General features: G+C 73.1%; 96 protein-coding genes (2 of these 96 cut by a window edge). 54 read left to right on the top strand and 42 right to left on the bottom strand.

The annotated features are described in order from the left end of the window. A protein-coding gene (locus ACZ59A_RS19270; protein WP_470960173.1) for an AfsR/SARP family transcriptional regulator crosses the window boundary here: on the top strand, positions 1-1,875 show its 3' portion. Its footprint begins 1,248 nt before the window's first position; the window shows 1,875 of its 3,123 coding nt (coding positions 1,249-3,123); its start codon lies beyond the left edge, outside the window; its stop codon occupies positions 1,873-1,875. Positions 1,876-2,058: 183 nt separating this feature from the next. Here ACZ59A_RS19270 and ACZ59A_RS19265 read toward each other — a convergent pair whose 3' ends face one another. Further along, positions 2,059-2,760 (bottom strand): class I SAM-dependent DNA methyltransferase, encoded by a 702-nt coding sequence (locus ACZ59A_RS19265; RefSeq protein ID WP_470960171.1) that lies wholly within the window; start codon positions 2,758-2,760, stop codon positions 2,059-2,061. Between the two features lie 43 nt (positions 2,761-2,803). Beyond that, a complete protein-coding gene (locus tag ACZ59A_RS19260) occupies positions 2,804-4,057 on the bottom strand; it encodes a YihY/virulence factor BrkB family protein (RefSeq protein WP_470960170.1) in 1,254 nt (417 codons plus the stop codon). Between the two features lie 189 nt (positions 4,058-4,246). Here ACZ59A_RS19260 and ACZ59A_RS19255 point away from each other — a divergent pair, with 189 nt between their 5' ends. The 11 genes from ACZ59A_RS19255 to ACZ59A_RS19205 all read left to right on the top strand — a co-directional run bounded on the left by ACZ59A_RS19255 (position 4,247) and on the right by ACZ59A_RS19205 (position 14,522). Continuing rightward, entirely contained in the window at positions 4,247-4,780 is a 534-nt protein-coding gene (locus ACZ59A_RS19255; RefSeq protein WP_470960168.1) for a GNAT family N-acetyltransferase, read from the top strand. Between the two features lie 396 nt (positions 4,781-5,176). Then, positions 5,177-6,871 (top strand): nitrite/sulfite reductase, encoded by a 1,695-nt coding sequence (locus ACZ59A_RS19250; RefSeq protein WP_470960167.1) that lies wholly within the window; start codon positions 5,177-5,179, stop codon positions 6,869-6,871. Continuing rightward, positions 6,868-7,053: a hypothetical protein gene (locus ACZ59A_RS19245; protein WP_179937330.1), complete on the top strand. Its 186-nt coding sequence runs from the start codon at positions 6,868-6,870 to the stop codon at positions 7,051-7,053. The genes ACZ59A_RS19250 and ACZ59A_RS19245 overlap by 4 nt, the downstream gene beginning before the upstream one ends. Continuing rightward, on the top strand, positions 7,050-7,751 hold the full coding sequence (locus ACZ59A_RS19240; protein ID WP_470960165.1) for a phosphoadenylyl-sulfate reductase: 702 nt from the start codon (positions 7,050-7,052) through the stop codon (positions 7,749-7,751). Before ACZ59A_RS19245 ends, ACZ59A_RS19240 begins: the two co-directional genes overlap by 4 nt. Then, positions 7,751-8,323: an adenylyl-sulfate kinase gene (gene cysC, locus ACZ59A_RS19235; protein WP_468047523.1), complete on the top strand. Its 573-nt coding sequence runs from the start codon at positions 7,751-7,753 to the stop codon at positions 8,321-8,323. The genes ACZ59A_RS19240 and cysC overlap by 1 nt, the downstream gene beginning before the upstream one ends. Next, positions 8,320-9,270, top strand: a complete 951-nt coding sequence (cysD, locus tag ACZ59A_RS19230) for a sulfate adenylyltransferase subunit CysD (protein WP_470960163.1) — start codon at positions 8,320-8,322, stop codon at positions 9,268-9,270. The genes cysC and cysD overlap by 4 nt, the downstream gene beginning before the upstream one ends. Before the next feature lie 3 nt (positions 9,271-9,273). Beyond that, positions 9,274-10,650, top strand: coding sequence for a sulfate adenylyltransferase subunit 1 (locus ACZ59A_RS19225; protein ID WP_470960161.1), 1,377 nt, complete (start codon positions 9,274-9,276; stop codon positions 10,648-10,650). A 209-nt stretch (positions 10,651-10,859) separates the two neighbouring features. Next, positions 10,860-11,996, top strand: a complete 1,137-nt coding sequence (locus ACZ59A_RS19220) for an aliphatic sulfonate ABC transporter substrate-binding protein (protein WP_470960159.1) — start codon at positions 10,860-10,862, stop codon at positions 11,994-11,996. 54 nt (positions 11,997-12,050) lie between these two features. After that, a complete protein-coding gene (locus ACZ59A_RS19215; RefSeq protein WP_470960157.1) occupies positions 12,051-12,848 on the top strand; it encodes an ABC transporter ATP-binding protein in 798 nt (265 codons plus the stop codon). Further along, on the top strand, positions 12,835-13,758 hold the full coding sequence (locus ACZ59A_RS19210) for an ABC transporter permease (RefSeq protein ID WP_470960155.1): 924 nt from the start codon (positions 12,835-12,837) through the stop codon (positions 13,756-13,758). The genes ACZ59A_RS19215 and ACZ59A_RS19210 overlap by 14 nt, the downstream gene beginning before the upstream one ends. A gap of 11 nt (positions 13,759-13,769) precedes the next feature. Further along, on the top strand, positions 13,770-14,522 hold the full coding sequence (locus ACZ59A_RS19205; RefSeq protein ID WP_470960153.1) for a sirohydrochlorin chelatase: 753 nt from the start codon (positions 13,770-13,772) through the stop codon (positions 14,520-14,522). Between the two features lie 107 nt (positions 14,523-14,629). Here ACZ59A_RS19205 and ACZ59A_RS19200 read toward each other — a convergent pair whose 3' ends face one another. Next, positions 14,630-15,850 (bottom strand): S8 family peptidase, encoded by a 1,221-nt coding sequence (locus tag ACZ59A_RS19200; RefSeq protein ID WP_470960150.1) that lies wholly within the window; start codon positions 15,848-15,850, stop codon positions 14,630-14,632. Positions 15,851-16,214: 364 nt separating this feature from the next. Between ACZ59A_RS19200 and ACZ59A_RS19195 the strand changes: the two genes are divergently transcribed. The 4 genes from ACZ59A_RS19195 (at position 16,215) to ACZ59A_RS19180 (ending at position 22,287) form a co-directional block, all read left to right on the top strand. Then, positions 16,215-18,485: an MMPL family transporter gene (locus ACZ59A_RS19195; RefSeq protein WP_470960149.1), complete on the top strand. Its 2,271-nt coding sequence runs from the start codon at positions 16,215-16,217 to the stop codon at positions 18,483-18,485. Between the two features lie 175 nt (positions 18,486-18,660). Beyond that, entirely contained in the window at positions 18,661-20,217 is a 1,557-nt protein-coding gene (locus ACZ59A_RS19190; protein ID WP_470960147.1) for a trypsin-like serine protease, read from the top strand. Positions 20,218-20,336: 119 nt separating this feature from the next. Continuing rightward, positions 20,337-21,047: a two-component system response regulator CseB gene (cseB, locus tag ACZ59A_RS19185; protein WP_470960145.1), complete on the top strand. Its 711-nt coding sequence runs from the start codon at positions 20,337-20,339 to the stop codon at positions 21,045-21,047. 1 nt (position 21,048) lies between these two features. After that, complete coding sequence (locus ACZ59A_RS19180) at positions 21,049-22,287, top strand: ATP-binding protein (RefSeq protein WP_470960143.1); 1,239 nt, start codon at positions 21,049-21,051, stop codon at positions 22,285-22,287. 6 nt (positions 22,288-22,293) lie between these two features. On the opposite strand, the gene ACZ59A_RS19175 is transcribed toward ACZ59A_RS19180, so the two are convergent. From ACZ59A_RS19175 to ACZ59A_RS19145, 7 genes are all read right to left on the bottom strand, one after another. Further along, complete coding sequence (locus tag ACZ59A_RS19175) at positions 22,294-23,559, bottom strand: extracellular solute-binding protein (protein WP_470960142.1); 1,266 nt, start codon at positions 23,557-23,559, stop codon at positions 22,294-22,296. After that, positions 23,559-24,413, bottom strand: coding sequence for a carbohydrate ABC transporter permease (locus tag ACZ59A_RS19170; protein WP_470960139.1), 855 nt, complete (start codon positions 24,411-24,413; stop codon positions 23,559-23,561). The genes ACZ59A_RS19175 and ACZ59A_RS19170 overlap by 1 nt, the downstream gene beginning before the upstream one ends. Before the next feature lie 37 nt (positions 24,414-24,450). Then, positions 24,451-25,341 carry a carbohydrate ABC transporter permease gene (locus tag ACZ59A_RS19165; protein ID WP_470960137.1) on the bottom strand — a complete coding sequence of 297 codons (891 nt, stop codon included), beginning with the start codon at positions 25,339-25,341 and terminating at the stop codon, positions 24,451-24,453. 23 nt (positions 25,342-25,364) lie between these two features. After that, entirely contained in the window at positions 25,365-26,096 is a 732-nt protein-coding gene (locus tag ACZ59A_RS19160; RefSeq protein WP_470960135.1) for a thioesterase II family protein, read from the bottom strand. A 110-nt stretch (positions 26,097-26,206) separates the two neighbouring features. After that, positions 26,207-27,166: a chlorinating enzyme gene (locus ACZ59A_RS19155; protein ID WP_470960133.1), complete on the bottom strand. Its 960-nt coding sequence runs from the start codon at positions 27,164-27,166 to the stop codon at positions 26,207-26,209. Between the two features lie 16 nt (positions 27,167-27,182). Next, positions 27,183-27,446, bottom strand: a complete 264-nt coding sequence (locus ACZ59A_RS19150; protein WP_470960131.1) for a phosphopantetheine-binding protein — start codon at positions 27,444-27,446, stop codon at positions 27,183-27,185. Beyond that, positions 27,443-28,966 (bottom strand): amino acid adenylation domain-containing protein, encoded by a 1,524-nt coding sequence (locus ACZ59A_RS19145; protein WP_470960129.1) that lies wholly within the window; start codon positions 28,964-28,966, stop codon positions 27,443-27,445. Before ACZ59A_RS19145 ends, ACZ59A_RS19150 begins: the two co-directional genes overlap by 4 nt. Before the next feature lie 467 nt (positions 28,967-29,433). Between ACZ59A_RS19145 and ACZ59A_RS19140 the strand changes: the two genes are divergently transcribed. From ACZ59A_RS19140 to ACZ59A_RS19105, 8 genes are all read left to right on the top strand, one after another. Further along, a complete protein-coding gene (locus ACZ59A_RS19140) occupies positions 29,434-30,351 on the top strand; it encodes a DMT family transporter (RefSeq protein ID WP_470960127.1) in 918 nt (305 codons plus the stop codon). 398 nt (positions 30,352-30,749) lie between these two features. Further along, positions 30,750-31,052, top strand: coding sequence for a helix-turn-helix domain-containing protein (locus ACZ59A_RS19135; RefSeq protein WP_470960126.1), 303 nt, complete (start codon positions 30,750-30,752; stop codon positions 31,050-31,052). Between the two features lie 255 nt (positions 31,053-31,307). Next, entirely contained in the window at positions 31,308-32,693 is a 1,386-nt protein-coding gene (locus ACZ59A_RS19130) for an MFS transporter (protein WP_470960125.1), read from the top strand. Then, on the top strand, positions 32,686-34,824 hold the full coding sequence (locus ACZ59A_RS19125; RefSeq protein WP_470960123.1) for a molybdopterin oxidoreductase family protein: 2,139 nt from the start codon (positions 32,686-32,688) through the stop codon (positions 34,822-34,824). Before ACZ59A_RS19130 ends, ACZ59A_RS19125 begins: the two co-directional genes overlap by 8 nt. After that, positions 34,821-36,230, top strand: a complete 1,410-nt coding sequence (locus ACZ59A_RS19120; protein WP_470960122.1) for an FAD-dependent oxidoreductase — start codon at positions 34,821-34,823, stop codon at positions 36,228-36,230. The genes ACZ59A_RS19125 and ACZ59A_RS19120 overlap by 4 nt, the downstream gene beginning before the upstream one ends. Next, a complete protein-coding gene (locus tag ACZ59A_RS19115; RefSeq protein ID WP_470960120.1) occupies positions 36,227-37,486 on the top strand; it encodes an NAD(P)/FAD-dependent oxidoreductase in 1,260 nt (419 codons plus the stop codon). Before ACZ59A_RS19120 ends, ACZ59A_RS19115 begins: the two co-directional genes overlap by 4 nt. After that, positions 37,477-38,022 carry a nitroreductase family protein gene (locus ACZ59A_RS19110; RefSeq protein WP_470960119.1) on the top strand — a complete coding sequence of 182 codons (546 nt, stop codon included), beginning with the start codon at positions 37,477-37,479 and terminating at the stop codon, positions 38,020-38,022. Before ACZ59A_RS19115 ends, ACZ59A_RS19110 begins: the two co-directional genes overlap by 10 nt. A 105-nt stretch (positions 38,023-38,127) precedes the next feature. After that, positions 38,128-39,033, top strand: a complete 906-nt coding sequence (locus ACZ59A_RS19105) for a phosphotransferase enzyme family protein (protein WP_470960117.1) — start codon at positions 38,128-38,130, stop codon at positions 39,031-39,033. A gap of 15 nt (positions 39,034-39,048) precedes the next feature. Here ACZ59A_RS19105 and ACZ59A_RS19100 read toward each other — a convergent pair whose 3' ends face one another. From ACZ59A_RS19100 to ACZ59A_RS19090, 3 genes are all read right to left on the bottom strand, one after another. Continuing rightward, positions 39,049-39,627 (bottom strand): TIGR03086 family metal-binding protein, encoded by a 579-nt coding sequence (locus ACZ59A_RS19100; protein WP_470960115.1) that lies wholly within the window; start codon positions 39,625-39,627, stop codon positions 39,049-39,051. An 84-nt stretch (positions 39,628-39,711) separates the two neighbouring features. Then, positions 39,712-40,431, bottom strand: a complete 720-nt coding sequence (locus ACZ59A_RS19095; RefSeq protein WP_470960113.1) for an exonuclease domain-containing protein — start codon at positions 40,429-40,431, stop codon at positions 39,712-39,714. A gap of 81 nt (positions 40,432-40,512) precedes the next feature. Further along, on the bottom strand, positions 40,513-43,698 hold the full coding sequence (locus ACZ59A_RS19090; protein WP_470960111.1) for an AfsR/SARP family transcriptional regulator: 3,186 nt from the start codon (positions 43,696-43,698) through the stop codon (positions 40,513-40,515). Positions 43,699-43,853: 155 nt separating this feature from the next. On the opposite strand from ACZ59A_RS19090, the gene ACZ59A_RS19085 reads away from it, so the two are divergent. The 8 genes from ACZ59A_RS19085 (at position 43,854) to ACZ59A_RS19050 (ending at position 55,066) form a co-directional block, all read left to right on the top strand. After that, positions 43,854-46,430 carry an ABC transporter permease gene (locus ACZ59A_RS19085; RefSeq protein WP_470960109.1) on the top strand — a complete coding sequence of 859 codons (2,577 nt, stop codon included), beginning with the start codon at positions 43,854-43,856 and terminating at the stop codon, positions 46,428-46,430. Between the two features lie 50 nt (positions 46,431-46,480). Then, complete coding sequence (locus tag ACZ59A_RS19080) at positions 46,481-47,248, top strand: ABC transporter ATP-binding protein (RefSeq protein ID WP_470960107.1); 768 nt, start codon at positions 46,481-46,483, stop codon at positions 47,246-47,248. A 2-nt stretch (positions 47,249-47,250) separates the two neighbouring features. After that, positions 47,251-49,818 carry an FtsX-like permease family protein gene (locus ACZ59A_RS19075; RefSeq protein WP_470960105.1) on the top strand — a complete coding sequence of 856 codons (2,568 nt, stop codon included), beginning with the start codon at positions 47,251-47,253 and terminating at the stop codon, positions 49,816-49,818. Between the two features lie 131 nt (positions 49,819-49,949). After that, positions 49,950-51,101: a radical SAM protein gene (locus ACZ59A_RS19070; RefSeq protein ID WP_470960103.1), complete on the top strand. Its 1,152-nt coding sequence runs from the start codon at positions 49,950-49,952 to the stop codon at positions 51,099-51,101. Next, positions 51,098-52,078: a radical SAM protein gene (locus ACZ59A_RS19065; RefSeq protein ID WP_470960101.1), complete on the top strand. Its 981-nt coding sequence runs from the start codon at positions 51,098-51,100 to the stop codon at positions 52,076-52,078. Before ACZ59A_RS19070 ends, ACZ59A_RS19065 begins: the two co-directional genes overlap by 4 nt. A gap of 169 nt (positions 52,079-52,247) precedes the next feature. Beyond that, complete coding sequence (locus ACZ59A_RS19060) at positions 52,248-52,814, top strand: iron-containing redox enzyme family protein (RefSeq protein WP_470960099.1); 567 nt, start codon at positions 52,248-52,250, stop codon at positions 52,812-52,814. 109 nt (positions 52,815-52,923) lie between these two features. Continuing rightward, positions 52,924-53,124, top strand: a complete 201-nt coding sequence (locus ACZ59A_RS19055; RefSeq protein WP_039937244.1) for an aroma-sacti cluster domain-containing protein — start codon at positions 52,924-52,926, stop codon at positions 53,122-53,124. 106 nt (positions 53,125-53,230) lie between these two features. After that, complete coding sequence (locus ACZ59A_RS19050; RefSeq protein WP_470960097.1) at positions 53,231-55,066, top strand: AfsR/SARP family transcriptional regulator; 1,836 nt, start codon at positions 53,231-53,233, stop codon at positions 55,064-55,066. A gap of 41 nt (positions 55,067-55,107) precedes the next feature. Here ACZ59A_RS19050 and ACZ59A_RS19045 read toward each other — a convergent pair whose 3' ends face one another. The 6 genes from ACZ59A_RS19045 to ACZ59A_RS19020 are packed head-to-tail and all read right to left on the bottom strand — an operon-like array spanning position 55,108 to position 63,202. Beyond that, a complete protein-coding gene (locus tag ACZ59A_RS19045; RefSeq protein ID WP_470960095.1) occupies positions 55,108-55,758 on the bottom strand; it encodes a GAF domain-containing protein in 651 nt (216 codons plus the stop codon). Then, positions 55,759-56,586 carry a S8 family peptidase gene (locus ACZ59A_RS19040; protein ID WP_470960093.1) on the bottom strand — a complete coding sequence of 276 codons (828 nt, stop codon included), beginning with the start codon at positions 56,584-56,586 and terminating at the stop codon, positions 55,759-55,761. Then, entirely contained in the window at positions 56,586-59,861 is a 3,276-nt protein-coding gene (locus ACZ59A_RS19035) for an adenylate/guanylate cyclase domain-containing protein (protein WP_470960629.1), read from the bottom strand. Before ACZ59A_RS19035 ends, ACZ59A_RS19040 begins: the two co-directional genes overlap by 1 nt. Positions 59,862-59,910: 49 nt before the next feature. After that, a complete protein-coding gene (locus tag ACZ59A_RS19030; protein ID WP_470960091.1) occupies positions 59,911-61,404 on the bottom strand; it encodes an MFS transporter in 1,494 nt (497 codons plus the stop codon). Continuing rightward, complete coding sequence (locus ACZ59A_RS19025) at positions 61,404-62,105, bottom strand: iron-containing redox enzyme family protein (protein ID WP_470960089.1); 702 nt, start codon at positions 62,103-62,105, stop codon at positions 61,404-61,406. The genes ACZ59A_RS19030 and ACZ59A_RS19025 overlap by 1 nt, the downstream gene beginning before the upstream one ends. Next, entirely contained in the window at positions 62,102-63,202 is a 1,101-nt protein-coding gene (locus tag ACZ59A_RS19020) for a radical SAM protein (RefSeq protein WP_470960087.1), read from the bottom strand. Before ACZ59A_RS19020 ends, ACZ59A_RS19025 begins: the two co-directional genes overlap by 4 nt. 194 nt (positions 63,203-63,396) lie before the next feature. Between ACZ59A_RS19020 and ACZ59A_RS19015 the strand changes: the two genes are divergently transcribed. Genes ACZ59A_RS19015 through ACZ59A_RS19005 form a run of 3 tightly spaced genes read left to right on the top strand, consistent with a single transcriptional unit; the run spans position 63,397 to position 65,305 of the window. Beyond that, on the top strand, positions 63,397-64,086 hold the full coding sequence (locus ACZ59A_RS19015) for a FadR/GntR family transcriptional regulator (protein WP_470960085.1): 690 nt from the start codon (positions 63,397-63,399) through the stop codon (positions 64,084-64,086). Continuing rightward, positions 64,083-64,919 carry an ABC transporter ATP-binding protein gene (locus ACZ59A_RS19010; RefSeq protein ID WP_470960083.1) on the top strand — a complete coding sequence of 279 codons (837 nt, stop codon included), beginning with the start codon at positions 64,083-64,085 and terminating at the stop codon, positions 64,917-64,919. The genes ACZ59A_RS19015 and ACZ59A_RS19010 overlap by 4 nt, the downstream gene beginning before the upstream one ends. Positions 64,920-64,957: 38 nt before the next feature. Then, entirely contained in the window at positions 64,958-65,305 is a 348-nt protein-coding gene (locus ACZ59A_RS19005; RefSeq protein WP_470960081.1) for a YciI family protein, read from the top strand. 29 nt (positions 65,306-65,334) lie between these two features. Here ACZ59A_RS19005 and ACZ59A_RS19000 read toward each other — a convergent pair whose 3' ends face one another. The 3 genes from ACZ59A_RS19000 to ACZ59A_RS18990 all read right to left on the bottom strand — a co-directional run bounded on the left by ACZ59A_RS19000 (position 65,335) and on the right by ACZ59A_RS18990 (position 68,838). Further along, positions 65,335-66,585 carry an SAV2148 family HEPN domain-containing protein gene (locus ACZ59A_RS19000; protein ID WP_470960079.1) on the bottom strand — a complete coding sequence of 417 codons (1,251 nt, stop codon included), beginning with the start codon at positions 66,583-66,585 and terminating at the stop codon, positions 65,335-65,337. Positions 66,586-66,679: 94 nt separating this feature from the next. Further along, positions 66,680-67,990: a copper amine oxidase gene (locus ACZ59A_RS18995; RefSeq protein WP_470960077.1), complete on the bottom strand. Its 1,311-nt coding sequence runs from the start codon at positions 67,988-67,990 to the stop codon at positions 66,680-66,682. Between the two features lie 50 nt (positions 67,991-68,040). Continuing rightward, positions 68,041-68,838: a Tat pathway signal sequence domain protein gene (locus tag ACZ59A_RS18990; protein WP_470960075.1), complete on the bottom strand. Its 798-nt coding sequence runs from the start codon at positions 68,836-68,838 to the stop codon at positions 68,041-68,043. Positions 68,839-69,088: 250 nt separating this feature from the next. Between ACZ59A_RS18990 and glgX the strand changes: the two genes are divergently transcribed. Next, the gene (gene glgX, locus ACZ59A_RS18985) at positions 69,089-71,227 is read left to right on the top strand and encodes a glycogen debranching protein GlgX (RefSeq protein ID WP_470960073.1); all 2,139 of its coding nucleotides are present in this window, start codon (positions 69,089-69,091) and stop codon (positions 71,225-71,227) included. A gap of 6 nt (positions 71,228-71,233) precedes the next feature. Here the strand turns inward: glgX and ACZ59A_RS18980 are convergent, their stop codons facing one another. Then, positions 71,234-71,725, bottom strand: coding sequence for a hypothetical protein (locus ACZ59A_RS18980; RefSeq protein WP_470960071.1), 492 nt, complete (start codon positions 71,723-71,725; stop codon positions 71,234-71,236). Between the two features lie 116 nt (positions 71,726-71,841). On the opposite strand from ACZ59A_RS18980, the gene treY reads away from it, so the two are divergent. Both treY and ACZ59A_RS18970 read left to right on the top strand, forming a co-directional pair. Next, positions 71,842-74,280, top strand: coding sequence for a malto-oligosyltrehalose synthase (treY, locus tag ACZ59A_RS18975; protein ID WP_470960069.1), 2,439 nt, complete (start codon positions 71,842-71,844; stop codon positions 74,278-74,280). A 155-nt stretch (positions 74,281-74,435) separates the two neighbouring features. After that, positions 74,436-75,533, top strand: a complete 1,098-nt coding sequence (locus ACZ59A_RS18970) for a lytic polysaccharide monooxygenase auxiliary activity family 9 protein (RefSeq protein ID WP_470960067.1) — start codon at positions 74,436-74,438, stop codon at positions 75,531-75,533. Between the two features lie 55 nt (positions 75,534-75,588). On the opposite strand, the gene ACZ59A_RS18965 is transcribed toward ACZ59A_RS18970, so the two are convergent. From ACZ59A_RS18965 to ACZ59A_RS18950, 4 genes are read right to left on the bottom strand one after another with little or no spacing between them, the layout of a single operon-like run. Next, complete coding sequence (locus ACZ59A_RS18965) at positions 75,589-76,521, bottom strand: phosphatase PAP2 family protein (RefSeq protein ID WP_470960065.1); 933 nt, start codon at positions 76,519-76,521, stop codon at positions 75,589-75,591. 11 nt (positions 76,522-76,532) lie between these two features. Further along, positions 76,533-77,489, bottom strand: a complete 957-nt coding sequence (locus ACZ59A_RS18960) for a hypothetical protein (protein WP_470960063.1) — start codon at positions 77,487-77,489, stop codon at positions 76,533-76,535. Next, entirely contained in the window at positions 77,486-77,827 is a 342-nt protein-coding gene (locus tag ACZ59A_RS18955) for a PadR family transcriptional regulator (protein ID WP_468047631.1), read from the bottom strand. Before ACZ59A_RS18955 ends, ACZ59A_RS18960 begins: the two co-directional genes overlap by 4 nt. Before the next feature lie 53 nt (positions 77,828-77,880). Next, a complete protein-coding gene (locus ACZ59A_RS18950; protein ID WP_470960061.1) occupies positions 77,881-78,477 on the bottom strand; it encodes a hypothetical protein in 597 nt (198 codons plus the stop codon). A gap of 258 nt (positions 78,478-78,735) precedes the next feature. Between ACZ59A_RS18950 and ACZ59A_RS18945 the strand changes: the two genes are divergently transcribed. Continuing rightward, complete coding sequence (locus ACZ59A_RS18945; RefSeq protein WP_470960059.1) at positions 78,736-79,644, top strand: GNAT family N-acetyltransferase; 909 nt, start codon at positions 78,736-78,738, stop codon at positions 79,642-79,644. A gap of 106 nt (positions 79,645-79,750) precedes the next feature. After that, entirely contained in the window at positions 79,751-81,508 is a 1,758-nt protein-coding gene (gene treZ, locus ACZ59A_RS18940; RefSeq protein ID WP_470960058.1) for a malto-oligosyltrehalose trehalohydrolase, read from the top strand. Here treZ and msrB read toward each other — a convergent pair. The 4 genes from msrB to ACZ59A_RS18920 form a co-directional block, all read right to left on the bottom strand. Continuing rightward, complete coding sequence (gene msrB / locus ACZ59A_RS18935; protein ID WP_470960056.1) at positions 81,496-81,915, bottom strand: peptide-methionine (R)-S-oxide reductase MsrB; 420 nt, start codon at positions 81,913-81,915, stop codon at positions 81,496-81,498. The genes treZ and msrB overlap by 13 nt on opposite strands. A 13-nt stretch (positions 81,916-81,928) precedes the next feature. After that, positions 81,929-83,398, bottom strand: a complete 1,470-nt coding sequence (gene murC, locus ACZ59A_RS18930; RefSeq protein ID WP_470960054.1) for a UDP-N-acetylmuramate--L-alanine ligase — start codon at positions 83,396-83,398, stop codon at positions 81,929-81,931. Positions 83,399-83,493: 95 nt separating this feature from the next. Further along, positions 83,494-83,979: an indole-3-glycerol phosphate synthase gene (locus ACZ59A_RS18925; RefSeq protein WP_470960052.1), complete on the bottom strand. Its 486-nt coding sequence runs from the start codon at positions 83,977-83,979 to the stop codon at positions 83,494-83,496. Between the two features lie 123 nt (positions 83,980-84,102). Beyond that, a complete protein-coding gene (locus ACZ59A_RS18920) occupies positions 84,103-84,933 on the bottom strand; it encodes a pyrimidine reductase family protein (protein WP_470960050.1) in 831 nt (276 codons plus the stop codon). 66 nt (positions 84,934-84,999) lie between these two features. Between ACZ59A_RS18920 and zapE the strand changes: the two genes are divergently transcribed. After that, positions 85,000-86,103 carry a cell division protein ZapE gene (gene zapE / locus ACZ59A_RS18915; protein WP_470960048.1) on the top strand — a complete coding sequence of 368 codons (1,104 nt, stop codon included), beginning with the start codon at positions 85,000-85,002 and terminating at the stop codon, positions 86,101-86,103. 108 nt (positions 86,104-86,211) lie between these two features. After that, complete coding sequence (locus ACZ59A_RS18910; RefSeq protein ID WP_470960046.1) at positions 86,212-87,624, top strand: alkaline phosphatase PhoX; 1,413 nt, start codon at positions 86,212-86,214, stop codon at positions 87,622-87,624. On the opposite strand, the gene ACZ59A_RS18905 is transcribed toward ACZ59A_RS18910, so the two are convergent. Continuing rightward, the gene (locus ACZ59A_RS18905; protein WP_470960044.1) at positions 87,618-88,286 is read right to left on the bottom strand and encodes an ABC transporter; all 669 of its coding nucleotides are present in this window, start codon (positions 88,284-88,286) and stop codon (positions 87,618-87,620) included. The two genes, ACZ59A_RS18910 and ACZ59A_RS18905, sit on opposite strands and share 7 nt — an antisense overlap. Further along, entirely contained in the window at positions 88,283-89,182 is a 900-nt protein-coding gene (locus ACZ59A_RS18900) for an ABC transporter ATP-binding protein (RefSeq protein WP_470960042.1), read from the bottom strand. The genes ACZ59A_RS18905 and ACZ59A_RS18900 overlap by 4 nt, the downstream gene beginning before the upstream one ends. Before the next feature lie 111 nt (positions 89,183-89,293). Between ACZ59A_RS18900 and ACZ59A_RS18895 the strand changes: the two genes are divergently transcribed. Then, positions 89,294-90,046, top strand: a complete 753-nt coding sequence (locus ACZ59A_RS18895) for a peptidyl-tRNA hydrolase (protein WP_470960628.1) — start codon at positions 89,294-89,296, stop codon at positions 90,044-90,046. Between the two features lie 578 nt (positions 90,047-90,624). Here the strand turns inward: ACZ59A_RS18895 and ACZ59A_RS18890 are convergent. Next, on the bottom strand, positions 90,625-91,551 hold the full coding sequence (locus tag ACZ59A_RS18890; RefSeq protein WP_470960040.1) for a class I SAM-dependent methyltransferase: 927 nt from the start codon (positions 91,549-91,551) through the stop codon (positions 90,625-90,627). Positions 91,552-91,787: 236 nt separating this feature from the next. On the opposite strand from ACZ59A_RS18890, the gene ACZ59A_RS18885 reads away from it, so the two are divergent. Beyond that, positions 91,788-92,867: an NAD-dependent epimerase/dehydratase family protein gene (locus ACZ59A_RS18885; protein ID WP_470960038.1), complete on the top strand. Its 1,080-nt coding sequence runs from the start codon at positions 91,788-91,790 to the stop codon at positions 92,865-92,867. A gap of 56 nt (positions 92,868-92,923) precedes the next feature. Here the strand turns inward: ACZ59A_RS18885 and ACZ59A_RS18880 are convergent, their stop codons facing one another. Both ACZ59A_RS18880 and ACZ59A_RS18875 read right to left on the bottom strand, forming a co-directional pair. Beyond that, on the bottom strand, positions 92,924-94,036 hold the full coding sequence (locus tag ACZ59A_RS18880; protein WP_470960036.1) for a sensor histidine kinase: 1,113 nt from the start codon (positions 94,034-94,036) through the stop codon (positions 92,924-92,926). After that, positions 94,029-94,793, bottom strand: coding sequence for a response regulator transcription factor (locus tag ACZ59A_RS18875; protein WP_470960034.1), 765 nt, complete (start codon positions 94,791-94,793; stop codon positions 94,029-94,031). Before ACZ59A_RS18875 ends, ACZ59A_RS18880 begins: the two co-directional genes overlap by 8 nt. A 115-nt stretch (positions 94,794-94,908) precedes the next feature. On the opposite strand from ACZ59A_RS18875, the gene ACZ59A_RS18870 reads away from it, so the two are divergent. The 3 genes from ACZ59A_RS18870 to ACZ59A_RS18860 all read left to right on the top strand — a co-directional run bounded on the left by ACZ59A_RS18870 (position 94,909) and on the right by ACZ59A_RS18860 (position 97,030). Beyond that, the gene (locus ACZ59A_RS18870; RefSeq protein WP_470960032.1) at positions 94,909-95,631 is read left to right on the top strand and encodes a glycosyltransferase family 2 protein; all 723 of its coding nucleotides are present in this window, start codon (positions 94,909-94,911) and stop codon (positions 95,629-95,631) included. Between the two features lie 83 nt (positions 95,632-95,714). After that, entirely contained in the window at positions 95,715-96,329 is a 615-nt protein-coding gene (locus ACZ59A_RS18865; protein WP_470960627.1) for a TIGR04282 family arsenosugar biosynthesis glycosyltransferase, read from the top strand. Further along, positions 96,326-97,030: a methyltransferase domain-containing protein gene (locus ACZ59A_RS18860; RefSeq protein WP_470960030.1), complete on the top strand. Its 705-nt coding sequence runs from the start codon at positions 96,326-96,328 to the stop codon at positions 97,028-97,030. The genes ACZ59A_RS18865 and ACZ59A_RS18860 overlap by 4 nt, the downstream gene beginning before the upstream one ends. Here the strand turns inward: ACZ59A_RS18860 and ACZ59A_RS18855 are convergent. Both ACZ59A_RS18855 and ACZ59A_RS18850 read right to left on the bottom strand, forming a co-directional pair. After that, positions 96,978-97,451 (bottom strand): hypothetical protein, encoded by a 474-nt coding sequence (locus ACZ59A_RS18855; protein WP_470960028.1) that lies wholly within the window; start codon positions 97,449-97,451, stop codon positions 96,978-96,980. The genes ACZ59A_RS18860 and ACZ59A_RS18855 overlap by 53 nt on opposite strands. After that, positions 97,448-98,707 (bottom strand): molybdopterin-dependent oxidoreductase, encoded by a 1,260-nt coding sequence (locus ACZ59A_RS18850; protein WP_470960026.1) that lies wholly within the window; start codon positions 98,705-98,707, stop codon positions 97,448-97,450. Before ACZ59A_RS18850 ends, ACZ59A_RS18855 begins: the two co-directional genes overlap by 4 nt. A 164-nt stretch (positions 98,708-98,871) precedes the next feature. Here ACZ59A_RS18850 and ACZ59A_RS18845 point away from each other — a divergent pair, with 164 nt between their 5' ends. Both ACZ59A_RS18845 and ACZ59A_RS18840 read left to right on the top strand, forming a co-directional pair. Continuing rightward, complete coding sequence (locus ACZ59A_RS18845; RefSeq protein WP_470960024.1) at positions 98,872-100,272, top strand: hypothetical protein; 1,401 nt, start codon at positions 98,872-98,874, stop codon at positions 100,270-100,272. A gap of 114 nt (positions 100,273-100,386) precedes the next feature. Beyond that, positions 100,387-101,697: a polysaccharide deacetylase family protein gene (locus ACZ59A_RS18840; protein WP_470960022.1), complete on the top strand. Its 1,311-nt coding sequence runs from the start codon at positions 100,387-100,389 to the stop codon at positions 101,695-101,697. Positions 101,698-101,775: 78 nt separating this feature from the next. Here the strand turns inward: ACZ59A_RS18840 and ACZ59A_RS18835 are convergent, their stop codons facing one another. Beyond that, positions 101,776-103,749 carry a transglycosylase domain-containing protein gene (locus tag ACZ59A_RS18835; protein WP_470960626.1) on the bottom strand — a complete coding sequence of 658 codons (1,974 nt, stop codon included), beginning with the start codon at positions 103,747-103,749 and terminating at the stop codon, positions 101,776-101,778. 355 nt (positions 103,750-104,104) lie between these two features. On the opposite strand from ACZ59A_RS18835, the gene ACZ59A_RS18830 reads away from it, so the two are divergent. The 3 genes from ACZ59A_RS18830 to ACZ59A_RS18820 all read left to right on the top strand — a co-directional run bounded on the left by ACZ59A_RS18830 (position 104,105) and on the right by ACZ59A_RS18820 (position 108,195). Then, positions 104,105-105,415: an MbnB/TglH/ChrH family RiPP precursor modification enzyme gene (locus ACZ59A_RS18830; protein WP_470960020.1), complete on the top strand. Its 1,311-nt coding sequence runs from the start codon at positions 104,105-104,107 to the stop codon at positions 105,413-105,415. 85 nt (positions 105,416-105,500) lie between these two features. Next, positions 105,501-106,307, top strand: coding sequence for a TIGR04222 domain-containing membrane protein (locus ACZ59A_RS18825; protein WP_470960018.1), 807 nt, complete (start codon positions 105,501-105,503; stop codon positions 106,305-106,307). Positions 106,308-106,392: 85 nt separating this feature from the next. Continuing rightward, positions 106,393-108,195, top strand: a complete 1,803-nt coding sequence (locus ACZ59A_RS18820) for an alpha/beta hydrolase (protein ID WP_470960016.1) — start codon at positions 106,393-106,395, stop codon at positions 108,193-108,195. Positions 108,196-108,223: 28 nt separating this feature from the next. Here the strand turns inward: ACZ59A_RS18820 and hemQ are convergent, their stop codons facing one another. From hemQ to ACZ59A_RS18805, 3 genes are read right to left on the bottom strand one after another with little or no spacing between them, the layout of a single operon-like run. Beyond that, a complete protein-coding gene (gene hemQ / locus ACZ59A_RS18815; protein ID WP_470960014.1) occupies positions 108,224-108,988 on the bottom strand; it encodes a hydrogen peroxide-dependent heme synthase in 765 nt (254 codons plus the stop codon). Positions 108,989-108,993: 5 nt separating this feature from the next. Continuing rightward, the gene (hemG, locus tag ACZ59A_RS18810) at positions 108,994-110,442 is read right to left on the bottom strand and encodes a protoporphyrinogen oxidase (RefSeq protein ID WP_470960012.1); all 1,449 of its coding nucleotides are present in this window, start codon (positions 110,440-110,442) and stop codon (positions 108,994-108,996) included. Further along, positions 110,439-112,202, bottom strand: coding sequence for an IclR family transcriptional regulator domain-containing protein (locus tag ACZ59A_RS18805; RefSeq protein WP_470960625.1), 1,764 nt, complete (start codon positions 112,200-112,202; stop codon positions 110,439-110,441). The genes hemG and ACZ59A_RS18805 overlap by 4 nt, the downstream gene beginning before the upstream one ends. Positions 112,203-112,285: 83 nt before the next feature. Between ACZ59A_RS18805 and ACZ59A_RS18800 the strand changes: the two genes are divergently transcribed. Continuing rightward, complete coding sequence (locus ACZ59A_RS18800) at positions 112,286-113,476, top strand: 4-hydroxybenzoate 3-monooxygenase (protein WP_470960010.1); 1,191 nt, start codon at positions 112,286-112,288, stop codon at positions 113,474-113,476. Beyond that, a protein-coding gene (locus ACZ59A_RS18795; protein ID WP_470960009.1) for an IclR family transcriptional regulator crosses the window boundary here: on the top strand, positions 113,473-114,265 show its 5' portion. Its footprint extends 50 nt past the window's final position; the window shows 793 of its 843 coding nt (coding positions 1-793); its start codon is at positions 113,473-113,475; the stop codon falls past the right edge of the window. The genes ACZ59A_RS18800 and ACZ59A_RS18795 overlap by 4 nt, the downstream gene beginning before the upstream one ends.

The following is a 114,265-nucleotide window of genomic DNA, read 5'->3' as shown; positions in this document are numbered from 1 at the left end:
TCCGAGGCGGAGGCCATCGCGCTCTTCACCCGGATCGCGGGCCCCGCCCGGCTGGCCGCCTCCCCTTCCGCCTCCGCCTCCGACGCCGAAGCCCTGCGGCGCGTGGTGGCCGCGTGCGGCTGCCACCCGCTCGCCGTCCAGCTGCTCGCCAGCCGCTTCCGGCACCGGGACGCCTGGGACCTGCACCACCTCCTCGACCTGCTGGCGGAAGCCATCGACCCGCTGGACGAGTTCGACCCCGCGGTGGCGTCGGCCTTCCAGCTCTCGTACGCCGAACTCAGCACCCCCGCGCAGCGCCTGTTCCGCAGGCTCGCCCTGCACACCGGCCCCGACCTCACCCTCCGCGCGGCCACCGCGCTCGCCGGACCGGAGCCCGCGCCACGGATCCGGCGGGTGGTCGAAGAGCTGCTGGACAGCCATCTGCTGGAGGAATCGGTGAGCGACCGCTACCGGTTCCACGACCTCGGCCGCGCGTTCGGCCTCCAGATCTGTGCCCGGGAGGAGCCCGAGCCCGCCCGCCACGAGGCCGTCGAGCGGCTGCTCGGCTACTACCTCACCGCCGCCCACCGCGCCGACCGCCTCGTCCATCCGCATCGGCGGCCACAGCCGCCCGGACCGCCTCAGGAGTCCCCGTACGCGCCCGAGTTCGCCGATGCCGACGAGGCGGGCGTGTGGCTCACCCTGGAGCGCGCCAACCTGCTGGCCGCGGCCCGCGCCGCGCCCGCCCGCTCCCCCTCGTACGCGGCCCTCTTCCCGCACGTCCTGGCGGGCGCGCTGAAGACCTGGGGGACCTGGGACATCGCCGCCGAGCTGTACGGCGCCGCCCTGACCGTCCTGCGCACCCGCGGCGACCGGCCCGCCCTCGCCAGGACGCTCGTGGAACGCGCGGAGGTGCTCGCCCAGAAGCGCCACGACGAGGCCCAGCGCTGCGCCACCGAGGCGCTGATCCTCTTCCGCGGCCTGCGCGATCCGCACGGCTGCGCCGACGCCCTCCTCCAGTCCGGCCGCGCCCATCTCGCCGCGGGCCACGGCGAGATGGCCCTACGGGTCCTGGACCGGGCCATCGGGCGCTACCGGCAGGTCGGCGACAGCGGCGGGGAGGCGGACTGCCTCAACACCCAGGGCGCGGCGCTGCACATCGCGGGCCGGTACGGCGAAGCGCTGGACCGGGTACGGGCCGTACTCGGCGTCCAGGAAGCGCTCGGCAACCTCCAAGGGCAGGCCAAGGCGCTCAACAACCTGGGCGAACTCCACTACCTCCGAGGGCGCTACGACGACGCCCGCGCCCACTACGAGCGGTCCCGCACCCTGGCGCGGCAGTTCGGCGGCCGTCAGGAGCTGGCCATCCTCGACACCAACCTCGGCCGGGTGCACCAGGCCACCGGGGACACCGCCCTGGCGCTGAGGTGTTTCCGCCACGCCCTCGACAGCCACCGGGCGGGCGGCGACACCCTCGGCGAGGCGAACGTGCTGATCAGCATGGGGACCGCGTACGCCGAAAGCGGCCGCACGGACGAGGCGTTACGCCACTTCGATGCCGCGGACCGGGCGGCCCGCAGCATCGACAACGCGTACGAACGGCAGCGGGCGCTCATCGGCACGGCCGACGCCCACCACCGCTCGGGCCACCTGGCCACCGCCACCGAGGTCTACCGGCAGGCGCTGGACCTGGCCCAGGGCATCGGCTTCCCGCTCGGCTGCGCCCACGCCCTCGCGGGCCTGGCCCGTACGGCGCTGTCCGCCGCGGACGGGGAGAACGCCCACCACCACGGCGGGCGGGCGATCACCCTGTACGAGCGACTGGGAGCGGAGGCCGAGGCGGAGCGATTGCGGTGTCTTCTCGCTTCACCACATCCACTGCGAGGGTGCGGCTGAAGCCGCCGACGCCAGTGTCATGACGAATACGGCCGTGGCAGCCATGACGACGGAAACGCGCCTTGCATTGGACACAAGACCCCTCTGCGGGAGCTGAGTTACAGGGACAGGACACCTTGATCCACAAGGCGGCGCCTGAACATAGCACCCGTTTGCAGCAGCACCTAACGGCATATGCCCAGGTCAAGTGCCCTTGCGCCACACCATCGCCACGGACACCGGGTGGTGGCGGAAACGCTCCCATTTCGGCTTCACGGCCAGCCACCGCTCGTCCACCACGCCCTCCCGCATCTCGGCGAGTGTCCAGCCCGCGCCCAGCCCCGCCGTGATGTGGTCGCTGAGCAGATGGACATGTGTGCTGATGGCGACCGACTCGCCCGTGCCGCTGGTGAAGTGGGTCGGCATGCCCGTGGCCATGATGAAATGCGGGTGGAAGGCCACCACGACACACGCCGCGCCGGGCTCCGCGAGCCGCCACGCCTCGTCGTAGAACGGGCGCAGCTCGGGCAGGTGTTCATCGATGAGCGAGGCGATGACGAGGTCGTACGCGCCCGTGTCGAGGCCGGTGGCGCGGACGTCGCCCTCGATCAGGTGGTCGTGGACGCCACGGGTACGGGCGCGGGCGAGCATTTCGGGGGTGAGGTCGACGCCGTCGATCGCGGCCACCCCGCTCCGCCGCAGCCAGGCGCCGGTGCGGCCGGTGCCGCAGCCGAGGTCGGCGGCGCGGCGGACGGAGCCCCAGGGGAGTCCGGTGAGTTCGTCGAGGAGGGCGAGGTCCATCACGTCCTCGACGCTCTGCTCGTAGGTCTCGACCCACTGTCCGTAGCCGGTGGCGACGTCCACCATGCGGTAACCACGCGTGTCGAAGTCCGAGAAGGAAACCATGCGTCGCAGTATCGGGGGCCTCGGGGACGCGGCGCGACGCGTTTTACGCCGGGGGCGCCCCGTCCCGTGTGGCGCCGTCCTCGGCGGCCCTGACGTCGGGGCGCCTGACCTCGGGATGCTCGGAGGGCTCGGAGGTCTCGGAGGGCGCAGAGGACTCGGGGGGCTTGGGCTCAGTGGACTCCGTCGGCTTCGGCTCGCGCTTGCCGTGGTGGTGCAGCCGACTCCGTATGTCGGCGTGGGGCAGGAACTGGGCCCAGCGCTCGGGGAACTCCGACGGCGGGGTGCTCTCGGCTGATCCGTCGTCGGCCGTGCGCTGGTCCTTGGCGCGCTCCAGGGCCACCTGTTCCCGGGTCCATGCCTCCCGCTGGGCGCGCCCGGCGGCGGTGGCCACCGAGGGCCACACCCGATCGATGGCGGCGTTGACGGCCGCGCCGACGAGCACCGCGAAGGCGGACACGCCGATCCAGAGCAGGACGGCCACGGGCGCCGCCAGCGATCCGTAGATCGTGGGGCCCTCCACGGTGTGGATGAGGTAGATCCGCAGCAGGAAGCTGCCGAGCACCCACATGGTGAGCGCCACGAGCGCCCCCGGGATGTCCTCCCGCCAGGCCGAGCGCACCGGCACCGACACGTGGTAGAGCGTGGTGAGGAAGGCCACGGACAGCAGGATCACGGTGGGCCAGTACAGGAACCGCACGAGAGTGGCGCTGGACGGCACGAGGTCCACCACGGTCTCCGGGCCGATGACCATCAGCGGCAGCGCCACCGCCCCGATGACGAGGGCCACCAGGTAGAGGTTGAAGGCGAGCAGCCGGGTCCGGACGATGCCGCGGCGCCCCTCCAGCCCGTACATGATGGTGATGGTGTCCACGAACACGTTGACCGCGCGGGAGCCGGACCACAGCGCGATGCCGAAGCCGATCGAGATGACATCGGGGCGGCCGCCCTCGATGACGTCGTCCAGGAGCGGCCGGGCGATCTCCTTGACGCCCTTGTCGGAGAGCACGGTGCCCGACGCGTCGAGGATGTTCTGCCGGATGGTGGCCACGGTGTCGGTGTCGGTCCACGCGTCGAAGTAGCCGAGCAGCCCGATCAGGCCGAGCAGCAGCGGTGGCAGCGACAGCAGGGTGAAGAAGGCGGCCTCGGCGGCGAGGCCGGTGACCCGGTACTCCATGCACGAGTTGATGGTGTCCTTCAGCAGCAGCCAGGCCATCCTGCGCTTGGACACGTTGCGGTACATGGCGCGGGCCTTGTTCAGCCGCCCGGACGGCTTCGGGATGTCTTCTGCTGGCTGCACGCCCCAACCGTATCGGCCGCTCTTCGGGGTGGCTGACACGTCACCCGTGCTCACGGCCGGAAAACGCGTCGGCGGAGGGGACGCCGCGCCGACTCGGCACCGCCCTCCGCCGCTGCGGACACTGTCGCGCCCGGATCGGCGGGCGGCAAAGGTTGCGTCGCGTTGCACGATCCATGGTTGGCTTTCCCCATGGCCATCGATGTGACCACCTGGTCCCTGGAGCAGACCTCGTCCGCGGACCTCTGTGCGGCGCGGGAACCCGCGGCCGAGGCGGGGGTGCGGATCGTCCGGGCCGAGGTGCCGAGCCCCGCGTTCAGCCGCTTCCTCTACACGGCCGTCGGCGCGGACAACGACTGGACCGACCGGCTGGAGTGGCCGCCCGAGCAGTGGCTCGCGTTCCTGGACCGGCCCGGGGCGGAAACCTGGGTAGCCTACGAGCGCGGCACCCCGGCCGGGTACATCGAGCTGGACCCGCAGGACGCGGGCGTCGTGGAGATCGCGTACTTCGGGCTGCTGCCCGCCTTCCGGGGCCGCCGCATCGGCGGACACCTGCTGACCTGGGGCGTCCGCCGCGCCTGGGACCTGGCCGACCGCTGGCCCGCCGTGCCGCCGACCAAGCGGGTGTGGGTGCACACGTGCAGCAAGGACGGGCCGTACGCGCTGGACAACTACCGCCGCCGGGGCTTCCGGGTCTTCGACGTCAAGACCGAGACAGAAGGGTGACCAACCCCACACCGTCCCACAGAACGAGACTGAGACGTCCGAATACTGGACAACGGTGGACTCGCCGAAGAGGGGCGTGCCACGCTTCCCTCATGTCTCGAGCTGGAATTGCCTTGGTGAGTCGACGCCACGTCGACCTCGGCCGCATGTCCAGCGCGATCTGTCCGGCGCGCTGACGCACTCAGCAGGGCCGGATCGGCCCCCCGGACAGCCTCCCCGCACTTCCCGCCGCCCCCGATGACGTGGGCGAGCGCGCACGCCTCGACACCTCCCTGTCGTCACCCACCCGCACCGGTATCCGCCGCAGCGCCGTGCCCGCCTGCGTTCCTGCGCAGGTCAGAGCGTGCGCGCGAGATCATCCGCCGCACCGAGTCGCTCAGAAGGACACCCACCGCCATGCCCGCCACACCGGAACGCGCAGCAGCCACGCCCCGCCGTAAGGCCGGACGCCATCGCGGCGAAGGCCAGTGGGCCGCGGGTCACTTCACCCCGCTCAACGGCAACGAGCAGACCAAGAAGGACGACGACGGTCTCAACGTGCGGACACGCATTGAGACGATCTACGCCCACCGTGGTTTCGACTCGATCGACGGTGCCGACCTGCGCGGCCGGATGCGCTGGTGGGGCCTGTACACCCAGCGCAAGCCCGGGATCGACGGCGGCAAGACCGCGATCCTGGAGCCGGAGGAGCTGGACGACGAGCACTTCATGATGCGGGTCCGCATCGACGGCGGGCGGCTGACCACCGAGCAGCTGCGGGTCGTCGGCGAGATCTCGGAGGAGTTCGCGCGCGGCACCGCCGACATCACCGACCGGCAGAACGTCCAGTACCACTGGATCCGGATCGAGGACGTGCCCGAGATCTGGAAGCGGCTGGAAGCCGTCGGGCTGTCGACCACCGAGGCGTGCGGCGACACCCCCCGCGTGATCATCGGCTCCCCGGTCGCCGGGATCGCCGAGGACGAGATCATCGACGGCACCCCCGCCATCGAGGAGATCCACCGGCGCTACATCGGCAGCAAGGAGTTCTCCAACCTGCCGCGCAAGTTCAAGACCGCGGTCTCCGGCTCCCCGGTGCTCGACGTCGTGCACGAGATCAACGACGTCGCGTTCGTCGGCGTGCGCCACCCCGAGCACGGCCCCGGCTTCGACCTGTGGGTCGGCGGCGGGCTGTCCACCAACCCCAAGATCGGCGTCCGGCTCGGCGCCTGGGTGTCGCTGGAGGACGTACCCGAAGTCTGGGCCGGAGTCGTCTCGATCTTCCGTGACTACGGCTACCGGCGGCTGCGCACCCGCGCCCGGCTGAAGTTCCTGGTCGCCGACTGGGGCCCGGAGAAGTTCCGCCAGGTGCTGGAGGACGAGTACCTGAAGCGCCCGCTGGCCGACGGCCCGCCGCCCGCGGACCCCGTCCAGCGGTGGCGCGACCACGTGGGCGTCCACCGTCAGCAGGACGGCCGCTACTACGTCGGCTTCGCGCCGCGCGTCGGCCGGGTGGACGGGGCGACCCTCACCAAGATCGCCGAGCTGGCCGAGGCCCATGGCTCCGGGCGGCTGACCACCACCGTCGAGCAGAAGATGATCGTGCTCGACGTGGCCGAGGACCAGGTCGAGTCGCTGGTCTCCGGGCTGAAGGCGCTGGACCTCCAGGTCAAGCCGTCCCCGTTCCGGCGCGGCACGATGGCCTGCACGGGCATCGAGTTCTGCAAGCTCGCCATCGTCGAGACCAAGGGGCGCGGCTCCTGGCTCATCGACGAGCTGGAGCGGCGGATGCCCGAGTTCGACGAGCCGGTCACCATCAACCTCAACGGCTGCCCGAACGCCTGCGCCCGCATCCAGGTCGCGGACATCGGCCTCAAGGGCCAGCTGGTCATGGACGCGAACGGCGAGCAGGTCGAGGGCTACCAGGTGCACCTGGGCGGCGCGCTGGGCCTGGAGGCGGGCTTCGGCCGCAAGGTGCGCGGTCTGAAGGTCACCGCCGACGAGCTCCCGGACTACATCGAGCGCGTACTGCGCCGCTTCGAGGAGGAGCGCGAGGAGGGCGAGCGGTTCGCCACCTGGGCGGGGCGTGCGAGTGAGGATGCTCTCAAATGAGCGAGCGCGCCGCGCCGTTCTACTGCCCGTACTGCGGGGACGAGGACCTGCGGCCTTCCGAGGAAGGCCACGGGTCCTGGGAATGCGCGTCCTGCAATCGGGCGTTCCGTCTGGCGTTCCTCGGGCTGCTGGCCAAGGGCCTGCGGCGCGACCAAGCCGGAGAAGGGGACACATCGATATGACCCAGCTTCAGCAGCACACCGACCTCGAAGCGCTCGCCGCCCAGGCGGGCCGCGACCTTGAAGACGCCTCGGCGCTCGACATCCTGCGCTGGGCGGCCGACACGTTCGGGCCCCGGTTCTGCGTCACCTCCTCGATGGAGGACGCGGTGGTGGCCCACCTCGCCTCCCGGGTGTTCCCCGGTGTCGATGTGGTGTTCCTCGACACCGGTTACCACTTCCCGGAGACCATCGGCACCCGCGACGCGGTGGCGGCCGTGATGGACGTCAACGTCATCAGCCTCACCCCGCGGCAGACGGTGGCCGAGCAGGACGCCGAGTACGGGCCGAAGCTGCACGACCGCAACCCCGACCTGTGCTGCGCCCTCCGCAAGGTGCAGCCGCTGGAGGAGGGGCTGAAGGAATACGACGCGTGGGCCACCGGGCTGCGCCGCGACGAGTCCCCGACCCGGGCGAACACCCCGGTCGTCAGCTGGGACGAGCGGCGGCGGAAGGTGAAGATCGCACCGATAGCCCGCTGGACGCAGGCCGACGTGGACCGTTACGTCGCTGAGCAGGGTGTACTGACCAATCCCCTACTCATGGACGGATATCCTTCCGTCGGCTGCGCGCCCTGCACCCGTCGGGTGCTGGAGGGCGAGGACGCCCGGTCGGGCCGCTGGGCGGGGAGCAACAAGACGGAATGCGGACTGCACGGCTGATGGCTGTCGACCAGGAGAACGAGATGAGCGCGCCGATACACACCGGGGCCACCGTGTGGCTGACCGGGCTGCCGAGCGCCGGAAAGACGACAATCGCGTACGCGCTCGCGGAGCGGCTGCGCGGCGAGGGCCACCGGGTGGAGGTGCTGGACGGCGACGAGATCCGCGAGTTCCTCTCCGCCGGGCTCGGCTTCTCGCGCGAGGACCGGCACACCAATGTGCAGCGGATCGGCTTCGTCGCCGAGCTGCTGGCCTCCAACGGGGTCAAGGTGCTGGTGCCGGTCATCGCGCCGTTCGCGGACAGCCGTGAGGCGGTGCGCAAGCGCCACCAGACCGAGGGCACCGCGTATCTGGAGGTGCACGTCGCCACGCCGGTCGAGGTGTGCTCCGAGCGCGACGTCAAGGGGCTGTACGCGAAGCAGGCGGCGGGCCAGATCAAGGGGCTGACCGGGGTGGACGACCCGTACGAGGCCCCGGCCGACCCGGATCTGCGGATCGCGGCGCATGAGCAGGGTGTGCAGGAGTCGGCGGCGGCATTGCGAACGCTTCTGAGCGAGAGGGGACTGGCATGACGACCGTGGCTCCGATCAATGGAACCGGATCCGGTGCGGACGAGGGCGACCTCTACGCGCTCTCCCACCTGGACGCGCTGGAGTCCGAGGGGGTGCACATCTTCCGCGAGGTGGCGGGCGAGTTCGAGCGGCCGGTGATCCTGTTCTCCGGCGGCAAGGACTCCATCGTCATGCTGCACCTGGCGCTGAAGGCGTTCGCGCCGGCGCCGGTGCCGTTCTCGCTGCTGCACGTGGACACCGGGCACAACTTCCCCGAGGTCATCGAGTACCGGGACCGCACCGTCGCCGAGCACGGGCTGCGGCTGCACGTGGCGTCCGTACAGGAGTTCATCGACGCCGGGCGGCTGCGGGAGCGCCCGGACGGCACCCGTAACCCGCTGCAGACCGTGCCGCTGCTGGACGCCATCGACAAGAACCGCTTCGACGCGGTGTTCGGCGGTGGCCGCCGGGACGAGGAGAAGGCGCGCGCCAAGGAGCGGGTGTTCTCGCTGCGGGACGAGTTCGGCGGCTGGGACCCGCGCCGTCAGCGCCCCGAGCTGTGGCAGCTGTACAACGGCCGCCACTCCCCCGGTGAGCACGTCCGCGTCTTCCCGCTGTCCAACTGGACCGAGCTGGACGTGTGGCAGTACATCGAGCGCGAGAAGATCGAGCTTCCGCAGATCTACTACGCGCACGAGCGCGAGGTGTTCCGGCGCGGCGGCATGTGGCTGGCCCCCGGTGAGTGGGGCGGCCCGAAGGACGACGAGACGGTGGAGCGGCGCCAGGTGCGCTACCGCACGGTGGGCGACATGTCCTGCACCGGTGCCGTCGAGTCGGACGCGGTCACGATCGAGCAGGTCATCGATGAGATCGCGGCGTCCCGCCTGACCGAGCGGGGTGCGACGCGCGCCGACGACAAGCTGTCGGAAGCCGCGATGGAGGACCGGAAGCGCGAGGGGTACTTCTAAGCCATGACGAGCAATCTCAGTGCCGAGGAGCAGGCCGTGGTGGCCGCGGTGGAGCAGTCCGCGGCCTCCTCCCAGCTGCGCTTCGCGACCGCCGGTTCGGTGGACGACGGCAAGTCGACCCTCGTCGGGCGGCTGCTGCACGACTCCAAGTCGGTGCTGGCCGACCAGCTGGAGGCGGTCGAGCACGCATCGCGCAGCCGTGGCCAGGAGGCCCCGGACCTGGCGCTGCTGACCGACGGGCTGCGGGCGGAGCGCGAGCAGGGCATCACCATCGATGTCGCCTACCGCTACTTCGCCACCCCGCGGCGGCGGTTCATCCTCGCCGACACCCCGGGCCATGTGCAGTACACCCGCAACATGGTCACCGGAGCCTCCACCGCGGAGCTTGCGGTGGTCCTGGTGGACGCGCGCAACGGCGTGGTGGAGCAGACCCGGCGGCATGCCGCGGTCGCCGCCCTGCTGCGGGTCCCGCACGTCGTCCTCGCCGTCAACAAGATGGACCTGGTGGACTACGCGGAGCCGGTGTTCGCCGCGATCGCCGAGGAGTTCACGACGTACGCGGCCTCGCTGGGCGTCCCCGAGATCACCGCGATCCCGATCTCGGCGCTGGCCGGGGACAACGTGGTGACCGCGTCCGCGAACATGGACTGGTACGGCGGGCCGACCGTGCTGGAGCACCTGGAGACGGTGCCGGTGGGCACCGACCCGTCGCAGGACCCGGCGCGCTTCCCGGTGCAGTTCGTGATCCGTCCGCAGAGCGCCGAGCACCCCGACTACCGCGGCTACGCGGGCCAGGTGGCCTCCGGTGTGCTGCGGGTCGGGGACGAGGTGACGGTGCTGCCGTCCGGCCGTACGAGCACCATCACCGGGATCGACGTGCTGGGCCAGTCCGCCGAGCAGGCGTGGGCCCCGCAGTCGGTGACGATCGAGCTCGCCGACGACCTCGACATCTCGCGCGGCGATGTGCTCGCCCCGAGCGCCTACGCGCCCACCGCCACCCAGGACGTCGAGGCGACCGTCTGCCATCTGCACGACGAGCCGCTGCGGGTCGGGGACCGGGTGCTGCTCAAGCACACCACCCGGACGGTGAAGGCGATCGTCAAGGACATCCCGGACCGGCTGACGCTCGCCGACCTGTCGCACCACCCGGCGCCGGGTGAGCTGGCCGCCAACGACATCGGCCGCGTCGTCCTGCGGACGTCGGAGCCGCTGGCGCTGGACGCGTACGCCGCCTCCCGCCGCACCGGGTCCTTCCTGCTGATCGACCCGGCGGACGGCACGACGCTGACCGCGGGCATGGCGGGCGACTCGTTCGCCGAGCAGGCGCCGGCCGCGGATGACGCGGACGGCGCGGGCGACGACGACGGGTGGGATTTCTGACCATGGCCGGTGAGGTGTTCTCGACGTTCGCGAAGGAGGGCGGCCGCGTAGGCAGCGGCGCCCGGGGCAGTGGCCAGGGCGGAGTCGGGCGATGTGTGCGCTGACGCGCACCCCCGCCGCTCTGCCGTCCCACCCCCTACGTAGACCGTCTGAACTGCCGGGCGTCCCATGACATCGGGCCGCCCGGCCCTCCGAGAGGAACACCTTCCGTGTCGTCTGCCGCTCCCGGGGCCATAGCGCCCTCGCGCCGCCGCCGTACCTCCCGCCTGCTGGCGGCCTCCGCCGTCCTCCCGCTGCTGATCGGCTCCCTCGGCGCCTGCGGCTACGGCTCGAAGAAGACCGACGACGCACCGAAGGTGGCGGCGAAGGGCAAGAAGCTCGACGGCCTCGACGATGTGAAGGTCGGCTACTTCGCCAACGTCACCCACGCCACCCCGATGGTCGACCGCCAGGAAGGTCTGATCCAGAAGGAGCTGGGCGGCACGAAGGTCAAGCCGTTCATCTTCAACGCGGGCCCCTCCGAGATCGAGGCGCTCAACGCGAAGTCCATCGACATCGGCTGGATCGGCCCCTCCCCCGCCATCAACGGCTACACCAAGTCCGGCGGCCAGAACCTCAAGATCATCTCGGGTTCGACGTCCGGTGGCGTGTCGCTCGTGGTCAACCCGGACAAGATCAAGTCCGTCAACGACCTCAAGGGCAAGACCATCGCGACGCCGCAGAAGGGCAACACGCAGGACGTGGCCCTTCTCAACTACCTTGCCGAAAAGGGCTACAAGGTCGACCCGCAGACCGGCAAGGGCGAGGTGAACGTCCTCCGGCAGGACAACAAGGAAATCCCGACGACCTTCAAGACGGGCGGTGTGGACGGCGCGTGGGTGCCCGAGCCGACCGCGTCGAAGATCGTCTCCCAGGGCGGCAAGGTGCTGCTGGACGAGAAGAAGCTGTGGAAGGACGGCAAGTTCGTCATCACGAACATGATCGTCTCCCAGAAGTTCCTCAAGGAGCACCCGAAGGTCGTCGAGGCGGTGCTGCGCGGCTCGGTGAAGACCAACGCCTGGATCAAGTCCCACCCGGACAAGGCCGCCCAGGACATCAACGCCTCGCTGAAGCAGATCTCCGGCAGCGACCTGCCCCCCAACGTGCTCGACCCGGCGTTCAAGAACATCGACGTCACCAATGACCCGCTGGCCCCGACGCTCCAGGACGAGGCGCGGCACGCGGTCAAGGCGGGTCTGCTGGAGAAGCCCCGGCTCAAGGGCATCTACGACCTCACGCTGCTCAACAAGGTGCTCAAGGCCCAGGGCGAGCCGGAGGTCGACTCCGCCGGACTCGGCAGCAAGTAGGGCCTCGCCGCCTTGGATCCCGTCAGCAAACGCAGTCCTCAGGAGGTGACGGCCATGACCGCTACGCTCACCCAGAAGAAGCCCGTCGAGAAGAATGGCACGGGTACCCATGCCGCGCGTTTCGACCACGTGTCGAAGTCGTTCGGCCGCCCCGGCGCACAGCAGCTGGTGCTGGACGACATCACGCTCGATGTCGCACCAGGAGAGTTCGTCTGCCTCCTGGGGGCCTCGGGGTGTGGCAAGTCCACGCTCCTCAACCTGGTCGCCGGTCTCGACAAGCCGACCGGCGGCAGCATCGACGTCCCGGGCGGACGGCCCGCCCTGATGTTCCAGGAGCACGCGCTCTTCCCGTGGCTCACCGCGGGCAAGAACATCGAACTCGCGCTGCGCATGCGCGGCGTGCCGCGCGGCGAGCGGCGCGACGAGGCCGAGCGGCTGCTGGAGCTGGTACGGCTGAAGGGCGCGTACGGCAAGCGGGTGCACGAGCTGTCCGGCGGCATGCGGCAGCGGGTCGCGATGGCCCGCGCGCTGGCGCAGGACAGCCGGCTGCTGCTGATGGACGAGCCGTTCGCCGCGCTCGACGCCATCACCCGCGATGTGCTGCACGACGAGCTGACCCGCATCTGGCGCGAGACCAACCTGTCCGTCCTCTTCGTCACGCACAACGTGCGCGAGGCGGTCCGGCTCGCCCAGCGCGTGGTCCTGATGTCCTCCCGGCCCGGGCGCATCGCCCGCGAGTGGGACGTCGAGATGCCGCAGCCGCGCCGGATCGAGGACGCGGCCGTCGCCGACCTGTCCGTCGAGATCACCGAACAGCTCCGTGGGGAGATTCGCCGACATGGCCAGCACTGAGGCCCAGCAGGACGCCTCCGTAAAGACCCCGGCCGACGCCGAGGAGGCCCCCGACCAGCTGGCGGGGCTCGAAGCGGGCCTGGACGCCCTGGAGACCCGGACCAAGGACCGGGTGCCGGTCAGCCGGGTACTGCTCGACAAGGTCCTGCCGCCGGTCGTCGCCATCGTGATCGTGGTGGCGCTCTGGCAGCTCGCCTACACCCTGGAGCTGAAGCCGCACTACCAGCTGCCCAGCCCGGCCGACGTCGGCCACTCGCTGCAGGAGAAGTGGCTGGACGGCACACTGCTGGGCTATGTGTGGCACAGCATCTCGCGTGGCGCGCTCGGCTTCGCCGCCTCGCTGGTCATCGGCACGCCGCTGGGCCTGCTGGTGGCGCGTGTGCGGTTCGTACGGGCGGCCATCGGCCCGATCCTGTCCGGCCTCCAGTCGCTTCCGTCGGTCGCCTGGGTGCCGGCCGCGATCATCTGGTTCGGGCTGACCGACTCCACTATCTACGCGGTGGTGCTGCTCGGCGCGGTCCCCTCGATCGCCAACGGCCTGGTCTCCGGCGTCGACCGGATCCCGCCGCTGTACCTGCGCGCGGGCCGTACGATCGGCGCGACCGGCATCGCGGGAATCCGGCACATCCTGCTCCCGGCCGCGCTGCCCGGCTACATCGCGGGGCTCAAGCAGGGCTGGGCGTTCTCCTGGCGCTCCCTGATGGCCGCCGAACTCATCGCCACCTCACCCGACCTGGGCACCGGCCTCGGCCAGCTCCTCGACCAGGCCCGCGTGGACCAGGACATGTCCCTCGTGCTCGCCGCCATCCTGCTCATCCTCGTCGTCGGTATCGGCATCGAGCTGCTGATCTTCGCGCCGATCGAGCGGCGGGTGCTGCGCAGCCGAGGCCTGCTCGCGAACGCGCGCTGAACGGAACCACCATGTCTGCCCCGACCCTCCTCATCGTCGCCCACGGCAGCCGCGATCCCCGCCACGCGGCGACCGTCGGCGCGCTGTGCGCACGCGTGCGGTCGCTGCGGCCGGGGCTGCGCGTCGAACCGTCCTTCCTGGAGTTCAACGCACCACGGGTGGGCCAGGTCCTGGACCGGCTCGCCGCGGAGGGGGCGGACGAGGTCATCGCCCTCCCCCTCCTGCTGACCCGCGCCTTCCACGCGAAGGCCGACATCCCGGCGGTCCTGCGCGAGGCCACGGCCCGCCACCCCCGCCTGGCCGTCCGCCAGGCCGACGTACTGGGCCCCTCGCCACTTCTCGTGGCGGCCCTGGAACACCGCCTGTACGAGGCCGGTCTGCGCCCCGCCGACCGGCACCGGACGGGCATCGTCCTGGCCTCGGCGGGCTCCACCGACCCGGAGGCGATCGCGGTGATCGCTGAAATCGCGCGGGAGTGGCGGCACACCGGATGGTGCGCCGTGCGACCCGCGTTCGCCTCCGCCTCCCTCCCCCGCACCGAGGACGCGGTCCGCGCCCTGCGCGCCGAGGGCGTCGACCGGGTGGCCGTGGCCCCGTACGTCATCGCCCCCGGCCGCCTCCCCGACCGCATCGCCCACGGCGCCGAGGCGGCGGGCGCGGACACCCTGGCCGACGTCCTCGGCCCGGCCCCCGAGCTGGCCCGCCTGCTGCTGACCCGCTACGACGAGTCCCGCACGGCGCGGCCCGCTCTGCTCACCGCCTGAAGAAGTCCGGGTAGCCCGCGAGCAGTCGCGCGCCGTCGACGCGCGACCGGCCGCCGTGCCCAGTGGGGTGGACACGACGGCCGGGTATCAGGTGCGTCGTATGGGACTTACTCGACGACCTTCAGCAGCTTGTTCGGGGTGCCCTCGCTCGGGTTGGAGATCTTGTCGGCGGTGGCACCGTCGGTGAGCGCCTTCGCCACGTCGGCGGGCTTGGCGTCCTGGTGGCCGCTCAGGTAGACGGCGGCGGCGCCCACGACGTGCGGGGTGGCCATCGACGTACCGGAGATGGTGTTGGTGGCGTCGTCGCCGGTGTTCCAGTCGGAGGTGATGTCCGAGCCGGGGGCGTAGATGTCGACGACCTTGCCGAAGTTGGAGAAGTCGGACTGCTCGTCGGCGTCGGTGCTGGAGGCGACGGTGATCGCGTCCTCGACCCGGGCGGGCGAGCTTTCGCTCGCGTCGGCCGACTCGTTTCCGGCCGCGACGGCGAAGGTGACACCGGAGTCGATGGCCTTCTGCACGGCCGCGTCCAGGGCCTCGTCGGGGGTGCCGCCGAGGCTCATGTTGGCGACGGACGGGCCCTTGTGGTTCTTGGTGACCCAGTCGATGCCGGACACGACCTGCTCGGTGGTGCCCGAGCCCTGGTCGTCCAGGACTCTCACGGCCACGACCTTGGCCTTCTTGGCCACGCCGTGGTCGGTACCGGCGATGGTGCCCGCGACATGGGTGCCGTGGCCGTTGCCGTCGTCGGCGTCCTCGTCGTTGTCTACGGCGTCGAAGCCGGAGGTGACGCGGCCGCCGAAGTCCTTGTGGGAGGCGCGGACCCCGGTGTCGATGACGTACGCGGTGACACCCTCACCCGCGCTGTCCGGGTAGGTGTACTTCTTGTCGCCCTTGGTGTCGTCCTGGTCGATCCGGTCCAGGCCCCAGGACGGCGGGTCCGCCTGGGTGGTCTTGATGGAGTAGCGGTGGTTCTGGACGACCTTGGCCACCGACGGGTCGGCGGCCAGCCGCTTGGCCTCGGTCTCGTTGAGGCTGGTGGCGGAGAAGCCGTTGACGGCGGAGTCGTAGCTGCGGCGCAGCTTGCCACCGTACTGCTCGGCCAGGTCCTCGCCCTGGGCGGCGGCCTTGACGGTCTTTCCGCCCTTGAGCATGACGATGTAGCTGCCGTCGACGGCGTTCTTCGCCTGCGTGCCGTAGACGGTGCCCTCGGCGGGCTTCGCGGTAGCGGCTCCGGCCGGTACGGCCACGAAGGCACCGGCGGTGATGGCACCCGCCGCGGCTATCGCCAGAGTGAGTCGACGCGCGTTGCGCTGCTTGTGTACTGCCATGACGAGGGATCCTCCTCGTGCGGTTGTGGGGGGATTTCGCACCCGGTGTTTTCACACGCGGACACGGTGGCGCCGGAGCGTGTTCGGATCACTCCGGGCTGAGACGAAACCCTGGCGGATCGAACCGGGCAATTCAAGATCCTGGTCCACGTGTGACATATGCAACGTCATGGCGGCACGATCACGACAAGTCCCTTTACCTGTAAGGGGCTTGGACCGTGAGGGTAGGGCTGGCCCCCCTCCCCGAGGTGGAGAGCCCCGTCCCCCGTATCGCCGGTCAGCAGGATGGGCCCAGGCGCACCCGCGCCCTAGCGTCGTCCGGGGATGGCGGCAGGGGGTCGCCACCAGGGGAAATGGGGACGTCGTGGGGGACACAGGACGCTTGCACCGGCCGCGGGGGCTGGCGGCCCGCGCGGGCAGTTGGAGCGCCCGGCACCGCTGGGCGGCGGTCGGGGGCTGGCTGCTGCTGGTCATCCTCGCGCTGGCCGTGGGGTCGATGACGGGCCGCGTCGATTCGACGGCAAGTGAGCAGCTTCCCGGCGAGTCCGGGCGTGTCATGAAGATTCTCGACGATGCGGGCATCGAAGAACCGGCCGGGGAAACCGTGCTGATTCAGGCGAAGAAAGGCGGGGTGACCGCGGACGACGCGGCGTTCCGCGGCGCGGTCGACGCGGTGCTCGCCGCGGTGCGCGGCACCGGCGAGGCCACCGCGGTGACGTCCCCGTACGAGACGAAGGCGGTCTCGGCCGACCGGCGCTCCGCGCTCGTCCAGTTCGATCTGCGGGGCGACCCCGAGACCGCCATTGACCGCGTCCAGCCCGTGCTGGACGCCGTGGACCGGGCGCAGCGGGACCACCGGGCCCTGAGGATCGAGGAGTTCGGCGACGCGAGCGGCCAGAAGGCCCGCGACGAGGCGTTCGGCTCCGACTTCAAGCAGGCCGAGTACTCGGCGGTGCCGGTGGCGCTCGGCATCCTGCTGATCGCGTTCGGCGCGCTGGTGGCGGCGCTGCTGCCGGTGGCGCTCGCGATGACGGCGTTCCTGGCCACCACGGGTCTGGTGGCGGTGGTCAGCCACTGGGTGCACATGAGCGACACGGCCAACTCGGTGATGCTGCTGGTGGGTCTGGCCGTGGGCGTCGACTACTGCCTGTTCTATCTGCGCCGGGAGCGGGAGGAGCGGGCCGCCGGGCGGGACGCCGACACCGCGCTGCGGATCGCCGCGGCGACCTCGGGCCGGGCGATCCTCGTCTCGGGTGTCACGGTCATCGTGGCGATGGCGGGCATGCTCTTCACCGGTATCGCCGAGTTCCAGGCGATGGGGCTCGCGACCCTGATGGTGGTGGCCGTGGCCATGGTGGGCTCGGTGACGGTGCTGCCCGCGCTGCTGTCGCTGCTCGGCGAGCGGGTCGAGAAGGGCAGGGTGCCGTTCGTGGGCCGCGCCAAGCGGAAGGGCGACGGCGAGAGCCGGGTGTGGCGCGCGGTCCTCGGCCGGGTGCTGCGCAGGCCGAAGCTGTCGCTCGCGCTGGCCGCCGGTGCGCTGATCGCGATCGCCGCCCCCGCGGTGAGCATGAACACCGCGAACCTCACGCTGGACCAGGAGTTCGGGGACTCCGTGCCGGTCGTGGTGGCGTACCGGCACCTGGACGAGGCGTTCCCCGGCGGGCCCGACCCGGCGCGGGTCGTGGTCAAGGCCGAGGACATCGACGCCGCGCCGGTACGGGACGCCATCGCCCGCTTCCGTACCGAGGCCGTCGCCAAGGGCGCTTCCCCGGGCCCGGTCACGGTGGAGTTCCACGAGCGGCAGGAGGTGGCGGTGCTGTCGGTGCCGCTGACCGGGGGTTCCGATGAGAAGGCGGCCGCGAAGAGCCTGACCGTCCTGCGGGACGAGGTGCGCGACCGGACGCTCGGGACGGTGGACGGGGTGGACGCGCCGATCGGCGGCTCCACCGCCGCGTCGAAGGACTTCAACGACGCGCTCGGCTCGGCCGTCGCCCCGGTCTTCGCGTTCGTCGTCGTGTTCGCCTTCCTGCTGATGCTGATGTCGTTCCGGTCGCTGACCATCGCCGTCACCTCCATCGTGCTCAACCTGCTGTCGGTGGGCGCCGCGTACGGCATCCTCACCGCCGTCTTCCAGCACGGCTGGGGCGCCGGGCTGGTCGGCGCGGAGGGGGTCGGCGCGATCGTGTCGTGGCTGCCGCTGTTCCTCTTCGTGATCCTGTTCGGGCTGAGCATGGACTACCACGTGTTCGTGGTCTCCCGGATCCGCGAGGCGCGGCAGGCCGGGCGCACCACCCGGGACGCGGTGGCGCACGGCGTGGTCACCACCGCGGGCGTCGTCACCAGCGCCGCCGTCATCATGGTCGCCGTCTTCGCCATCTTCGGAACGCTGTCGATGCAGTCCATGAAGCAGATGGGCGTGGGCCTCGCGGCCGCCGTCCTCATCGATGCCACCGTGATCCGCGGCGTACTGCTGCCCGCCGTGATGACACTGCTGGACGACCGGAACTGGTACCTGCCGAAGTGGCTGCGGTGGCTGCCCGACCTGACCCACGAGGAGGCGGCGCCCGGCGCGCCCCCGGCCACCGTCCCGCCGGGCTCGCTCGGCGGCGGACAACGGCAGCGGGCCGCGCGCTGATACACAACTGAGCGGCTGCCGTGCGGCGCCCGATACGCGGATGAGACCCGCCGGCGGATCGCTGGGGCCAAGGTCAAGGGCCGGACGGGACGGCCGGGGTGCTGTTCGTCCGTACGAGCCCGCCGGAGCGATGGCCGGCGGGCGGCAGGCGCTTCGGACGAAAGAGGAGTCACTCATGCGCAAGTGGATCAGCCCGAGGGCGGCCGCCGCCCTGACGACGGGGCTCGCCGTGACCGCGGCCGTGCTGGCCACCCCATCGGCACAGGCCATCGTGGGTGGCGCCGAGTCGACCCGGGCCTACTCGTTCATGGGCTCGTTCCAGCCGTCCTATCCCGCGCCGCCGCGCCCGGACGGACACGGCTGTGGGGTGGAGGTCCTCGCGCCGCGATGGGTTCTGACCGCCAGCCACTGCGCCGGCAGGAACCCGACCGGGGCGAAGACGGGCGTCCCGCGTGGCTGGAAGGTCCGGGTCGGGTCACTGGACACCACCTCCGGAGGCGAGGTCGCCGAGGTCGACCACTACTACCGGCTGGCGACCAATAACGACGAGGGGGGTTTCTGGGGCCGGGACATGGCGTTGATGCACCTGAGGACGCCGGTTCGGGCCAAGCCCGTACGGATCGCCTCGACCACACCGGCGGACAAGACGCCCGTGCGCATCATGGGCTGGGGCATGACCTGCGACGACTACGCCGATCCGGCGTGTTTCCCCCCTAAGCTGCGGGAGGCCGACACCGTGGTGCAGCCCGCCTCGGCATGTCCGTCACACAACACCGGCGAGTTGTGCGTCGGCAGCGCCGACGGCAGCGTCGCCGCGTCGAACATGGACTCCGGTGGGCCCGCGCTGGTCCGCGAGAGCGGCCAGTGGGCGGTGGCCGGTGTGGTCAGCGGCCCCGACGAGAGCGGCAAAACGCTGTACACCGACGTCACCCGGCACGCCGACTGGATCAACGGCATCATCGACGGCACCCACATGCCGCCCGACGACAAGATCCCGAACGTGGAAGGCGCGGCGGACCTGGGCGGCTGCGTGGGCTCGGTGGTGAGCACCCCGGCTTCCCGGCCGCGGGACCCGGCGCTGTTGCTGACCAACGGCCACTGTGTGCAGGGAAAGCGGCCCGCGCCCGGCGCCGCGCTGATGGACCAGCCGGCCGACCGCGAGGTGCCGATCGCCGACCGCCAGGGCTATCCGCGCACCACCGCCCATGCGAAGCGGCTGGTGTACGCGACGATGACCGGCACCGACGTCGCGCTCTACCGACTGGACCAGACCTACGCACAGTTGAAGGCCGAGGGCGCGAAAGTCTTCCGGCTCGCCTCCACCCCCGTGCGCGCGGGCGACCCGCTGACCCTGGCGCACACCGCCGGCCGCCTCGACTGCACCGCCGAGGCCGTGGTCACACACCTGCGGGAGGGCGGCTACCAGCAGGACGACTCGATCCGCTACGCCACAGGCAAGGGGTGCGCCCCCTGGCACGGCACCTCGGGTTCGGCGCTGCTGGCCCCCGACGGCACCACGGTCGTGGGGATCCACAACACCCACAACGACGCCGGCGAGAAGTGCACCGACAACAACCCCTGCGAGGTGGGCCCGGACGGAGCCGTGACCTCGGTACAGGGCCGTGGTTACGGCCAGCAGGTCCACCTGATCGCGTCCTGCCTGACCGAAGGGTCGAAGCTGGACCTGTCCCAACAGGGCTGCGCACTCACCGGTGCCACACCGCGACACTGATCCGGTCGGTCGCACCGGCAACCCGGCCCCGGCGCGGGCGCGGTGGAGGCGGGATTCGGCGAGGTGGGACTCCTCGCCGCATCATGGGCCCCAGCAGCCACCACGTCCGATGGGGAGAGATGTCGGTTCCAGTGGCCGGGGGGAACGTCCCGGCGCCCGTGTCGATCCTGCTCGTCGAGGACGACGAGGTGATCCGCAGATCGGTCACGATGGCGCTGGAGCGCTACGGCTACCGTGTCACCCCCGCCGGTGACGGGCTGACCGGTCTCGAACGGTTCAGGGAGGGCGGGCACCACCTGCTGTTGCTGGACGTCATGCTGCCGGAGCTCGACGGCATCGGGCTGTGCCGCCGGATCCGGGAGACCAGCACGGCCCCGATCCTGATGATGTCGGCCCGCGGCGACTCGCTGGACATCGTGTCCGGCCTGGAGGCGGGCGCCGACGACTATGTCGTCAAGCCCGTCGACACCGCGGTGCTGGTGGCCCGGATCCGATCGCTGCTGCGCCGCGCCACGTATCGACCGGTCGCGGCACCGGCGGATCCGGCCCGGCTCATCGTCGGAGACCTGGCCATCGACACGGCCGGTCTGGAGGTGTTCCTGGCCGGTGAGCCGGTCGCGCTGGCCGCCACCGAACTCCGGCTGCTGCTGGAGTTCGTCGCACACCCCGGCATCGTCCTGGACCGGCAGACACTGCTGCGCAACGTGTGGGACTACGGCTGGGACGGCGACAGCCGTGTGGTCGACCTGTGCGTGCAGCGACTGCGAAGGAAGATCGGCGCCGAGCGCATCGAGACGGTCCGGGGCTTCGGCTACAAACTCAGGCGTTGACATGGAAACCCCACAAACCCTGTTCAACTGGCGCTCGCTGCGCTGGAAGATCGCCCTGCTGGTGACCGTGGCATGCTGCGGCATCGCGCTGACGGTCGGGCTGCTGGTGCACCACAGCACGTACGAGCGGTCCATGAACGACGGCGCGTCGAAGGCGCACACCGTCCTGGACGCCGCCCTCTCGGCGGAGAGCGGCAGCGAGGCCGACGGCCTGCTGCGGACTCCCCGGGAGATGCCGGAGGACCTGGTGCGGATGATCCGGGAACATGGGGACGGCGCCCTGTACGACGAGAGCGACGAGTACCGCCCGCGGATGTGGGCCGGGAAGCGGATGCCGGACGGCCGCCCGGTGGCGGTCTCGGTCGACATGACTCCCGACCAGCTCAGCCGCCGCGCCCTGGACCGGCACATGGGGAAGTACTCACTGGTCGCGCTGGCCGTCATCGTGCCCCTGTCCGCCTTCGCCGCCGAACTCCCCAACCGGCGACTGCGGCGGGTGGCGCGCACCGCACGGCGCATCGCCTCGGGCGATCTGGCCGCCAGAACCGGGGCGGGCGGCCGGGCGGGCGACGAGATCACCGAGATCTCGGCCACCGTCGACTCGATGGCCGACAGCCTGCGGGACCGGCTGCGCGGTGAGCAGAGGTTCACCGCCGATGTCGCGCACGAACTGCGCACCCCGCTGATGGGTCTGGTCACCTCCGCCGAACTGCTCCCCGAGAGCGAGGCCACCGATCTGGTCAGGGACCGGGTGCGGGTGCTGCGCACCCTCGTCGAGGACCTGTTGGAGATTTCCCGCCTCGACGCCGGAGTGGAACGCGCCGATCTGCGGCCCGTGCCCCTTCCCGACGTGGTCCGGGACTCGCTTGCCCGCACCGGCCTCGACGCACGGCTCACGGTCGACGCCGGGTACGCCGTGGTGGAGACCGACCCCCGCCGACTCGACCGGGTCCTCGCCAATCTGATCGTCAACGCCCACCGCCACGGCGCCGGGCCGGTCGAGATCACCGTCGAGGGAACCACCGTCGTCGTCCGCGACCACGGCTCCGGCTTTCCCGACAGCCTCCTCGCCGAAGGGCCGCAGCGTTTCCGCACCGCCGCGGCCGAGCGCGGCCGCGGGCACGGCCTCGGGCTGACGGTCGCCTCGGGCCAGGCCCGGGTCATCGGCGCGTCGCTGCTCTTCTCGAACGCCGCCGACGGCGGAGCCGTCGCCACGCTCCGGCTGCCGCAGGCGGGCTGACACCCCCTAGCGCTGGTACCGGGCGAGCACCAGGCCGCCGTCCTCGACCAGCCGCTTCCTGAGCTGCTGCGCTCCGATCGCACCGCTGTAGTACTCCTGCAGCGCGGGCGTGGCCACCTTGTCCTTCCACTCCGGGTAGCCGCGCACCGACAGGGCGGGGGTCGGGCGGAGCTGGGCGGCCAGGGCGGTGCCGGTCGCCCAGCCGTGTTCGGCGGTGTGCAGCGCCGGGTCGCGCAGCGCGCCGGTGCCGGTCGGCAGCATCCAGTCGCCCCGCGCGAGCCGCACCATGTTGCGCGGGCGCAGCAGGAAGTCGAGGAAGCGGGCGGCCTCCTCCTGGTACGGGCTGTCCTCGGCGAGGGACAGGGTCTGCGGGCTGACGCCCTGGCGCTGGTCGCCACCGGGCCCGGCGGGCGCGGGCAGCACGGTCCAGTCGAAGCCCTCGGGCGCCTGCTGGACGATCTGCTGGCGGTACGAGAACCCGAGCGGCACCATGGCGTACTTTCCGCCGAAGAAGCCGGGGAGGGTGTCCGAACCGCCCATGCCGAGCGTGGACTTGGCCGCCGTACGGGCGATGGCGCGCGGGACGCGCCGGTCGGCGGCGTCGAAGCGGACGGTGACCTTGCCGTCGGCGCCCCGGTGGAAGACCCGGCCGCCGGTGGAGAGGGCGAGGCCCAGGGTCGCGGCGACGGGTTCCTTGAGCGGCCAGGCGACCCCGTACGTCCCGTCCCCGGTGAGCGCCCGCGCCACGTCCTCGAACTCCGCCCAGCTCCAGGGGGCGCGCACGGTCGGGATCCGCACCCGCGCGCGCTCCAGCAGCGCCCGGTTGGCGATGATCACGCGCGGCTCCTGGAGGAACGGCACCCCGAAGACGCCGTCGCCGAAGGTGGTGGTCGCCCAGGTGCGGGACGGGATGTCGGCCGTCAAGCGGTCCGGCAGCAGCCCGCGCAGATCGGCGAGGTAGCCGCCGTACGCGAAGTCGGCGAGGTCGTCGGCGGAGTCGTGGATGATGTCGGGCGCCTCGCCGCCCTCGAAGGAGGTGAGGAGCTGGTCGTGGACGCCGTCCCAGCTGCCCTGGACGTAGTCCACCCGGATCCTCGGGTGGGCCGCGTTCCACTCCGCGACGAGCCGCTTGTTGGCCTCGACGGACTCCTTCTGCCAGGCCAGCGACTGGAAGCGGAGGGTCACCGCTCCCCCTCGGGCCCGGCGGCGCGCGGGCGCGCACCCGGCAGCCAGAGCGGTGGCGGCGCCAGTGAGCAGGGTGCGGCGGCGCATCAGGACTTCACCGCCCCGGCCAGGGTTCCGCTGGTGATCCGCCGCTGGATGACGGCGAACAGGACGAGCGAGGGCAGGGTGGCGAGCAGCGAGGCGGCGGCCAGCGGGCCGAGGTCGGCGACGCCCTCCGCGCCGATGAAGTGGGTGAGGACGACGGGCATGGTCTGCTTCTGCTCCGTCTTGAGCAGCACCAGCGCGAAGAAGAACTCGTTCCATGCGGTGAGGAAGGCGAAGAGGGCGGTGGCCACGAGGCCGGGCGCCAGCAGCGGCATGGTGACCGAGACGAGGGCGCGCAGCCGCCCCGCCCCGTCCACGGCCGCGGCCTCCTCCAGCTCCCTGGGCACGGCCCGGACGTACCCCGCGAGCATCCACAGGGCGAACGGCAGGGACCACACCACGTACACCATGATCAGGCCGGTCAGGGAGTTGATCAGGTACAGGTTCTTGAGCACGAGGAACAGCGGGATGATCACCAGGACGAAGGGGAACGCCTGGCTGACCACGACCCAGCCGGTGGCCGCCCGGGACAGCGGGGAGCGGTGGTGCCGGGCCATGACGTACGCCATCGGGGTCGCGATGACGACGGTGATCGCCGCGGCGGCGACGGAGGCGGTCAGGCTGTTCGCCGCCGCCCGCAGCAGCGGCTGCTCGTCGAACGCCTGGCGGAAGTTGTCGAGGGTGGGGTGGTCGGGGATCCAGGTCGGGTCCGGGCTGGCCAGCTCGCGCGGCGGCTTGAACGCGGTGGACAGCAGCCACAGCAGCGGGAACGCGAGGAAGACGAGATAGCCCAGCAGGGCGAGGTACTGCCCGGCGCGGGCGGCCCGGCGCCTGCGCACGACGGCGGCCCGGTTCATGCGTCGTCCCCCCCTGGTCATGCGTCGTCCCCCCTGGTCATGCGTCGTCCCCCTTGAGCCGGCCGACGAGGAAGAGGGCGAGGAGCACGGAGACGACCGCGACCAGCACGCATCCCATGGCGGCCGCGTACCCGAACTGCCCGTAGCGGAAAGCCTCCTCGTAGGCGAAGAGCATCGGCAGCCGGGTGCGCCCGCCGGGCCCGCCGCCGGTCAGGACGTAGACCAGCGCGAAGGAGTTGATGTTCCAGATGAGGCTGAGCGCGCTGATGGCGAGGGCCACGGGCCGGATGGCGGGCCAGGTGACGGTACGGAAGCGGCGCCAGGCGCCCGCGCCGTCCATCGCCGCGGCCTCGTGCAGCTCGCGCGGTACGTTGGCCAGCGCCGCCAGGAGCGTGACCGTCACCTGCGGCAGCCGGGCCCAGATGCCGACGACGATCACGGCGGGCAGGGCGGTGGAGAGGCTGCCGAGCCAGTCCCGGTCGGTGCCCAGCACCTCGCCCAGCACTCCCGCGTCGGGGTGGTAGACGAGCCGCCACATGATGCCGACGACCACCTCGGGCATCGCCCACGGCACGATCGCCAGGGCCCGCGCCAGCCAGCGGAAGCGGAGGTTCTGCGCCAGCAGCAGCGCCAGTCCGAGCGCCAGCGCGAACTGCGGAACGGTCACCGCGACCGCCCACACCAGGCCGATCCGGAACGACTCCCAGAAGAGCGTGTCGCGGGCCAGGTCCTGGAAGTTGAGCAGCCCGGTCCACTGGGTCGGCTCGGTGCGGCCGGACTGGGCGTCGGTGAAGGCGAGCCCGATCCCGTACAGCAGCGGGCCGACGCTGAGCAGCAGGATCGGCAGCAGCGCGGGCAGCACCAGGAACCACGCGCCGTGGGCCTTGTCGGACCGCGCCGTCGCGGTCGTGGTTCTCACGCCCGTCATCGTGCGGACGGTACGCGGCGCCGTCAAGGAGTCCGGCCGCCCGATCCCAGCAGGGTACGGGTGACGGTCTCGGCCAAGGCGGCCGCCTGGGCGGGCTGTTCGAGGTAGAAGTGGCCGCCGGGGAGGCGGGGCGTGATCTCCGTACGCCCGGTCGTGCTCATGCGCCAGCTGTCCAGCTGGGCGTCGGTGAAGACGTCCTCGGTGCCGCAGCACACCACGAGTTCGGCACTCACCGTGGTGGCCCGGCGCTTGCGCAGGAACGAGTCGCCGAGCGAGAAGTCGGCGCGCAGCAGGGCCGCGGTGCGCTCCCGCAGCACGGGGTGCGCGCGGATCTGCGGGGAGATCGTGCCGCCGGACTTCTCGGCGATGGCGAAGATCTCCTCGTCGGTGGTGAGCAACGGCGACCCCTCACAGGGCAGTTCGGCGCTCACCGGGCCCGCGTTGGCGGAGGCGAAGACGGTGGAGCAGCGCGGCCCGCCGGTCTCCGCCAGCCGGGCGGCCAGGCACAGTCCGAGGTAGGCGCCCACGCTGTGGCCGAAGACGGCGATCTCGTCCCGCTGTCCGGCGACCGCCCGCAGCAGGTCGTCGACCGCGTCCTCGATGGTGGTGACGGGCGCCTCGCGCCACCGCTTGCCGCGTCCGGGCAGCTCCAGCGGCAGCGGCTGGATGCCGTCCGGCAGGGCCTCGGCGAGCCGGTCGAAGACGGCGGCGGAGCCGCCCGCGTGGTGCAGCATGATGAGGGGGCGGGGCGTCATACGTACCTCCTGCGGACCGTCGCGGCGAGCACCGCGCGAGGGCGGGAATGGGGCACGGCGGGGCGGCTCGGGGCCGCCCCGCCGTGGTGCCTGAGCGGTTCAGCCGCCGGTCAGCTGGGGATCTGACGCGGTACGAACTCGTAGCCGCGCTGGCTGGTGGTGGCCATCCGGTTGTGCTTGTACTCGTCGGTGCCGGAGGCGAGGACCGCGCCGTACTTTTCGAGGTTGATGCCGTCGCCGTACTCGGTCAGGTTCTCGGTGCCGGGGTAGACCTGCACCTGGGTGGGCACGTAGCGGGCGGCGAAGCCCATGCGGTAGTCGGTCTTGCTGCCGGTGTGCGGCAGCGAGGCGTGCATGGTGTTCGACCAGAAGATGACGGCCTCGCCCGGCTTGAGGACCATCGGGTACGCCTGCGACTCGTCCGGCTTCCAGTTCGGGTCCTTCTGCAGGGACCGGTAGTCGTAGCCGAAGAAGCCGCGCTTGACGCCGTCCTTCTCGCGCTGGTTGATGGCGTCCGCGTCGTAGTCCATGCCCTTGGACTCGTCGTAGTTCATCGACGTGTGGGTGCCCGGCATCAGCTGCAGGCAGCCGTTCGCTTCAGTGGAGTGGGTGAACGCGGTCCACACCGTGATGGTGCCGATGAAGGCGGGGCGGCCCTCGTCGGACGGCCAGATGATCTGCGGCTTGCCCGTCGCGTGGGCGAAGGTGGCGGCCTGGTGCCAGTCGGTGCCCTCGTCGCCCTGGTACTTGGGGAAGAACTCGCTGCGCCAGCAGAGCAGGTTGCGGCCGATGAGGGAGCCCACCCGGTCCACGATCTCGGGCCGCATGATGTGCTCGGCCAGCAGGTCGATGTCGAGGTGGCGGTCGTAGTTGGAGATGTTGGCCTTGCCCGCGCTGTCCGGGTAGATGGCCAGGGAGCGGTCGAGGAGCTGGCGCCGGATGGTGTTCCAGCGGCGGGTCATCTCCTCGGGCTCGAAGACCTTGACCGGGCCGATGTAGCCGTCCCGCTCGAACCGGGCCACCTCTTCGGGGCTGAAGGTGAAGTTGGCCTGCTCGCTCACAGTGGTCATGGGGGTTCTCCTATCGCTACTTGGCGGTCCGGGCGCGGGCGACGGCGTCGGCGAGGGCGTCGCCGATGCTGCGCTCGAAGAGGATCTGCATGTCCAGCTCGACGCCGAAGCTCTTCTTGACCCGCTCGCTCAGCTCCAGGGCCAGGACGGAGTGGCCGCCGAGGTCGAGGAAGTTGTCCTGGGCGGACAGGTCGGTCTCCTCCAGCAGCTCACCCACCCAGGCGACGGCCAGGCTGTCGGGGTGCGCGGTCTGCGCGTCGGTGATCTGTTGTCCCGTCATGAACGTGCCACCTCTTCCTCCCAGGACCGGGCGACGGCCGCCCGGTCGACTTTTCCGTTGACGGTGCGGGGCAGCCCCGGCAGCGGCAGATAGCGCGCCGGGTGCATATACGCCGGCAACAGGGTCTTGATGTGGTCCCGCAGCTCCCGCGCGGTGGTCGCGCTGCCCTCACGGGCCACGTACGCGCAGACCAGCCGGAGGTCGCCGGGCTTGAACTCGCGCACCGTGACGACCGCGTCGAGCACGTCGTCGTGGCGGCGCACGGCGGTCTCGATGTCGCTCAGCTCGATGCGGTAGCCGCGCAGTTTGATCTGGAGGTCGGCGCGGCCCTCGTAGGCGAACCGGCCGCCCGCCACCTCGCTGACCAGGTCTCCGGTGCGGTAGTAGCGGACGGACTCGCCGGTCTTCTCGTCGGTCGCCACCGGGAACTTCTCCGCGGTCAGCTCCGGGCGGCGCAGATACCCCTCGGCCAATTGGGCTCCGGCCAGCCACAGTTCGCCGGTCTCGCCGGGCGCCACGTCCCGGCCGTCGTCGCCGACGACGCGGGTGCGGAACGAGGGCAGCGCGCGCCCGATGACCGAGGCGTCCTGCTCCAGATACGCCTCGCCGATCTCCTCGAAGGTGGTGAACACCGTGGTCTCGGTGATCCCGTACCCGTTGACCAGCCGCGGCCGGTCGAGCCCGAACGCCTTGGCCCAGGGCCGCAGCATGGGTGCGGTGAGCTTTTCGCCGCCGAAGATGACGTAGCGCAGCCCCGAGACGTCCCGGCCGCCGCGCACCGCCGCTTCGGTGAGCGCGAGGAAGGCCGTGGGGGTCTGGTTGATGACGGTGACGCCCCGGTCGATGATGACCGTCAGATACTGCTCGGGCGTACGGGCCGCCCAGTGCGGCAGCACCACCAGCTCCGCGCCGGTGGAGAACGCCCCCCAGATCTCCCACACCGAGAAGTCGAACGACAGCGAGTGGAACAGCAGCCAGCGGTCGTCCGCCGAGAAGTCGAACACCGACGGGGCGCCGGTGAGCAGGGCCAGCACATTGGCGTGGCGTACCGGGACCCCCTTCGGATTCCCGGTGGTCCCGGAGGTGTAGATGACGTACGCCAGGTCATCGGCGCCCGGGTGCCCAGCGTCCGCCACCGGCTCCGGCCGCGCGTCCCGGCACTCCGCCACGGCCGCGGTGCCGACCACCCTGGTGACCGCGCACCCCTCGTAGGGCTCGCCGATCAGGGCGCTCGCGCCGCTGTCGGCGAGGATGAAGTCGCTCCGGGAGACCGGGTTGCGCAGGTCCACCGGGACGTACGCGGCACCGCACTTGAGGATGGCCAGGATCGCGACGATCGCCTCGGCCCCCGGCGACATGCGCAGGGCGACCCGGTCCCCGGGCCGGACCCCCTCGGCGCGCAGGGCCCGGGCCACCGCGTCCGACCAGGCGTCGAGCCGCCGGTAGGAGAGGCGGTCGTCCTCGGCGGACAGCGCGGTCCGCTCCGGTGTCGTCGCGGCGACCTCGCGGAAAAGGCTCACAAGATCGGAATTCCGCGTGATGGGGTCCGATGTCATGGATTGCAGCTGCATTTCGGGAAACCCTTCTTGCGGCCGTCGGAGAGGACAGAAGACGGTGCGCCGCGCACCGCGTGGGGCCGTGCCCGCCAGGAGTGTTCGCGATGTCCCGGCGCCGGGCCGGGATGCGATTCACTATCACCGCGGCGTCTCGGGAGCCTCAATTGAACCTTCGTACAGGCGGGTTCCGGTGCCGTCGGCGAGGCGGGACGCACAGGCCCTACACCGGCCCGTTACGCTGTGGCCCGACCACCACAGATGACGGGACGTCATCTGGACGGCCCCGCTCCGGCGCGACCGGAGCGCTCGGCCACATCGGCATCAGCCGCACCAGCCGCAACGCAGCAGCAGGCAAAGGGGGAAGGCGCATGCAACAGAAAGAGCAGAGGCCCGGAGGGGGCACGAATCCCTATCTCTTACTGACGACCACGATGGTCTTATGGGGCAGCGGCTTCAGCAGTTCCAAGGTGGTCGTCGACCATCTGCCGCACGCCGTGGCGGCCCTGCTGCGTTTCGGCGGCGGAGCGGTGGTCCTGCTCATCGCGCTGCGCTTCGTCCCCGCCCAGCACACCACGTCCAAGCGGGACGTGGGGCGCGCGGCCGGGGCGGGGGTGCTCGGCGTCTTCCTGTACAACCTGCTGTTCTTCTGGGGGCTTTCGCTGGCCCCGGCGATGGACAGCACCACCATCATCCCGGTCATGAGCCCGGTGCTGACCACCGGATTCCTGCTGCTCACCCGCAAGGAGCGGGCGTCGGCCGGGCGGGTCGCCGGGCTCGCGCTGGGGCTGACCGGTGCGGTGATCTTCCTGATCGGGGCGCGCACCGACGCGGGCGCGGGCGGCGACCGGTTCCTCGGCGATGTGCTGTTCCTGCTGAGCGCGGGCTGCTGGGCGGCGTTCACCCTGCTCGGCCCCCGGGTGCTCGCGGGGATCGAACCGCTCAGGGCCACGGCGTACGCGATGACCTGCGGCGCCATCCTGCTGGGGCTGTACAGCGTGCCCTCCGCGATGGACGCGGACTGGGGCGCGGTGCCCACCATCACCTGGATCAACGCGGTGTTCGTGGCGATCGGGCCGACGGCCGTGGCGAACCTCTTCTACTACCGGGGCGTCGGTGCGGTGGGCCCGGCCTCCGCCTCGATCATGATGTTCATGGTGCCCGCGGTCGGCACCCTGTGCTCCTACCTCTTCCTGGGCGAGACGTTCGGCGCGGTGCAGGCGATCGGCGCGGTGGTCCTGCTGGCCGGGGCGGTGCTGGCGGTCACCCAGGGCCGGGCGCGGCCGAAGCCCGCGGAAGCCGCCGGGGCGGTGACCGCCGCGGACGCGGAGGACCGCGAACGCCAGCGCTGAGCGGCGCGGTTGACGGGTCACGGTTGACCGAGCGCGGTTGACGGAAAGCGGTTGACCGGGGGCGGTTGACCGATGGCCGTTGGCCGGGCCCGGTTGACCGGCGCAGTTGACCGGAAATCGAGTGAACCTAGCATGATCGCCCGTCCGCGCCTTGAGCGAGAATGCGCCATTGCGGCCCGCCGGTGATGCCGTCTCAGAGAGCAAGACGATTCCGCATCGCCCGCCACCACAGACCCGCAGGTGGACGACGGCATCCGGCTGGCTGCGCGAACGGGAAGTGAAGCTCGTCACACCGCCCTGACATCGGCGCCTCCGTATACTGCCCGGGCCCATAAGGCTGACGTGAATTCACCTATTACCCGGACCCCGCGACCCGTGTTTTCGGGAGAGGGAGATACATGGCCACACAGGGAAGCCTGATCGGTTTAGCCCACAGGAAAGTACCACTGGCACCCAGCGCTCGCCGGACCTGGCAGGAAGAGCTGGACCGGGTGCCCTCGCTCTCGAATCGCGAATTCGACGTGTTCCGCTTGCTCGGTGACGGGGAGTCCAACCGGTCCATAGCGTCCCGGCTCGCCGTCACCGAACGCACGGTCAAAGCCCACGTGGCGCAAATCATGACCAAGCTGCATGTGGAGTCCAGGCTGCAAGCGGGCCTGGTCTCCTATGCCTGGATCGAATCACTGCGCACGACCATGTGACGGGTACCCACCTCCAAGAGCCGACCGGCCTCTGCTGCCCCGCGTGAGGCCGGTCCGTCGTGTGTACCAAAGGTCAATTGAGACCACTTTCCGCCTCCCGGCAGTCTGGATATGCCTCTGGAGCTTCCACAGCCCGTGGAGGAATCCGGCATCGGCATTCTCGTGCCACACCAAGCACCACCTTCAACACCATCACCATCACCACCACTGATGACTGTGACCGTGTTCAGATGCGAGTGGAGGCCGAGGCAACTCATGGGCAAGGCTCGGGCCGGTTCCGGCCGCTGGATAGCTCACTGGGACCCCGAGAACCGGGAGTTCTGGAAACGCGAGGGCAGCCGCGTCGCACGGCGCAATCTGATGCTGTCCGTCGCGACCGAACACCTCGGCTTCTCGGTCTGGAGCCTGTGGTCGGTCCTGGTCCTCTTCATGTCCCCCGCGACCGGATTCGCCTTCGACGCCGGGCAGAAGTTCCTGCTGGTCGTCGTCCCCACACTGGCCGGGGCGGCGCTCCGGCTGCCCTACCGCTACGCCGTGACCCGCTTCGGCGGCCGCGACTGGACCGTCGTCGCCACCGCCTCCCTGCTGCTCCCCCTCGCGCTCGCGGTCTGGGTGATCCAGCGGCCGGACGCCCCGCTGTGGGTGTTCCTGCTGGCAGGGGCGGCGGCCGGGCTCGGCGGCGGCAACTTCGCCTCGTCGATGACGAACATCAGCGGCATCTTCCCCCGCCGCCACCAGGGCCGGGCGCTGGGGATCAACGCGGGCGGCGGCAATATGGGCGTGGCCGTGGTGCAGCTGCTCGGGCTGCTGGTGGCGGCCACCGCCGGGCTCGGCCACGCCGAGTACCTGGCCGCGGGCTATCTGCCGCTGGCGGCGCTGCTGGCGGTGCTCGCCGCCCGGCGGATGGACAACTTCCCGACCGTACGGGCCCGGCCCGGGGCGCTGCGCGAGGCCCTGGGCAGCCGCCACACCTGGTGGATGTCCATGCTGTACGTCGGCACCTTCGGCTCGTTCATCGGCTACGGCTTCGCGTTCGGCCTGGTCCTCCAGTACGAGTTCGGCGCCTCCGCGCTGGAGGCCGTCTCGTACACCTTCCTCGGCCCGCTGCTCGGCTCGCTGTTCCGGCCGCTCGGCGGGTGGCTTGCCGACCGGTGGGGCGGCGCGCGGGTGACCCTGGTGGACCTCGCCGCCATGGCCGCCGGAACCGGGGTGCTGCTGCTGGCCTCCGCACGCCACTCGTTCACCCTGTTCGTCGCCGCGTTCTGCGTGCTGTTCGTGCTGTCGGGGATCGGCAACGGCTCGGCGTACACCATGATTCCGGCGGTCTTCGCGCAGGATGCGGAGAAGGCCGTCACCGCGGGCGAGGACGCGGGCCGCGCCTTCGCCCGGGCCCGCGAGCTGTCCGGCGCGGTCATCGGCGTGACGGGCGCGGTCGGCACGCTCGGCGGAGTCGCCGTCAACCTGGCCTTTCGCGCCTGCTACGACGGCCCCGGCGGCTCCGGTGACGCCGCGTTCACCGCCTTCCTCGGCTACTACGCACTCTGCGCGGTGGTGACCTGGGCGGTCTATCTGCGCGGCGACCCCGGCGGCGGGCCCGGCGCCGGCCGCTCCGCCCGGCGTCCGGAGGTCTCCCATGTCTGAATCGCCGTCCTCGGCCGCCACCGCCAGACCCGCGGGGCGCGCCCTGCCCGCCGCGTCGGCGGTGGCGACCCACTGCCCGTACTGCGCCCTCCAGTGCGGCACCTGGCTGGACCACAAGGACGGCGCGGTGGTCGTCACGCCCTCCGACTTCCCCGTCAACCGGGGCGGGCTGTGCCAGAAGGGGTGGACCGCCCCCGCCCTCCTCGACAACCCGGTACGGCTCCACAACCCGCTGATCCGGGACGCCCGCGGGTCGCTGGAACCGGTCGGCTGGCATCACGCGCTGGACACCGTCGCGGACCGGCTGCGGCGGATCCGGGACGCGCACGGCCCGGACGCGGTGGCCGTGTTCGGCGGCGGCGGGCTGACCAACGAGAAGGCGTATCTGCTGGGCAAGTTCGCCCGGGTGGCGCTGGGCACCAGCCGCATCGACTACAACGGCCGGTTCTGCATGTCCTCCGCGGCGGCCGCCGGGAACGCCGCCTTCGGCGTCGACCGCGGGATGCCGTTCCCGGTGGGCGACCTCGACGACGCCGAGGTGATCCTGCTGGCCGGGGCGAACCCGGCCGAGACCATGCCGCCGCTGATGCGCCATCTGGCGGGCGCGCGGCTGATCGTCATCGATCCGCGCCGGACCCGGACCGCCGAGGCGGCCGCCCTCCACCTTCAGCCGCAGCCCGGCACCGATCTGGCGCTCGCCCTCGGCCTGCTCCATCTCGTCGTCACCGAGGGCCGGATGGACGAGGGCTATCTGCACCGGCGCACCGCCGGGTTCGACGCCGCGTGGCAGCGGGCGGTGGCCTGGTGGCCGGAGCGCGTCGAACGGGTCACCGGGGTGCCGGTGGCCGCCCAGCGCGAGGCGGTACGGCTGCTCGGCGAGGCCCGGCGGGCATACGTCCTCACCGGGCGCGGCGCCGAACAGCACAGCAAGGGCACCGACACGGTGGCGGCCTTCATCAACCTGGCGCTCACCCTGGGCCTCCCCGGCCGGGCGGGCAGCGGCTACGGCTGCCTCACCGGGCAGGGCAACGGGCAGGGCGGCCGGGAGATGGGCCAGAAGGCCGATCAGCTGCCCGGCTACCGGTCGATCACCGACCCGGGGGCGCGCGCCGAGGTGGCCGCCGTCTGGGGCGTGCCGCCGCAGGAGCTGCCCGGCGCCGGGCCGAGCGCGTTCGAGCTGCTGGACTCCCTCGGCCGCCCCGGCGGACCGCGCGCGCTGCTGGTGTTCGGCTCCAACCCGGCCGTGTCCGCACCGCACGCCGCGCGGATCACCGAGCGGCTGGCCGCGCTGGACCTGCTGGTGGTGGCCGACTTCATGCCCTCCGAGACCGCGCTGCTCGCCGATGTGGTGCTGCCGGTGACGCAGTGGGCCGAGGAGGAGGGCACCATGACCAATCTGGAGGGCCGGGTGCTGCGCCGCCGACGGCTCTCCGGTCCCCCGCCGGGGGTACGCGGCGATCTGGACGTGCTGCGCGGGCTCGCGATCCGGCTGGGTCAGCCGCCGGAACGTTTCCCTGCCGTACCGCGCGAGGTGTTCGAGGAGCTGCGCCGCACCACCCGGGGCGGCCGGGCCGACTACTCCGGCGTCAGCTACGAACGGCTCGACGCCGGTGAGGCCCTGCACTGGCCCTGCCCCGCCACCCCGCCCGGGCAGCCGCCGCACCCGGGTACGCCCCGGCTCTTCCTCGACCGCTTCGCCCACCCCGACGGCCGGGCCCGGTTCCGCCCGGTCGACCACCGGGACGCCGCCGAACTCCCCGACGGCCGCTTCCCCCTGTTCGCCACGACGGGCCGGGTGCTGGCGCACTACCAGTCCGGCGCCCAGACCCGCGAGGTCCCCGAACTGCTGGCGGCCGAACCGGAGTCGTATCTCGAAGTGCACCCGGACACCGCCGAGCGGGCCGGGCTCGCCGAAGGCGACCTGGCACGGATCAGCTCGGCCCGCGGCACGGCCGTCGCCCGGGTGCGGCTGGTGCCGACCCTGCGCGCCGACACCGTCTTCCTGCCGTTCCACTTCACCGCGGACGGCCGGGCCAACCTCATCACCAGTACCGCCCTCGATCCGGAGAGCCACATGCCCGAGTTCAAGGTCTGCGCCGTCCGGCTCGACCCCTGGACGGCCACGGCATGAGCGCCGTCGTCGTCGTGGGCAACGGCATCGCCGCCCATCGCCTCGTGGACCGGCTGCACCACCACGGCCACCAGGGCACCGTCACCGTCCTGGGGGCGGAGCCGGTGGCCGCGTACAACCGGGTGCTGCTCCCCTCGGTGCTGGACGGCACGCTCCCGGCCCGCGCCCTGGCCCTGCCCGGTCCGCCGGAGGGCACCGTGGTGCGGCTGGGCACCCGGGTCACCGGAATCGACCGGGAACGCCGCCTGGCGCACGCCTCGGACGGCGCCTCCCATCCGTATGACCACCTGGTGCTCGCGACCGGCGCCCGGCCCCGGATACCCGCCGTCCCCGGCCTGCTGACGGAAGCCGGGCGGCTCGCCGACGGCGTCACCCCGCTGCGTACCGTCGCCGACTGCCGACGCGTGACCGGCGGCCAGGTGGCGGTGGTCGGCGCCGGGGTGCTCGGGGTGGAGGCGGCGCTCGCCCTGCGGCGCGGCGGCACCCGCGTCACCCTGGTGCACCCCCGCCCGTACCCGATGAACCGCCAGCTCGACGCCGCGGCCGGGGCGATCCTCGCCCGCAAGCTGCGCGACCACGGCATCCGGCTGGAACTGTCCCGGCAGGCGGTCGCTTACGCCCCCGGCACCCTCACCCTCGACCGCGGCCAGGCCATCGGCACCGACGCCGTCGTGGTGTGCGCCGGTGTCCGGCCGGACACCCGCACGGCCCGCGCCGCCGGACTCGCCGTCCGCACCGGCGTGGTGGTCGACGCCGCGCTGACCACCGACGATCCGCGCATCCACGCCATCGGTGACTGCGCCGAGGAACACGGCACGGTTCCCGGGCTCGCCGCCACCGCCTGGCACCAGGCGGAACGGCTCGCGGAGACGCTCTGCGACGGCCGGACCCGGCCCCGCGCCTGCGCGCCCGTGACCCGGCTGAAGGCGCCGGGGATGGACGTCGCGGCGTTCGGCCCGTCCGCGGCGACCGAGGAGATCGAGGAGACGGTGACGCTCCAGGACCCCGCCCGCGGCGGCTACGCCCGGCTGGAGCTGCACGGCGGGCGGCTGGTCGGCGCCGTCCTGGTGGGCTACCCCCAGGCCATCGCCGCCCTGGGCGCCCTGTGCGACCAGGGGCTGCCGATGCCCTCGGACCGGCTGGCGTTCCTGCTCGGCACTCCCGCCGGGCGCCATGGACCGGTGGAGCTGCCCGACGACGCGGTCGTCTGCCACTGCAACAACGTCACCAAGCGCACCCTGGCCGACAGCTGGCGCGGCGGCGCCCGGGACGCGGCCGCGCTCGCCGCGGCCACCCGCGCGACCACCGGCTGCGGCGGCTGCGCGGGCGCGGTCCGCGACCTGTGCGCCGCCCTGCACGCCGCCGGGCCACGGCCCGAGCCCGCCGTGGCAGAGGCGGTCCGGTGAGCCGCACCCTCGTCGTCGTCGGCCACGGCATGGTCGGCCACTGGCTGGTGGAGCGGATCCGGGACCGGGACCCGGACGGCCGGTGGCGCATCGTCGTCCTCGCCGAGGAACCGCGGCCCGCCTACGACCGGACCTCGCTCTCGTCGGTTCTGGAAGACGGGGAGGACGGGAACGCCGGGGCGCTCGACCTGACCGGCCCGGACCTCCTCGACGACCCCATGGCCGACATCCGGCTCAACACCACCGCCGTCTCCGTCGACCGCCGCGCCCGCACCGTCACCAGCGCGGACGGCACCGTGACGGGCTACGACGCGCTGGTCCTGGCCACCGGCTCGCGGCCCTTCGTCCCGCCGATCTCGGGCCGCGACCTGCCGGGCTGCTTCCGGTACCGGACCGTCGAGGACATCGAGGACATCCGGGCGGCGGCCGTCCCCGGCCGGGCGGGCGTCGTCATCGGCGGCGGGCTCCTCGGCCTGGAGGCGGCCAACGCGCTGCGGCTGCTGGGCATGCGGCCGCATGTGGTGGAGACCGCGCCGCATCTGCTGCCGCTCCAGACCGACGCCGGAGCCGGACAGGTCCTCGCCGACCTCGTCGGCAAGCTCGGGGTGCAGTCGCACTGCGGAACCATCACCCGGTCCGTCGACCGCGGCCCCGACGGGCGGGTCTGCGCGGTGACGCTGGACGACCGCACCCGCCTCGACGCGATACTGGTCGTCTTCGCGACCGGCGTACGCCCCCGCGACGACCTGGCCGAACCGTCCGGTCTGCCGCGCGGGCCGCGCGGCGGCATCCTCGTGGACGACCACTGCCGCACGGCCGACCCCCGGATCTGGGCGATCGGCGAATGCGCCGCCGTGGAGGGGCGCTGCTACGGGCTCGTCGCCCCCGGCTACCGCATGGCCGAAAGCGTCGCCGCGCAGCTCCTCGGCCTCGCGGCGCGGCCCTTCGCCGGAGCCGACACCTCCACCCGGCTCAAACTGCTCGGCGTCGACGTCGCCAGCTTCGGCGACTGCCACGCCGAAACACCCGGCGCCCTCGAATACATCCGCCACCACCACCGGGCGGGCAGCTACGCCAAGCTCGTCCTCGCCGACGACGCCCGCACCCTGCTCGGCGGCGTCCTGGCGGGCGACACCAGCGCCTACCCGCTTCTGCACTCCCTGACGGGCCGCGAATTGCCCACCGGCCCCGAACAGTTGCTGCACGGCACGCCCCACCACGAGCCCCACCAGGAAAGGGAACCCGCATGGACGTGATGACGGCCATCCTCACCCGCCGCAGCGAGCAGAAGCTCGCCGGTCCCGCACCCAGCCCCGAGGAGTTCCGCTACCTGCTCAAGGCCGCCTCATGCGCCCCCGACCACGGCATGCTGCGGCCCTGGCGCTGGCTGCTGATGTCCGGCGACGCGCGGGACGCGCTGGCCGCCGCCCTGGCCGAGGACAACGGCAAGAGCGTCGAGGCGATGCGCGCCAAGACCCGGCGGGCGCCCCTGCTGGCCACGCTCGTGTTCTCCCCCGACCCCGTGTCCCCGGTGCCGGAATGGGAACAGATGGCCGCCGTCAGCGCGATGACCACCTCCCTGATGCTGCTGCTCCACGCCCGCGGCTTCGGCAGTATCTGGCGGACCGGTGCTCAGCTCGACGCCGAACCGGTCCGCAAACTGCTCGACCTCGACCAGCCCGAACGCGCCCTGGGCTGGCTCTACATCGGCACCGTGGAGCCGGGCCGCCCGACCCGCCGCCGCCAGGCCCCCGACGTGGGCGACCGCCTGAAGATCTTCAGCCCGGTTTAACGCCTCGGGGCGCTCCCCCGGCCGGGTGCGAGACTGGGCCGTCCGGGGCCGGGCGGTCCGGTCCGGCCGGGCAGCGCTCCGGCAGCGGACAGCGGAGGGTGCGGCGTGACGGACGCGGGGTTCACGGAGGAACGGGCGCGGGCGGTGCTCGCCGCCGCGGCTCCGCACGGCACGGACGACGCCGCCGGGGCCCGGCTGCTGGGGCTCGGCGAGAACGCCGTCTTCGCCCTCGACCACCTCGCCCTGGTGGTCCGTGTCAGCCGCGACCTCGGCGTACGGGAGCGGGCGGCGCGCGAGCTGCGGGTCGCCGACTGGCTCGCCCGGGAGGGGGTGCCCGCGGTGCGCCCGGACCGCCGTTTCGGCCCGGAGCAGCCGCTCGCGTACGACGGCCACCTGGTCACCTACTGGCAGCAACTCCCGCCGCCCGAGCGCCCCGCCGGGCCGGGCGATCTCGCCGCGCTGCTGCGGCGGGTGCACGCCCTGCCGGAACCGCCGCCGGACCTCGCGCTGCCGCGCCGCGACCTGCTGGGCGGGGTCGACCGATGGCTGCGGCTGGCCGGGGACGCGATCGATCCGGCGGACGCCGCGTATCTGCGCGCCCGCCGCGACGACATCGCGGCGGCCACGGCCGGACTGACCCCGCACCTGGCACCCGGCCCGATCCACGGCGACGCGCTGCCGCGCAATGTGCACATCGGTCCGGACGGCCCGGTCCTGGTCGACCTGGAGACGTTCGCCATGGATCTGCGCGAGCACGATCTCGTCGTGATGGCACTGTTCCGGGACCGCTACGGGCTCGGCGCGGCGGCGTACGACGAGTTCACCGCGGCGTACGGCTGGGATGTGCGGGAGTGGCCCGGGTGCGCGGTGCTGCGGGGCGCGCGGGAGACGGCCAGCTGTGCGTGGGTGGCCCAGCACGCGCCGGGGAACCCCGCGGCGCTGGCCGAGTTCCGCCGTCGGGTCGCCTCGCTGCGGGAGGGCGACGCGGCGGTGCGCTGGTACGCCTTCTGAAGCCGTCCAGCCGTCTTACGCCGTCCACGCGGGGTCGCGGCCGCTGAGCGCGACGGCGCGGTCCAGCGCGGACGCGTCCTGCGGCAGGGTGCGCGCGGAGCCGAACGCGCTCCCGCGCACCTCGTCCGGGAACGCCGACAGCCACCCGATGATCGCTTCGGCACTGTGCGGATCGCAGTCGAAGGGCTGCCCGGTGGCGCGGGCGAGGTCCCAGCCGTGGATCACCAGCTCGTCCAGCGCGACCACGCCCATGACCTCGGCGGGCAGCGTCACGCCCCCGGCCCGCGTGCTGCCCTCCCAGGCCGCCGGGTCCCGCCAGGCGGCGGCCATCGCCTCCAGCCGCCGGGGCAGCTCACGGCGCCAGTCGGGGTCCAGCTTCCCGGCCTGTCCCTGACCGGGGTCCTGCTCGGTGGTCTTCTCCGCGGCCCGGCGCATGCCGACGGTCAGCCCCATGAAGTGGTCGAGCAGAGCACCCACGGAGTACGCCGGGCAGGGGGTGGGCGCCCCGAGCTGGTCGTCCGAGACGCCGCTGAGCAGCGCCGTCACCCGCTGGGCCACGGGACCGAGGTCGATACGGGCGGTCTGGTCGGTCATGGGCACGTCTCCCTTGTCCACTGTCTGCTCCCCCACACCCGTACAGACGGGCCGGGCGGCGGAAACTCATCGGTGCCGCCGGGGTCATCCGACCGCCGACCGCGCCTCGCGCAGCGGCCAGCCGCCGTCCACGACCGCGTCCGGGGTGCCCTTGCGGCGCAGCCACGACTGGAAGTCGGCGGCCCAGTGCGCGTACCACCCCACCTGCTTGCGGTGCAGCTCCCACAGATCGAGCCCGGCGACCTGCCCGTGCCGCTCGGCGAGCGCGCAGGCGACGCGCACCGCGGCGAGGGCGTCCGCCCCGGCCTCGTGGGCGCGCTCGTGCGCCACCCCGTACTCCCCGCAGACCGCCTCCAGCGTGCGCTTGCCCTTGCGGTAGCGGTCGACGGCGCGGTCTATCGTGTACGGATCCACGACCGGGCCGGTCGGCTCGCCGCCCAGCCGCTCGCTCAGCGAGCGCAGCCCGTGGCGGTCCAACTCGGCGGCGAGCAGGCTCAGATCGAACGCCGCGTTGTACGCCACCACCGGGGCGCCCGCGCGCCAGTGCGCCACCAGCACGTCCGCGATCTCGTCGGCCACCTCGCGTATGGGCCGGCCCGCCGCCGCCCGCTCGTTGGTGATCCCGTGCACGGCCACCGCGTCGTCCGGAATGGGCACTTCCGGCGCGGCCAGCCACTCGTGCCGTCCGATCGGCTCCCCGCCCCGCACCTCGACCACCGCGGCCGTCACGATCCGTGCCGTGCCCGGGTCGGTGCCCGTGGTCTCCAGATCGAACCCGATCAGCAGCTCCTTGTGCCAGCCCATGGCGAACGCCCTCCCTTTTGCTGTGCTTCCCCCAGGTGTCGCCACCTTCGCACGCACCACTGACAACGGACGCCGCTGCCCTCAACCGCCCGGCAGGGCGCGGGCCGTCGCGTCCCACGCGACGGGCCCGACCGAGGACACCGCGAGATGGAACGGGCACTCGGTGGTGCGCGACGGCGATGCCTCGCGGACCGTGCGTTCCAGCCGGTCGCGCAGCTCGGCGGCGGCCGTCTCGTCCCCCTGGGCCTCGCGCAGCGTGAGGAGGCCGCGCAGCGGCAGTGCCTCGGCGTAGCGGCGGCCGGACAGCCGGGCGACGCGCAGCGCGTGTTCCCAGCGGACCTGGGCGAGCACCGCCTCGCCCCGCTCGGCCGCGACCACGCCGAGCATGGTGAGGTCGTGGGCCGCGCATTCGGGGCGGTTGCCGCCCCGGTAGCGCTCGGAGGCGCGCAGATGCAGCCGCTCGGCCCGGTCGAGGTCGCCGCGGGCGCGGGCGGCCAGCGCCCGTACGGTCTCCACCTTGGCCAGCAGAAAGCCCTCGGCGCTCTCGCGGGCGTACGTCTCCAGGGCGTCGGCGAAGGAGGTGGCGTCGTCCCATTCGCCGTCGCCCGCGGCCGCGCAGGCGAGCACCGTCTTGACGTAGGCGGCCTCGTGCTCGGCGTCGATGAGCCGCAGTTCGTCGTGGGCGGCGCGGAAGGCGCGCACCGACAGGGCCCGCTCGCCCAGCCGCTCGTACGCCATGCCCGTCATGATCTGTGCGGTGGCGGCGGAGTGCGGGTCGAGGGTGGCCAGCAGCTCCCGGGCGGTCATGGCCGAGGTGAGGGCGGCGCGCCGCTCGTCCTCGGCGACCAGGAGTTCGCTGTGGAACAGCTGCCACACCCCGGTCTCCCAGCGGTGGCCGTGCTCGTCGAGGGCGGCGGCGGTGCGCCGGGCCACCTCGCGCGCCTCGGTCAGCCGCTCCTGGCGGACGTGGGCGGTGAGGGCGAGCGCTCCGACCAGGGTCACCACGGCGGGGTCGCCGTGCTTCTCGGCGGCGGGAACGGCCTGGCGCAGCAGCTCGTCGTCGTCCCCGGCCCGGCGGATGTTGACGCCCAGCCAGCCGCACCAGGCCAGGGTCTCGGCGTACCAGGCGGCGGTGGGAGGGGTGGATTCCAGGGCCCGCAGCAGCCGCCGGTGGCCCTCCTCGCGCTGCCCCGCGGCCATCCAGTAGAGGGAGAGATGGGTCGCGATGCGGGAGCCGAGCAGCCGGTCGACGGGGTCGGCGCTGTCCTGCAGCCAGTCCAGGCAGCAGGTCACCTCGGGGGTCACGGCGTTCATCTCGGCGAAGGCGGCCGGGCCGCTTCCGGTGCGCAGCGCGGCGTCGGTGCGCTGCGCGAGGGCGGCGACCCAGTCGGCGTGGCGGCGCAGGCAGCCGGTCTCCTCGCCGCATTCGGCGAGCGCCTGCCGGGCGTATTGGCGCAGGGAGACGAGCACGCGGTAGCGGGGGCTGCCGGGGCCGGGGTCGTAGACCAGCAGCGACTTCTCGGCGAGCAGGGCGAGGGTGTCGCCCGCGCCGGGCCCGGCGACCGCCTCGGCGGCGTCGACGGTGAAGGGGGCGGCGAACACCGACACCGCCCGCCACACCTCCCGCTCCTCGTCGGTGATGAGGCGGTAGCTCCAGTCGAGGGCGGCGCGCAGAGTGCCGTGGCGGGCGTCGGCGGAGCGCAGCGGCACCTCCAGCAGCCCGCGGCGGGTGCGGAGCTGGCGGACGATGACGGGCAGCGGGGTGGACGCGGCCTTGGGGGCGACGAGTTCGATGCCGAGCGGAAGCCGGTCGACGGCCTCGCACAGGTCTCGGACCTCGTCCCAGTCGGCGGCGCGGGCGGCGGGCGGGGAGACCCTGGCGAGCCGGTCGAGGAACAGCCGGATGGCGTCCTGGCCGGTCAGCGGGCGCAGGGCGAGCCGGGATTCCCCGGCCACACCGAGCCCTTCCCGGCTGGTGGCCAGCACCCGCAGCCGGGGGCAGTCCGCCAGCAGGCGCGCGGTGAGGTCCGCGGCGGCCTCGGTGAGGTGTTCGCAGTTGTCGAGGAGCAGCAGACATCGGGGGGCACGGTCGACGGCGAGCCGCATCCGGTCGGCGAGGGTTTCGGCGGGGCCGGGCGCGATGCCCAGGGCGGCGGCGACCGCGCCGGGTACGTCGGCGGGTGAGCAGGGCACCAGGTCGACCCGCCAGACGGTGGCACCGGCCTCCTGTTCGCGGGCCGCGGCGGCCAGGGACAGCCGGGTCTTGCCGATGCCCGCGGTGCCGGTCACGGTGACGAGCCGGGCCTCGGCCAGCTGGGCGGCGACCGCGGCGAGTTCGGGGCCGCGCCCGACGAAGTCGGCGCCGGGTGCGGGGTTCCGCCGGTCCCCGTGGTCCGGTGCGGGCGCGCGCCGCGGCGGCACGGTGCCGGTCGCGGTCCCCGCCCCGGGCGCGGCACCGGGCGCGGGCGCGATACCGGGCGCGGCTCCGGCCCCCGCCGCGGGCACGGAGGCGCCCCGCAGGACGGCCTGCTGGGCGGCGCGCATCTCGGGGCCCGGCTCGATGCCGAGCCGCTCGCGCAGATCGGCGCGCGCCGCCCGGTACACGCCCAGCGCCTCGGCCTGCCGACCGCACGCCTGGAGCGTGCGGATGAGCAGGGCGTGCAGCCGCTCGCGGTCCGGGTCGGCCCGGGCGGCGGCCCGTAGCGCCTCGACGAGATCGGCCGGATCCGCTCCACCGGCGGGCCCGTCCGCCGCGGCGTGCGCGGTCAGTTCGGCGTCGGCGCGCTCTTCGAGGACGGTCAGCCGCAGCGTCTCCAGCCGGGCCCGCTCGGCCTGGACGAACGGCAGCGCGGGCAGTCCGGCGAGCGGGGTCCCCGACCACCGGTCGAGCGCGGCGCGCAGCAGTGCCGCCCGGCGGCCGGGGTCCTCGGCGGCGCGGGCCCGGGCCAGCTCCCCCTCCAGCAGCCGCACGTCGACCGTGTGCCCGGTCAGGTCCAGCCGGTAGCCCGCGGGACCCGTGACCACCAGGCCAGGGGCGTGCGGCTGGAGGGCACGGCGGAGCTTGGCCACCGCCGTGTGGAGGGCCGCCATCGGGTCCTTGGCTCGTGCCCCCGTCCACAGTTCGTCCAGGATCCGGCCGGTGCTGACCGCCGAGGGGGCGTGCAGCAGCAACAGGGCCAGCAGGGCGCGCGGCCGGGACCCGGCGACGGCGAGGGCCACCCCGGAGCCGTTACGAACCGTGAGGTCGCCGAGTAATTCGAACTCCATGGGTGATATCGGACCATGGGAGGGGTACGGCTGTCCCGTGAACCGGCCCGGACCAGCCGACACGAACGGCCCAGGCGGACAGACGGCGGACAGAATTCGGACAGACCACCGGAGGATCCTGCCAAGACACCCCCTGGGTCGACACGAATCACGACATGAGGAGCGCCGTGCTGCGGCTCGCCTTCAGTACGCTTCGCGCCCGGCGTTCCCTGTTCGCGGGTTCCCTCGCGGCGGTGACGCTGGCCCTGATGCTGCTCACTTCCGCCGGGATCCTGCTGGAGTCCGCGCTGCGCGGCCACGGCGAGCCGAACCGCTTCCACGGGGCGTCCCTGGTGGTCGCGGGCAACGCCGACGTGGGCCTGGACGGGAAGGAGCACAAGCCCGGGTTCGGCGATGTGGACGCGCCCCTGGTGCCGCGCCCGCAGGTCCCGGCCCGGCTGGTGGAGCGGGTGCGCGGGGTCGAGGGCGTCCGTTCGGCCGTCCCCGACCTGGCCTTCTACGCGCAGGCGGTGGGCTCGGGCGGCAGCCCCGTCACCCCCGAGCGGGGCACCCGGTCCTACGGTCACTCCTGGGCGAGCGCGGGCGTTACCCCGTACACCCTGCGCGCGGGCCGGGCCCCGGGCGCGGCCGGTGAGGTGGTGGTCGACGCGGCCACGGCGCGCCGCGGGGCCTTACGGGTCGGCGGGCCCGTCACCGTGCTGACCGGCGCCGAGGGCCGCGCCACGTACCGGCTGAGCGGTATCGCCGCCGGGCCGCGCGAGGGGCTGACGAAGGATCAGTCGGCGCTGTTCTTCGCGCCGGACACCGCCGCCCGGCTCGCCCCGCCAGGCGACCGGGTGCACGCCATCGCGGTGACCACCGCCGCGGGCGCCGATCCGGGCGCGGTGGCCGACCGGGTGCGCGCGGCGATCGGCACCGATCCGGCGGTGACGGTGCTGACCGACACCGGCGAGGCCGAGGTCTCCTCCAGTGATGTGCTCTTCATCGACACCCTGGTCTTCGTGGTGTCCATGGGCTCGCTGGCCGTGTTCGTCGCCCTGTTCGTGATGGCGGGCGGCTTCGCCTTCGCGATCCTCCAGCGCTACCAGGAGATCGCGCTGCTGCGGGTGATCGGCGCCACGCCCCGTCAGATCAAGCGCATGCTGGGCTGGGAGACGCTGCTGGTCGCGATCCTCGGCGGGGCGATCGCCATCCCGGCGGGCGCCGCGCTGGCCGGGCCGCTGGCCGACGCGCTCGTCTCGCTGGGGATCGCGCCCGAGGAGCTGACGGTCGAGGCCGGGCCGTGGCCGCTGGCCGGGGCCGCCGTCGCCGGGCTCGTCATCACCCGGCTCGCCGTCTGGTCGGCCGCGCGCCGCGCCGCCCGGGTGCGCCCGGCCGAGGCGCTGCGCGAGGCCGCGGCGCCGGAGCGGCGGATGCCGCGGTCGCGGCTGCTGACCGGGCTGGCCTTCCTCGTCTTCACCGGGCTGTTCCTGGCGTTCGGCATCTCCATGGGCGGGGTGTCGGGGGCGGGGCTGGCGTTCGGCGGCGTGCTGACGCTGCTGATCGCGGCCGCCGCGCTCGGCCCCGCGCTGGTGCGCCCCCTTACGCCGTTCGTGGGAGCGCTCCTACGGACCTTCTCCCGGCGCACCGGACAGCTGGCGCTGGCCAACACCTCGGCCGCGCCGCGCCAGGTCGCCGCCGCCGCGGTGCCGATCGTGCTGATGGTGGGCTTCGCCGTATCGGCCCTGTTCATGCAGACCACTCAGCGACACGTCGCGGCCGACTGGGCGGGACAGCGGCTGACGGCCGGTCATGTGCTGCTGCCGCACGACGCGGAGGGGCTGCCGCCGGGGGTCGCCGAGGACGCGGCGCGGCTGCCGGGCGTCACCGCGGTCTCCTCGACCAGCAGCGCGTGGGTGCGTACGTCCGTGCACACCGACGAGGCGGAGAGCGTCACCGCGCGGGCACTGGGCGCCGACGCGCACCTCACCCACGCCCTGGACCTCCACCTCAAGGACGGGGATCTGCGCGGGCTGACCGCCGGGCGGGCGGTCGCGGTCAGCGAGGAGCAGGCCAAGGAGTACGGCTGGAAGACCGGCGAGCGGATCCGGCTGCGGCTGCCCGACGGCACCCGGCGGGAGCTGACGATCGGCGCCCGCTTCGACCGCTCCCTCGGCTTCGCCGACCTCGTCGTGCCCGCCGCCGTGCTGCGCCCGCACACCCCCGACCCGCTGCTGGACGCCGTCTATCTGATCACCGGCCCGGACCACCGGCCCTCCCTGGACCGGGACCTGGCGCGGCTGACGCGAGCCTGGCCGTCCGCGCGGGCCGCCGACCGCGACCAGATGCGGAAGGCCGGGGCGGCGGGCGCGGTGGACGAGACCTGGCCGGTCTATCTCTTCAGCGCGCTCATCGCCGCCTTCACGGCGCTCGCGCTGGCCAACACGGTCGTCATGGCGACGCTCGTCAGGACCGGGGAGTTCGCGACGCTCCGGCTGATCGGGGCGACCCGGCGCAACGTCCTGGCCCTGGTGGCCTGGGAGAGCCTGGTCGTCGCCGGATGCGGGGTGGTGCTGGGCGCGGCGGTCGCCGCGATCGTGCTGTCCGCCACCAGCCTGGCGCTGACCGGCGGCGTCCACATCAGCGGCCCGCCCGGATTCCTCCTCGCCGCGGGCGCGGGCGCGGTGGCCCTCGCGCTCGCCTCGGCCCTGGTTCCGGCCTGGCGGATGCTGCGCGAGCGGCCCGCGCGCTGAGCGAGATCCCGCAACGACGCGATGAACCACCACGGAGAGGAAGGCAACTGATGACGCTGCCGGATCAGTCGGCGCGCATGACCACGCGGGGCGCGGTCCCCGCCATGCGGCTGGAGAACGTGACCAGGCGCTACGGCCGGGGGGACGGCACGGTCCACGCGCTGCGCGGCGTCACCGTCGCACTGCCACCCGGGTCGTTCACCTCCATCATGGGCCCGTCCGGCTCGGGCAAGTCCACCTTCCTGCGCTGCGCCGCCGGTCTGGACCGCCCCACCTCCGGCGGGGTGTTCCTGGGCGACACCGAGATCAGCAGGCTGCGCGAGCACAAGCTGACGCTGCTGCGGCGGGAGCGGATCGGCTTTGTCTTCCAGTCGTTCAACCTGGTGCCGTCGCTGACCGCGAAGGACAACATCCTGCTGCCGTTCCGGCTCGCCGGGAAGCGCCCGGACCGCGACTGGATGCGGGACGTGGTGCTGCGCACCGGGCTCAGCGACCGGCTGGGCCACCGGCCCGCCGAGCTGTCCGGCGGCCAGCAGCAGCGGGTGGCCGTCGCCCGCGCCCTGGTCACCCGGCCCGAGGTGGTCTTCGCCGACGAGCCGACCGGCGCGCTGGACCTGTCGTCGGGCCAGGACGTGCTGCGGCTGCTGCGCGACGTGGTCGACGCCACCGGCCAGACGCTGATCATGGTCACCCACGATCCGGGCGCCGCCGCGTACGCGGACCGGGTGCTGTTCCTCGCCGACGGCACCCTGGTCGACGCGATGGAGAACCCGACGCCGCAGCGGGTCGCCGACCGCATGGCCCGGATGGGGGCCTGACGGTGCTGCGCCTTGCCCTCGGCGGAATCCGGCACCACCGGTACGGATTCATCGGCGCGCTGTGCGCCTCGGCCCTGGCCGCGATGCTGCTCGCCGCGTGCGGGGTGCTGATCGAGTCGGGGCTGCGGGCCGTCCCGGAGACGGACCGCTTCGGCGCCACGGCGGCCGTCGTCCGCATGGATCCCGATCTCGTCGTACGGACCGGATCCGGGCAGAACGTCGACCATGAGCACTACCCACTGGACCAGCCGCCGCGGTTGAGCGAGCGGGCCGTCGACGCGGTGCGGGCGGTCGGCGGTGTGGGCCGGGTGGTCGCCGACACCCCGTTCTACGCCCAGGCCGTCGGCCCGGGCGGAGTCCCGCTGGCCGGACCGGAGGACGGGCCCGCACAGGGCCACGCCTGGGAGGCCGCCGCGCTGACCCCGTTCACCCTGCGGTCGGGGCAGGCGCCGGGCGCGGACGACGAGGTCGCCGTGGACGCCTCGGTCGCGGCCCGCGCGCGGCTGAAGGCGGGCGACACCGTCACGGTGGTCACCGACTCGGGCACCCGGCGGTTCCGGGTCTCCGGAATCGCCGCGCCGAGCGGCCGGGACGCGCTGCCCGACCAGTCGGCACTGTTCTTCTCCGCGGCCACCGCCGAGCGGCTGTCCCGGTCCGGCGGCGAGGCCGCGGCCGTCGGCGTCTTCCCCGCGCGGGGAGTGGACGCGGACGAGCTGGCCGGGAAGCTGAAGAAGGCGCTCGACCGACCGGGCACCGACGTGCTCACCGGGGACGCCCGGGCGGAGGCCGGAGCTCCGGACACCGCCCGGCAACTGGACGACGCGACACTGCTGTTCGGGCCGATGGCCGGGTTCGGCGGCTTCCTCGCCGTCTTCGTGCTCGGCGGCACCATCGCCCTCGGCGTCCTCCAGCGCACCCATGAGATCGCGCTGCTGCGGGCGGTCGGGGCGACGCCCTGGCAGGTCCGGCGCGTCGTCACCTGGGAGACCGTGCTGGCCTCGGTCGTCGGGCTGGTGCCCGGGTTCGCGCTCGCGGTGCCACTGGCCAAGGTGGTCCTCGGCACGCTGCGGGACCGCGGGTCGGTGCCGTCCGCGTACGAGCTGGTGGTGGGGCCGCTGCCGTTCCTGATCGCGGCGGCCGCGACCCTGCTGCTCGCGCTGCTCGCCGGGGTCTTCGCCGCCGGACGGGTGGCCCGCATCCGGGCCGCGGACGCGCTCCAGGAGGCGGCCGCGCCGCGCCGGACCATGCCGGTCACCCGGCTGCTGCTGGCCCTGGTGGCGCTCGGCGGCGGGATCGCGCTGTTCCTCGCCACCCAGCACATCGGCGGCGAGGTCGGGGTGGCCTTCCAGTACCTGGTCGTGATGCTGCTGATGGGCGCAGCGGTGCTGCTGGGGCCGCTGCTCACCCGGGTGCTGGAGCCGCCGCTGGGCGCCCTGGTGTCCTGGATCGGCGCGACCGGACGGCTGGCGCACGCCAACTCCCGTACCTCGGTGCGCCGGGTGGCCTCCGTGGCGTCGGCGCTGATGCTCACCACGACGATGGCGTGCACGGTGCTGCTGGTCACCGGGTCGCTCAACCGCATCACCGCCGAGCAGACCGACCGCCGCACCCGCGCCGATGTGGTGCTGCTGCCCCGGGACGCACCGGGGCTGCCGCCCGATGTGGTGGCGGCGGCGCGGCGGCTGCCCGGGGCGGAGGCGGTTGCGGCGACCCGTTCGACCACCTTCGTGTCGTACGTGCTGGGCACCCCGGACGTACTGGGGGCGCAGGCGCTGGACCCGGCCGCCGCGGCCAAGGTGCTCGACCTGGGGCTGCGGGAGGGGTCGCTGACGAGCCTCGCGAAAGACGGCACGGTGGCGGTCAGCCGCACCCATGCCAAGGAGCACTCGCTGCATGTGGGCGACCGGCTGCGCGGCTGGCTCGGTGACGGTACGAAGGTGTCGCTGACCGTCGGCGCGGTATTCGACCGGCCGCTGGGGCTGGGGGACATTCTGCTCTCCGAGCGCTATCTCGCCTCACATATGCATCAGAAACTGGACGACTCGGTGCTGGTGCGGGCGAAATCCGGTGAGGAGAAGCGGCTGCGGGAAGCGGCCGCGGCGCTGGTGCGCGACCATCCGACGGCGAAAGTGACGGACGTCGGGGAATACGCCTCCGCGACCCGCACCGCCCTCGCGCAGAACACCACCGGCACCTATCTCGTGCTGTCCGTGCTGGTGATGTTCACGGGGGTCTCGGTGGTCAACGGACTCCTCATGGGAACGGCCGAACGGGCCCGGGAGTTCGCGCTGCTGCGGCTGCTGGGCGCGAGCCGGGGACAAATCAGCCGCATGCTCTATCTGGAGACCTTCATCGCGGTCCTCATCGGCGCCGCCGTCGGCACGGCCATCGCCTGCGCGGGCCTCGCGGGGGCCAACGGGGCGCTCACCGGCTCCATGGAATTCAGCATTCCTCCCGGGGGATACGCCCTGGTGCTCACGGGCGTCGCCGGACTGGCCCTGGTCTCCACGGCACTTCCGGCCGCACTTGCCCTGCGCAATCGGGCGGACGGCGCCCTTCCGGCGGCCTGACCCCTATTTCAACAGCACACTAGAAAACCAGTTCGCAACCGGCGCCAAAGTTCGATTCAAGGCCGGCGCCGCACCATAGAAAGCGCAACACCCAATGAGCCGTCACAGGAGGGGGATTCCTGGTGCACCTCATGGAGATCTTGCGTTACCGACCGGTGCCGGCCTCCGCCGTCTTTTTCGGTATCACCCGAAGGTGCCCGCTGCACTGCAAGCACTGCTCCACCAGCTCCATGCTGGACAGTGAGGAATATCCGGAAGCGATGTTCCGGAAATTCGCGGAATCCTTCACACCGGAAAACCGTCCGGAGTTCGTGCTCATGTCCGGGGGCGAGGCCCTGCTGCGGCCGCGCCTGGTGCGGGAGATCGCCGAACTGGCACGTGCCGCCGGGTCCCGCTCCCATGTCCTGTCCGGCCTCTACTTCGCGGACCGCGGCCGCATTCCACGGCCGCTCAAGCGGGCCATCGACGCGGTCGACCACTTCTCGGCCAGCCTCGACCGCTTCCACGAGGAGGAGGTGCCCCGCGCCTCGGTCTTCCGGATCCTGCGGGAGCTGCTGGACGAGGGCAAGGACGTCAGCCTCCAGCTGACCGGCCTCGGCCCGGACGACCCGTATCTCGCCGACATCACCGCCGAGGTGCGGCGGGTCTTCGACGACCGGGTGCCGATGCTGGTGGCGCCGATCAGCCCGCACGGGCGCGCCGACGCCTGGCTGCTCAAGCGCGTGCCGCTGCCCAAGTCCACCGTCGACCCCTCGCCCTGCGCGGTCTCCGCCTGGCCGGTGATCGGCTTCAACGGGCAGGTGACGGCCTGCGGCAACCAGGACGTGATGGACGGCAAGGTACCGCTGCCGCCCCATCTGTACCTGGGTCATATCGCCCGCGACGACTGGCCCACCATCAAGGAACGCGCGCTGGAGAACCCGATGGTGCGGGCGATCCGCGCCGCCGGGCCCGAATATCTGATGGACCGCCACGGCAGCACCGGCCGCGACAACGCCAGCGCCAGCAGCGGCGGCAATGGCGGCAGCATCGGCGACGGCTGCGGCACCGCCGGGTACTGCGAGACCTGCTGGGTGCTCTCCAAGGACAGCGCCGTACCCCGGGCGATCCGGGAGCTGGCCGACCGGCCCGCCACCCGGCTGATCGAGCGGCAGACCGAATCGCTGCTGGTGGAGGCCGGACCGCTGGCCTTCGCCCGGCAGTACGGCATCGCCAAGTACGCGAACCTGGTGTCCCTGGGCCACGACCCGTCGCGCAGAACACCCGCCGGGAGCCTGGCATGAGCGGGCTCGGCCACCGGGACGTGCTGAGCATCCGGCGCACCCGGGGCGCCTCGGTGCTGCTGTTCATCACCGACCGCTGCCCGGTGGGCTGCGCCCACTGCTCGGTGGACTCCCGCCCGGACAGCCCGCGGATCACCGACCACGCGCTCTTCGCCTCCATCGTCGACCAGCTCGCCGCCCTGCCGGAGCTGCGGATGGTGGGCATCTCCGGGGGCGAACCCTTCGTCGAGCGGCGCGCCCTGGCCCTCGCGGTCACCAGGCTGGCCGCCGCGGGCAAGCATGCGGTGCTCTACACCAGCGGCTTCTGGGCCCGCAGCGACCACGCCCCGCAGTGGATCCACCGGGTCCTGGCGCAGTCGGCGGCCGTCTACCTGAGCACCGACGCCCACCATGTCGCGAGCCAGGGGCCCGAGCGGTTCCGGAACGCGGCGCGGATCATCGCCCGGCACGGGGTGCCGATCGTGGTCCAGGCCATCGACGAGGGCGACACCCTGGACCGCACCCGGGAGTCGCTGGCCGCGGCGCTCGGCCCGGGCTGGGCCGACCACGCCGAACTGGTGCCCACCCACGGCCTTCCGCACGGCAGGGGCGCCGGGCTGTACGACCGGCCGGTGCGGCACGCCGGGCGCTCCTTCGGCCCCTGTGACGTGGTGGACGCCGCGGTGGTGCGCTACGACGGCCGGGTCACGGCCTGCTGCAACGAGTCCGTGATCATGGGCGCGGGCCCGGCGGCGCTGCGCCGGGACTGCGCGGACGGCTCCGAGGTGGCGGCCGCGGTGACCGGCTTCACGAACGACTCCTTCTTCACCGCGCTGGGGTCCGTCGGGCCCGGCCCGCTCACCGCCCTGCCGGGCTTCGGCGACCTGGCCGACCGGCAGTTCTCCTCCATCTGCGGACTGTGCTGGACGATGACGAAGCGCAGGTCCGCGGGAGAAAGCGACCGGATGCTGGCGGCGATCGCCACCCTGAATTCCTGAGCCACGGGATCATCCACAGGAAAATTCACGGAAAAGACGATCTGATATGACACGGCACAGCCAGTCACTGCGCGCCAAAACCGGCCTCCTTCTCCCTCGACTCATGGCGACGACCCGTAGGTTCTGGAATTCCCCGCGACTGAACGAGCTGTATCCCGAATATCTCTGCATGCTGCACAGTTCCATTCGCTCGACGGTGCCGCTGATGGAATGCGCACTGGCCCGCTGCCGGGAGCTGGCCGATGACGATCCGGTCGCGGCCGCGCTCGTACCGTATTTCACCCGGCACATCCGCGAGGAGCAGGGCCACGACGAATGGCTCCGGCAGGACCTGGCGGCGATCGGATGCGACCCGGACGAGCCGCTGCGCCGTCTTCCGACCGCCTCCGTGGCCAATCTGGTGGGCGCCCAGTACTACTGGATCCAGCATTACCACCCGGCCTGTCTGCTCGGCCATATCGCGGTTCTGGAGGGAAATCCGCCGTCCGTGGAACTGGTGCCCGAGCTGATGCGCCGCACCGGATACCCGCGGACCGGTTTCCGCACGCTGGAGCGCCATGCCGCGCTCGACATCAAGCACCGCGACGAACTGATGCGCACCCTCGACGAGGCGCCGCTCACGCCGGAGCTGGTCACGGCGATCGGGCTCAGCGCACTCCATTCCATCGACGCCGCCAACAGCGCGCTCGCGGCGGTGGTCGATACCCGAACGCTTGTCACGACCGCCAACGCCTAGGTCCGAGGAGGGACATGGGGGACGGGAGCGGCAGATCGCCGCCCGAACAAGAAGGCAACGGCGCAACGCGAGAGTTTCCCGCAATCACACCCTACGAAGGAGATTCACCATGTCGTTCGACGCGCTCAAGGAACTGGCCGCCGCGGGGCACAACTTCAAGGGCGCCAACCCGCAGCAGCTGGAGGCCATCTCCTCCCTCAGCCAGGAGGAAGTGACCCTGCTCAACTCCATCAAGCAGCGCCTGGACTCCGCCGAGGACGTCGTCCCGCACGGCGTGGACGCCCCGCTGAGCGGCGCCTTCGTCTGGTAGTCGGCCGGACACCGTGAGGAAAAGGGCCCAGGCGGTGTACCGCCTGGGCCCTGCGGCCATTGCATTTCAATGGGCACCACAAAGACGGGGAAGGAAACGCGGGGATATGCAGTTCAGTGTGCTCGGCCCGCTCATCGCCACAACAGCGACGGGATCCTTACCACTGGGTCCGCACAAACAACAGCTCCTGCTCGCCGCACTCCTGTGCCGGCCCGACCAGGTCGTCTCCGTGGACCTCCTGGTCGACGCCCTGTGGAACGAGGTCCCGCCGAAGAGCGCGGCGAAGAACATCCAGGTCTACGTCCACCATCTGCGCCGTACGCTCGCGGCGGCCGACGAGACGGCCCGGGTCGTCCACCAGCGCCCCGGATACCGGCTGGCCATCGACTCCGAGAAGATCGACACGGTGCGGTTCGAGCACACCGTCGACCTCGCGCGCCGCGCGGCCACCGCGGGGGATCCGGCCCGCGTCGACCGGCTCACGGGCGACGCCATGGCGCTGTGGCGGGGCCGCCCCTTCACCGGTCTCGAGGGACCCGCGCTGCTGGAGGACGAGGCCGCCCGGCTGGAGGAGCGCCGACTGTCCGCGCTGGAGGTGCTGTTCACCGCACGGCTGGGCCTCGGGCTCTACCACGAGGTCCTGGAAGAGGTGGAGCCGCTGATCCTGGCCCACCCGTACCGGGAGCAGCTGCGCGCCCAGTACATGCAGGCCCTGCACGGGATGGGGCGGCAGAGCGACGCGCTCATCGCCTTCGACGACGCGCGGCGGCTCTTCTCCCTCGAACTCGGGCTGGAGCCGGGCACCGTCCTGCGCCGCCTCCAGCAGGACATCCTCGCCGGTACCTCCCCCACCCCCGCGCCGCGCGACACGCTGTACGCGGCGCCCCCGCAGGCGGCCGAGCCCCCAGGGCGGGACTCCGCCGCCGTCCAGCTGCCGCCCGGCCTCGCGGACTTCACCGGCAGGCGGCGCGAGCTGGCCGACCTGTTCCCGGACGTCGGCGCCCACACCGCGGAGGCGCCCGCTCCCTGGCAGATCACGCTGATCACCGGCCGCCCGGGGGTGGGCAAGTCCTCGCTCGCGGTGGCCGCCGCGCACGCCGCCGAAGGGGTGTTTCCGGGCGGCCGGTACTACGTGGATCTGATGGATCCGCAGGGCCGTCCCAAGGACGCCTCCCAGGCCCTGGCCGAGCTCCTCCAGGAACTCGACCACGCGGCCCCTCCCCTGTGCGAGCTGAGCGAACTCCTGTGGCGGTACCGCGCCCACGCCGACGACGTCGAACCGGCCCTGGTGCTGCTCGACAACGCCACCAGCGCCTCCCAGGTACGGCCCCTGCTGCCCAACTCGCCCGTCTTCACCACCCTCGTGACCAGCTGCACCCCGCTGGCCGGGCTGGACGGCGCCCGGGTCGTGGAGCTGGACCCGCTGCCCCCGGACGACTCCCTGGCCCTGCTGCGCCGCATCGTCGGCGCCCCGCGGGTCGCGGCCGAACCCGCGGCCGCCCGGCGCATCGTGGAGGCGTGCGAGGGGCTTCCCCTCGCGCTGCGCATCGCGGGCGGACGGCTGGCCGCGCACCGCCGCTGGCCCATGGAGGGGCTGGCGGACGCGCTGGAGTCGCCGGACCGGCTGGACGAGTTCGCGGTCGGGGACGTCGATCTGCGCAAGCGCCTGATGCGCGGCTACGCGGCCGCCGGGGAGGCCGACTGGTCGGCGGTGCGGCTGCTCGCCCATGAGGGGGAGTTCTCCTTCCGGGAGGCGCTGCACCGGCTCGGGGCGGGCCCCTCAGAGGCCCGGCGGGTACTGGGCAGACTGCTGGACGCCCAGCTGATCGGCTTCGCCCCCGACCCCGGCCCGGACGGCCACTGCCGGTTCCGGCTGCCCCGCCTGGTGCTCGACCTGGCCCGCGAGCAGATGCGGGCGGATGTGGAGCTGCTGGGGCTGTAGGAGCGGGGCCCGGTCGCGGGACCTGAAGACCCGGCGGCTGGTCACCGCTCCCCGCTCAGCAGCTCCTCCAGCGCCCCGACCAGCCGCCGTCCGGCCTCGCGCCGTTCGCCGGGCAGCGCGGCCAGCGCCCGCGCCAGCCCGTCCACGCCCGTACGGCCCGTACCGTCCGCGCCGGGCCCGCCCTTCACGGGGCGGGTCCGGCGGCCGTGGCGCACCAGCCGCAGCGCCACCGACGCCTGGGCGCTGAAGAGCGCCAGCAGGTCCATGGCCGCCAGGGTGGTCCGTATCTCCCGGCTGCGGTCGAGGACTTCGAGGACGCCCAGCACCTCGTCCCCGTACAGCAGCGGAGCGGCCATCAGCGCGCGCGGAACGTAGTCGGTGGACTCGGCGAGGTCCCGGGCGAAGCGCTCGTCCTCGTCCACGTCGTCGACCTCGATGGGCTGACGGGACTGGAGCACCCAGCCCGCCACCCCGCGCCCCGCGGGAAAGCGGCGGCCGACGAGATCGCCCTCCCCCTTGCCGGAGACGGCCTCGAAGACCAGCGCGCCGTCCGCCTCGTCCAGCAGGAAGATGGAGCTGGCCTGGGCCTCGAAGATCGCCCGCGCGGTCTCCACCACGGACTGCAGCAGCAGCCGGTGTTCGGCCTCGGGCTCGTCCTGCCCGTCCTGCCCGTCCTGCTCGTACGCGGTCATCTAGGCCCTCCTGACGTTGGCCGAGGCGAGGAAGAGCGCCTGCTTGACCTGGAACGGCGTCATGTCCGGGTGTTTGCCGAGGATCTGGGCGCACATCCCGGCCACATGCGGGGTCGCGAAGCTGTTGCCGGTGCAGCGGCGGGTGGTGCCGCCGGGCCAGGCGGCGGGGACGCGGACGCCGCGGGCGAAGAACTCCACCGGCGGGGCCGGGTTGTAGAGCAGCAGATCGGAGCGGTCCTCCTCATGGCTGCCCACCGAGATCACCGAGGAGAACCGCCACGGGAAGCTCTCCACCGGCATGTTGTGCGCGGAGGCCACGAGCAGGCTGCGGCCGAAGTACGCGCGGTCGGCGATCTCGTGCAGGGCCTGGGCGAACTCCCGGCGGGTCGTGGACAGGCTCATGTTGATCACGTCGTATCCCTGCTCGACCGCCCAGCGCACGCCCTCGATCAGCGCGTCCCCGCTGCCCCGGTAGCCGGAGCGCAGCACCTGCACGCTGTGCAGTTCGCACTCCGGAGCCATCATCCGGATGATCGACGCGCAGGCGGTGCCGTGTCCGCAGGAGTCGCCCCCTTCCGTCGCCACTACCTCCACCCCGCCGCCGACCGCCTCGCGGACCGTGTGCGAGGACGCGACGGGGCCGACCGTGGGGTGGCCGACGTCCACGCCGCTGTCCAGGACGCAGACGCGCACGCCCCGGCCGTCGGCGCCGCCCCAGGCCCACTCGGCCCCGCCCGCGCCCGCTCCCGCCCAGTCGGTGCGGATCTCGATCTCGGTGCGGTCGCGGCCGAGGAGGCTCCAGGTGAGCCGTGCGCCGGTGGCCGTCATCAGGCGTCACCTCCCAGCGCGGTGGCGAACGCCGCGGCCCGCTCCGCCCCGACCAGATGGCCCTTGGCGATGAAGTGGCGGCGCGCCTCACCCGCCGCCGCCACCGCCTCGCGCTCCCGGCCGAGCGCGGCGGCGGCCCGGGCCCGGTCGAACTCGGCGCCCGCCAGGCACACCGGCGAATCGGTCCTGCGGGCCGCGTCGAGGGCCCGGTCGAGGTGGCGGGCGGCGGCGGCCGCTGCGCCGTCGGCCGCGGCCAGCCGGGCGCGGATCCCGTGGACGTCGGCGGCGGCCGCGGGCAGGGCGTCGAGGTCGGTGTCGGACAGCCCGCCGACCAGCCGCGCCACCTCGTCCTCGGCGCCGCCCCGGGAGAGCAGCACCCGGGCCAGGTCGCGGGTCGCGGTGGCGTGCAACTGCCCGTCGCCCAGCCGCTCCAGCTCGGCGCGGGCGGCGCGCAGCAGCCGTATCGCGTCGTCCCAGCACGCCGCCGACTCCTCCACCGTGGCCTGGAAGAGGTGGACGGCCGGTACGGCGAAGAGGTGGCCGAGGTCGCTGAGGGTGCGTACGGCGTCGGCGAGCAGCCGCCGCGCCTCGGCGTGGTCGCCGCGCATCGCCAGCAGCGCGGCCATCGGGCAGGACACCGTGGCGCGCGCCATCCGGCGCCCGGCGAGCAGATCGTCCAGGAACTCCCCGCAGCGGCGCAGCGCCACGGGTGCCGGTTCCGGGCCGAGCCACAGGGAGACGGCGAGCGCGCCCAGGCTTCCGGCGCGCTCCAGACCGGCCCCGGCGCGGACCGATTCGTGCAGGGCGCGGGTCAGATAGCGGGCGGCCTCGCCGTGCCGACTGCGGCTCTGCCGCTCCTGGCCGATGGCCAGCCAGGCGCGGGCGAGGCCCAGCGCGTCGTCGGTCGCGGTGAAGACGGCGACCGCGTCGCGGGCCGCGTCGAGGACGGCGCCGAAGCCGTCCGCGCCCGGTTCGAGGTAGGCGAGCCGGAGCCGGACCCGGGCCTCGACACCGCGGTCGCCCGCGGCGCGCGCGTCGGTGAGCAGCTGCCGCAGCGCGCCGACCGCCTCGGCCGCGTCCCCGGCGGCCAGCCGCGCCTCGGCGAGGGCGGTCCGTACGGCGAGACCGGCGTGGGTGCCGGACGGGGATTCCGAAGGCGCACCGGGCTGGGGTTCGGTGAGGGCATCAGTGAGGGCGAGCGCCCTGCGCAGCAGGTCGACGGCCCAGCGGACATCGCCGCGGCCGAGCGCCGCGGTGCCCGCCGCCGCCAGGTGGCCGGCGGCGCGGGCGCCGGTGCTCCGGGCGGTGGCGTCGGCGGGGCCCAGGTCCAGCCGGAGCCGGAACGCCTCCTCCAGATGGGTGCCGATGGCGTGATGGTCCTCGGGGGCGCCTTCGGCGCGGTACTCCGCGAACCGTTCGTGCTGCCGGGCGCGCACCAGCTTGGACATGCCGCTGTAGACCTCGTCGCGGATCAGCTGGCTGACGAAGCGCCAGCGCGCCGCGCCGGGCTCCGCCGGGGCCGCCGCCCCGGCGGCCTCCAGCAGGCGGCGGCGCACCAGGGTGCGGACCGCGTGCCCGACCGGACCGGCCCCGGCGGGCAGCAGCGCCGTGAGGTCCGCGGCCGTGAACTCGGCACCGGTGACGGCCGCGCACTCCAGGACGGCCCGTTCGGCGGGCTCCAGCCGGTCCAGCCGGGCGGCGACGACGGCCCGCACCGAAGGGGGTACGAAGCGCGGGTCGTCGCTCTCGCTGACCATCCCCACGATCTGCTCCACGAACAGCGGGTTGCCCTCGGAGCGGTGCACCAGCCGCTCCACGACCCGCTCATGGGCGGTGGCCACCGCGTGCGGCACCACCTCGGGGTCGGCGGCGGGCTCGTACAGCCGCAGCACCAGTTCGCGGCAGTCGTCGGCGGCGAGCGGCGGCACCACCAGCGCGGTGGCGTTGAGCTTGCCGCTGCCCCACCGGGGATGCCGCTCCAGCAGATCCGGCCGGGCCACGCACAGCAGCAGCACGGGGGCGCCCTGCACCCAGTCGGCGAGGTGGTCGAGCGCGCCCAGCAGGTCCTCGTGGGCCCAGTGCAGATCGTCCACGACGGCGACCAGCGGGCGGGTCCCGGCCAGCGCGGTGCACAGCAGTTGCAGCGCCCAGCGGGTCTCGTCGTACGAGGTGCCGGAGACGCCCGTGCGGGCGAGCCGCGCCAGGGCGGTGGCGGCGTCCCGTTCGGCGTCGCCGCCGCCCAGCACCTCGGCCAGCCGCGCCCGCGGGTCCGGGCTGAGGGGGTGTCCGCACAGTCCCGCCGGGCCCGCGACGCCTGGCACGCACGCTCGCTGCGTTGTCGGGCTCGTCCAAGTAGGCCCACTACGAGGACGACCCTCCGCCTTGCGATCGCACGCACCAGACGCCGCGGGCTGACCCGACGCGACTGTGCGGACACCCCCTAACGCCTGCGTCAGCAGCGGCGCGAGCGGGGCCAGCGGACCCGCGCTGCCGTACGGCGGGCAGTGGGCGCCCGCGACCAGCGCGCCGTCGCGCTCCGCCTCGGCCGCGAACGCCCGCGCCAGCCTGCTCTTGCCCACGCCCGGGTCGCCGAACAGGGTCACCAGATGGCACGAGCGGTCGCGCACCACCCGGGCGAACGCCATGCGCAGCTGGGCCAGTTCGTCGCCCCGGTCGACCATGGGGACACCCGGCGGCCCGGCGAGCGCCCGCGCCCGCGGCCGGAGCCCGGTCAGCCGCCAGGCGGGCACCGGCTCGGACTTGCCCCGTACGGTCAGCGGCTCCACCGGAACGGTCTCGGCGTGCGCCGCGACCAGCCCGTGGGTGTCGGCGCCGATGAGGATCTGCCCGGCGGGGGCGTGCTGTTCGAGCCGGGCGGCGACGTTGACCGCTTCCCCGGAGACCAGGGCGTGGCCCGCGTCGGCGGCGCCCGAGGTGACGACCTCGCCGGTGTGGATGCCGATGCGCACCGCGATCCGCGCCCCGGTCTCGCGCTCCAGCTCCTCCCCCGACTCCTCGACGGCGGCGAGCATGTCGAGCGCGGCGCGGGCGGCGCGCAGCGCGTCGTCCTCGTGGACGACGGGGATGCCGAAGACGGCCATGACCGCGTCCCCGATGAACTTCTCGACGGTGCCGCCGTGCCGCTCCAGGCAGGCGCGCAGCAGGTCGTAGTAGCGCAGCATCACATGGCGCAGCGCCTCCGCGTCGAGCCGCTCGCTGAGCGCCGTGGAGCCGACCATGTCGCAGAAGACGACGGTGATGGTCTTGCGGCTCATGTCGTGCACGGCGCCCCCTTCGGCCGGGTCGGAGCTCAGAAGGTCGGACTCAGAACAGGACCCCGCCGATGATGGGCTCCCCACTGTGCGCCTCCACCTCGTCGGCGGTGGCCTGGAGCCGCAGCTGTACGGAGATCAGCAGGTCGGCCTCCTCGTCGCTGAGCCCGTGGAGCGCGTCGAGCTGCCCCGGGGTGAGTCCGTCGACGGGGAACCCGGCGGCCCGCAGGGCGTCCAGGCGCTGTATGTCCGGCATGGTGTCCGCCCTCTCGGTGGGTGGTGGGGGTGGGTCGTCCTCCCTGTGCGGGCCCGGGTTCCGGACGTGCGTCCCGTAGAGCCAGACCACCGCGCCCAGCGCCGCGAGGGCCGGTCCGGCGGTCAGGAACACGAAGCCGACGCCCGACCAGCTCGCGAGCGCCGCGCCCAGCGGCGGGGCGGCCAGTTGCAGCAGCACGGGGAACGCGTTGGCGATGGCGGTGACCCGGCCGGTCAGCTCCGGGGGTGTCTCGCGGTGCAGCACGTACGGGAAGACGACCATGATCCCGGCGGCGGCGAAGCCGAGCACTCCGGCGATCGGCATCCACAGCCAGACCATGCCGTGGACGCCGAGGCCCAGTCCGGTGCCGATGCCGCTGACCGCCGCGCCGACCACGATCTGTGCCACGCCCAGCACCACGAACGGCCCCGCCCGCATGACGCGCCCGCTGATCGCCAGGGTGCCGAGCGCCGCGCCGAGCCCCACCGCGGCGACCACGTAGCCCAGGGAGGTTTCGCCGACGCCCAGTTCGCGCATGGCCAGCGGGGAGAGCGTGTCGAAGGTGAGGACGAGGAAGAGGGTCGCCGCGACGCTGCCGATCAGCGCGATCAGGGCGGGGGTGCGGGCGATGAACCGTATGCCCTCGGCGATGTCGGCGCGCAGCCCGGTGGGTTCTCCGCTGGCCGGTGCCGCCGCCTTCGGGTCCGGCCGCGGTGGCAGTCGTACGGCGGACAGCAGCGCGGCCGAGACGACGAAGGTCGCGGCGTCCACGATGAAGGCCGCCCGCACTCCCCATCCGGCGATGATCAGCCCGCTCAGCGCCGGTCCTGCCACCTTGGCGGCCTGGTGGGTGAAGACGGTCAGGGACATCGCGGAGAGCAGGTCCTTCTCCGGGACGACGGAGCGCAGCGTGGACTGGTGGACCGGGTTGAACAGCGCCCCGAAGGACACCTTGCACACCACGAGCCCCAGCAGCACCGACAGATCGGGCGCGGCGAGATAGCCGAGCGCCAGCGCCGCGCGGACCAGATCGCAGCCGACCAGCACCCGGATCCGGTCGCTCATCCGGTCGGCGAGCGCCCCGGCCACCGGGGCGAGCGCCACCATCGGGACGGCCACCGCCACGCTGAGCGCGGCGAGCGCGCCCGCGCCGTGGCCCCAGGTGTAGGTGAGGAGGACGACGAGGGCGAGATAGTCCAGCCAGTCCCCGACGCTGGAGATGGCCTGGCCGCCGTAGAGCAGCCGGAAGCGGCGGTGGCGCAGGGCGGCGGTGAGCGAGAGCCGTTCCATCACACGCTCCCCCTGTTGCGCGGCGGCGTGAACCGGTCGGCGAGTGCGCCGAAGGCGGCCACCAGCAGCTGGACGGTGTTCAGGGCGGACACGCTCACGGCGCGCCGCAGCCGGGCGTCGAGCGGCAGGGCGTCGAGCAGCTGGCGCAGCGCGTCCCGGTGGCCGGGGTCCTCCTCGGCGTGCCGGGCGAGGGTGCGGAACGCGGCCCGCGGATGCCCGGTGCGCGCGCTCAGCCGCGCGGCCGCCCGGGGGTGCGGAGGGTCGCCCTCCAGTACGGCGATGTAGCCGAGCAGACAGACCGGGTGGAGCTGCCGGATCCAGAAGTACTGGGCGCCCGCCAGCGCCGCCACCGGGGCGGGCGGGAACCGCCGCCAGGGCTCGCCGGGGTCGTGGCCGAGGGCGGCCAGGTCCTCGCACACCCAGGTGTCATGGCCGCGCTCCTCGGGGATGTGCCGCGCCCAGTACGGGACGAGCGCGGCCGCCACCGGATCGCCCGCCCGGTCGGCCAGCTCCCGGCTGCGGGCGGCGGCGGCCTCCATCACGGGAACGGTCGCGCGGATGATCTGGTGCGTCAGGTGCAGGTATTCGGGATAGACGGCGGCCGGGTCCGGCACCGCCCAGACCCGGGCCAGGGTCGCCCGCAGCCCCGGCCGCAGCAGTCCGATCCTGGCGTCGAGCGCGGCGCCCGCGGTGGCGGTCACGGCGCACCGTCCGATACGTGCCCGAGGGCGGCCAACTCCCGGTACCCCTCGGTTCCATAACGCCGCAGAAACCCCTCCGCCCCGCCCTCGCGGACCAGCTCGTTCAGCCGCCGCTCCACCGCGCGCACCCCCGGCCGCTCCAGCAGCGCCCCGGCCCGGGCAGCGGTCCCCGGCTCGGCCAGGCCGGTCACGCACGCCGCGCAGTAGCCGTCGCAGCCGGCGCCCGCGAGCGAGGCCAGATGGCGCGGCCCGAAGGCCCGGATGCCGCGCAGCAGTTCGCGCTCCAGGAGCCGTTCGCGGATCGCCGCCCAGCCGTCGTCGGCGATGTGCCCGAGCCGCAGATGGGCGGGGAGCCGTCCGAGCGCGGCGGCGTCGACCACGTCCTGGTTGCAGCAGGCCACGACGGTCCCGTCGAAACAGACCACCGGCCACGCGGCCAGCGCGCAGGGCGCGGGCACGGTGGCCGGATGGCCGGGGCCGCTCCCGGACCCGGCCCCCGGCTCCGGGAGCCAGGTCCGGGCGCGTCCGGCGCGCTTGACGACCGTGACCAGGATCGGCACCCGGTCGTCCAGCTCGCGGCGGATGTCGTCCGCGACCTCGCGCAGATGCGGATCGTCGGGCGTGCGCCCGGTGAGCTGGACGCTGAGGTCCTTGCCCTCGTCCAGGAGCCGTCGCAGCACGCGCAGCACCGCGGTGCGCGGCACCTCGCGTTCGTGGAAGGCGTCGATGCTCGCCGCGAAGTGGTCCACCGCGTCGATGGCGCGCCGCACAGGTGCGGGCGTCCGGCCGTGGACCGCGAAGAACATCCCGGACAGCAGCTGGGTCCGGCCGCCCACGTCCCGTACCCGCTCCGCGAGCTCCCGGACCAGCCGGGGCCGTAGCAGGGGTTCACCACCCGTCAGCAGGACGTACGCGGGGCGGTCGGCCGGGGTGAACGTCCCGACGAAACGCTTCAGCACGGCGGCGTCGATCTGCTCGCTCCCCATCGAGGAGGCGGTCGAGCAGTGCGCGCAGGCCAGCGGGCAGCGCCGGGTGACGGTCAGCAGGACCGCGGCCGCCGGTTCGGCACGGGCCGCGAGCAGTTCGAGCAGGTGCACGGGACCACTCCCCCCGGTTCCGTCCTGGCATGTGACCCAACGGCAGCGTGCGCCCGGCCGCTTGGGCGCCGGTTTGCGGGCGGTTGCACACCTCTTTCGCCCACCGGCGGGGGCTGACTCCTCAGACGTCTGAGGACTTCTGTTAGAGTCCGCCGGGCCATCGGACATGATCAACACCCGTCGGGAGAGACGAGATGGCGAAAGCCTCACCTCTGCGGCACGGACGCGTGGTGCCGCAGGTCGAAAGCGCGCTGCGCGCCATGCTCGCCGAGGGGCGCTGGCAGCCCGGCAAGCGCCTCCCCAGCGAGGTGACCCTCGCCGCCGAGCTGGGCGTCGGCCGCTCCTCGGTGCGCGAGGCCGTCCGGCTGCTGGCCCATGACGGCCTGCTGGACGTACGGCACGGCTCGGGCACCTACGCCGCCGAGGAGCCGCGGGAAGAGCGCGACGTACGGCAGCTGCTGCGCCGCGCCCGGCTGCTGGAGGTCTACGAGGTCCGCCGGGCGCTCGAAGTGGAGGCCGCCCGGCTGGCCGCGCGACGGGTGCGCCCCGAGGACCTCACCCGGCTCACCGAGGACCTCAAGCGCCGCCAGAAGGCGGCCGGAGCCGGTCCCGCCGCCTTCGTGGACGCCGATCTGGCCTTCCACCGCACGGTCGTGGAGCTGTCCGGCAACGCCGTGCTGCTCGGCCTGTTCACCTCCGTCCTGCCGGTGCTGCGCGAGGAGCTGGTCGAGATGGTCGTCCACGAGACCGGGCTGCCCGATCTGACCTGCGCCCATACGGCGCTGCTGGACGCCCTGGCGGACGGCGACCCCGAGGCCGCGATCGCCGCCACCGTGAAGAACCTGGAATCCGTGATGACGCTCATCGCCGAGGAGGCACAATGACGACGCGCACCCCCGTCCTGAAGGCCGACGACGTCGACGTGGTCCGCGACGGCACCCACCTGCTGCGCTCGATCTCGCTGACCGTCCGCCAGGGTGAGCACTGGGCCCTACTCGGCCCCAACGGCGCGGGAAAATCCACCCTCCTCGGTCTGCTGGGCGCACACGCCCACCCCACCCGCGGCGCGGTCGAGGTGCTCGGCCGCACCCTCGGCCGGGTCGACCTGCGGGAGCTGCGCGCGTACGTGGGCCATGTCGACCCCCGGCATCCGCTGCGCTCCCCGCTGCGGGCGCGGGACGTCGTCCTGACCGGGCTGACCAACACCGTCGAGCCGGTCCCCCGCCGCCACCCCGACCCCGCCCAGCGCGAGCGGGCCGAGCGGCTGCTGACCACCCTGGGCATGGCCGACAAGCTCGACGCCCGCTGGCCGACGCTCTCCCAGGGGCAGCGCGGCCGGGTGCTGATCGCCCGGGCGCTGATGCCCGAGCCCCGGCTGCTGCTCCTCGACGAACCGGCCACCGGCCTCGACCTGGCCGCCCGCGAACAGCTGCTGGACAGCCTGGACGCGCTGCGGCTCGCCCACCCGGAGCTGGCCACGGTCCTGGTGACCCACCACCTGGAGGAGCTGCCCGCGTCCACCACCCACGCGATGCTGCTGCGGCGCGACGGGCAGTGCCTGGCGTCGGGCGACGTGGACGAGGTGGTGACCACCGACCACATCACCAAGTGCTTCGACCACCCCGTCCACATCACCCGCACCGAAGGCCGCTGGACGGCCCGCACCGTGCGGACCCGCAGCGCACCGATGAGTTCGGGCACGGTCGGGAGTCGGTAGGCGTGAGCACTCCGTACGCACGAGAGAAGGGCCCTGTCATGGCGACATTCGTGACCATCGGATACGGCGACCAGGACGGCTACGACCGCACCGACCCGGCGGTACGGGACGAGGCCCATGCGCATGAGGCCCGCATGCTCGCGGCCGGGGCCGTCGCGGGCATCGCCGGCTCGCCCGTACAGGTGCGCAACCACGACGGCGCCCGCACGATCGTGGAGGGCGGCTCCTTCATGTCCTCGGCCCTCCCGGTGGCCGGGTTCGGGATCATCGAAGCCGCGACCATCGAGGAGGCCGCCCAACTCGTGGCGAAGACCCCCTGCGCGGTCGCACACGGCGTGGTCGAGGTCTGGCCACTGCGGGACGAACTGACCGGGCCGACGGAATAGGCGAAGCGCGCCCCTAGGGGATGCGGGCCTCAGGACACCGGGCGGGAGTCCGACCAGACGCTTTCGAACTCCTCCCGGTAGGTGCCGAAGAGCCCGCCGTCGCCCTCGTTCGGGTCGCGCCCCTCGCGTACCACCGCGCGCCCCCGGCCGCCGCCGCGCAGGACCAGGACCGGGGCCTCCATGCCGCGGGCCTTGCGCAGGTACGACTGGACGACCGCGAGGCCGTCGGAGCCGTCGCCGTTGACCAGGTAGGCGGTGAAGCGGGGCGTCTCGTCGAAGACGTGGATCTCGAAGGCGCCCGGGTCGCGCAGGGCGGCGCGCACCCGGCGCATGTGGAGGATGTTCATCTCCACCGAGCGGCTCAGCTCGCCCTTCTTCAGCCCCAGCTCGCGCTCCCGCCGCCGTACCGCGCTGCTCGCCGGGTTGAGGAAGAGCAGCCGGGCGCGGCAGCCGGACTCGGCCAGGCGGACCAGGCGGCGGCCGGAGTAGTTCTGGACCAGGAGGTTGAGCCCGATGCCGACGGCGTCCAGCCGGCGGGCGCCCGCGAACAGGTCCTCCACGGGCAGCTGCCGCTGGAGCCGCACCCGGTCGGGGTGGACGCCGACCACGTCCGCGTACCGGTCGCCGACCAGGTCCTCGACCGCGTCGATGGGCAGCCGGTCGGTGGAGGGGCTTCCGGTGCCGCTGCCGAGGATCTCCAGCAGCCGGGCGGAGGCGCGCTCGGCCTGGGCGAGCACGGTCCCGGACAGGGCGCGGTTGCGGGAGACGACGTTACGGGCGACCTCCAGCTCGTCCAGGGCCAGCTCCACCTCGCGCCGGTCGTCGAGATAGGGCTCGAAGCACGGCCAGTGCTGGACGAGGAGTTCGCGCAGCTGGGGCAGGGTGAGAAAGCTGAGCGTGTTGTCGTCGGCCGGGTCGAGCAGATAGCCCTTGCGGCGGCTCACCTCGCGCACCGCCACGGCCCGCTGCACCCACTCCTGACCGGCAGGACCGGCGGCGGCGATGACCCAGTCGTCGCCGTGGACCGGTTCGTAGATCGGCCGGAGCACCGCGCCGACCACCGCACGCAGCCGCTGTTCGACCAGATTCAGCCAGATGTAGGCCCGCCCGGCCCGGCGTGCGCGCGTCCGCACCTCGTCCCAGGCGTCCGCGCCCCAGTCCAGTTCCGCTCCGATCTCCATCGGACGCGCCAGGGACACCGCACCGGGGGGTGCCTCGGTGGAGCCGTCACCCCCGGGACCTCCGTCACCAGGGGGCAGCTCCAGCCCGCCCGAGCTCACCTGCGCACCGCCTTCCGCCCCCGCTCCAACGATCACCGCAGACTACTGCTCGGGCGGGGGCGGTGCGACACTCCGGTCGGCCTGAAGGTCAACCTTAGTCTTCTGTATGGCCGTTGTGACGGGAGAGTGCAGGGGGCGTGAGCGGGCTCATCGCGGTCACATCGCGGGGTGCGAGCTGGAAGCCCTGCCAGTGCAGCGGCATCGGTTCCTGGTCCTCATCACGGGCGATGTGGTGGAAACCGATGTTGACCCACACCACAGGGTGGGTGAGCGTCTGGCCATTGACCCACTTGTCGACGCTCTTACCGGCCCCGGCACCGCAGTTCGCCAGATTGTTGCTCGCAAACTGTTCACATTTGTTGTACTGCGTGAAGTAGACGTCGTGCTTGGTGTAGCTGCGTCCCTGGTACTTGGTGGTGTGGCCGGGGACGATCTCGTAGCTGCGCGGATGGCCGTCCTTGTTCTTGCCCGCCGTGCTCACCACGCGCCACCAGCGCGCCCCCGCCGCGTCGCCCGCCAGCTCCTTGCCGACCGGGGTGCGGGTGGTCTTGGTCGTGGGGATCCGTCCGGCGGTGGCCGTGGTCTTGGAGTCGTACTGCTCGACCTTGGCTTTCGGCGAGCCGTCGAGGCCGAAGTTCAGCCGCCAGAAGACGTTGTGGGCGTGGCTGGTGGCGTAGTCCTTGGCGCCCTTGCCGATCGGCCAGCCGCGGCCGTCGCCCGCGTCGTAGTCCATCGGGGAGAGCGCGCCGGTGGCACCGACCTGCATGGACATGGTGCCGTCGCCCGCGAACCGCCACTCGGTGATGTACTCGTACCAGCCGACCTGGTTGACGGTATAGACCAGCAGGTCCTTGCCCTGGGCCTGGTAGACCTTCTGGCCGTCGTTCATGCGGTAGGCATGGCCGCGGGCCCGGGTGGTGGCGCACAGGCCCTTGACGTTCGGATGGGCGGGATCCCAGGAGTCCGGCACCCGCACGGTCTTGATGGTGCCGCCGGGGCATTCGGCCGGAGCCAGCTGCTGCAGCCCCTGGGCGAAGCCCTGCCCGGTGAGGTCGTCGTACTCGGCCTTGCCGTCGTCGTACGGGACATGGATCTGGCCGAGCTTCGCCGACGTCAGCACCTTGATCGGCCGGGCCTCGCCCTTGGGCTGGTACGAGATGTTGTCGAGCACCAGCCCGGCCTTGCTCTCGTAGTGCCAGCACATCCGCCAGGTGGTGCCGCCGTCCAGGGTCTCCTGGACCTTGTACGCGGCGCTGCAGTCCGCTGCGGCCGCCGGGGCCTTGGCCGGTGCGCGCGGCGCGGCCTGGGCGGGTCCGGCGGCGACCGCCGCCGTGCCGACCAGCGCCGAGGCGCCGAGGACCGCCGCGAGGCGGGCACGGGCCCGGCGCAGCCTTCTTTCACGCATGGGTGACTCCTGTTGCTGAGAGGGGAGAAGGGGGCGCGGACGCCGGGGTCTCAAGAGCCCAGCCGGGCGACGGACCGGGCGCTCAGGTCGATCACCAGCTGACGGGTGTCGATCCAGGGGCCGCCGGCCACCCTGGTGAACAGCCGTACGCAGCGGTGCTTGCCGCAGTCCCGGGTGGCGGCGGGGCCCGGGCCGTCCACGCCCGTGCGGTAGACGAAGCCGGTGACGACCAGCTGGTCGGGGCTGGTCAGCGTCTTGCCGGTGGCGTCCTTGAAGTCCTTCTTCAGCTCCCGGCCGAGCTTGTCGGCGATCAGGAGCCGGGCCGCCTCGTGCGCCTCGTCCCGGTTGGGCGGCGGCTGGACGCCGCGCTGGGTGTCGGTGTGCTCGACCTTGCCCGAGCCCAGGTCGACGGTCTTCGTCACATACGTGTCGTCGCGGTAGTCGTAGTACGTGACGTCGGCCCGCCGCGGCGGTTTCGCGGCCTCGACCTCGTCGGGGGTCAGCTCGGCGAGGTCGGTGGACAGCTGCTCCGGGCCCTTGCCGCCCGTGACGTCCTCGCTGCTGTCCCGGAAGGCACGGCCGAGCGCGAGCGTCTGGGCGCGCTTCAGCTCGGCGTCGGTGAGCGGGTCCCGGCCCGTGCCGGTCTTTGCCTGCACGGGCGCGTCCTCGACGACGCCGGGCAGCTGGCGGGCCGCCTGCCCCTGCTCCGCCGCGGAACCCTGCGGTCCGCCGCCCGATCCCTCCTTGCCGGTCGCGCTGTCCGGCAGCGACACCCCGATCATGACCGCCGCGGCCGTGGCGGCCACGGCCGCGCCCGCCAGCGCTCTCCCCAGATGGCGATGGTTCATCTTGCGCACAATCTTCCCCAATCCCCCCTGTCGTGCATCAAGCCGTATACACATGCATAGCTACATAACGCATACGTCAAGGTCACTCGGTAGGACGAACCGATATGGCCGTAGGTTGCCTGCCGCTTGAGGAAGTTCCGCCGAAACCGCCGCTCTCCGGGCCGAGTTGGGAAAGGATGCGTCGTCGGTCGGTTCCGGCCGGGGCCCGCGGTGCTCGCGGCCCCGGGAGAAGAAGTGGAAGAGTCGGCGTATGCAGGTCTGGCCGGGACACGCTTATCCCCTGGGCGCCACGTACGACGGCGCCGGAACCAACTTCGCGGTGTTCTCCGAGGCCGCCACGCGGATCGAGCTGTGTCTGCTGCACGACGACGGCTCGGAGACGGCGGTCGAGCTGCGCGAGACCGACGGGTTCGTCCGCCACGCCTATCTGCCGGGCATCATGCCGGGCCAGCGCTACGGCTTCCGGGTCCACGGCCCGTACGCGCCGGAGCACGGGGACCGCTGCAATTCCGCCAAGCTGCTGCTGGACCCGTACGCCAAGGCCATCAGCGGGAAGATCGACTGGGGCGAGGAGGTCTACGGCTACCACTTCTACCGGCCGGACAAGCGCAACGACCTCGACTCGGCCCCCCACACGATGGCCTCGGTCGTGGTCAATCCGTACTTCGACTGGGGCGACGACCGGCCGCCGCGCACCGACTACCACCGCACGGTCATCTACGAGGCCCATGTGAAGGGCCTGACGATGCGCCATCCGCGGCTTCCGGACGAGCTGCGCGGGACCTACGCGGCGCTGGCCCATCCGGCGATCATCGAGCATCTGACGGAGCTGGGCGTCACCACGCTGGAGCTGATGCCCGTACATCAGTTCGTCCACGACCACCGGCTGGTCGACGAGGGGCTCGCCAACTACTGGGGCTACAACACCATCGGCTTCTTCGCCCCGCACAACGCCTACGCCTCCTGGGGCGACCGCGGGCAGCAGGTGCTGGAGTTCAAATCGGCGGTGCGGGCGCTGCACCAGGCGGGCATCGAGGTCATCCTCGACGTCGTCTACAACCACACCGCCGAGGGCAACCACCTGGGCCCCACGCTCTCCTTCCGGGGGCTGGACAACGCCTCGTACTACCGGCTGAGCGAGGACCGGCGGTACCACATGGACACCACCGGCACCGGGAACTCCCTGCTGATGCGCAGTCCGCACGTACTCCAGCTGATCATGGACTCGCTGCGGTACTGGGTGACCGAGATGCGGGTGGACGGCTTCCGCTTCGATCTGGCGGCGACGCTGGCGCGCCAGTTCCACGAGGTGGACCGGCTGTCGTCGTTCTTCGACCTGGTGCAGCAGGACCCGGTGGTCAGCCAGGTGAAGCTGATCGCCGAGCCGTGGGACGTCGGCGAGGGCGGCTACCAGGTGGGGAACTTCCCGCCGCTGTGGACTGAGTGGAACGGAAAGTTCCGGGATACGGTGCGCGATCTGTGGCGCGGCGAACCGCGCACCCTGGCCGAGTTCGCCTCCCGGCTCACCGGCTCCTCCGACCTCTACCAGAACGACGGCCGCCGCCCGCTCGCCTCCGTCAACTTCGTCACCTGCCACGACGGCTTCACCCTGCACGACCTGGTGAGCTACGACGAGAAGCACAACGACGCCAACGGGGAGTCCAACCAGGATGGCGAGAGCTACAACCGCTCGTGGAACTGCGGCGTCGAGGGCGAGACCGACGACCCCGAGGTGCGGGCCCTGCGCAGCCGTCAGATGCGCAACTTCATCGCCACCCTGATGCTCTCCCAGGGCGTGCCCATGCTCAGCCACGGCGACGAGTTCGCCCGCACCCAGGGCGGCAACAACAACGCGTACTGCCAGGACAACGAGACCTCCTGGGTGCGGTGGCCCTTCCCCGGCAAGGACGCCACCGAGGAGGACCGGGAGGCGCTGGAGCTGCTGCGCTTCACCCGCTCCCTGGTCTGGCTCCGCCGCGACCACCCGGTCTTCCGCCGCCGCCGCTTCTTCCACGGCCGCCCGGTGGAGGGCACCCACGACGAGCTGTCCGACATCGCGTGGTTCACCCACGAGGGCGAGGAGATGCGCCAGCGCGACTGGCAGGCCGCCCACGCGAAGTCCCTCGCGGTCTTCCTCAACGGCAGCGCGATCTCCGAGCCGGGGGTGCGGGGCGAGCGCATCACCGACGACTCGTTCCTGCTGCTCTTCAACGCGCACCACGAGCCCTTGGACTTCGTCGTGCCCGTCGATCACGGCAAGCAGTGGCAGGTCATCGTGGACACGGCGGTTCCCGGGGGCGTGGAACCGGGCAGCGGGCAGAAGGTCGCCGCGGGCGACCGGCTGACCCTGGTGGACCGCAGCCTGACGGTGCTCCAGCGCCCGGCGTGAGGGATCTCAGCCGTAGCGCCTGAGCTCCCCGGGGCGCTCGAAGTAGAACCCGCGCGGCCCCTCCCGCTCGGCCGTCCCTCCGCACAGGCACGGCGCGTCCCGTGCCCCCGCCACCAGCCCCCTGCCGTTGAGGACGCGCTTGCCGTCGAAACGGCGGCCGGTGACACCGAACAGGTGCGTGCCCCGGCCCAGCCGCATGAGTCCCGCCACGACGCGCACGGCCGGAACGGGCAGGCCGCCGGAGACGAGCGGGACGTAGAAGAAGAGGTTCCGCTTGTCCCGCGCCGCGGGGCCGGTCCACAGGGCGACGGTCACCGCGGCCCCGTCCGGCTCCGGGTACGGGTCCGGGTCCAGCTCCGGGCCCGGGACGCAGCCGCGCACGTAGTACGGCTTGGCCACCGGCGCGGCCGTGTAATGCCAGAGCGCGGCGGCGACGGCGCGCTGCGCCCGGGAGAGGCACAGCGGAGAGCAGGTCGGCTGTCGATGCAGGACGGGCACTTCGGCATTCCCCCGGGAGAGACGGTCTCGGCTCCAACATGCCATCCCGGCAAAGGTCTGCGCCGGATGGGGGTGCGGCATCTCATCAGGTGCCTCGCGTGGGTACTTACGTTCATATGACGGCTGACCGCACCGCGCCCACCGCCACCTACCGGCTGCAGCTCCAGCCCGGTTTCCCCTTCGCGGCCGCCGAGCGGGCCGTGCCGTATCTGGCCTCGCTCGGCGTCTCCCATCTGCATCTGTCGCCCGTGCTGGAGGCCCGCCCCGGGTCGGACCACGGGTACGACATCGTGGACCACACCGCCGTACGCGCGGAGCTGGGCGGCGAAGCGGGCCTGCGCGCCCTCGCCCGTACGGCCCGGGCGCACGGCCTCGGGCTGATCGCCGACATCGTGCCGAACCACATGGCGGTGCCCGTACCGGAGCGGCTCAACAGGCCGCTGTGGGAGGTGCTGAGGGACGGCCCCGCCTCGCGTTACGCCCGGTGGTTCGACATCGACTGGGGCGAGCACGGCGGCAAGGTGCTGCTGCCCGTCCTGGGCGGGCCGCTGGGCGAGGAGTGGGAGCGGCTGCGGCCCGGGGACGACGGGGTGCTGCGCTACTACGACCACGAGTTCCCGCTGCGGCCCGGCACCGAGCGGCTGCCGCTGCCCGAACTGCTGGACGCCCAGTGGTACCGGCTCGGCTGGTGGCGGCTGGCCCGCACCGAGCTGAACTACCGCCGCTTCTTCACCATCTCCGAGCTGATCGCGGTGCGCGTCGAGGACGCGGAGGTCTTCGACGCGACCCACGGCACGCTGCTGGCGCTGATGCGCGACGGGGTGCTCGACGGGCTGCGCGTGGACCACCCGGACGGCCTCGCCGACCCCGGGGGCTATCTGCGGGCGCTGGACGAGGCGGTGCGGGCGGCGACGGGCGGCGAGGGCCGCTGGACCGTCGTGGAGAAGATCCTCGCCCGGGACGAACCGCTACCCGCCCACTGGCCCGTCGCCGGGACGACCGGCTACGACGCGCTGCACCACATCGACGGGCTCTTCGTCGACCCGGACGGGCTGGAGAAGCTGACCGCCGTCTACCGGAGCTTCACCGCCGCCCCGCCGGACGAGGGCGGCGACTGGGCGGCGACGGTCCGCCGCGCCGCCCACCACGTCGTCACGCACGAACTGGCCTCCGAGGTGGCGCGCCTGACCCGCACCGCCGCCCGGATCTGCGCCGCCTCGCCGCCGCTGCGCGACCACGCGCCCTGGGCGCTGCGCACGGCGATCCGCGCGCTGCTCGTACGGCTGCCGGTCTACCGCCCGTACGCCACGGTGGGCCCCACCGGGGCGGCCGGGGCAGACGCCTTGGTCGCGGCCGACGCGGCGGCCGACGCGGAGATGCTGCACCGGGCCGCGGAGGACGCCCGTACGACCTTCACGGTCATGGACGAGGCCCGGGCGGTGGACACCGTCCGAGAGGCGGCGCTCGGCAGGCTGGGCGACGGCCCGGACCACCGCGACTTCTGCGCCCGCTTCGCCCAGACCGCCGCCGCGCTGCGCGCCAAGTCCGTCGAGGACACCGCCTTCTACCGCTACACCCCGCTGCTCTCCGCGGCGGAGGTGGGCGGCGACCCGGGGCGCCCGGCCGTCTCGCCCGAGGAGTTCCACGCCTTCGCCGCCCGGCTGCTGCGCGACTGGCCCACGACCGGAACGGTGCTCTCCACCCACGACAGCAAGCGCAGCGCCGACGTACGGGCGCGGATCGCGGCACTCACCGAGTCCCCGGCCGGGTGGGGCCGACTGCTGGCGGAACTGACCCCACAAGCCGAAGCCCCTGATCCGCAGCTCGCCTGGACGGCCTGGCAGACCGCGTTCGGCCTGGGCACGGCGGACCCGGAACGGCTCGTACCGGCAGTCCTGAAGGCGGTCCGGGAGGCCGGGCTGCACACGACCTGGACCGAGCAGAACGCCGCGTACGAGGACGCCGTGACCGCCTTCCTGGAGGCCGCCGGGCCGTGCGATCCGGCCTCTCCTCCATGGGCGGCGTTCGAGGCCGAAGTCGCCGCCCCCGCCCGGGCCAACACGCTCGGCGCGGCCCTGCTGCACCTGACCATGCCGGGTGTACCCGACCTCTACATGGACACCGAGCGTGCCTACCGGGCGCTCGTCGACCCGGACAACCGCCGCCCGCCCACCCTGGACACCCCGGCGGCCGACGACCCGTTGTCCACCGAGAAGCTGCTGCTCACCCGGGCCGCGCTGCGGCTGCGCCGGGACCACCCGGAGTGGTTCGGTCCCGGGAGCGCGTACACCCCCCTGATCGCCGCGGGTCCGGCAACCGCCCACTGCGTGGCCTTCTTACGAGCGGACCGTACGGGCGGCGACGGCGGCGCGGTCACCGTCGTCACCCGCCTCTCCCGCCGCCTCGCGGAGACAGGCGGCTGGGCCCCCCGCACCCGCCTGCCCCTGCCGCCCGGCCCCTGGCGGGACGTCCTGACCGGGCGCCCGGCCGAGGGGGCGACCCCGCTCGGCGATCTGCTGACCCGGCTCCCGGTGGCCCTCCTGGTCCGCGTCTGAGCCACATCTGAGCCGTGTCCGAAAACAGGGCACACGTGTTCGCGTCCTGAAGCATTTACAGTCACACCCCGGCGCGCTACGTTCACAAAGCAACTTGGGAGCGCTCCCATACCGACGGTTCCTGACCCGATCACGTCGAAGGGAAGACCAGCGCAATGGCTCGACGATTACTGGCCCCCGCACGCCCCCCACACCCGCCGGGCAGTTCCCGCGCCCGCCGATACGCCCTGCTGGTACTGCTCTCCGTACTGCCCGCCCTCGGCCTCGTCTTCACCTCCGGAGGCAGCGCCTCCGCCCACGGCGCGCCCATGGCGCCGGGCAGCCGTACCTATCTGTGCTGGAAGTACAGCCTGTCCAGCACCGGTGAGGTCAAGCCGACCAACCCGGCCTGCAAGGCCGCGTTCAACAAGAGCGGCGCGACCCCGTTCTACAACTGGTTCGCCGTGCTCCGCTCGGACGGCGCGGGCCGGACCAAGGGCTTCATCCCGGACGGCAAGCTGTGCAGCGGCGCGGCCACCGTCTACGACTTCTCCGGCTTCGACCTGGGCAGCAAGGACTGGCCGGTGACCCATCTGACCTCCGGCAAGTCGATGCAGTTCTCGTACAACGCCTGGGCCGCGCACCCGGGTTCGTTCCGCAGCTACGTCACCAAGAACCCGATCGACCCGACGAAGCCGCTCACCTGGAACGACCTGGAGGACCAGCCGTTCGACACGGTGACCAACCCGCCGCAGTCCGGGCCGGTCGGCACGGTCGACGGCAAGTACACGTGGAACGCCACCCTGCCCTCGGGCAAGAGCGGGCGCCACATCATCTACACCGTCTGGACCCGCTCGGACAGCCAGGAGACCTTCTACAGCTGCTCCGACGTCGTCTTCGACGGCGGCAACGGTGAAGTGACCGTCCCGGGCGCCAGCTCCGGCGGCGGTGACCCCACCGACCCGCCGACCTCCAAGTGCACGGCGACTCAGAAGACCACCAGCACCTGGAACGGCGGCTACCAGGCCGAGGTGACGGTGGCCAACACCGGCGCCACGCCCATCTCCTCGTGGATGGTCGACTGGACCCTGCCCTCCGGACAGCGGGTGGACAGCGCCTGGAACGGCAAGCTGACCACCAGCGGTACGGCGGTCTCGGTCACCAACGCCGACTGGAACGGCTCCCTGGCCGCCGGGGCCTCGACCACCTTCGGCTACGCCGCCAGCGGCGGAGCCCCGGACACCGCGGCCGCGCCGGTCTGCATGGTGCACTGACCCTTCCCGAGAGCCGGGAGTGCCCTGATCCGCTCTCAGGAATGTCAGGTGCACCTCACCCAGCCGGTCTGCCGCCCCGTCCCCTCCGGACGGCAGACCGGCCATCGGTGTGTGCGGGCCGCCCGACTGCGGCGTACCAGACCAGGGCCGCACAGGTGAAGGCCGTCGCCGCGGAGACCAGTGACCTTGTGAGGGTGTCGCTCCGTGCGCCGGAAACGAGGGCGACGGCCAAGGCCAGCGTCAGGGTGGTGAAGGGCAGCGCACGGGGGCTCCGCGTGCCGCCCAGCGCGGCGGCCGACGGCAGCAGCCAGGTCGCGAGGCCGTAACAGGCACAGGCCAGCAGTGTGGCTCCCAGCACTTCGCTGGGCCGGTGGCCGCCCATGGTCGCGCTGGCGGCGGCGATGCAGGCGAGCCACAGCACACCGGCCGTGGCGACGTAGGGGCGGATGCGGGGGGAAACCACGAGGACGGCGGCGAGGGTCAGCGCGGCGGGGATGGCCGTGTGCCCGCTGGGGAAACCCTGATCAAGGAGATTCTCGGGCGCGCCCACCAGATCGGGACGGGGCATGGTCGATTTGAGCACCTCCTTGCCTCCGGTCGTGAGAATGACGACCCCGAGCGCAGCGCACCCCTGCCACCAGCACCGCCGCACCAAGGTGAGGACCACGATGACGGCCAGGCCCACCATCAGGGTGGGCTTGGCGCTCAATTCCATCGGCGGCAGGGGCGTCGAGCCGTAGGCCGCTCCTGACAGGGGGTAGATCCATGCTTCTTCGCTGCCCTGTTTACCGAGACCGAACAGGGCGTTCTCAGCTCGTTGCCCCCACGGGGTGCAGATGGCGAGCAGGTAGACCGTCAGGAACCCCAGGGTGTACAGCAGGGCCGGCATCCACAGCCGTGTCGCACGCGACGGGCTGGGGTCGTCGGGGGCCTGCCTTGAGCTCCCCGGACTGTGCGCGGGCAAGGTCGGAGAATCGTGCTGAGTCATCGTTCTGCTCCTCATTCGGCGAGTGCCTGCCCCTGTCGGCGCTGGGCGGTGACCGCCAGGGCGGGGAGGGGTGCGATCAGCAGGAGGAGGACGACCAGGTCCGGAAAGGACTGCATGAACGCGTCCGGCTGGACGACGATCGCCTGCGTGCGGACGATCGCGACCGCCGCGACGGGGATCAGCCACCGGTAGTCGCCGGTGGCGGCCGTCGCCACCCACGCGCCGAGCAGCGCGGTGGCTTCGAGGACGAACAGGCCGCGCTGGAAAGCCGGACTGACGGAGATGATGTGCAGGCCCCCGGCCATGAACATGGCCAGCACGACGGGGGCCAGCCAACGGTAGGAGCGGCGTCGCAGGCAGTTGGGACGGCAGAGCGCCAGCACGGCGCACGCGGCGCACAGTGTCCCCGAGAGCACCAGGTCACGGGCCGTTATCGGGGCGCCGAGACCGTAGTAGCTCAGGCCCGCCTTGCCCTCATCGCCGAAGAGGGTGCGGCCGTGGGACGTGGCACCGGCCCAGATCATGGCTGCCGCGGCAGGCAGCGCGATCCACGGTCTGCCGCGCAGCAGAGCGATCAGGCAGCCCAGCGGGAGCAGCCCGTAGGGCAACAGCCTTATCCGCGTGGGACCTTCGGCCCACGGGTACCAGCCGGAGAAGTGGAAGGCGATGGCGTGCTGTCCGGGGTCGATGCGCAGTGCCCAGTGCCACACGTCCTGCAGGTACGGAACCAGCGCCAGCGCGGCGAGGGCCAGGGCGGCCAGATGGATGCCGTCCAGCCACCACGGCCGGGCCGTGTCGTCGACGACGGCACGGGCACGGGCCCGCGCCCCGGCACGCGCCAAGGCGGCGACTTCCCGCGGCGGGGGCCAGGAGCGGCCGGGATACACCTCGGCCAGGCAGGTCAGCACCTCCTCTCCCTGCCGGGAACGGTAGGGCTCGGGATAGACCACAAGCAGCAAACGGTTCATGCCGGGGCCGCTCCGGCATCCCGCGAGCGTCCGATGACGACGGCTGCCGCCTGCTGCATCCGCAGCGCCTCCCGGCCGAGCGCCTCGGAGCCGTCCTCGGTGATCCGGTAGTAGCGCCGCGCCCGCCCGTCCACGATCTCCTCATGTCCGGCGGCCACCAGCCCGGCCCGCTCCAACCGCTCCAGCGCGCCGTAGAGAGTGCCGACGGCGATCCGGAGCCGTCCGTCGGTGGCCTGCTCGGCAGCCTTGATGATGCCGTAACCGTGCAGCGGTGCGTCCATGAGCGCGGCAAGGATGAAGTACTGCGGTTCCGTCAGGGACGGGTTCCGTCGTGTCATGCGCCGAGCATATATCGAGCTACGAAATATATCTGCCAGTCCTGGGCCACCGCTCAGGCGATTCCGCGCTTCGCGCGCTCGGCATCGATGAGTTCCTCCATCAGCTCCTCCGGATCCACCCCGTCCTCGGGGTCGTAGAGGTCGTCGTAGTCCTGCCCGCTGAGGGGGAGGCCGAGGGCGGCGAGCTGGGCGGACAGCTGGGAGAACGCGGTCCGTTCGTCGGGCTCGTCGTCGTAGGAGGCCCGGTCGGCGGCGCAGGCTTCGGCCAGGGTGCTGCCCGCCAGGTTCCAGTACGAGAACTCGGTGTCCAGCTCGATGACGGGCCAGGGGCGGTCGGCGGGCTCGTCGGGGTGCAGCCAGTAGCCGATCCAGCCCTTGCCGCCCTCCGCGACGAGCTTGACGTACGCGGCCATCTCGGCGGCTCCCGCATTGATGGCCTGCATCTCGGGGTCCGCGCGTTCCGCTTCGCTCTGATAGCTGGTGTCGAGGAGCGGGTGGAGCTGTCCGGGTTCGAAGAAGGTCAGGTCGAGGAGGTAGCGGAAGTCGGTGCGGTTCTCCCACTGCGCGACCAGCATCGTGCGCAGGTCGTCGGGAATCGGACGGCCGTCCAGCCGCTCGCGGGAGAACTCTGCGAGCCGTTCTTCGAACATGGTCCCTCTTCACTGGTCGAAACGCGGGGAAGCACGATGGTCAGGTGACTCTAGAGGCGGCCACCGACAGGCGGCGGAAATGCCGTGGACAGGGGCGCGTTGGGGTCCTTAAGGTGCGCGGTACGCCCGCGAGACGAGGAAGGAGGCGCCGAGCCATGAACACGTACGTCATTCCGCGCTCCCGCCCCCTCTCCCCAGGGCGTACCCCCGTCTGATCAGGCATCCGACCGGGAGCGCAAGGCTTCTGGAAGGAACCCCATGACCGGTCTGGTCTTCCGCGCGCTCGCCGAGGGCGACGCGCGTCTGTTTCACACACTGCCCGACCCCGCGCTCGTCGGCCGGGGCCGCTTCGGGCACACCTACGCCACCGTCGGCCAGGGCGGGCAATACCGCCCGGAGTGGACCTGGGTGGCGCTGCGCGGGGAACGGGTCGTGGCCCGCGCCGCGTGGTGGGGCGGGCCCGACGACACCGCTCCGGTGGCGCTGGACTGGTTCGACTTCGCCGAGGGCGAGGCCGCGGCCGCCGCGGAGCTGCTGCGCACCGCGCCCCTGCGCGCCGAGTACAGCCTGCTGGCGCCGCCCGGCTGGCGCGACCGGCCCGAGGAGAGCGCGGCGGTGCGGGCCCGGGTCGACGCGGCCGTGGCGGGCGGGCTCACCCCCCTTGTCGAGCGCTACCGCTACGACTGGACGCCCGCCCTCGGGCTGCCCGAGCGGCCGGGGCGGCTGGAGTTCCGGCCGGAGCCCGACGACGCGGTGATCGCCGACGTACTGCGCCGCGTCCACCAGGGCACGCTGGACGCGCACGACCGGCGGCTCATCGCCGAGGGCGGCATCGAGGCCGCGGTCGCCGAGAACCTGAGGGAGTTCCACTGGTACCCGTCGCCCCGTGACTGGTGGCGGCTGGCGTGGACGCCGGGCGGGGAACTCGTCGGCATCCAGGTGCCCGCGCACAATCCGGCCGGTCCGTGCGTGGGCTTCATCGGAGTAGTCGCCGGGCAGCGCGGCCACGGCTACGCGTACGACCTGCTCGTGGAGTGCACCCACGACCTGGTGGAGCGCGGCGCGACGAAGATCGCCGCCGCGACCGACCAGGGGAACCGGCCGATGGCCGCGCACTTCGCCAAGGCGGGCTACCCCGTCACGCAGGAGCGCATCGACCTGGTGTGAGCCCGGCTCGTGTGAGTGTGGCCGGTGTCGTCCTGCTGCGCGTCAGGTGCTCCGTCCCACAGCATGGTTTCCGAAGCCGTCCGCAGGACGATGTGAGGAGACGCCAGTGCTGTTCGAGGTGTGGGCGCCGCATGCCGAACGAGTGGGGCTTCACGTGGAGGGCCGTACGCATCCCATGGAGCGCGATCCCGCCCGGGACGGGTGGTGGCGGGCCGAGGCCGAGGCGGGGCACGGGACGGCGTACGGCTTCGCGCTGGACGGCGGCCCCCCGCTGCCCGATCCGCGCTCCCGCCGCCAGCCGGAAGGCCCGGAGGGGCTGAGCGCGGTGGTGGACCACTCCCGGTTCCCGTGGGAGCGGGAGTGGTTCGGGCGGCCGCTGCCGGGCGCGGTGCTGTACGAGCTGCACATCGGGACGTTCACCCCGGAGGGCACCTTCGACGCGGCCGCCGAACGGCTCCCCCACCTGGCCGACTTGGGCGTCACGCATGTGGAGCTGATGCCGGTCTGCCCGTTCCCCGGGACGCACGGCTGGGGGTACGACGGGGTCGCGCCGTGGGCCGTGCACGAGCCGTACGGCGGACCCGAGGGGCTGGCCCGGTTCGTGGCCGCCGCGCACCGGCACGGGCTCGGCGTCGTGCTGGACGTGGTGCACAACCACCTGGGCCCGTCCGGCAACCGACTGCCGGAGTTCGGGCCGTACTTCACCGACACCCACCACACCCCGTGGGGCGCGGCGGTCAACCTGGACGCGCCCGGCTCCGACGAGGTCCGCGCGTACTTCCTCGGCAGCGCGCTCGCCTGGCTGCGCGACTACCGGCTGGACGGGCTGCGGCTGGACGCCGTGCACGCGCTGCACGACACCCGGGCGCGGCACTTCCTGGCCGAGCTGTCCGCCGCGGTGGACGCGCTGGCGGCCCGGGTCGGGCGGCCGCTGTTCCTGATCGGCGAGTCGGATCTGAACGACCCCCGCACCACCACCGGGCGCGAGGCGGGCGGCCACGGTCTGCACGCCCAGTGGAACGACGACTTCCATCACGCCCTGCACACGTACCTCACCGGCGAACGGCAGGGCTACTACGCGGACTTCGCCGCCTTCGCCGCCGGGGGGCCCGCGGCCCTGGCCAAGACCCTTCGGAAGGGCTTCTTCCACGACGGCACGTATTCGGCCTTCCGGGCCCGCCGCCACGGCAGCCCGCTGCACCCGCCCACCACTCCGGCGCACCGGCTCCTCGGCTACGCCCAGACGCACGACCAGATCGGCAACCGGGCGACCGGCGACCGGCTGTCCGCCCGCCTCTCCCCCGGGCTGCTGGCCTGCGCGGCGGCCGTCGTGCTGTGCGCGCCGTTCACCCCGATGCTCTTCATGGGCGAGGAGTGGGGCGCGGGGACGCCCTGGCAGTACTTCACCGACCACCGGGACCCGGAGCTGGCCGAGGCGGTACGGCGCGGGCGGCGCCGCGAGTTCGCCGCCCACGGCTGGGCGGAGACGGACATCCCGGACCCCCAGGACCCGGCGACCCGGCTGCGGTCCTGTCTGGACTGGGCGGAGCCGGGCCGGGAGCCGCACCGGGCGCTGCTGGACTGGCACCGGCGGCTGATCGCGCTGCGCCGCGCCGAGCCCGCCCTGACCGACCCCGACTGGTCCCGCACGGAGGCGGCGACCGGTCCGGACGGCTGCTTCGGCTTCCGGCGCGGCCCGCTGCGTATCGTCCTCAACCCGCAGAACCGGGCGGCGGACGCCCGGCTGGAGCCGGGCCCCGCCGAGGTGGTCGCCGCTTGGCGGCCGGTCGAGCCGCCGGGCCCGGACGGCGCGCTGCGGCTGCCGCCGGAGACGGCCGTCGTACTACGGACTCAGCCCTCCTGAGGGGCCTCCTGAGGGGCGAGCCGCAGCGAGATGGAGTTGATGCAGTACCGCTGGTCGGTCGGGGTCGGATAGCCCTCGCCCGCGAAGACATGGCCGAGGTGCGAGCCGCAGCGGGCGCACCGCACCTCGGTGCGGACCATGCCGAGCGAACGGTCGTCGATCAGCTCGACCGCGGAGGAGTCCGCCGGGTCGTAGAAGGACGGCCAGCCGCAGTGGCTCTCGAACTTCGTCTCGGAGCGGAACAGCTCCGCGCCGCACGCCCGGCACGAGTAGACGCCGGTCGTCTTGGTGTCGGTGTATTCACCGGTGAAGGGGCGCTCGGTGCCCGCCTCGCGCAGGACCTGGTACTCCTGCGGGGTCAGCTCCGCGCGCCACTGCTCATCCGGCTTGTCGATCTCGTACGCCATGGACGGACCCTCCTCAGCTCTCCCGGCTCGCCGGGCTCCTCAGGGCGCTCCGGGCCCGCCGCGTCTGCAGACGGGCGAGGATCTCCGGACCGAGGTCGGTGACATCGCCCGCGCCCATGGTGAGAACAAGGTCACCGGGCCCCGCCATTCCGGCGATCAGGCCGGGGATCGCGGAGCGGTCGTGCTCGGCGGTCACGTCCGCGCCGTGGCGGGCGGCGGCGTCGATCACCAGGTCGCTGGTGATGCCGGGGACCGGGTCCTCGCGGGCCGGGTAGATGTCGAGGACGACGGAGGCGTCGGCCAGCGTCAGGGCCTCGCCCATCTCGGCGCCCAGCTCCTGCGTACGGCTGAACAGATGCGGCTGGAAGACCACCAGGACCCGGCCCTCCCCGGCGCCGCCGCGGATCGCCTCCAGGTCGGCGGCGATCTCGGTGGGGTGGTGCGCGTACGAGTCGATGACCTGCACCCCGGCCGCGGTGCCCTTGAGCTGGAGGCGCCGCTTGACGCCCGTGTACGAGGCGATGGCGGGGGCGAGGTCGCGGACGGGGACGTCCAGCGCGGCGCCCGCGGCGAGCGCGGCGACGGCGTTGTGCGCGTAGTGGCGGCCGGGCACGGAGACGGTGAAGGTGATCTTCCCGTCGTCCTCCCCGCCGCTCAGGGCCTCCGCGAGCTGGACGGTGACCTCGCTGGTCAGCCCGTGCGGGACGACCTCCAGGACCCGCACGTCCGCGTCGGCGGCCTCGCCGTAGGTGAGCACCCGCAGGCCCTCGCGGCCCGCGAGCTCGGCGGTCAGCTCGCGGGCGCCGGGGTGGTCGGCGGAGATCACCAGGGTGCCACCGGGCCGGACGCGCTCCACGAAGGTGCGGAACGAGTCGTAGATCTCGTCCATGGAGGCGTAGTTGGCGTGGTGGTCCAGCTCCACGTTGAGGATGATCGCGACCTCGGGCGCGTACTTGTGGAAGCTGCGGTCGCTCTCGTCGGCCTCCGCGACGAAGATCTCGCCGCCGCCGTGCTCGGCGCTGGAGCCGGGCACGTCCAGGTCGCCGCCGATCACGTACGACGGGTCGAGGCCGAGGGTGCTCAGCGAGACGGCGAGCATCGAGGTCGTGGTCGTCTTGCCGTGCGTACCGGCGACCGCGATCGGGCGGTGGCCGTCCATCAGGGCGGCCAGGGCGTCGGAGCGGTGCACGACGGGGATGCCGCGCTCGTGGGCCGTGACCAGTTCGAGGTTGTCCGCGCGGATGGCGCTGGAGACGACGACGCTGGTGGCGTCGGGCGCGACGTTCCCGGCGGCGTGGCCGATGTGCACGGTCGCGCCCAGCTCGCGCAGCGCGGCGACGATCGGGGAGTCCTTGGAGTCACTGCCCGCGACCCGTGCGCCGCGCTGGACGAGGACCTTCGCGACGCCGGACATACCGGCGCCGCCGATGCCGATGAAATGCGGACGGTCCAGCGCGTCGGGGGCAATGCCGGCCGGTGCCATGTACGGGTCTCCCCTGGGTGAGCGGTCTTCTGGGTTCTGTCGGCCCGATTCTCGCACCCCGCCGGGCTCCTCCCCCACGGTTCCCCTTACGGCGCTCAGCCGCCCGTGGTGGCCTGCCCCTCGTCGACCTCGTCGTCCGTGTGCGAGAAGAGCTTCAGCACCGGGACGCCGACCTTGTGGCGGGCCCGGGAGGCCCAGTCGCGGTGGAAGAACTCCTCCACGAAGTGCGGCGCGGTGAGGACGATCACCTCGTCGGCGCCCGTCTCCTCCACCACCCCGCGCAGGACGTCCAGGGGGCGCCGCTGTACGACGTGGCCGCGGGCCTCGCTGCCCGCCGCACGCAGGGCCGCCACCGAGTGGTTCAGGGCGCGCTCGGCGGGCTCCAGCGCCTCGCTGCCCTCCGGCTCCTCGCCCTCCTGGGTGGCCTGTTCCAGCTCGCCGAGGGCGATGTCGTCGATGGCGCGGAGCAGCCGGTCCTTGCTGCCCCGGGGCTGCATCAGCACGACGAAGGAGACCGGGTCGTCGCCGTGCAGGGTGGTGACGAACTCCACGTCGGCAGCGGTCAGCGGCTTTTCGATCATCAAAATGCTCGTGAACACGACGTGCGCCCTCTCGTTCTTCAAGCCTTCAACGAAGCGGTGGGAATGCGGTGGGGACGGGGTGGTGGGAATGCGTGGTGGGAATGCAGTCCGTTTAGCGCAAAACTATGGGTAAATCCGACGGTAGCGGGTGAAAAGGAAACCGGCGTCCTCCAGTACGGAAGCGAGAGCGAACCGCTCCGGTTCCATGGCCAGGGGGCCGTTCGCGATCCGTGCCGCGTCGCCCGCGACCATCAGCGGGGCCACGGCGAGGCACAGCTCGTCCAGCACCCCCGCGGTCACGAACTGCGCCAGCAGCCTGGGGCCGCCCTCCGTCAGCAGCCGGGTGTGGCCCAGCTCGGCGAGCGCCGCCGGGATCGCCGCCACGTCGACCCGCCCCGAGGGACCGGCCCCCGCGCGCACCACCCGGGCCCCGGCCGCCCGCGCCGCCTCGATCCGCTCCTCCGCGGCCTGCGCACCGGTGATCACCACGGTCGGCACCAGCGGCTCGGTGAACAGCGGCCTGGCGAAGTCCAGCTCCAGGCTCGCGCTGACCACGGCGATCGCGGGCGCCGGGGGCTGGCCGAGCGCGGCCCGGCGCTCGGCGAACGCCTCCCGGGCGCGGGCGGGCCGGTAGCCCTCCTGGCGCACGGTCTCGGCGCCGACCACCACCGCGTCGGCGAGCCCGCGCAGCACCCCGAAGATCCGCATGTCGGTGTCGGACGACAGCGGCTGCGACCGGCCGTCGTGGTGTGCCGCGCCGTCCAGCGAGGACACCATGTTGGCCCGCAGATACGCCCCCGAGGCGCTCTGCGGCCGGTCCGGATAGGCGTACGCGTCGGCCAGCTCGTCCAGCCCCCACTCGCGGTCGGCGGCGGAGGCGGCGGCGGACGTGCCATCTTCCGGGGCGGCGGACGGTTCGGACGGTTCGGTGGCCAAGGGGAACAGGCGTCGCATGGCCGCAGTGTGACATGGCTCCCTCCGGGACGGTCCTCTCGGGAAAAGCGACTACCCTGGACACCCGTGTCTGCACCAATCACCACGTCCGGCTCGGCAGGCTCCATAGCCGCCGAAGCCCCCGTCGCCCTCACGGCCCGCGCGCCGCAGGTGCCTGCCGAGCGCCTGGTGGCCGAGATGGTGCCGCCGCCCCGGTTCGCCACGGTGAGCTTCGACAACTACATCCCGGACCGCGACCAGCCCAGCCAGACCGAGGCCGTCACCGTGCTGCGCGGCTTCGCCGAGGGGCTGGGCGGCAGCGGCGCTTGCGCGGGCAAGGGCGGCCGCAGAGGCTGGTTCCGCCGGGCGGCCAAGCCCGCCCCCAGCGGCCCGCGCGGGGTGTACCTCGACGGCGGGTACGGCGTCGGCAAGACCCACCTGCTGGCCTCCCTGTGGCACGCGACCCCGGCCGCGGCCGAGCAGAAAGCGTTCGGCACCTTCGTGGAGCTGACGAACCTGGTGGGCGCGCTCGGCTTCCAGCAGACCGTGAAGACCCTGAGCGATCACCGGCTGCTGTGCATCGACGAGTTCGAGCTGGACGACCCGGGCGACACCGTCCTCGTCTCGTCCCTGCTGGGCAGGCTGGTCGAGGCGGGCGTGGCGCTCGCCGCGACCTCCAACACCCTCCCCGGCAAACTCGGCGAGGGCCGGTTCGCCGCCGCCGACTTCCTGCGCGAGATCCAGGGGCTGTCCGCCCACTTCCGGCCGGTGCGCATCGACGGCGAGGACTACCGCCACCGGGGGCTGCCCGAGGCCCCCGCCCCGCACTCCGACGAGGCGGTCACCCGCGCGGCCAAGCGCACCCCCGGCGCCTCCCTGGACGCCTTCCCCGCCCTGCTGGAGCACCTGTCGCAGGTGCATCCGAGCCGTTACGGCGCGATGTGCGACGGCATCCAGGCCGTGTGCCTGACCGGGGTCGGCCCCGTGCCCGACCAGTCGACCGCGCTGCGGCTGGTGGTGCTGGCGGACCGGCTGTACGACCGCGAGGTGCCGGTGCTGGCCTCCGGGGTGCCGTTCGACCAGCTGTTCAGCGAGGAGATGCTGAACGGCGGCTACCGCAAGAAGTACTTCCGGGCGATATCCCGGCTCACCGCGCTCGCCCGCGACGCGAGGGAACTGGCCGGAGCGTAGGCCGGGGGTGCCTGTGCGCGCCGTATCGATCAGATGGTTCCCGGGCGGCCCGGGCGCGTGATACACACGTGCGGTCATCTTTCCTGTCCGCCAGCAGGGAGTTACCGCATGTCAGCGACACGACGTCAGATCCTGGGCCGTACCGGTGCGCTGGGCGCCTCCATCGCCTTCACCGGCAGCATCCAGGAACTCTTCGCCGGTACGGCCACGGCCGACACACCGGACCGGGCGGCCCCAGCGGCCCCGGACACCGCCGCGCGCGGCGGCTACGGCCCGCTCGTGCCCGATCCGGACGGCCTGCTCGACCTCCCCGAGGGCTTCCGCTACCGCGTGCTGTCCCGCGAGGGCGACGCGCTGCGTTCCGGTGAGGGCAAGGTCCCCAGCCACTGCGACGGCATGGCCGCCTTCCCGGGCCGCGCGAGCGGCCGGGAGGCCTGTACGCATCTGGTCCGCAACCACGAGAACCGCAAGGACGCCGCGATCCGCGTCCCCGCCGTCAAGGGCCTCACCTACGACCCGATGGGCATGGGCGGCTGCACCGCCCTCGCGCTCGACTCCGCCAACCGGGTGCTGTCGGAGCGGGTCGCCATCGCCGGTACGGCCGTCAACTGCGCGGGCGGCCCGACGCCCTGGCGTACGTGGCTGACCTGCGAGGAGACCGAGGACAGGGCCGGTACGAACGGCTACACCAAGGACCACGGGTTCATCTTCGAGGTCGACCCGTACGATCCGCGCCGCACCGGCGCTACACCGCTCACCGCCATGGGCCGCTTCCAGCACGAGGCCATCGCCGTCGACCCGCGCAGCGGCGTCGTCTACGAGACCGAGGACGCCTTCGAGAAGCCCTTCGGGCTCTTCTACCGCTTCCTGCCCCGTAAACCCCTCGGCGGGACCGGGTCGCTGCGCGCGGGCGGCAAGCTCCAGGCGCTGCGGGTGCCGGGGGTGGCCGACCTGTCCACCGTGCAGGAGCCGGGGACGTCCTTCAGCGGCATCGAGTGGGTGACCGTCCCCGATCCGCTCGCGAAGGAAACGCCCATCCGGTTCCAGGACTTCGGCGCGGGCGGCATCACCCACGCCCAGAAGCTGGAGGGCTGCTACTGGGGCGGCACGTCGGTCTACTTCGTCTCCAGCTTCGCCAAGAGCGCCGACGGCTCGGCCGCCGACCACTTCGGGCAGATCTGGCGCTACGAGCCGCAGCGCCACCGGCTCACCCTGGTGATCGTCTTCGGCCCCGGCACGGACGTCCAACTGCCCGGCGAGTCACCGGACAACATCACGCTCGCGCCCAGCGGCGGGCTGATGGTCTGCGAGGACGGCGAGGGCGCACAGCACGTCTACGGGCTGACCCGGCGCGGTGAGGTCTACCCGATGGCGCGCGGGCGCCAGAACATCGGTACCGAGGACAAGCCCGAGTGGGGTGAGTTCGCGGGCGTCACCTTCGCCCCGGACCACCGCACGATGTACGTGAACTGCTACACCCCGGGCACCACCTTCGCCGTCACCGGGCCCTGGCGTCACTGACGGCGTGAGCTGAGCGCACACGCGAGCGCCGTCGCCCCGGCGGCGAGCACGGCGGTCACGGCGAGGGGCAGCAGCGGCACCGTAACGGTGCCGCTGCGTGAGCCGTTGACCAGCCCCGACACGGCGGCGTTCGCGGGCGAGGCGCCGACCACGGAGACGAGTAGCGCGGCGAGCACGGTGGAGAGGACGGCCCAGCCGGGGCGGTGCAGCAGCGGCCTGTTGCACAGCGCGCCGACGGCCGTGCCCAGCAGCGCGCAGGCGAGCGCGGCCAGCAGTCCGGCGACGGTCGCCGAGGCCACGGGAATCCCGACCCGGCCGTCCGCACTGTGCGGATCGCCGACCAGCGCGACGTACGCCGTCCCGGCGCCCCCGAGGACGACCGCCGCGCCCAGCGCGGTCAGCACACCGGCCAGATGCACCCGCCCGGGACTCTGGGCGGCGGCCGCGCAAGAGCGCGCCGCGGCGGGCTCGTTGGTGACGCACACCCGCACCAGCCAGGCGGCGATCGGCAGCACCCCGGCGGCGGCGAACCCGAACGAGTCGAGGATCGGCTGCCCGGCCTGCACCCCGATGCCCATGAAGACGACATAGAGGAGGAGCGGCGGCAGCCAGCGATGCGAACGGACCAGCAGCGCGGCCTGATAGCGCAGCAGGGCGATCATGAGACCTCCGGATCGGCGGGGACTTCGGTCACCGAGCGGATGTGCCAGGGCGGCCGGGCGGTGAGCAGCACCCGAAGCAGCTCGTCGGAGTCGCCCGCACCGACCGTCAGCCGCACGACCGCGGGTTCGCCATCCGGCGCGGGCGGTGGCCCGGGGGCGTGCAGCGGGGCACCGGGGAGGTTCTCGGGGAGGGTGGCTCCCGGCGGGCGCTCGGCCTCCACTTGGATCCGTGGTCCGGCGGCGGCCGGGGGCCTGCCGGGGTCCGGCAGGGACCCGGCCGCCGGGCCCGGCAGCGGCTCCAGGCGGGCGTCCGCGACCCGGAACACCGCGTCCGGCGCACCGGCCAGGCGGCGGGGGTCGTGGTCGACGAAGACGACCGCGGCGCCGTCGGCGACCCGCTCGGCGACCGCCTCGTCCAGAACGCCGCGCGCGGTCCGGTCGAGCCCGGTCCACGCCTCGTCGAGGACCAGCAGGGCGGGCGCGGCCAGCAGCGCCTGCGCGACGGCGACCTTCTGGCTGGTGCCCTTGGACAGCTCGGCCAGCGGCGTGGTCGCGTACGCGTCCGCCCCGAACCGCTCCAGCCACTCCCCCGCCCCGCGCGCCGCCGCGGCCCGGCCCAGGCCGTGGATCCGGCCCAGGTGGGTGAGGTAGCCGAGGACGGAGAAGGGCAGCTCGGCCGGGAACCGCTCGGGGACGTACGCGGTGCGCGGGCGGCCGGTGATCCGGCCCGAGGTGGGTGCGTCGATCCCCGCGAGCAGCCGCAGCAGAGTGGATTTGCCGCTGCCGTTCGTCCCCTCGACCCGGGTCAGCGAGCCCGGCGGTACGTCGAGGTCGACGCCGCGCAGCACCCAGGGTCCGGCCAGGCCGTAGCGGCGCCCGACTCCTCGCAGTCTCATGTTGGTTGAGCATAGGCACTCGGGCGGCGGCCCGCCGCCGCTGGCTGCCGCTGTCGGCGGGTGCTGTCGGCGGGTGCTGGCAGACTGGAGCGCGTGACCAGCTCAGACGCCATGCCCACCAGCCCGCCCGCGATCCCCCGCAGCAGCCCGTTCCGGCATGCGGAGACGGACCGGGACGCGGCGCCGCAGTTCGTGCTGCCGTTGGTGGTGCGGATCGAGAAGGCCGCGCCCCCGGCCCGTACGGACGCGCTGGAGACGGCGGCGCGGGCGGTGCTGGTGCTGCTGTCGGACGAGCGGGCGACGGCGGCGGACGGCGAGTGGGCCGAGGCCGTGCGGGACTGGCAGGACGCCCGGATCCGCAAGGTCGTACGGCGGGCCCGGGGCGCGGAGTGGCGGCGGGCCCAGACCCTGCCGGGCATCACGCTCACGGGCCGGGCGGAAGCGGCCGAGGACGTTCCGGCGGCCGAGGTGCGGGTGTTCCCGCCGGTGCCGCTGGACGGCTGGCCCAAGGAGCTGGCCAAGCTCCAGGTCTCCGGCACCGACCTGGACGACCCCACGCCCCCACCCGCGCCGGACCCGGCCGGGCCGGTGCTGTGGCTGAGCCCGGAGGTCGGGATGTCGGCGGGCAAGGCGATGGCGCAGGCCGGACACGGCGCGCAACTGGCGTGGTGGGAGCTGGACGACGCGCAGCGGGCGGCATGGCGCGAGGCCGGTTTCCCCCTGGCGGTGCGGGTGGCGACGGCCGAGCGGTGGAGCGCGCTCACCGAAAGCGGCCTGCCGGTCGTACGGGACGCGGGCTTCACCGAGGTCGCACCGGGCTCCTGCACGGTGGTAGCGGACCACCCGGCCCTGCGCCGCCCGTAGGCCCGCCACGCGCGGGTGAACACCGGCCCGGGCCGGGCGGCGGCCACGACGGCCCGTACCAGACGGACAGCGGCCCGGACCCGCGCCACCGCCGCGCGAGCAACGGCCGGAGCCCGACGACCGCGCGCGGCCGCCACAACGGCCCGTACCCGACCGGCCGCAGCCGGGGCCCGTGTCACCGCCGCGCGGGCAGCGGCCGAGGCCCGGCAACCGAGCGCGCCGCCCCCGACGGCGCGTACTCGACCATCTGCGGCCGGGCCCATTTCACCGCCGCGCAGGCAGGGCCGGGGCCCGACGACCGAGCACGGCGGCCACCACGGCGCGTACCAGACCGACCGCAGCCGGGGCCCACGCCACCGCCACGCGGGCAACGGCCGGGGCCCGACGACCGAGCACGGCGGCCACGGCGGCGCGTATCAGACGGGCGGCGGCCGGGGGCCCGGCGACCGAGCGCGGCGGCCACCACGGCACGTACCCGACCGACCGCAGCCGGGGCCCACGCCACCGCCGTGCGGGCAGCGGCCGGGGCCCGGCGGTTGGGCGTGGGGGCCCACCGGGACCGACCGGCGCCGGGCGGGTCAGGCGCGGCGGCGTTTGCGGATCGCGCGTGTCACCACCGGCGGCAGGACATCGGCGGCCAGCCGTCGGACCTGGCTGGGGCGGCGCGGGGCGGAGGCGGCGGCCGGGGCGGCGGGCGACTGGCCCGCCTTCGGGGCCGGGGCGGGGGCGGCGGGCGCCTCGTCGGCGTAGCGGGACCGCGGCGCCGCCGGATTCTTCGGCTTCCCGGCGAACCGCAGCACGCGGCTGCCCGCGATCTCCTGGCGGCTCATGTTCATCCCGCGCCGCCACTGCTCGTCCTCGAGCATCTCTTCCTGGATGGGGCCGGGGTCGCCCCACATGCCGTAGAGCTTCTGCGTGGTCAGGCAGATGGGCCGCAGGCCGCGGTTGAAGACCGCCTCCCACGCGGCGGCGGCCACGCCGGGGGTGTGCTCGGAGCGGAAGTCGTCGAGCACGACGATGCCGCCGGGCAGCAGGACGTCACGCGCGGCGATGATGTCGCCCTCCACGTGCTCGTACAGGTGCGAGGCGTCGACGTGGACGAAGCGGCAGGTGTCGTCGTCCACGAGGCTGGGCACGATCGAGGTCGTGCCCTGGAGGATGTGGGGCAGGGCGTCGTGGAACGCCAGATAGTTCTGCTCGAAGGCGGTGCGGGTGAGCGTGGAGTACGACTTCCGGGCCTCCACCGCGTTGTTCGCGTCCGGCGCGTCCTCCGCGTCGAAGAGGTCGCAGACCGTGAAGCGCTCGTCGGGCCGCAGGTAGGCGGCGGTGAAGATGGCGCTCTTGCCCATGTAGGCGCCCATCTCCATGAGGTCGCCGCGCTCCCCCAGGCGCTCCTGGCGCCTCAGGAAAAAATCGAACAGCACTTGGTCAAGGCTGGGGAACCACCCCTTGACGTCATTGAGGCTGCGGGGACGCTGCTCTGCTGCGGCGGTGGTGGCCGTCATGGTGCTCTCTGTTCCTCGGAGGCGGTCGGGAGAGACGTGAATCGCGGGCCACGCTGGCAGTGGCAAGCAACGCCGGGACGTCACGGTTGTGTGTTTTATGTGACCGGAACACGGGGCGATCGGGCGGGCACAGGGGGTCAGCGGGCGGAAAGCCGCCCGGAACGGGGTCTTACGGACCGATGACGGCGCGGCGCGGACGCGGGATCCGGGGCCGCCGAACGCCTAGCGTCGGGGCCATGCGCGTACTGGTCACCGGAGGCGCGGGCTTCATCGGCTCGCACATCGTCACCGCACTCACCGACCGCGGCCATGAGCCGGTCGTCCTCGATGCCCTGCTGCCCGCCGCCCATCCGGAGCCGCCGCGGCCGTCCGGCGCCGAGTGGATCCACGCCGATGTGCGGGACCGGGCGGCGGTGGAGGAGGCGCTGCGCGGGGTGGACGCCGTCTGCCATCAGGCGGCGATGGTCGGCCTCGGCAAGGACTTCGCCGACGCGCCCGATTACGTCGGCTGCAACGACCTGGGCACGGCGGTCCTGCTGGCGGCCATGGCCGAGCGCGATGTGCGCTCGCTGGTGCTGGCCGGGTCGATGGTGGTGTACGGGGAGGGGCGCTACGACTGCCCCCGGCACGGCCGGGTGCGCCCCGGCCCGCGCGCCGAGGCCGACCTGGCCGCCGGGCGGTTCGAGCCCGGCTGCCCGGACTGCGGCACCCCGCTGCTGCCGGGCCTGGTCGACGAGGACGCCCCGGCCGACCCGCGCAACGTCTACGCCACCACGAAGCTGGCGCAGGAGCATCTGGCGGCGGCGTGGGCGCGGTCGGTGGACGGCCGCGCAGTCTCCCTGCGCTACCACAACGTCTACGGCCCCGGCATGCCGCGCGACACCCCCTACGCGGGCGTCGCCTCCTTCTTCCGCTCGGCCCTCGCCCGCGGCGAGGCGCCCACGGTCTACGAGGACGGCGGGCAGCGCCGCGACTTCGTCCACGTACGGGACGTGGCCTCGGCCAACGCCGCCGCGCTGGAGGCGGTCGCGGGCACGGCGGCCGCCGCCACGGCGGCCACGGGCGGCCTCACCGCGTACAACACCGGCAGCGACGACCCTCATACGGTGGGCGAGATGGCGGAGGCGCTGGCCGTGGCCTGCGGCGGGCCCGCGCCGGTGGTCACGGGCGCGTACCGGCTGGGCGACGTACGGCACATCACGGCCTCGTCGCGTCGGCTCCGCGAACAGCTGGGCTGGCGGCCCGCGGTTCCGTTCACCGAGGGCATGGCCGAGTTCGCCCGCGCGGCCCAGCGCCCGGCGGCCACGGTCCGGTAGCCCGAGCGGCCCGGCATGGCTGCCGCCGCCCGCCACGAGGCACCGCGGAGGTGTGGCTACGCCCGGGCGGCGGGGAGGCGGACCTCGAAGCGGCAGCCGCCGGCCACGTTCGTCACGGCCGCGTGGCCGTGGTGGGCCTCGACGATGCCGCGGACGATGGCAAGGCCCAGCCCGGCCCCCGCCGGGGGCGTGCGGGCGTGGGTGCCGCGCCAGCCGGTGTCGAACACGCGCGGCAGATCCTCCTCCGGTATGCCGCCGCAGCCGTCGGTGACGGACAGCACGACGGTGTCCGCCTCGCGCCGGGCGGCCACGGCGACCGTGCCGTCGGCCGGGGTGCGGCGGATGGCGTTGATGAGGAGGTTGCCGAGGACGCGGGTCATCTCCTTCCCGTCGACCTCGACGGGGATGGGGTCCACGGGGTCGCCGATCAGCTGGACGCCCAGCTCGCGGGCGAGCGGGTCGGCGCCCGCGAGGGCGTCGCCGATCAGGTCGTAGACGGAGATCCGCGTGGGGGCGAGGGACAGCGCCCCGGCGTGGATGCGGGACAGCTCGAAGAGGTCTCCGACCATGGTGTTGAGCCGCTCCACCTCGGTGCGGATCTGGCGGTGGTAGCGGTCCGGGTCGTCCACCATGCCGTCCTCCAGCGCCTCGGACATGGCCCGCAGCCCGGCCAGCGGGGTGCGCAGATCGTGGGAGATCCAGGCGACCAGCTCGCGGCGGGAGGACTCCAGGGCCCGTTCGCGCTCCCGGGACCGGGCCAGTTTGGCGCTGGTCGCGGCCAGTTCGCGGCCGAGTTCGGCGAGTTCGGCGGTGGCCGCGCCGCCGGGGGCGGCGAAGCTGCCGCCGTCCCCGAAGGAGCGGGCGGCGAGGGTCAGTTCATGGCTGCGGGCCACCACCCAGCGGCCCAGCAGCAGCGCGGTGGCCAGGGACACCACGGCGGCCATGGCGCAGACGGTGGTGACGACCGTCAGATCATGCGTGGACAGGAACATCGCCCAGGCGACGGCCAGGGTCCCGGCGAGCATGGCCGTCACCGCGACGGTGGCCACGACGGCGAGGGACACGACGACGGACCGGCCGCGCAGCAGCCGCAGGGCGAGCGCCCCGAAGAGCCCGGCCGCGGCGGCGCCGAGGAACGCGAACAGGGCCATCAGCAGGACGTCACTCATGGCGATCAGCCTCAGTCGGCGTGTCCGGCGCGTCGAAGCGGTAGCCCACGCCCCAGACGGTCTGGATGAGGCGCGGCGCGGCGGGATCGTCCTCGACCTTTCCGCGCAGCCGCCGCACATGGACGGTGACGGTGGACAGGTCGCCGAAGTCCCAGCCCCAGACGTCCCGCATCAGCTCCTCGCGGGTGCAGGCGAGCCCGGGGTGGCGCAGCAGGAAGGCCAGCAGGTCGAACTCGCGGAGGGTGAGGGCGAGTTCCCGGCCGTCCTTGGTGGCGCGGCGGGCCATCGGATCGAGGGTGATCCCGGCGCGGCGCAGCACGGTGCCCGGCCGTTCGAGGCGCTGCGCACCGGCCGGGGCGGCGGAGGCGCGCGGCCCGGTGCGGCTGCGGCGCAGTACGGACTCCACCCGCAGCACCAGCTCGCGCGGGCTGAACGGCTTGGTGACGTAGTCGTCCGCGCCGATCTCAAGACCGAGGATCCGGTCGTCCTCGTCGCCGCGCGCGGTCAGCATGATCACCGGCACCGGCCCCTTGCCGCGGAGCGTGCGGCACACGTCCAGGCCGTCCATGCCCGGAAGCATGAGGTCGAGGACGACCAGGTCGGGCCATTGGGCGTCGGCGCGCGCGAGCGCGCCGGGGCCGTCGGCGGCCCGGGCGACTTCGAAACCGGCGCGGGTGAGGTACCCGGCGACGACCTCGGCGACGGTCGGATCGTCGTCCACGACGAGCACGCGGCCGGGAGGCGGGGTCTGCTGCATGGCTCCAGCGTGGCACCCGGCCGGGTGGACCGTCCCGCCGATGACCGGGGCACGGCGGCGACGTCCGTGTTTCGTAAGGACTGGAAGTCCGTAATGTGGCTTTTTCGTTCGTAGGGTGGGCCGGGTGACCCACTCGACCACTCCTCATGCGGACGTCGTCCTTCCGTGTCTGGACGAGGCCGCCGCCCTGCCCTGGGTGCTGGAACGCATCCCCGCCGGCTGGCGCGCCATCGTCGTCGACAACGGTTCGACGGACGGCTCGGCCGCGCTCGCCCGCTCCCTCGGCGCCACCGTCGTCCATGAGCCCCGCCGCGGCTTCGGGGCCGCCTGCCACGCCGGGCTGCTCGCCGCCGACGCGGACGTCGTCTGCTTCTGCGACTGCGACGCCTCGCTGGACCCCGGGCTGCTGACGGGCTTCGTACGGAGCGTCGCCGACGGCGACGCCGACCTCGTCCTGGGGCGCCGCCGCCCCCAGGAGCGCGGCGCCTGGCCCGTACACGCCCGGCTCGGCAACCTCGCCCTGTCCTCGATGGTGCGGCGGCGCACCGGAGCCGTACTGCACGACCTCGGCCCCCTGCGGGCCGCGCGGCGCGCACCGCTGCTGGATCTGGGCCTCACCGACCGCCGCAGCGGCTACCCGCTGCAGATGGTCGTGCGGGCCGCCGACGCGGGCTGGCGGATCGAGGAGCGCGACGTGCCGTACCGGCCGCGGGCCGGAAAATCGAAGGTCACCGGCACCTGGCGGGGCACCTGGCACGCGGTGCGCGACATGCGGGCCGTCCTGCGTCAGCCGCCCGCGGCCACCTCCCCCGGCGACCGCGCGGGGGCCGCCCGGTGACCGCGGGGCGCACCTCGGACGGCGCTTCGGACGGCACCTGGGGAGACACCTGGGAAGGCACCTCGGAAAGCACCGTCCTCGTCATCGCCAAGGAACCCGTGGCCGGGCGGGTGAAGACCCGGCTCACTCCCCCGTACACCCCGGCGGAGGCCGCGGCGCTCGCCGAGGCCGCCCTCGGGGACACCCTGCACGCCGTGCTCGGGATGCCCGCCCGGCGCAGGGTGCTGGCGCTCGACGGGGCGCCCGGGCCCTGGCTGCCGCCGGGGATCGAGGTCGTGCCGCAGGGCGGCGGCGGCCTGGACGAGCGGCTGGCCGCGGCCTTCGCGGGGTGTCAGGGGCCCACGCTGCTCGTCGGCATGGACACCCCGCAGATCACCCCCGCCCTGCTGGCGCCCGCGCTGGGCCGGGACGGCTGGCGGGGCTGCGACGCCTGGTTCGGCCCCGCCGCCGACGGCGGGTTCTGGGCGCTGGGCCTGGCGGAACCGGACCCGGAGCTGCTGCGCGGGGTGCCGATGTCCACCCCCGGCACCGGTGCCGCGCAGCGGCGTCGGCTCACGGAAGCGGGACTGCGGGTACGCGAACTGCCCGTGCTGCGCGACGTCGACACGGCGGACGACGCCGCCTGGGTGGCGGCCCTCGCCCCGGGCAGCCGGTTCGCCCGTACCCTCGCCGGGCTGTCCCGGGCCGCCGCCCGATGAGCACGGCGGTACGCGAAGACGCGGGCGGCGCCAAGGCCGGGTCCTGGCGCGCCGACCCCTATACGCGGGCGCTGAGCGCGGGCCGGGGCCCGCTGTTCCTGCGCCGCGCGGACGGCTGGCTGCTGCCCCTGGAGGTCGAGCGCTGGTGCGCGGACGCCGACGCGGCGGACCGCACGGTGCTGCGCCGGTGCCAGGGGCCCGTACTCGACATCGGCTGCGGCCCCGGGCGGCTGGTGGCGGCGCTCGCCCCGTACGGCCGCCCCTGCCTCGGCATCGACGTGAGCCGGGCGGCGGTCGCCCGTACCGTCCGCACCGGCGGCCCGGCCCTGTGCCGCTCGGTGTTCGAGCCGCTGCCGGACGAGGGGCGCTGGGGCACGGCGCTGCTGCTCGACGGCAACATCGGCATCGGCGGCGACCCCCGGGCCCTGCTGGCGCGCGTGGAACAACTCCTGTCCCCCGAGGGGCTGCTGATCGTCGAGGCGGCCGCGGCCGATGTCGACGAACGGGTCCGGGTGCGGGTGGACGACGGGCGCGGCCCGATCGGCACCGCGTTCCCCTGGGCCCGGGTGGGCACCCCCGCGCTGCTGCGGCACGCCCGGGCGGCGGGCTGGACCGCCGTCGAACGCTGGACGGCCCGGGGCCGCGACTTCATGACCCTGCGCCGCGCCGCCGCGCCCGGGCCCGCCACACCGCCGCCCTGACGCACAGCCACAGCGCCGAGGCGGCGAAGAGCCCGGCGGTGATCAGCAGCCAGCGCGACAGGAAGACATCGGCGGACAGTGCGGTGTAGCGCTCGTAGCGGCTCGCTTGCGTCCCCGCGATCAGCGGGAACCACACCAGCAGCAACAGCGCCGAGACGAAGGCGGGCACCCGTACGTGGTTGACGTACCGGGCGGGCGCCGGAACCGCCCGTCGCAGCGCCCGGTCGGCGAGCCCGTACAGCGGCAGCAGCACCAGGTCGTGCAGGACGGCAGCGCCGACGAACCAGAGCACGATCCCGAGCCAGTCGCCGCGCAGCAGCCGCACGCCCGCGTAGCCGGTCAGCGCGAAGGAGCACAGCAGCAGGAGCAGCTGCGCCGGCGAGTCGCCGTAACCCCGCCGGAATCCGGTGGCGGCCTTCATACCGTCTCCCCGAAGCTCAGCCGGGCGACCCACTTGGTGTTGTGCACGCCCGGGGCGCCCGGCACGATGACGCGCGCCGGGTAGCCGTGGTCCGGCGACAGGTCCGCGCCGTTGACCCGCAGGGCGAGCAGGGAGCGCGGATCGCGGACCTGGTTGTCGCGCAGCACGACCGAGCGGAACGAGCCGTGCCGCTGGAGCGATTCGACGAGGACGCCCGGCGGCCGTTCGTCCAGGCCGACCAGCCCGGCGAGGTCGGACAGCCGCACGCCCTCCCACCGCTGGTCGGGGGTGGACCACCCCTCGACGCAGGCGATCGGCAGCGCCGCCCCGTGCCGCGGCAGCCGCAGCACCTGATCACGGGTCAGCACGACCTCTCGGCCCGGGCCGCGCACCACCAGCCGCCAGCCTGGGCCGATGTCGCGGGCGCCGATGCCGACGGCCGCGGCGGTCTTGTTGATCTGGAAGCCGTTCGGCCCCCGGCCCGGCTCCCGGCCGTGCGGGGCGAGCAGCGCGGTCTTCCGCAGCGGCCCGTCGAGGCTCTGCCCGGCCGTCACCACCAGCAGCGCGGCCGACCCGGTGCCCACCATCGCGAGCGCGCCCCGCCGCGACATGGTGGGCGGGGCGGGATCCGCGCTCACCAGACCGGTCTCGTCGGGCGCCTCCGGCCGGGTGCGCGAGGCGGGAGTACGCAGCTCCGCCCGCAGATCGCGGCCGCGCAGCGCGCGCACCATGCGGGGGAACCGGAGCGCCACATGGACGACGAACGCGCCCATGAAGATCCACGCCCCGTAGAAGTGCAGCGGGTAGAAGGACCCGGGGAAGACGTACTCCAGCTGGACGTTGAGCACCCCGGTCACGAACTCGAACAGCCCGCCGCCGACCAGCGCGAGCAGCGACAGCCGCTCAAGACCGTGCCCGACGGACCGCACCGGCGGCCGCTCGAACAGCTTGGGGACGACGGACCACAGCTTGGCCAGCAGCACCGGCACCAGCACGATGCCGAGCGTGACGTGCACCCCTTGGGTGACGCGGTACAGCCAGACGGGGTGGGTCGGCCAGGAGAAGAGGTAGAAGCCGAGCAGCCCCTTGTCCGGCGTCTTGTCGTTGACCGGGGACAGATCCGGGTTGTACGCGGCGTACGACAGCAGCCCGGTGACGAACAGCAGCGGGATCCCGCACAGCAGGACCAGACCGAACACGGACGTCAGCCAGGGGCCGCGCAGGGGGCTCCGCCAAGCGGGTCGACTGGGGTTCATGGCACGACGTTAGGGCCGCCGGACCGGTCATCAGGGGCTCCGACTCATGACGAAACGCTGACGTCGGCCCGGCTGGCGGTACCCCCTCGCCGGGATCTGACAGTTCGGTGACGTGAGCGCGCCACAGCGGCCGACAGGGCAGGTCACCGGCTTAGCGTGAAGCCGTGAAGCTCCCCCTCCGCATCGATGACCAGACCCTTCGTACGCCGGACGGCGACGAGCGGACCGGCCGCCGCCGGGATGTGCTCGCCGCCGCTGCCGCCGCGCTCCTCTTCGCCGTCGCGGCCGCCGTCGGCACCCTGATCCAGCGGACCGATCACACCCTGTACGTCGACTGGGCGCCGCTGTACGCCGACTGGCTGCCCCACGCGGGCCCCGGCACGCCCGCCGCCGTGGCCCTCGCCGCGGCCGTCGTCGGCTACGGCCCGCGGATCGCGGCGACGCTGCCGTGGCGTCGGCTGCTGTGGGCGGGCTGGGCGGCGGCGCTCGCCTGGACCTGGGCGCTGGCGCTGGTCGACGGCTGGGGGCGGGGCGTGGCCGGGCGGCTGACGCAGCGGCACGAGTATCTGCGCGGCATCGACCGCTTCCAGGACATCGGCGCCGCGCTGCGCGGCTTCACCGGTCACATCCTGATCACCCAGCCCGACCACTGGCCCGCGCACATCGCCGGGCATCCGCCGGGCGCCGTGCTCACCTTCGTCGGGCTCGACCGCCTGGGGCTCGGCGGCGGCGGATGGGCGGGGGCGTTCTGCATCACCGCCGGAAGCTCGGCGGTGGCCGCCGTCCTGGTCACGCTGCGCGCCCTGGGGCAGGAGCGGGCGGCGCGCACCGCCGCGCCGTTCCTCGTGCTGGCTCCGGCCGCGGTGTGGGTGGGGGCGTCGGCGGACGGCTACTTCGCGGCGGTCGCGGCCTGGGGGGTGGCGCTGCTGGCGCTGGCGGCGACCCGTACGGCCCGGGCGCCGGGCGCCGTCGCGCTGGCCGCCGGGCTGCTGCTCGGCCTCACCGCCTATCTGTCGTACGGACTCACGCTCATCGCGCTGCCCGCGGCGGCCGCACTCCTCCTCGCCCGTACCGTACGGCCGTTGCCGTACGCGCTGGCCGGGGCGGCGGCGGTGGCGGGCGCGTTCACCCTCGCCGGTTTCGCCTGGTGGGAGGGGTACGACCTGCTGGTCGAGCGCTACTACCAAGGGGTCGCGGCGGACCGCCCGTACGGCTACTGGGTGTGGGCCAACCTCGCCTGCACGGCGGTCACGGCCGGTCTCGCCTCCGTCGCCGGGGCTCGCCGGGCGGTGGGGGCCGCGCCGGGGGTCGTACGGCGGCTGCGCCACGGGGGTGACGGCGAGGTGGACGGGCTCGTGGTGCTCGTCCTCACCGCCCTGCTCGCGCTCGCCATCGCCGATGCGTCCGGGATGAGCAAGGCCGAGACGGAGCGCATCTGGCTGCCGTTCGTGCTCTGGCTGCTGCCCTCCGCCGCGCTGCTGCCCGCCCGTGACCTGCGCGGCTGGCTGGTGGCGCAGGCGGGGCTCGCGCTGCTGGTGAACCATCTGCTGCTGACCGGTTGGTGAGTGTCGGCTGATGAGTGGCCGATGTGAAGAGCAGGTGATACTTCTGTGATACTGAGCGGGGCACACAACTGAACCGTTGCCAGGGGGCGGGACCCGTTGAAGGCGTTGAAGACCTTGAAGGCATCGCAGTCCTTGAAGGCGTTGAAGGAATTATCCGCGCGGAACGCCTATGGCGTGGCCGCGCCCCTGGGGGCGCTCACGGCCGTGGCCGTGGTCGTGGCGCTGCTCATCGCCCTGACCTCGCCGGGGGATACGAGCGGCGCGATGGACGGCAGCGTCCAGGCCGCCGTGCCCGTGCCGCGCGCGGACAAGATCCCCAAGGGCGCCAAGAAGAAGAACAAGTACGCCAACTGGGACGGCGAGGTGAAGGTGATCGGGGACGGTTCCACGTCCTACACCGGTCCCCAGCCCCACCAGCCGAAGATCAAGAAACTGAAGCCGGGCGAGAAACCCCCGCAGTTCGTGGTCTTCTCCTGGGACGGCGCCCTGGAGAACGGCGACCATCTGTTCTCCCGCTTCCGCCAGGTCGCCAGGGAATCCGACGCCAAGATGACGTTCTTCCTGAGCGGCATGTATCTGCTGCCCAAGTACAAGAGCGACCTCTATCAGCCGCCGATGCACAAGCGGGGCTCGGCCGCCATATCCTTCCCCACCGACGAGCACATACGCGAGACGCTGGAGCAGCTGCGCGGGGCGTGGAAGGAGGGCAATGAGATCGGCTCGCACTTCAACGGGCATTTCTGCGGCTCCAAGGGCGGCGGCGAGTGGACCACCCAGCAGTGGAAGAGCGAGGCCGAGCAGGCGTACTCCTTCGTGGACCAGTGGAAGACCAATACGGGTTTCACCGACATCGAGCCGCTGCCCTTCGACTACGACGAGGAACTGGCCGGTGGCCGCGCCCCCTGCCTCGAAGGACAGAAGAATCTGATCCCGGCCATCAAGTCGATGGGCTGGCGCTACGACGCGAGTTCTCCGGGCGACTTCCAGATCTGGCCGTCCAAGATCGATGGCATATGGAACTTCCCGCTTCAGCTGGTTCCGTACCCGGAGAGTGAGAAGCAGGTCCTCTCGATGGACTTCAACTTCCTCTACAACCAGTCCGGTGACAGCACCGACGGTGATCCGGCGAAGTACGCCGAATGGGAGCGGCTGACCCGCGAGGGCTATCTGAACGGTTTCGAGCGCGTCTACAACGGCAGCCGGGCGCCGCTGTTCATCGGCAACCACTTCGAGACGTGGAACGGTGGCATCTATATGCAGGCCATCGAAGACGTGATGCGCAGCGTGTGCAAGCGCCAGGGCGTGCAGTGCGTTTCGTTCAAGCAGCTCGCGGACTGGCTGGACGCGCAGGACCCAAAGGTCCTGGACAAGCTGCGGATGCTCGACCCGGCGGAATCGCCGGACTGGAAGTCGTACACCAAGTAGCCGTACGGCGAGAAACAAAGAGCCCGGCCCGGTGCGTTCGGTTCGACGCGCCGGGCCGGGCTTTTGCCGCTTCTCCCGCTACTTCTTCCCGGCACCCGCCATATAGCGGGTCCAGATGTCCAGCGGATAGGTGTCGCTCGCCTTTCCGGTGGCGTCCCCGCCCATTCCCTTGAGCGGCAGCAGCTCCTGGGTCTTGGGGTCCACCCGCGACAGCGACACCGCCGTGGACACCTGATCGGTGTAGCCCACGAACCAGGACGAGGTGCCGTCCTGCGCCGTGCCCGTCTTACCGGCCGTATCGGGGCCCACCACGGCCGCCTCCTGCCCGGTGCCGCCCTGCACCGCGCCGTGCAGCGCGTCGTCCACCTGCGCCGCCACCTGGGCGCTGAACGCCCGCTTGGCGCGGTCCTTGCGCAGGGCGAACTTCTCGCCGTTACGGGTCAGTCCGCTCACCGAGTACGGCGGCACATGGGTGCCGTCGGCGGTGAACGTCGCGTAGGCGCTGGCCATCCGGATGGAGCTGGGCGTCGCGGTGCCGAGCGAGAACATGGGCACCCGCGCGCCGAAGCTGCTGGGCAACAGCCCCGCGTCGATGGAGGCTTGGCGGACCCGGTCGAGGCCGACGTCCATGCCGAGCTGCAGCATCGGGGTGTTGATGGACTGGACGATCGCCTGGCGCAGGCTGACCTGCCCATAGGAGTGCTCGCCGTCGTTCTCGCCCCGAACGATCTTCCCGCTGCGGTCCCAGTAGGGCCCCTCGGGGGTCTTCACGGCGGCCTTGTTGTTGCCGTCGTAGAGCGTGGTGGGGGCGATGGGCGTCCGTGGGCTGTTCCGCTCCTTGAGCACGCCGTCGCGCAGCGCCGCCGCGTAGACGAAGGGCGTGAAGGCGGTACCGGCCGGGACGACGGAGGCGTTCGCGTCGTTGAAGCCCTGCTCCAGATAGCCGGGGCCGCCGTACAGCGCCTCGATGCGCCCGCCCGGCGTCACGGAGGCGGCGCCGATGCGTATGTAGCGGTCCTCCTCGCGGCTCTTGGGGTCGAGGCCGTCGCGGGTCTTCTTCACGGATGCGGCGAGCGCCTTCACCTTCGACTTCTCGAAGGTGGTGTGAATCTGATAGCCGCCCAGGTCGAAGTCGGCGTCGGAGATGGCGGTATGGGAACTCACATACGCCTTCGCGGTCTCCACCAGATAGCCGACCTGCCCGGTGAGCCCGGCCGGCCTGGGCTCGGGATGGGGCTCGGGGAACGTCGTGTACTTTGCCCGCTCGGCCTTGGAGAGCTTTCCGATGTCGACCATCCGGTCAAGCACCCATTTCCAGCGCTCGACCGCCCGTTTGTGGTTCTTGGAGCCGAGCGTCGGATCGAAGGTTCCGGCGCCCTTCAGCAGCGAGGCGAGCATCGCGCCCTCGCTCGCGTTGAGCTTGGAGACGTCCTTGCCGTAGTACGCGTAGGAGGCCCGCTGAATGCCGTACGTACCGCGCCCGAACCAGCTGGTGTTCAGATAGCGCTCCAGAATCTCCTGCTTGCTCATCCGGTCGTCCAGCTTGATGGCCATGAACATCTCGGTGAGCTTGCGGGAGAACGTCTGGCGCTGATTCAGATAGGCGTTCTTCACATACTGCTGGGTGATGGTCGAGCCGCCCTGGGTCTCACCGCCCGTCACCATCCGTGTCACTGCGCGCATCAGACCGCTCGGGGAGACGCCGCTGTCCGAGTAGAAACTCGCGTTCTCGGCGGCGAGGATCGCCCACTGGACCTTTTCCGGCACCTTGGACAACGCCACCTCCTGACGGTTGACCGGGCCCGTACGGGCCATCTCGGAGCCGTCGGCCCAGTAGTAGACGTTGTCCTGCTGGGTGGCGAAGTCGTTGAGGTTCTTGGGTATCTCGGTCTGCATGTAGAGATAGCTCAGGACACCGGTCAGACTCCCGAGGCAGAACACGAAGAGGAGACCCACCTGACGCCACGACGGCAGCCACCGCCGCACGCCCGGTCTCCCGGCCCGGGGGTAGTCGAGCCGGATATGGCGGGCCGCCCAGCGACGCAGCCGCATCCCCCGGCCGACCGGCGGCGGCGGTGGCTTACGGTGTGCGTTACGGCGGTGCTTCCCCATGGCATTGTTGCTGCCCAGCACGTGTGTTCCCCCACGCTCGCTCCGCGCGCGGGCGCGGCACAAAGGTGTGATCTTCCATCCCCCCGGACCACATGACTTTATTCTCCCCTCCGAACATCTGTCGCCACAGGGCCCCAAAATTTTGTAACAGTGCCCGGTCGGCGAGGAGCGGGGGCGTAGCGTGACACCCCGAAGCTCAAATGAACCTCTGAACCGCGAGCGCCGTGGATTCGTCCTCTCCTCAGAGGGTCATTACCCCGGCAGACGAGAACGACGGCACGGAGAAGGGGGAGCCATGACGCGCCTCGGTACCGGAATCGGCTGGCGACCGGAAATCGCCGAGGACATCGCGCGCCTGCCCGGCATCGACTGGGTGGAGGTGGTGGCCGAAAACGTCTGCCCCGGGCATGTGCCCGACGCGCTGCTGCGGCTGCGCGAGCGCGGTACGACGGTGGTTCCGCACGGCGTCTCCCTCGGCCTCGGCGGCGCCGAGCGACCGGACCCCGAGCAGCTGACGGCCCTCGCGGAGCGGGCGGAGGCGCTGGGCGCGCCCCTGGTCACCGAGCACATCGCGTTCGTACGGGCCGGGGGGCCGCTGACCGGCTCGCCCGCCATCGAGGCCGGGCATCTGCTGCCGGTGCCGCGCACCCGGGACGCGCTGGACGTGCTGTGCGAGAACGTGGCGATAGCCCAGGAGGCGCTGCCGGTGCCGCTCGCACTGGAGAACATCGCGGCGCTGATCTCCTGGCCCGGCGAGGAGATGACCGAGGGTCAGTTCCTGGCCGAGCTGGTCGAGCGGACCGGCGTACGGCTGCTCATCGACGTCGCCAATCTGCACACCAACCACGTCAACCGGGGCGAGGATCCGGCCACGGCGCTGGACGAGCTGCCGACGTCGGCCATCGCGTATGTCCATGTGGCGGGCGGCGTCGAACGGGACGGGGTGTGGCACGACAGCCACGCCCACCCGGTGACGCAGCCGGTGCTCGACGTGCTCGCCGAGCTGTGCGCCCGTACGACGCCGCCCGGGGTGCTGCTGGAGCGGGACGAGGACTTCCCGGCGGCCGAGGAGCTGGCGGGCGAGCTGGACGCGATCCGCGCGGTGACGGCGGCGGGGGTGGCGGGCACGGACGACGCTCCGGCACCCGCGCCGAAGCGCGACCCGGAGGGGAAGGGCATAGCGGATATCGACGCCGCGCGGGAGCGGCTGGCGCGCGCCCAGACCGCGCTGCTGTCGGCGCTCGTCGCGGGCGATCCGGCGCCGGAGGGCTTCGACCGGGAGCGGCTGGGGGTCCAGAGCCGGGCGCTGACCGCCAAGCGGACCGGGGTGGTCGCCAAGGTCGCACCCGAGCTGCCGGAGATCCTGGGCGACGGCTACCGCCGGGCGTTCGAGCGGTACGCCGACGGCCGCCCGATGACCGGCGGCTACCGCCGCGACGCGATGGCGTTCGTCGAGCATCTGCTGGCGGCCGACGACTTCCGGGACGCGGCGACGCGGCGTCGGCTGACGCTGTGGTGGCAGGAGCGCTCCGGGCCCGCCCCGCTGTCCTCGCACCCGCTGGCGCGCTTCGCCCGCCGGGCCCGGCTCGCGCTGAGCGGAGGGTGATGGAACAGCCGTCGCTCGCCCCCCCGAATCGCGCATTTCGCGAAATCTCTGGCGCGAAACCGGTCGGGTCCAGTAGAACTCGGCCATGTTGTGGGTCCTGTTCCTGCTCGTCGCGTGGGGCTCGGCGGTGGTCAGCTGCACCCGCCTGTGCCTCGCCGCGGTAGCGGCCGCCCAGCCGATGGACGCCGGTCCGCAGCCGGAGGGGCGGACCCTGAGCCTGTACGAGGCGGCGTTCCTGGCGGGCGGGCCGCAGCGGGTGGCCGACCTCGCCCTGGTGTCGATGGCCCGTGAGCGCCGTCTTCTGCTCGCCCACACCGGCTGGGTCACCGTCGTGGACCCGGACGGCCGGGACGCTCTCGAACGCTCGGTCATCGCCGCGATAGGCCCGAAGGGCCAGTCCCCCGTGCCGCCGGTCCGCAACCTCCTGGCCGACGCCGACCCGGTGCGGGCGCTGGCGGACCGGCTGGTGGCGGCGGGGCTCGCGGTGCCCGCCGGGGCGCGGGCGAACGTGGCGGCGGCGGTGCGGCAGGTGCGGCTGGCGTGCGTCGTGGTGCTGCTGACGGGGATCGTCGCGCTGCTGATGGTGCCGCCCGCCTCGGGGCCGGGACCGGCGCTGGCGTGGTTCGCGCTTCCGCTGCTCCTCACCGCGAGCTGTCTGGTGATCGCGCGGGTCGAGGTGCATCCGTACTCGCGCTGGGCCTCCCCCGCCGGGCAGCAGCTGCTGAGCCGGATCGATGTGCCGCCCCGGCGGCCCGTCGCCCAGCGCGCCGGGGGCGGGGCGGACGAGGAGCACGACGACGGCGAGTTGCTCACCGCGCTCGCCGTCCACGGCACGGCCGCCCTGCCCGATCCGGCGCTGCGCGCGGCGCTGAGGGCGCATTGGGGTCATTGACCCCGACACCGCGGCCCGGTGCTTTACATGGCCGAATACCGCACCAAGTATCCCTTTTGTCGGGTGATGTGCGGAGGGATGGCTTGTGAGAGCAGCAGCGCTGTACGGCATCCTCGGACCGCTGTCTCTGTCCCTGGCCATGACCGCGCTGCTGGCCACCCCCGCCACCGGCAGACCACTCACCCAGCCGCCCGGCCCCGCGCACCCCTCCGCGGTGGCCGCCGGGCCTCCGCCGCCGACCGCCGTCACGGCGGCGGTGCCCGCCTGGTCCGCCTCGTTCGGCTCCCCCGCCTCCGCCGTACCGGCCTCCCCCGCGCTGGCCGTGCCCCGGGGCGGCGCCGCCGAGGCGCGCGGGGTGGCCGTGGCGGCCCGGAAGGCGGCCGCCAGGGGCATCGCCTTCGGCCCATGCCCGCTCTCCGAGGAGCTGTCGTCCGACGTCCGCTGCGGCACCGTCTCCGTACCGCTGGACTACGCGCGGCCGCACGGCAAGCACATCCGTCTCACCGTCAGCCGGGTCCGCGCCTCCGGTCCCAAGGCCCGGCGGCAGGGCGCGCTGCTCTACAACCCGGGCGGGCCGGGCGCGTCAGGCATGACGTTCCCCGAGTACGCCGCCGAGGACGCCTTCCGAAGGACGGCCGCGGCCTACGACTTCGTCGGATACGCGCCCCGCGGAGTCGGCCGCTCCGAACCGACGGTGTCCTGTCAGCGGCCGACGGCCTTCGCCAAGACGCCGACCAGCTCCCCGCAGCACCCCTCCGCCGCGTACAAGCGGGCGATGGCGGCGCGGGCGCGGGCGTACGCCCGGGGCTGTGCGCGCCGTACGGGAGCGGCCCTGCGGCACATCACCACCCTCGACAACGCCCGCGACCTCGATGTGCTGCGCGCCGCGCTCGGCGAGAAGCGGCTCACCTTCGTGGGCGCCTCGTACGGCACGTACTACGGGGCCGTCTACGCGACGCTCTTCCCCCGCCATGTGCGCCGCATGGTGTTCGACAGCGTGGTCAACCCGGGCCCCTGGCAGATCTGGTACCGCAACAACCTCGACCAGTCCCTGGCATTCGAGCGGCGCTGGGCGGACTGGCGGCGCTGGGCGGCCCGGCACCACGCCGTCTACCACCTCGGCAGGACTCCCGCCCGGGTACTCGCCGCGTACCGGAAGGCGGCGCACCGCCTGGCCCGGAAACCGGCGGGCGGCCGGGTCGGCACCGGGGAGCTGCAGGACGCGTTCGTGCGGGCGGGCTACAACGACGCCTACTGGGACCTCAGCGCCCGGGCCCTCGCCGCCTATCTGCGCGGCAGTCCCCGGCAGCTGATCGCGCTGGCCGCGTCCGAGTCCGGGGACGCGGTGGCCGACGAGAACGGCAACGCCGTCTACACCGCCGTGGAGTGCAACGACGCGCCCTGGCCGCGCGGCTGGGCGAGCTGGAACCGGGAGAACACCGCTCTCGCGCGCCGTGCGCCCTTCGAGACCTGGGACAACGTGGCGATGAACCTGCCCTGCGCCTACTGGCCGCTGGGGCACGACACCCCCATGGACGTGACCACCCGGCCGGGGCTGCCCCCGGTGCTGCTGCTGGCGGCCGAACGGGACGCGGCCACTCCGTACGCGGGCGCCAAGGAGCTGTGGCGCAGACTCCCCGGCGCCTCGCTGGTGACCGAGCGGAAGGCCGGTACGCACGGCCTGTGGGGCGGCCCGAACGCCTGCGTCAACCGCAAGGTCGACACCTATCTGCTGACCGGGAAGACGCCGGGCCGGACGGCCTCCTGCGCGCCGCGCCCGGCGCCGGAACCGCAGCCGCGTCCGGCCCCGGTGCCCGAGTCCGGCAAGCAGCCCGCGCTGCCCGGCGCCCCGGGCCCGGGAGGGTCCGGGGCGCCCGGGATGCCGTGACCGGCCATCCGCGGGCGGTCGCCGGCCGTCAGGCCAGACCGGCGACCAGCTCGGAGACCGGCTTGCGCCGCCCGGTGTAGAACGGCACCTCCTCGCGCACATGACGGCGCGCCTCGGAGGCCCGCAGATGGCGCATCAGGTCGACGATCCGGTGCAGCTCGTCCGCCTCGAAGGCGAGGATCCACTCGTAGTCGCCGAGGGAGAACGACGCGACGGTGTTGGCGCGCACATCGGGGAAGCCGCGGGCCATCTTGCCGTGGTCCGCGAGCATCGTGCGGCGCTCCTCGTCGGGCAGCAGATACCACTCGTAGGACCGTACGAAGGGGTAGACGCTGACGTAGTCGCGCGCGTGCTCGTCCGCGAGGAACGCGGGGATGTGCGACTTGTTGAACTCCGCCGGGCGGTGCAGCGCCATGTTCGACCACACGGGCTCCAGGGCGCGGCCGAGCCGGGTGCGGCGGAAGAGGTTGTACGCCTCCTGGAGGGCGTCGGAGGTCTCCGAGTGCCACCAGATCATGACGTCCGCGTCCGCCCGCAGCCCGGAGAGGTCATAGGTGCCGCGCACGGTGACGTCCTTGGCGGCGAGCTGTGCGAAGAGCTGCTCGACCTCGTCGGCGTAGCCGGTGCGGTCCTCCGGCAGCACATCGCGCAGCCGGAAGACCGACCACAGGGTGTAGCGGATGACCTCGTTGAGGTCCTTGGCCTTCTTCCCGGCGTGGGGGGCCTTGGGAGACGGGACGGTCTCGGCAGTGCCGGTCTCGGGGGCGCCGGGGGTCTCGGGAGCAGCAGTCATGGTGCCTATTCTCGCTCTCCGCCGTCGGCGCCCGCCGCCAGGGTCGCCCCCAGCAGCTCGTCGGCGGCCGTGCGGGCGGATCCGACGCACGCGGGGATACCGACGCCCTCGTAGACCGCGCCGCACACCGCCAGCCCGGGCAGCTTGGCGACCTCCGCGCGGATCCGGGCGACCCGGTCGAGATGGCCGACCGGGTACTGCGGCAGTCCGCCGTCCCAGCGGGTCACCCGGGTCGCCACCGGCGCGGCGGCGAGGCCGGTGGCCGCGCCGAGATCGGCGAGCGACATCCCTACCAGATCGGCGTCGTCGCGCTTCAGATGCTCCTCGTCCTCAAACCGCCCGATCGAGGTACGCAGCACGAAGAGATCGGGGGCGGCGTCGCGGAGCCAGCCCCATTTGCGGCTGGAGAACGTGGCCGCCTTGATCGTGTGGCCGTCGACCGGCGGAACCAGGAAGCCGCTGCCCTCGCCGAGCGACACCACGTCGGCCCGGCGGAAGGCCATGGTGATCAGCGCCATGGAGGCGTAGTCGACGCCTGCCAGCTCGGCGGAGGCGGCCGGGGAGTCGGCCGCCAGGAGGCGGGCGGCGGCGGGCGCGGGGGCGGCCAGCACCACCGCGTCGGCCCGCAGCACCTCGCCTTCGGTGACGACGGTCCAGCCGTCGGCGGTCCGCCGCAGCTCCCGTACGGGCGCGTCGGTGCGGATCTCGCCGCCCGCGGCCCGTACGGCGTCGGCCACCGCGAGCGGCAGCCGCCCGATGCCGCCGTCGATGCCCATGAACACCGGCCCGGTCCCGCCCTGCCGCTGGGCGGCCCGCTCGGTCAGCTCCCGGACGCCCTCGGCCAGCGGGCGGTTCGCGCGGGCCAGTTCGAAGAGGGTGGGCACCGCGGCGCGCATAGAGGTGCGGTACACATCGCCCGCGTACACCCCGCCGAGCAGCGGCTCGACCAGCCGGTCCACGACCTCCCGGCCGAGCCGCGCCGCGATGAACTCGCCCAGCGCCACGTCCTCGCCGACCGGGGTGGGCGGCAGCTCCGCGTCGCGGGCGATGCGCGCCAGCCCCTCGTCCGAGATCACCCCGGACGCGGCGAGCGGGGCGAGGTCGCCGGGCACGCCCATCACATGGCCCTTGGGCATCGGCCGCAGGGCGCCGCGCGTCCACAGGGAGGCGCTCGCGGTGGCGGGCGGCTGCAGCCGCTCCCCGAGGCCGACGGCGCGCGCCAGCTCCACGCCCTCCGGGCGCCGGGCGAGCATCGATTCGGCGCCCAGGTCCACGGGCGCGCCCTCGATCTCGCCCGCGCACAGCTTGCCGCCCAGCCGCCCCGACGCCTCCAGCACGGTCACCCGCGCCCCGCCTGCCTGCAGCCGGTGGGCGGCCGCGAGGCCCGAGATCCCACCGCCGATGACGACGGCATGGCCGGTGTGCCCGGGGGGCGGGGAGGTCGCTGCGCTCATGTCCCCACTCTCTCACCCGCCCCCAGGGGCCGATGGGCGGATGCGGTGGCGAGGTCGGCCTCGATGCGGGCGGCGGCGGTCCGCAGCGCCGGAAGCAGCTCCGCGACGGTGGCTTCCGCGCTGCCGCGGCCCGCGTGGGTGGCGATGTTGAGCGCGGCCACCACCCGGCCGTCCGCGCCCCGAACGGGCACCGCGAGCGACCGCAGCCCCTCCTCCAACTCCTCGTCCACCAGGGCGTATCCGTCCCTCCCGGCGCTCTCCAGGACGCGGGTCAGCTCGGGCACGGCGGTCACGGTGTGCCGGGTCAGCGGCTTCGGGGCGAGCCCGGCGAGATACCCGGCGCGCTCGGCCGGGTCCAGCCCCGCGAGCAGCACCCGGCCCATGGAGGTGGCGTAGGCGGGGAAGCGGGTGCCGATGGTGATGTTGACGCTCATGATCCGCACGGTGGGCACGCGCGCCACATAGCGGATGTCGTCGCCGTCGAGGACCGCCAGGGACGCCGACTCGTGGACGGTGCGGGCCAGTTCGCGCATATGGGGCTGGGCCAGCTCGGTGAACGACAGGTCGCCCAGCGGCGCGTACCCCAGCTCCAGCACCCGCGGCAGCGGACGGAAGGCCCGGCCGTGGCCTTCCGCGTACTCGGCGTATCCCAGCTCCACGAGGGTGAGCAGGGAGCGGCGCGCGGTGGCCCGGGGCAGCCCGGTGGCCTCGGCGACGGCGGTGAGCGTGAGCCCGTGCCCCGCGCCGTCGCCCTCCTCCCCCGGTGTGCCCAGTGCCCGCAGCACGGTGAGTCCGCGCGCGAGCGACTGCAGATACCCGGCCCCCAGCTCCCGCTTGGCCACCCGCGCCGGGTCCTCGCCGGGCGCGGCGGCGGACCCGGCGGGGCCCGCCGGGGCGCCCCGCCGCGTGGGCGGGGCGGCCAACGCCGCCTCCATCGCCGGGACTTCCGCGGACAGCGGGCCCAGCACGGCGGCCCGCAGCGAGGCCACGTCGTGGCGGCTGGTGTGACTGACGACGTTCACCGCGCACACGGTGCGGCCCGAGGCGTCCCGGACCGGGACGGACACCGCCACCAGACCGGGCTCGATCAGCTGGTCGTCGGCCGCCCAGCCGGTCCGGGCGGCCTCCCGTACGCGCGCCTCGAAGCCAGTGCCTTCGAAGCCGGTGCCCTCGAAGCCGGTGTCGGCGGCGGGCCGGTGGCGCGGCGGAACGGCGGGGAAGGCGGCGTCGAGCGGGTCGGCGGCGCGGCGGGCGCGCCAGGCCGCCCACGCCCGCTCGTCCCACTCGGCGGCGAAGAGCGCGCCCGGGGCGCAGCGCTCGGCGGGGAGCAGGTCGCCGATGCGGAAGGCGAGGGACATGGTGCGGCGGCGGGTGGCCTGGACGACGAAGCGCGCCCCGTCGCCGTCCGGCACGGCGACCGAGACCGACTCGTCCAGCCCGTCGGCCAGCCGCTCGGCGAACGGCCCGAGCGCGCCCGGCAGGCCGCTGGCGTCGAGGTAGGCGTTGCCCAGCTCCATGAGCCGGGCCGCGAGGCTGACGTCGCGCCCGTCGAGCCGCACATACCCCAGCCGTTCCAGCGTGCCCACGACGCGGTCGACGACGGACCGGGCGAGCCCGGTGCCGCGCACGAGGTCGCCGGGCCGGACCGTGGCCTCGCCCCGGTGCGCGGCCAGCCGGGCCAGCTCGCACAGCACGGCGAGGCCGCGCTCGAGCGGGCCGACGGGGCCATTGACAGGTGGGGACACCGGACCGAGACTCATCACCAGTCGATTATGAACGAAGTTTCACTCCGCGAACAAGTGGGGATCCTCGCTTCACCGGATCCGGACGAAGGGACTTTTCGATGCGCACGACGGTCGGGATCATCGGCGGCGGCCCCGCCGGCCTGCTGCTCGCCCGTCTGCTGCACCGCGCGGGGGTGGACTGTGTGGTGCTGGAGAGCCGGGACCGGGCCTATGTCGAGCAGCGGCAGCGGGCCGGAATCCTGGAGCAGGGCACCGTGGACGTGCTGCGGGAGTGCGGCGCGGCCGAGCGCCTGGACCGCGAGGGGCTGCCGCACCAGGGCATCGAGCTGCGCTTCGAGGGCCGCGGCCACCGCATCGACTTCCCCGCGGCCACCGGCGGCAAAGCGGTGACGGTCTACGCCCAGACGGAGATCGTCAAGGATCTGGTCCGGCTCCAGCTCGCCGACCCCGGGGGCCCTCCGCTGCTGTTCGGGGCCGAGGCCCTGGCGATCGAGAAGGCGGATTCGGAGTCCCCGGTCGTCCGCTTCCGCCACGAGGGCCGCGAAGAGACCCTGAGCTGCGACTTCGTGGCGGGCTGCGACGGCTTCCACGGCATCGCCCGGCGCGCCGTCCCGGCCGACCGGGTCCGCACCTTCGAGCGCACGTATCCCTACTCCTGGCTGGGGGTGCTGGCCGATGTGCCGCCGTCCTGCGAGGAGTTGATTTACGCCCGCCATCAGCGCGGCTTCGCCCTGCACAGCATGCGCTCCCCGCAGGTCTCCCGGCTCTACCTCCAGGTGCCGAACGACACCGACCCCGCCGACTGGTCCGAGACCCAGATCTGGGACGAGCTGTCCGCCCGCTTCGCACTCGACGGCGGCGACGCCGCCTGGCGTCTGGAGCGGGGCCCGATCACCGCCACCTCGGTGACCCCGATGCGCAGCTTCGTGCAGGAGCCGATGCGCCACGGCCGCCTCTTCCTGGCGGGCGACGCGGCACACATCGTGCCCCCGACCGGAGCCAAGGGGCTCAACCTCGCCGTCGGCGACGTGGTCACCCTGGCCCGCGCCCTCGCCCAGCACCACGCCACCGGCTCGGCCGAGCTGCTGGACGGCTACTCGGCGACCTGCCTCGCGCGGGTGTGGCAGGCCGAGCGCTTCTCGTACTTCATGACGGACACCCTGCACCGGCGCCCGGACCAGAGCCCGTTCGAGGACCGGCTGCAGATCGCCCAGCTGGACCGGATCGCCACCTCCCGCACCGCTTCCGCCGAGCTCGCCGAGAACTACGTCGGCCTTCCGCTGTCATGACGGCCCCGACGAGTCCGCCGTTCGGCCACCGCCCGGATGCCGGACGGCAGGATGCGGGGCGCCCGGAATCCGGGCGGTCGGTGGCGGGCCGGGTGCTGGCCGTGCTGGACGCGTTCGACGCCTCGCACCGGTCGCTGACGCTCACCGCCCTCGCCCGGCGCGCGGGGCTGCCGCTGGCCACCGCGCACCGGCTGGTCGCCTCGCTCACCCGCTGGGGCGCCCTGGAGCGCGACACCTCGGGGGCGTACCACATCGGGCTGCGGCTGTGGGAGGTGGCGACGCTGTCGCCGCGCGGGGTCGGGGTGCGCGAAGCGGCGCTGCCGTTCATGGAGGATCTGTACGAGGCCACCCATGAGAACGTCCAGCTGGCGGTGCGCGACGGCCTGGAAGTGGTCTACGTCGAGCTGATCTCCGGCCGCTCCGCGGTCCATGTGCGCACCCGGGTCGGCAGCCGCTGGCCGCTGCACGCCACGGGCGTCGGCCTGGTGCTGCTCGCGTACGGGCCGCCCGGCCTGGGCGAGCGGGTGTGCGCCCGGCCGCTGCGCCGGTTCACCGAGCGGACCATCCAGGACCCGGCGCGGCTGCGGGCCACGCTCGCCGAGGTGCGGCGCACCGGGATCGCGGTCAGCGACCGGCAGATCACCATGGACGGGCTGTCCATCGCCGCCCCGGTGCGGGGCCCGCGCGGGGAGGTGGTGGCCTCGCTGTCGGTGGTGGTCCCGGCCGCGGAGGGGCGGGCGCCGGGGCTGATACCCGCGGTGCGGGTGGCCGCCCATGGCATCTCCCGTA

This window comes from Streptomyces sp. NPDC040405, assembly GCF_055595765.1.
The sequence above is the reverse complement of the archived record's forward strand: the minus strand, read 5'-3'. Positions and strand labels throughout refer to the sequence as shown.

Bases quoted from the DNA above. Each gene is read 5' to 3' on its own strand.
- ACZ59A_RS19265 (WP_470960171.1), bottom strand. From the start codon at position 2,760: ATGGTTTCCTTCTCGGACTTCGACACGCGTGGTTACCGCATGGTGGAC.
- ACZ59A_RS19255 (WP_470960168.1), top strand. From the start codon at position 4,247: ATGGCCATCGATGTGACCACCTGGTCCCTGGAGCAGACCTCGTCCGCG.
- ACZ59A_RS19250 (WP_470960167.1), top strand. From the start codon at position 5,177: ATGCCCGCCACACCGGAACGCGCAGCAGCCACGCCCCGCCGTAAGGCC.
- ACZ59A_RS19245 (WP_179937330.1), top strand. From the start codon at position 6,868: ATGAGCGAGCGCGCCGCGCCGTTCTACTGCCCGTACTGCGGGGACGAG.
- ACZ59A_RS19240 (WP_470960165.1), top strand. From the start codon at position 7,050: ATGACCCAGCTTCAGCAGCACACCGACCTCGAAGCGCTCGCCGCCCAG.
- cysC (WP_468047523.1), top strand. From the start codon at position 7,751: ATGGCTGTCGACCAGGAGAACGAGATGAGCGCGCCGATACACACCGGG.
- cysD (WP_470960163.1), top strand. From the start codon at position 8,320: ATGACGACCGTGGCTCCGATCAATGGAACCGGATCCGGTGCGGACGAG.
- ACZ59A_RS19225 (WP_470960161.1), top strand. From the start codon at position 9,274: ATGACGAGCAATCTCAGTGCCGAGGAGCAGGCCGTGGTGGCCGCGGTG.
- ACZ59A_RS19215 (WP_470960157.1), top strand. From the start codon at position 12,051: ATGACCGCTACGCTCACCCAGAAGAAGCCCGTCGAGAAGAATGGCACG.
- ACZ59A_RS19210 (WP_470960155.1), top strand. From the start codon at position 12,835: ATGGCCAGCACTGAGGCCCAGCAGGACGCCTCCGTAAAGACCCCGGCC.
- ACZ59A_RS19205 (WP_470960153.1), top strand. From the start codon at position 13,770: ATGTCTGCCCCGACCCTCCTCATCGTCGCCCACGGCAGCCGCGATCCC.
- ACZ59A_RS19200 (WP_470960150.1), bottom strand. From the start codon at position 15,850: ATGGCAGTACACAAGCAGCGCAACGCGCGTCGACTCACTCTGGCGATA.
- ACZ59A_RS19190 (WP_470960147.1), top strand. From the start codon at position 18,661: ATGCGCAAGTGGATCAGCCCGAGGGCGGCCGCCGCCCTGACGACGGGG.
- cseB (WP_470960145.1), top strand. From the start codon at position 20,337: ATGTCGGTTCCAGTGGCCGGGGGGAACGTCCCGGCGCCCGTGTCGATC.
- ACZ59A_RS19180 (WP_470960143.1), top strand. From the start codon at position 21,049: ATGGAAACCCCACAAACCCTGTTCAACTGGCGCTCGCTGCGCTGGAAG.
- ACZ59A_RS19175 (WP_470960142.1), bottom strand. From the start codon at position 23,559: ATGCGCCGCCGCACCCTGCTCACTGGCGCCGCCACCGCTCTGGCTGCC.
- ACZ59A_RS19170 (WP_470960139.1), bottom strand. From the start codon at position 24,413: ATGAACCGGGCCGCCGTCGTGCGCAGGCGCCGGGCCGCCCGCGCCGGG.
- ACZ59A_RS19165 (WP_470960137.1), bottom strand. From the start codon at position 25,341: ATGACGGGCGTGAGAACCACGACCGCGACGGCGCGGTCCGACAAGGCC.
- ACZ59A_RS19160 (WP_470960135.1), bottom strand. From the start codon at position 26,096: ATGACGCCCCGCCCCCTCATCATGCTGCACCACGCGGGCGGCTCCGCC.
- ACZ59A_RS19155 (WP_470960133.1), bottom strand. From the start codon at position 27,166: ATGACCACTGTGAGCGAGCAGGCCAACTTCACCTTCAGCCCCGAAGAG.
- ACZ59A_RS19150 (WP_470960131.1), bottom strand. From the start codon at position 27,446: ATGACGGGACAACAGATCACCGACGCGCAGACCGCGCACCCCGACAGC.
- ACZ59A_RS19140 (WP_470960127.1), top strand. From the start codon at position 29,434: ATGGTCTTATGGGGCAGCGGCTTCAGCAGTTCCAAGGTGGTCGTCGAC.
- ACZ59A_RS19135 (WP_470960126.1), top strand. From the start codon at position 30,750: ATGGCCACACAGGGAAGCCTGATCGGTTTAGCCCACAGGAAAGTACCA.
- ACZ59A_RS19130 (WP_470960125.1), top strand. From the start codon at position 31,308: ATGGGCAAGGCTCGGGCCGGTTCCGGCCGCTGGATAGCTCACTGGGAC.
- ACZ59A_RS19125 (WP_470960123.1), top strand. From the start codon at position 32,686: ATGTCTGAATCGCCGTCCTCGGCCGCCACCGCCAGACCCGCGGGGCGC.
- ACZ59A_RS19120 (WP_470960122.1), top strand. From the start codon at position 34,821: ATGAGCGCCGTCGTCGTCGTGGGCAACGGCATCGCCGCCCATCGCCTC.
- ACZ59A_RS19110 (WP_470960119.1), top strand. From the start codon at position 37,477: ATGGACGTGATGACGGCCATCCTCACCCGCCGCAGCGAGCAGAAGCTC.
- ACZ59A_RS19100 (WP_470960115.1), bottom strand. From the start codon at position 39,627: ATGACCGACCAGACCGCCCGTATCGACCTCGGTCCCGTGGCCCAGCGG.
- ACZ59A_RS19095 (WP_470960113.1), bottom strand. From the start codon at position 40,431: ATGGGCTGGCACAAGGAGCTGCTGATCGGGTTCGATCTGGAGACCACG.
- ACZ59A_RS19090 (WP_470960111.1), bottom strand. From the start codon at position 43,698: ATGGAGTTCGAATTACTCGGCGACCTCACGGTTCGTAACGGCTCCGGG.
- ACZ59A_RS19085 (WP_470960109.1), top strand. From the start codon at position 43,854: ATGAGGAGCGCCGTGCTGCGGCTCGCCTTCAGTACGCTTCGCGCCCGG.
- ACZ59A_RS19080 (WP_470960107.1), top strand. From the start codon at position 46,481: ATGACGCTGCCGGATCAGTCGGCGCGCATGACCACGCGGGGCGCGGTC.
- ACZ59A_RS19070 (WP_470960103.1), top strand. From the start codon at position 49,950: ATGGAGATCTTGCGTTACCGACCGGTGCCGGCCTCCGCCGTCTTTTTC.
- ACZ59A_RS19065 (WP_470960101.1), top strand. From the start codon at position 51,098: ATGAGCGGGCTCGGCCACCGGGACGTGCTGAGCATCCGGCGCACCCGG.
- ACZ59A_RS19060 (WP_470960099.1), top strand. From the start codon at position 52,248: ATGCTGCACAGTTCCATTCGCTCGACGGTGCCGCTGATGGAATGCGCA.
- ACZ59A_RS19055 (WP_039937244.1), top strand. From the start codon at position 52,924: ATGTCGTTCGACGCGCTCAAGGAACTGGCCGCCGCGGGGCACAACTTC.
- ACZ59A_RS19050 (WP_470960097.1), top strand. From the start codon at position 53,231: ATGCAGTTCAGTGTGCTCGGCCCGCTCATCGCCACAACAGCGACGGGA.
- ACZ59A_RS19045 (WP_470960095.1), bottom strand. From the start codon at position 55,758: ATGACCGCGTACGAGCAGGACGGGCAGGACGGGCAGGACGAGCCCGAG.
- ACZ59A_RS19040 (WP_470960093.1), bottom strand. From the start codon at position 56,586: ATGACGGCCACCGGCGCACGGCTCACCTGGAGCCTCCTCGGCCGCGAC.
- ACZ59A_RS19035 (WP_470960629.1), bottom strand. From the start codon at position 59,861: ATGAGCCGCAAGACCATCACCGTCGTCTTCTGCGACATGGTCGGCTCC.
- ACZ59A_RS19030 (WP_470960091.1), bottom strand. From the start codon at position 61,404: ATGGAACGGCTCTCGCTCACCGCCGCCCTGCGCCACCGCCGCTTCCGG.
- ACZ59A_RS19015 (WP_470960085.1), top strand. From the start codon at position 63,397: ATGGCGAAAGCCTCACCTCTGCGGCACGGACGCGTGGTGCCGCAGGTC.
- ACZ59A_RS19010 (WP_470960083.1), top strand. From the start codon at position 64,083: ATGACGACGCGCACCCCCGTCCTGAAGGCCGACGACGTCGACGTGGTC.
- ACZ59A_RS19005 (WP_470960081.1), top strand. From the start codon at position 64,958: ATGGCGACATTCGTGACCATCGGATACGGCGACCAGGACGGCTACGAC.
- ACZ59A_RS18995 (WP_470960077.1), bottom strand. From the start codon at position 67,990: ATGCGTGAAAGAAGGCTGCGCCGGGCCCGTGCCCGCCTCGCGGCGGTC.
- ACZ59A_RS18990 (WP_470960075.1), bottom strand. From the start codon at position 68,838: ATGAACCATCGCCATCTGGGGAGAGCGCTGGCGGGCGCGGCCGTGGCC.
- glgX (WP_470960073.1), top strand. From the start codon at position 69,089: ATGCAGGTCTGGCCGGGACACGCTTATCCCCTGGGCGCCACGTACGAC.
- treY (WP_470960069.1), top strand. From the start codon at position 71,842: ATGACGGCTGACCGCACCGCGCCCACCGCCACCTACCGGCTGCAGCTC.
- ACZ59A_RS18970 (WP_470960067.1), top strand. From the start codon at position 74,436: ATGGCTCGACGATTACTGGCCCCCGCACGCCCCCCACACCCGCCGGGC.
- ACZ59A_RS18965 (WP_470960065.1), bottom strand. From the start codon at position 76,521: ATGACTCAGCACGATTCTCCGACCTTGCCCGCGCACAGTCCGGGGAGC.
- ACZ59A_RS18960 (WP_470960063.1), bottom strand. From the start codon at position 77,489: ATGAACCGTTTGCTGCTTGTGGTCTATCCCGAGCCCTACCGTTCCCGG.
- ACZ59A_RS18955 (WP_468047631.1), bottom strand. From the start codon at position 77,827: ATGACACGACGGAACCCGTCCCTGACGGAACCGCAGTACTTCATCCTT.
- ACZ59A_RS18950 (WP_470960061.1), bottom strand. From the start codon at position 78,477: ATGTTCGAAGAACGGCTCGCAGAGTTCTCCCGCGAGCGGCTGGACGGC.
- ACZ59A_RS18945 (WP_470960059.1), top strand. From the start codon at position 78,736: ATGACCGGTCTGGTCTTCCGCGCGCTCGCCGAGGGCGACGCGCGTCTG.
- msrB (WP_470960056.1), bottom strand. From the start codon at position 81,915: ATGGCGTACGAGATCGACAAGCCGGATGAGCAGTGGCGCGCGGAGCTG.
- murC (WP_470960054.1), bottom strand. From the start codon at position 83,398: ATGGCACCGGCCGGCATTGCCCCCGACGCGCTGGACCGTCCGCATTTC.
- ACZ59A_RS18925 (WP_470960052.1), bottom strand. From the start codon at position 83,979: ATGATCGAAAAGCCGCTGACCGCTGCCGACGTGGAGTTCGTCACCACC.
- ACZ59A_RS18920 (WP_470960050.1), bottom strand. From the start codon at position 84,933: ATGCGACGCCTGTTCCCCTTGGCCACCGAACCGTCCGAACCGTCCGCC.
- ACZ59A_RS18910 (WP_470960046.1), top strand. From the start codon at position 86,212: ATGTCAGCGACACGACGTCAGATCCTGGGCCGTACCGGTGCGCTGGGC.
- ACZ59A_RS18905 (WP_470960044.1), bottom strand. From the start codon at position 88,286: ATGATCGCCCTGCTGCGCTATCAGGCCGCGCTGCTGGTCCGTTCGCAT.
- ACZ59A_RS18900 (WP_470960042.1), bottom strand. From the start codon at position 89,182: ATGAGACTGCGAGGAGTCGGGCGCCGCTACGGCCTGGCCGGACCCTGG.
- ACZ59A_RS18895 (WP_470960628.1), top strand. From the start codon at position 89,294: ATGCCCACCAGCCCGCCCGCGATCCCCCGCAGCAGCCCGTTCCGGCAT.
- ACZ59A_RS18890 (WP_470960040.1), bottom strand. From the start codon at position 91,551: ATGACGGCCACCACCGCCGCAGCAGAGCAGCGTCCCCGCAGCCTCAAT.
- ACZ59A_RS18885 (WP_470960038.1), top strand. From the start codon at position 91,788: ATGCGCGTACTGGTCACCGGAGGCGCGGGCTTCATCGGCTCGCACATC.
- ACZ59A_RS18880 (WP_470960036.1), bottom strand. From the start codon at position 94,036: ATGAGTGACGTCCTGCTGATGGCCCTGTTCGCGTTCCTCGGCGCCGCC.
- ACZ59A_RS18875 (WP_470960034.1), bottom strand. From the start codon at position 94,793: ATGCAGCAGACCCCGCCTCCCGGCCGCGTGCTCGTCGTGGACGACGAT.
- ACZ59A_RS18860 (WP_470960030.1), top strand. From the start codon at position 96,326: ATGAGCACGGCGGTACGCGAAGACGCGGGCGGCGCCAAGGCCGGGTCC.
- ACZ59A_RS18855 (WP_470960028.1), bottom strand. From the start codon at position 97,451: ATGAAGGCCGCCACCGGATTCCGGCGGGGTTACGGCGACTCGCCGGCG.
- ACZ59A_RS18850 (WP_470960026.1), bottom strand. From the start codon at position 98,707: ATGAACCCCAGTCGACCCGCTTGGCGGAGCCCCCTGCGCGGCCCCTGG.
- ACZ59A_RS18835 (WP_470960626.1), bottom strand. From the start codon at position 103,749: ATGCGGCTGCGTCGCTGGGCGGCCCGCCATATCCGGCTCGACTACCCC.
- ACZ59A_RS18830 (WP_470960020.1), top strand. From the start codon at position 104,105: ATGACGCGCCTCGGTACCGGAATCGGCTGGCGACCGGAAATCGCCGAG.
- ACZ59A_RS18825 (WP_470960018.1), top strand. From the start codon at position 105,501: ATGTTGTGGGTCCTGTTCCTGCTCGTCGCGTGGGGCTCGGCGGTGGTC.
- hemQ (WP_470960014.1), bottom strand. From the start codon at position 108,988: ATGACTGCTGCTCCCGAGACCCCCGGCGCCCCCGAGACCGGCACTGCC.
- hemG (WP_470960012.1), bottom strand. From the start codon at position 110,442: ATGAGCGCAGCGACCTCCCCGCCCCCCGGGCACACCGGCCATGCCGTC.
- ACZ59A_RS18805 (WP_470960625.1), bottom strand. From the start codon at position 112,202: ATGAGTCTCGGTCCGGTGTCCCCACCTGTCAATGGCCCCGTCGGCCCG.
- ACZ59A_RS18800 (WP_470960010.1), top strand. From the start codon at position 112,286: ATGCGCACGACGGTCGGGATCATCGGCGGCGGCCCCGCCGGCCTGCTG.